The sequence below is a fragment of the Ramlibacter sp. bp-362 genome (assembly GCF_054956735.1).
On record NZ_JBUDXE010000015.1, the window covers coordinates 1 to 85,793 of the forward strand.

Here is an 85,793-nt window from a genome sequence, read left to right on the forward strand (position 1 = left end):
CTCGGGGGAAAACTTCTTTGACTTTCTCATGGCTCCGTCTCAAGTGTAGGAGCCTCCGGGAAAGCCGGCGCGGTTCAATGGCCGCCAGCCGTACAAGCTGACTCCGCTGGTCCTGAAGGTGTGGGCAGATGGCCGTGTAGAGGTTGCGAATTAGCGAGACAACTATCCCGTTTCAACATGGCCGTCGCCGTGTCCTCCTGACCACCGTGTTGGCCGGAGTGATCGGCTTCGCACACTCCGCGCCCACCATTGAAGAACGCAAGAGGCGAATCAAACGAATGGAGCAGCAACCTTCCCCCGAGGCACTCCAGCGGCGCGCTCGCTCCGAGGCCGTCCTCCAATCGGAGAGCGTGCCGATCAATGAGTATCTGCCCGTCATCGAGACCGAGAGCGAGGTCAGGCGGCGAACCAAGGAAGAGGTTGCACAGAGGGCGCTCTGCTTGCTGGTGGTCGCCGTGAAGGCCGAGGGGCTCGAGCAAGCTGTCGTGGAGCGGGTCGCATCGGCGTACGGCGTTTCCCCGTTCTTCACTCCGAAGGAGCGTGCCTTCTTCAAGTCAGACGCGCCTTCGCAGCATGACCGCGTCCAGTTCTCCTGGAGATACGAGGCTGCGTGGGCGTTGCTTTGGGCGCTCGGCTACGTCGAACGATTGTCCAAGCCCACAGCCATCTGCGAGGTAGCGCGAGCACTTCGCGTCATGCAGGAGCGATCCGCCAGATCCTTTGTTGGAGATGCAAGACTAAGGTCATTGGGAGAAATCCTGGATCAGGCGGACCGGATCTACCGATACCACTGGGCCGTCGTGGATGCTCGCATTCGTGGCCGGTCTTCGCCTGCGGGCCTCGAACCGGGAGTGGTGCTGGAGCGGCACTACGCCTTGAACTGGCTGATTGGCTACATGGGTCAGGAGTGGGATGAGGTCACCACTGACACCTGACATGGCAGTGGGACACCGCATCTCCCCCAATCGCAGGAGGCGCGCCCCACCGCCTGCGCGCTTACATTCCCGGGTCGTTTGCATGATGAGGTGGCGTCATGGCTTCATGCGCATACTGCAGCACCACGATCCTGTTCGGGGGAGCACGAAAACCATGACACCGCAACAAGTGGTCGCACTCGCGGCTCGCCTCTTTTCCATATGGCTCGGGCTCACTGCGATCCAGGCCCTGGGAATTGCCCAGGCCATGAAGGCCTCGGGCTCACCGGCGCCGACCTGGGTGCCGTACTTCATCGCCTCGATCTACCTGGTCGGAGCTTTGCTCATGTGGTTGTTCCCCATGTCCATCGCCCACCAGCTGGTTCCGCGTACGAGATTCGAAGACAAGCTGCGGCTGCCGGCGGAACAGGTCGTCGTCGTGGCGTGCGTGGTTCTCGGCCTGGCGGTCATTGTCCTGCGCGCCCTTCCGCCGCTCTCGGCGTACGTTTCCCTGGCCTCGTTCTGGATTGCGGGCGGCGCACCGCTTTCCAGCCTGGAGGCCTCGCGACATCTCGACGGGATCGCCGGGGTGGTTCAACTGTTGGCGGGAGTGATCCTGGTCGCGAAAGCCCATGCGATCTCCGCCCGGCTGCTGCTCGCGCCGGCGGAATCTGGCGAGGAGCGTGCCGGTGCGGTGTAAAGGCGCTCCCGGAGAGTGCCCACCGACCTTTCCGTAGAGAGCGAAGTGGGTTGCAGAACAACGACGCAGCCCGCGGAAGTCATCGGCGTCGCCTGGCGGCTCTGCCCCCGTCAATCTCGTTCGACTTGAGGGTGCGACCCACAGCACCTGAGTGGCTCAATACGGCCACTCATCTTCAGGGAGTCCGCATGCGCGTTTCCATCAAGCTTCTCGTCCTGGCCTTCGTCATGGCGCTCCTCGCCGGATGCGCCGCGCCGGTCCCCAAGATCGACGCCGCCCCGTCCGCCATCGCCAGCGTCAAGACCATCGCGGTGATCCGCTCGCCCGAGCCGAAGACCTACACCGTCATGAACTTCGGCCATCCGGGCATGGCCTTTGGCCTCATCGGCGGCGCCATCGCGGCCGCGGACCAGCAGAACAAGCAGGAGCGGCTGACCAAGGCCATGAAGGAGAAGAACGCCACGCCCACGTCCGGCGCGCTGGCCGACAGCATCGCCACCCAGCTCTCGCGCAGGGGATTCACCGCCAAGGTGGAAGAGGCTCCCTGGCAGGAGAAGGATGGGAACTACAGGCTCGATTTCGCGCAGATCCACTCGGACGCCGACGCAGTGCTCGTGGTGGCGCCGACGATCGTCGGCTTCATCGCCACCGGTGCGCTGAGCGACTACACGCCGACGGTCACGGCGGTCGTCACGCTCCTCGGCAAGGACAGGAAGGAGCAGGTGTACCGGGGATACCACGGGACGGGCTGGGCGCCCAAGCAGGAAGGGTGGAAGATGCGGCCGGCGAAGGCGGGGTTCGCCAACTTCGACCAGCTGATGGCGGATCCGGCCAGGACGGCCGGGGTGCTGAGCGAAGCGGCGGCGCAGATCGGGGAGTCCGTCGCGCAGGATTTGAAGCCTTGATGTGAGAAGCGCCGCGGGTGCGGCGCTTCCTGGAGACATGGATCCCGGCTTTCGCCGGGATGACAAGGGAGGGGGATGACAAGGAAGGCTGGACGACAAGGTGCTCTAGGCCTCCTCCTCCACCCCCATCCGCATCAACTCCGTCCCCGGCGTCCAGCTATACGTCTCCGCCACAGCCTCCGACGGAGACCCCTTCGCATTCACTGCCTGTCGATACGCCAGCGAGCTCTTGCCTTCCTCCGCCTCGTCCACGAAGCGCGTACCGTTCTTCCGCATCTGCGTCTCGGTCTCGACCACCTGGCGAACGAACTCGCGCTGGCTCTCGAACTGGATGAACGGCGGCAGGGCGCCGTTGCCCAGCAGCTCCGCCGGGTCGCGGCGCTCGATGTCCTTGAACAATTGCATGGCCGCCTGCAGGTGGCCCAGCTCGTAGTCCAGGAAGCGTTCCCAGATCGCCTTCACGCGCGGGTTGGTTTCCTGCGCCAGCGCGCCGGCGTAGTTCCACACCTCGCAGGCTTCCGCGATCACCAGCTTTTCCAGCACGCTCTCGTCCGGGTTCAGCATCGAGCCGTAGTGCGTGATGTGCTGCGACTCCACCGAGGCGATCTCGGCGTAGAGCTGGCGCGCCACCGGGTCCGCGAAGATCGGGCCGATGTTCATGTAGTAGTCGTGCGTCTGGTACTCGCCGCCGGTGAGCGTCAGCGCGTGCAGCTTGGTGGCGAGCGCCGCGTCGGGGCCGTAGGGCTCCACCAGGTCGTGCTCCGGCGCGCGGTGGTGGAAGAGCGTCGCGCGGGCCGGCACGATGTCGGTGTAGCCCTGGGTGATGTTGTTGGCGTCCTTGCCTTCCAGCCGGTCCAGCAGCGCGCTGTAGCGGTACAGGTGGTCGAAGTCCTCCAGCAGCGCGTAGCGGTAGGCCTGCGCCATGTAGTCGTCCGGTTCCAGCTGCGCCACCGAGGCCGTCACCTCGATCGCCGTCTGCTCGTAGCCGATGGTCGTCTCGATGGGCGAGTGGTCGGCGCCGATCAGCCAGTTGATCGTCGTGGCCTGGTGCTGCTCCACGCGCATCACCTGCGCGAGCGGCACGCGCGCCTCGCGGTTGCAGCGGATCGCCACCTGTTTCGTGCGCAGCGCGTCGAGCTCCAGCCCGTTCATCAGGATGATGCGCACGCGGGTGAAGGCGTCGTCGTCCAGCTTGCTGATCGGCTTGCCGACCATGTCCTTCCAGGAGAGTTTCTGTTTCGCCAGCGGCGTGCCCTTGTCCTTCAGCAGGTTGACCATGTTCGTTCCTCCTCAGACGGCCTCGGTGCCGGCGCCCTGCGAGACCAGCGCGGTGAGCCAGCCCTTGACGATGGCCAGGTGTTCCTGTTCCTGTGCCAGCGCGCCCAGGAAGCGGCCGGCCAGTTCCGGCTGGCCCGCGTCCTCGGCCAGCGAGATCAGCAGTTCCCAGCCGGCGTTGTCGGTCAGTTCGGCGGTGAGCATCGCGTTGAGGCACTGCGCCAGCGTCGTGCGCGGGTCGGTGAGCACCTGCACGATGCCCATGGATGCGGTGGCCGTCACGTCGGCGCAGGGCGTCATGGCCGTGGGGTCGCCCCCGAGCTGCTCCATGCACTGGCACAGCATGTGGAAGTGCGCGAGCTCCTCGCTGCGGATGCGTTGCATCGTTTCGACGGGGCTCTCGCCGCCCACGGGCGCGAGCGCGTGCATGCCTTCGAAAGAGAAGTCGAGCACGGTTTCGGCGGGCGGCAGCAGCTCGTCGCCGATCTGCTCCACGCCCTGGTACTTCAGCAGCAGCGCGTCGTACAGGCGCACGCCGGCGCGCTCGAAGGCGATGCGCTCGCCGATCTTGTCGAAGAAGATGCTGGGCTGCGCGCCTTTCAGCTTGGCGACGCCCGCTTTCAGCAGGCCCTTCATCGAGGCCGGCGGCGGGATGGAGCCGACGGCCTCCGCTTCGTTAATGTAGACCAGGCGCTCGGCCTCGGTGGCGCCGGTGTCGATGGGTCCCGGCGGCGCGAGTTCGTTGGTGGCCTGGTTCATGGCCTCGGTGCCGGCCGGCGAGAGCTTCGCGCCGGTGCGGTTCATGCCGATGGTGGTGGCTTCCATGGTTCCCCTTCGTGAATGTCAGCGCCGCCGGCGGCGGCTGTTGGCGTAGAGCAGCACGGCCACGACGGCACCGCCGATGGCCGCCTTGCGCAGGAAGCCCTGGCGGTTGTAGCGCCACTCGGCCGGCCCGCCCATCTCGCGGAACAGGTTGGGCACGTGGCCGCGCGCGAGGTCGTCGATGATCCCTTCCACCACGTTCACGCGGTCGGCGAAGAGCAGCATCAGCCAGTGGCGCAGGTCGTTCTCGCTGAAGCGGAAGGCGCCGGCGCGGATCATTCCCGACAGGCCCGAGGGCGGCACCGTGGTGCCGAAGACCGGCGTGAGGCCGGGGCGCTCGGTGGAGTGGAACACCTTGACGGTGCGGCGCTGCGCTTCCGGGGCGTCCCAGTGCACGTTGTGCAGGCGCGGCGGCGTGCGCTCCATCGGCACGGCGGGGCGGGCCTGCGGGTCGAGGTCGGCGCCCCAGCCGTTGATGCCCGAGGGCGGGCGGCGGCGCTGCTCCTGCGGGTCGGTCTTCTCGACGTAGATGGTCGCGTCTTCCGGATGGTTGCTCATGCCCGCCTCCGTTCAGTGCATCGCCGAGCGCGGCACCAGCACCGGCTTGATGCAGTTGTCCAGCTTGCTCGAGAAGATGTGGTACGCGTCGGCGATGTCTTCCAGCCCGAAGCGGTGGGTGATGATCTCGCTCGGCTTCACGCGCCCGGCCTGCACGTGCTCGATCAGGCGCGGCAGGTGGCGTTTCACGCTCGCCTGGTTCATGCGCATCGTCAGGCCCTTGTTCAGCGCGTTGCCGATCGGCACGAAGTTGAAGGTCGGCCCATACACGCCGACGATGGAGATGGTGCCGCCCTTGCGCGCCGAGTTGATCGCCCAGTGCAGCACGGTGGCGGCGCCGGCCTGCATCTTCAGCCGCACGCCGGTCAGGCGCTGCAGCGCGTTGCCCGCGGCCTCTGCGCCCACGCAGTCGATGCAGACGTCGGCGCCCAGCCAGTCCGTCATGCTCTTGATGTGGATCGCCATGTCGTCCACTTCCTTGAAGTTGACGATCTCGCAGGGCGCCCAGCTGCGCGCGAACTCGAGACGGTACTCGAGGTGGTCCACCACGATCACGCGGCCGGCGCCGAGCAGCCACGCCGACTTCGCGGCCATCAGGCCGACGGGCCCGGCGCCGAACACGACGACCGTGTCGCCTTCCTGGATGCCGCCCATCTCCGCCGCCTGGTAGCCGGTGGGGAACACGTCGGTGAGCAGCACCGCGTCGTCCAGGTCCAGGTCGGCCGGCAGCACGGTCGGGCCGACGTCGGCCATGGGCACGCGCACGTACTCGGCCTGGCCGCCGGCGTAGCCGCCCGTGGTATGCGAGTAGCCGTAGATACCGCCCACGGCCGTCGCTTCCGGGTTGACGTTGTGGCAGTTGGAGAACAGTTCCTTCTTGCAGAAGAAACAACTGCCGCAGAAGATGTTGAAGGGCACCAGCACGCGGTCGCCGACCTTGAGGTTCTGCACCGAGGGGCCGACCTCCTCGACGATGCCGGTGAACTCGTGCCCGAAGGTGCTGCCCACGCGCGTGTCGGGCACGAGGCCATGGTAGAGGTGCAGGTCCGAGCCGCAGATGCACGAGCGCGTCACGCGCACGATGGCATCGTTGGGGTGCTCGATCTCCGGCTCTGCCTTGTGGGTCGTGCGCACGCGGTAGGGCCCGCGGTAGTCCATCGCCAGCATTCGTTACTCCCTTGGTTTCATGCGTCCGGCCCATTCTCCGGAGACGAACGCGGCCTTGGTGCTCGCGGATGCATCCTGTAGCAATCGGCCCGGCTGCCGCGCGGTATGGGCCACAATGCACGCAGCGACCATGACGACAGTGAGCCTCATCGGTGCGCCGACGGACGTCGGTGCGAGCGTCCGCGGCGCCGGCATGGGCCCGGATGCGCTGCGCGTGGCCGGCATCGCCGAGGCGCTGCGCGGCCACGGCTTCGACGTGATCGACCGCGGCAACCTCGCGGGCCCGCCCAACCCCTGGAATCCGCCGGCCAACGGCATCCGCCACCTGCCTGAAGTCGTGGCGTGGAACCGCGCCGTGTTCGACGCGGTGTCGACTTCACTCGCGATGGGCCACGTGCCGCTGCTGATGGGCGGCGATCACTGCCTGGCCATCGGCTCGATCAGCGCCGTGGCGCGGCAGTGCCGCGAGGAGCGCAAGAACCTGCGCGTGATCTGGCTCGACGCGCACACCGACGTCAACACCGAGGCGATCAGCCCCAGCGGCAACATCCACGGCATGCCCGTTGCCTGCCTGCTGGGCCACGGCCCCGAGGACCTGGTGGGCTGGAGCGGCGAACGCGCGGCGCTGGACGCGGCGAGCATCGACTTCATCGGCATCCGCAGCGTCGACGCCGAGGAGAAGCAGGCGATCCGCCTGCTGGGCCTGCAGGTGTTCGACATGCGGCACCTCGACGAGCACGGCATGCGCTACACGATGACGGAGGTGCTGCAGGACGTGGACGAGGACACGCACATCCACGTGAGCTTCGACTTGGACTGCCTCGACCCGATGGAAGCGCCGGGCGTGGGCACCGGCGTGCGCGGCGGGCCGACCTACCGCGAGATGCAGCTGTGCATGGAGATGATCGCGGACACGGGGCGACTGCGATCGCTCGATGTGGTGGAGATCAACCCGGCGCTGGACGTGCGCAATCGCACCGCGGAACTGGCGGTGGAGTTCATCACGAGCTTGTTCGGGGCGTCGACGCTGGCGCGCTGACCGGAAACCAAAGCGGACACCCGGACGCAGAGGTCGCAAAGATGACGCAAAGGTCGCAAAAGAGAACCATGGAACAGGAGGAGAGGGTTCCTCCTTTTCATGGCTGTTCTTTTGCGACTTCTGCGAATCCTTTGCGACCTCTGCGTCCGGCTGTCCGATCCCGCCTTACTGCGGCTGCAGCCCGACCTTCTTCACCAGCGCCGCATACTTCGCCAGTTCGCTGCGGAACGCGTGTTCCGCCTCTTCCGGCGTGCTGATGCGGATGGTGTTGCCCATCTTCGCCTGGGCTTCCTTCACCGCCGGATCGTTGAACGCCGCCACGACGCCGTCGTGCGCCTTCTTCACCGCCGCGGGGCTCATACCCTTGGGCCCGATCAGCGCGAACCAGGCTTCCACCGAGAAGTCCTTCAGGCCCTGCTCGGCGAAGGTCATGATCTCCGGCGCGGCCGGCGTGCGCTGCGGCGCGAGCGTGCCGATCGGCTTGAGCATGCCGGCCTTGATCTGCGACTGCACGCTCGGCAGCGCCGCGGTGGCGAAATCGATCTGGCCGCCCAGCAGGTCGCCCACCATCGGGCCCACGCCCTTGTAGGGGACGTGCACGGCCTTCGTGCCGGCCGCTTCCATCACCAGTTCGGTGGCGAGGTGCAGGATGGTGCCGCTGCCGCCGGAGCCGAAGTTGTAGTTGCCCGGCTTGGCCTTCAGCAGCGCGAAGAACTCCTTCGCGTTGTTGGCCGGCATCCTCGACGGGTTCACCACCAGCACCATCGGCGTGGCGCCGACGACCGCGATCGGCGTGAAGTCGCCGGGCATGTCGAAGGGCAGGCTCTTCAGCACGCTGGGGAAGATCACGACGTTGTTCGACACGAAGGACAGCGTGTTGCCGTCCGGCGCCGAGCGCGCCAGCGTCTGCAGGCCCAGCACGCCGCCGGCGCCGGGCTGGTTCTCCACCACAACCGAGCCGTTGAGCGCCTTGCTCAGGGCCGGGGCGGCGGAGCGCGTGATCGCGTCGATGCCGGAGCCGGTGGCGTTGGGCAGCACGAACCGGATGGTCGACTGCGCCTGCGCGGCGAACGGCAGGCTGGCGGCCACGCCGGCGGCCGCTGCGCCGGCCAGGACCTGGCGGCGCGTGAGGATGCTTTGCTTCATTCTTGTCTCCAACGGGAAAGGGTGAAAAAAATTCAGGCCACCACGGCGCGCGCCCTCAGGTTCTCGATCTGGTCGGGGCTGAGGCCGAGCGACTGCAGCAATTCCTGGCTGTGCGCGCCGAGGCTCGGCGGGTCGAGGCGCACGCCGAGGCGTTCGCCAGCGAGGGTGAAGGGCAGCAGGGTGGTCTTGACCGTCTCGCCGGCCTTGGCGCCGTCGGGCAGGCGCACGTCGGCGAGTCCGCCGGTGGCGAGCAGGTGCTCGTCATCGTACAGCTCTTCCGGGCGCCGGATCGGCGCGAAAGGCAGCCCCGCCTTCTCCATCAGCGATGCCAGTTCCGCCGCGTCGCGATGCCGCAGGCGCTCGCGCAGGTCCTGCAGCAGACGCGGGCGCTGCTGCACGCGGTGGTTGTTGGTGGCGTACTCCGGGTCGGCCTTCAGCTCGGGGAAGCCCAGCACGTCGCAGAACTTCACCCACTGCGCGTCGCTCACGGCGGCCAGGAAGATCTGCTCGCCGTCCTTGACCGTGAACACGTCGTACACGGCCCAGGGGTTGTCGCGCGCGGGCATGGGCGCCGCGGGCTTGCCGGTGATCGCGTACTGCAGCATGTGCTGGCCGACCAGGAACACGTTGTTCTCGTACAGGGCCGACTGCACCTCCATGCCGCGGCCGGTGATGCCGCGCTGGATCAGCGCGCCCAGCACGCCGATGGCGGCGAACATCCCGCCCATGATGTCGTTGACGCTGGTGCCGGCGCGCAGCGGGTCGCCGGGGCGGCCCGTCATGTAGGCGAGGCCGGCCATCATCTGCACCACCTCGTCCAGCGCCGTGCGGTGGTCGTAGGGGCCGGGCAGGAAGCCCTTGCAGGTGGCGTAGATCAGCTTCGGGTTGATCTCGCTCAGCGACGCGTAATCCAGGCCGTACTTCTGCATCGTGCCCGGCTTGAAGTTCTCCGCCACGACGTCGGCGCTGGCGCACAGCTTGCGCGCGAGCTCGGCGCCCTCGGGGTGGCGCAGGTCGATGCCGATGCTCTTCTTGTTGCGGTTGAACATGGGGAAGAAGCCGATGCCGGCGCCGAGCAGGCGGCGCGAGTGGTCGCCCTCGATCGGCTCCAGCTTGATCACTTCCGCGCCCAGGTCGGCGAGCACCATGCCGCAGGTGGGCCCCATCACCATGTGGGTGAATTCGACGACGCGCAGGCCCTTGAGGGGCTGGGGTGGCGTGGCCTCAGGCATGGGCCACCTCCTTGCGCATGGTCTTCGGCAGGCCGGCCTTCCAGATGGTGCCGTGCGTGGGCTCGCCTGCCAGCCAGCGCACGATCTTGGCGCGCAGGGCCAGCAGCTTGTCGAAATCCAGGCCGGTCGCTATGCCCATGCTGTGCAGCATGTAGGTGAGGTCCTCGGTGGACACGTTGCCGCTCGCGCCCGGCGCATGCGGGCAGCCGCCGATGCCGGCGCTGCAGGCATCGAAGCGGCTGATGCCCAGCTGCATCGCCGCGTAGACGTTGGCCAGGCCGAGGCCGCGCGTGTCGTGGAAGTGGCCGCACACGAGGCGGTCGCCCGCGACGCGCAGCACGCGCTCGAACAGCGCGCTCACCATCGCCGGGTCGGCATAGCCCACCGTGTCGGCGAGGCCGACCGCGTCGACGCCCGCATCCAGCACGGCTTGCACCAGCCGCACCACTTCCTGCGGATCGACCGCGCCCTGGATCGTGCAGCCGAAGGCGGTGCTGATGCCCACCTCGATCTGCGTGCGCGATCCACGCGCGTCGCGCTCGGCGCGGATGCGGGCGATCTCGGCCACCACCTCGTCCGGCGTCTTGCGCAGGTTCGCGAGGCTGTGCGCATGGCTGGCCGACAGCGGCAGCAGCATCATTTCCGCGTTCGCATCCATCGCGCGCTCGGCGCCCTTCATGTTGGGCACCAGCACCGTGGCGCGCAGGCCGGGCAGCGTCTGCGCGAAGGCCAGCACTTCGGCCGTGTCGGCCAGCTGCGGCATCAGCCTGGGCGGGACGAAGGAGCCGACCTCGATCTCGCGCTCGCCGGCGTCGTAGGCGTCGCGGATCCATTCGATCTTGGCGGCGGTGGGGACGATGGTGGCGACGCTCTGCAGGCCGTCGCGCAGGCCCATCTCCCGCACCACCACCCGGCGCGGCAGGGTGCTCGCGGGGACGGGGGAGGAATGCATGGGGTGAGTTTAGAATTTCCGGAACGTTAGATCATCTCAAATCCGGAACGCTGACGTTCCGATCCGGAACACCTTGCGCGACCTCGACCTCACCACCCTGCGCCTGTTCGTCTCCGTCTGCGAGGCGGGCAACATCGCGCGCGCCGGCGAGAAGGCCAGCATCGTCGGCTCGGCGATCAGCAAGCGGCTGGCGCAGCTGGAGCACCAGGTGGGCACGCCGCTGCTGGTGCGCAAGCGCCATGGCGTGGTGCCCACGGCCGCGGGGCAGACGCTGCTGGAGCACGCGCGCGGCATGCTCGATGGCGCGAAGCGCATCGAGCGCGACATGGAGGCCTACGTGGCCGGCGGCCGCGGCCAGGTGCGCATCCTCGCCTCGGTGTCGGCGATGACGGAGTCGCTGGCCGACGACGTCGCCGCCTTCCTGCGCCAGCCCGCGCACGGCAAGATCCGCGTGGACATGGAGGAGCGCGTCAGCCCCGAGATCGTGCGCGGCGTGCGCGAAGGCCTGGCCTCGCTGGGCGTGTGCTGGGACGCCGCCGACGTGGGCGGGCTGCAGACCCGGCCCTACCGCAAGGACACCTTGTGCGTGGCCGTGCCGCAGGGGCATCCGCTCGAGGGCCGCAAGTCGCTGCGCTTCGAGCAGACGCTCGACTACGAGCACGTGAGCCTGCCCGTGAACAGCGCCGTGCAGGTGATGCTGCAGCGGCATGCGGCGCGGCGCGGCCGCACGCTCAACCACCGCGTGGTGGTGACCAACTTCGAGGCGGCGCTGCGCGTCGTGCGCGCCGGGCTGGCGATCAGCCTGGTGCCGCGCGAGGTGGTGCCGCCCGGCGCCGAGTCCCTGGGGCTGCGCCTCGTCCCGCTGGCCGAACCCTGGGCCGAGCGGCGTTTCATCCTCTGTCATCGCGAGGGCCAGGCGCTCGCACCGGCGGCGCAGCTGCTGGTGGACTACCTGGCCGCGCAAGCCCCATCATGAATTCCAGCCTGGACCTCGGGCCCGCCCCGCGCATCCTGTTCCTCGCGCGCAGCGGCGACGCCGTGCGCGCGCAGCTCGCCGGCCGCGATCTCACGCGCGATGCCGCCGGCGCGCTGCGCGACGACGTCTCCACCGACGAGATCTCGCCCGTGCGCATCATGTCGCACTACGACGATTCGCTCGCGCGCTTTCCCTATACCGGCTTCACCGCCGAGGACGGCACGCGGCCGATCGGCGTCGGCGCCGTGCAGGCGGCGGGCTTCCAGGTGACGGTGGCCGGACGCCGCTACGGCAAGGGCTCGTCGCGCGAGCACAGCCCGGCGGCGGAGAAGCTGGCCGGCGTGCGGCTGGTGATCGCCGAGAGCTTCGAGCGCATCTACCGGCAGAACGCGGACAACATCGGCCTCTTCACGTCGACGGACTTCGGGCTGGTGGAGCGTCTGCAGCGCGGCGAGGCGATCCCCGTCGACGAGCTGGTGGCGGGACGCGACGCGCTGGCGGCGGCGATCCTGCGGGCCGGCGGCTTGCTCGCCTTCGGGCAGGCGCACCTGCGTTCGGCGCAGCCCGCCGAGGCGGCGGCCTCCGCGCGGCCGCTCACGCTGTTCGAGAAGATCCTGCGCCGCCACCTGCTGCGCACGCCGGTGACGGCGCAAGATCCGCAGCGGGGCGAGGGCGCCTTCGTGCGGGCCGACTGGCGCTTCATCCACGAGTACTACACGGGCATGGCGGCGCACATGCTGCATGCGGCCTTCGGCCGGCCGCTCGCGCTGCGCGATCCGCAGTCCATCATCGTCTTCGAGGACCACACGTCCTACGTCGGCGAAAGCCCGGCGCACGTGGGCACGCCGCTGCTGCCCAACATGCGGGCGATGTGCGCGGCGCAGCGCGCCTTCGTGGCCGACTACGGGCTGCGGTCGCACCGCACGCTGACCGAGGACGAGGCGCGCGCGGACGACGGCAGCAACGTCGCCGGCATCTCGCACGCGATGATGGCCGAGCACTACGCGCTGCCCGGCCAGCTGGTGGTGGGCACCGATTCGCACACGCCGCACAGTGGCGCGCTCGGCTGCGTCGCGTTCGGCGTCGGCACCACCGACATGGCGAATGCCTTCGTCACCGGCGCGGTCCGCATCACGGTGCCGCAGGTGCTGCGCATCGAGCTGCAGGGCGCGCTGCCTCCCGGCGTGGCGGCGAAGGACGTGGCGCTGCACCTGCTGCAGCTTCCTTCCATCCGCGCGGGCGGCGGGGTCGGCAAGGTGTTCGAGTTCGCCGGACCGGCGCTGGCGGCGCTCTCCACCGACGAGCGCGCGACGCTGACCAACATGACGGCGGAGCTCGGCGGGCTGACGGGCATCGTGGCACCGGATGCGGAGACGGTGCGCTTCCTGCGGGAGCGGCGCGGCGTCGCGTTCGCGCTGCAGCCGTGGATGAAGAGCGACCCCGGCGCGACGTACTGCGAGGTGATCCGCGTCGACTGCAGTGCGCTGTCGCCGATGGTGGCGCGGCCGGGCGATCCCGGCAACGGCGTGCCGCTGTCCGAAGTGCGTGAGCGCGTGCAGGTCGACATCGCCTACGGCGGTTCCTGCACGGCCGGCAAGCGCGAGGACTTCGACCAGTACCACGCGGTGCTGGCCTGGGGACTGGAGCGCGGGCTGAAGGTGCCCGAGCGCGTGCAGCTGTTCCTGCAGTACGGCACGACGGCGGTGCGCGACTACTGCGTCGCGCGCGGCTACGACCGCACCTTCGCGGCGGCGGGCGCACGCATCCTGCAGCCTTCCTGCGGTGCCTGCGCCAACTGCGGGCCGGGCTCGTCCACCGATGCGGGGCAGGTGACGGTGAGCGCGATCAACCGCAACTTCCCCGGCCGCTCGGGGCCGGGGCAGGTCTGGCTGGCGAGCCCCGCGACCGTGATGGCCAGCGCGCTGGCCGGCGAGCTCAGTTCCTGGGCGGAGCTGCAGGCGCGTCCGCGCTGAGCAGGCCGCGCTCGGCGAGCGCGGCGCGCACGTCGGCGGGGCCGGTCACCCGCACCGCCTGCAGGCCGAGCGCGCGGGCCGCTTCGATGTTGGGCCGCAGGTCGTCGAACAGCAGCACCTCGGGCGCCGGCAGCCCGATCGCGTCGAGCACGTGCGTGAACGCGGCCGGGTGCGGCTTGCGGTGGCCGATCTCGTAGGACGCGAACACGCGCCTGAAGCGCGGCAGCAGGCGCGGGAACGCGCGCTGGATCTCGGCGACGTGGGCGGCGTTGGTGTTGCTGATGGCATAGCAGGGCACGGTGGCGCGCAGCGCGTCCAGCATGCGCACCGTTTCCTCGATCTCGCCGACGAAGATGGAATTGAACCCCGCCTGCACGTGCGCGAGTTCACAGTCGAGCGCGAGCAGTTGGCGCAGGTGGGCGAAGTAGCCGTCGTTGTCGAGGTGGCCGGTCTCGTGCTGCTGGAAGGGCTCGTCGGCGGAGAAGGCGGCGCGCAACTGCTCCGCAGGGAGGCGCGAGTGCGGCGCCCAGGCCGCGATCGCCCGGGAGAAGTCGATGTCCAGCACGACGCCGCCGAGGTCGAAGAGCACGGCGCGGGTGGGGGCGGAGGCAGGAGGCATCGCGCGATTGTCCCCGGCCCGCGCGGGCTTCGGCTAAGGTGGGCGGCGGGCACATGTCCTTCCTCGATCTCATCGCCGTGTTGCTCACCGCCGTCGCGGTCCTGGGCTATTTCAACCACCGCGTGCTGCGGCTGCCGGAGACGATCGGCATCACCGCCATGGGGCTGCTGGTGTCGCTCGCCATGGCGCTGGCCGGCAACGCCGTCCCCGGCGCCGCCGAGTGGGCGCGGGGCCTGGCCGGGCGCTTCGACTTTCCCGACCTGGTGCTGCACGGGCTGCTGAGCGTGCTGCTGTTCGCGGGCAGCCTGCACGTCAACATCGGCGACCTGCAGCGGCAGAAGCTTCCGGTTCTGGTGCTGTCCACGGTGGGCGTGGTGCTCTCCACGGTGATCGTCGGCTGCGGCGCGTGGTGGCTGCTGCGCGCGCTCGGCCTGGGGGTGGACCTGGTGCACTGCCTGCTTTTCGGCGCCCTGATCTCGCCGACCGACCCGATCGCGGTGCTGGGCGTGCTCAAGACGGCGGGCGTGCCCAAGGCGCTGGAGACCGACATCGCCGGCGAGAGCCTCTTCAACGACGGCACCGGCGTGGTCGCCTTCCTCGTTCTGCTGGGCATCGCCACGGGCTCGGCGGAGCCCTCGGTGGCCGGCGTCGCGACGCTGCTGGTCGAGGAGATCGCGGGCGCGCTCGTGCTGGGGCTGGTGCTCGGCTACCTGGCCTTCTTCATGCTGCGCGGCGTGAACAGCTACCCGGTGGAGATCATCATCACGCTGGCGCTGGCCACGGCCGGCTACAGCGTGGCGGAGCGCCTGCACGTCTCGGCGCCGCTCACGGTGGTCATCTCCGGCCTCGTGATCGGCAACCACGGGGTGCGCAGCGCGATGAGCGAACAGACGCGCGAGCACCTGCTGTCCTTCTGGGACCTGATGGACGAGGTGCTGAACCTGGTGCTGTTCGGGCTGGTGGGGTTGCAGCTGCTCGCCTTCAGCGGCGGCGAGGTCGCCTGGGCCGCCACCCTGCTGCTGGTCCCGGTGGTGCTGGCCGGCCGCTTCCTGAGCGTCGGCGTGCCGGCGGTGCTGCTGCGGCCGTGGCTGAAGCGCCGCTCGCCGCACGCGGTGAAGGTGCTCACGTGGGGCGGGCTGCGCGGCGGGATCTCGATCGCATTGGCGCTCACGCTGCCGGAGTTTGCGGCGCGGGATACGTTCGTGACGGGGACGTATGCGGTGGTGTTCTTCAGCCTGCTGGTGCAGGCGACGACGCTGCCGTGGGTGCTGGAGAGGCTGGGATTGTCGGCGCCGAACTGAGGTGTGGGCGCGCGCCGGCCCTCACCCCAGCCCTCTCCCGCAAGCGGGAGAGGGTGCGTCACGGTCCGCCGGCTGTTGCTCCCTCTCCCGCTTGCGGGAGAGGGTGGGGGTGAGGGCGGCTGTTCACTCCCTCTCCCGCTCGCGGGAGAGGGCCGGGGTGAGGGCGATCGCCACCTCCCCGATCCTCACCATCACCCCCTCCGTCTCCACCAACACCTCGTGATTCCAGAACCGCAATGTCCGAAACCCCAGCGCCCGCATCACCCGCGCCCGCTTCCCGTCATACGCTTCCTGCTCCCCGTGCTGCCCCCCATCCAGCTCGATCACCAACCCGATCTCCACGCACGCGAAGTCCGCGAAGTAGGGGCCGATCGGATGCTGGCGGCGGAATTTCAGGCCGAGGAGCTGGCGGTTGCGGAGCTGGAACCAGAGGCGCTTTTCGGCGTCGGTGGGGGAGTGGCGGAGGGCGCGGGCCCTCACCCCGGCCCTCTCCCGCGAGCGGGAGAGGGAGGAAGGCACGGCGTTGGCGGGAAGGGGCACTCCGCGAAGGTACGGAGCGCGCGGAATCCTGTGAAGTGAAGAACGGGCCGGCTTCGGCCGGCACTCCGTCCCTTGCGCGAACCCTAAGCCCCCGCGATGACGATCTTCCCCACGTGAGCGTTCGCCTCCATCCGCGCCCGCGCCGCGGGCAGCTGGTCGAAGGCGAACACGCTGTCGATCATGGGCTTCAGCTTGCCGGCTTCCACCAGCGGCAGCATGTCCGCGGCGAACTGGCGCATGCCCTCGGCCTTCTGCGCGGCGCTGGTCTGCTTCTGCGAGACGCCGAACAGGACGAGCCGCTTCGCATGCAGCGCCTGCAGGTCGATCTCCGCCTTCAGCACGTTGTCCACGTAGCCCACCGTCGCCAGCCGGCCTTCGAAGGCCAGGCAGCGCACGCACTCGGCGAAGACCGTGCCGCCGACGTTGTTCACGACCAGGTTCACGCCCGCGCCGCCGGTCGCGTCCATCACCTGCGCATGGAAGTCGGGGCCGCGCGTGCAGACCGCGACGTCCAGCCCCTGCGCGCGCAGCTTCTCCAGCTTGTCGCGCGAGCCCGAAGTGCCGATCACCCGCGCGCCCAGCGCCTTGGCGATCTGCAGCGACGCGACGCCGACGCCCGAACTGACGCCCGTGACCAGCAGCCAGCCGCCGGCCTGCAGGCCACCCTGCAGCACGAGCATGTCGTGCGCGACCATGTAGGTGGCCGGCAGGCTGCCCGCTTCCTCGATCGACAGGCCTTCGGGCACGGGCAGCGCCTGCGTCACGTCGACCAGCACGTACTCGGCCAGCGCGCCCGGGAAGCGCCCGAAGACCCGCTGCCCCGGCTTGAACTCCGTGACCTCGCTGCCCACCTGCACGACCTCGCCGGCGCCTTCCAGGCCCAGCGGCTTGGCGTTGCCCGCCTTGGCGAGGCCGCCGAGGATGAATTCGCCGCGGTTCAGGCCGGCCGCGCGCACGCGCACCAGCAGCTGGCGCGGGCCGGGTTGCGGCACGGGCGTGTCGCGCAGTTCCACGCGCATGTCGGATTCGCTCGGGTTCATCCACCAGCTCTGCATCTCATCTCCCCCGGAACACGGGCTTGCGTTTTTCCATGAAGGCCCGGCGGCCCTCGGCGTAGTCCTCGCTCTCGAAGCAGTCGAGGATCAGCCGCTTGCACAGGTCGCGGTCGAGGTCGGCGTCGTCCTTGAGCATCTCCTCGATGATGCGCTTGCCGGCGCGCACGGTCAGCGGCGCGTTGGCCGCCAGCGCCGCCGTGTACTCCGCCAGCATGCCCGGCAGCTCCGCCGCGCTGCACACGCGCGTGACGAGGCCCACGCGCGCCGCTTCGTGGCCGTCGATCTTGCGGGCCGTGTAGAACAGGTCCTTGGCCACGCCGACGCCCACCAGGTGCACGAGGTTCCTCAGCGCCGAGTAGCGGTAGCCCAGCCCCAGGCGCGCCGCGGGGATGGAGAACACCGCGTCCTCGCTCGCGATGCGCAGGTCGCAGCTGATCGCCACGTTCACGCCGCCGCCGATGCAGAAGCCGCGGATGCAGGCCAGCGTCGGCTTGGCGCAGTGCTGGATGGCCGCCAGCGCTTCCTCGGCCATCGCCTCGTAGTGCTTCACCGCCTCGCGCGCCGCGCGCATGTCCTCGAACTGCGAGATGTCCGCGCCGGAGACGAAGGCCTTGTCGCCGGCGCCGGAGAAGACCACCAGCCGGATCGCCTCGTCCTGCTCGGCCTGGGCCAGCAGCGGCGGCACGGCCTGCCACATGTCCACCGACAGGGCGTTGTGTTTCGCGGGATGGTTGAAGCGGATGTGCAGGGTGGACGCTTCGGTCCAGGCCTGCACCCGCTCGGAAGGCGAGCGGTAGGGTGCGGCAGCCTCGGTCATCCGGCCAGTATGGGACGCGCCGCGCCAGCGGAGGACCCGGGCTTTCCCGCTGAATGCCCCTTGACGCGCGTCAAACCGGGCCCGCCGCGCGGCGCGCAGACTGGCCTGGCGCCCTCGCGGCACGAAGGAGATCACCATGGACCCGCGCCTTCCCGATTCGCCCGCCACCGCCCTGCAGGCCCCGCTGCGGCAGTTCCGCGGCGCGCACGACGGCATCCTGCACGGCCTGCAGGACTTGCAGGAGCTGCCCGAGCTGGCGGCCGCGCTGGCGCGCGCGCGGGCCACGGCCAAGGCCACGCTCGCGCTGTTCGACCACGTGGTGCTGGTGCACCATGCCGACGAGGAGCAGGAGCTGTTCGTGTCGGTGCTGCGCAGCTGCCGCGACGAAGCCGAGGCCGCGCAGGTGCGCGGGCTGGTGGAGCAGCTGACGGCCGAGCACCGGCTGATCGAGGCCACCTGGCGCAAGCTGCGCCCCGCCGTGGCGCTGACGGCGGCGGGCCGGGCGCACGATGCCCCGCTGTTCGGCGCCGAGGTCGACCGGCTGGCCGACCTCTACGCCGAGCATGCCCGGCTGGAGGAAGAGGAATTCCTGCCGCTGGCGGATGCGATCCTCGGACGCAATGCGAACCACATGGCCGCACTCGGCGTGGCGCTGCACCTGCGGCATGCGCCGCCGCCGCGCGCGGCCTACATCTAGCCTAGTGCAGCGCCGCCTCGACCGCCGGGGCCGACAGCTCGCGGCCGACCATGGCGCGCGCGTAGAAATAGTTGTTGCGGGCGCGTTCGCTCATGCCGTCCAGGTTCACCTGGCCCTGCGGGTCGCAGGGAAACGCGTAGCCGCGGCCGCTGTGGAACAGCGAGCGGAAGCACAGTTGGTAGGCGTTGGCGCTGGATTCGGTCATGTCGCGTCTCCTGGGTCCATGCGGGCATTCGCCCTTTCCATGCATCCATGATGGTCGACGCACCTGCCGGCCGCGATAGTCCAAGCTTGCATCCGGGACTAGTCGGCTTGCCATCGCGCGGGCGCGTCCGCGCTGAGGCAGGATAGGACGCGTCCTATGTCGAGGCAGCCAAAGACGCATGCCCGCGTGCGCGGTGGCGCACGCGGGCGGCCTGGTGGAGAACCTTGGTAGTAGACGCCGGTGACGGCGCGTGGCTTCAGGCGTGCAGCGGCATCGGCAGCGACAGCGGCGCGTCCACGGTCTGCAGCACTTCGGCGCGCTCCACGCGGAAGCGCGCGACCAGGCGCAGCAGCGCATCGGCCTGCTCGGCGAGCGAGGCGGTGGCCTGCGCCGCTTCCTGCACGAGCGACACGTTCTGTTGCACGCCGTGCTCCATCTCCGCCACCGCGCTGTTCACCTGCACGAGTCCCACGCTTTGCTGCTGGCTCGCGGCCGCGATCTCGCCGATCAGGTCGCTCACCTTGTGCACCGAGGCGACGATCTCCTGCATCGTCTCCCCCGCGCCGGCGACCAGCGCGTGGCCGGCCTGCACCTGCGCGACGGAGTCGGCGATCAGCGTCTTGATCTCGCGCGCCGCGTCGGCGCTGCGCTGCGCCAGCGTGCGCACTTCCGAGGCCACCACGGCGAAGCCGCGGCCCTGCTCGCCCGCGCGCGCCGCCTCCACGGCGGCGTTCAGCGCCAGCAGGTTGGTCTGGAAGGCGATGCCGTCGATCACGCCGCTGATCTCGCTGATGCGGCCGGCCGAGGCCGAGATGCCGTCCATGGTGCGCACCACTTCGCCCACCACCTGGCCGCCCCGCGCCGCCACCTCGGCGGCGCCGCGCGCGAGCTGGCTCGCGGCGCGCGCCGTGTCGGCGTTCTGGGAGACGGTGGCGGTGAGTTCCTCCATCGCGCTGGCCGTTTCCTCCAGCGTGCTGGCCTGGTGTTCGCTGCGCGCGGCGAGGTCGCGGTGGCCGCGGGCGATGCGCGCGCTGCCGGCAGCGACGCTGTCGGCGCTGTGGTTGACCTCGCCCACCAGCACCGAGAGGTCGGCGATCATGCGTTCCAGGCCGCGCAGCATCTTCTCGGTCTCGCCGTAGGCGCGCACGTTGACCTTCACCGTCAGGTCGCCCTCGGCGACGCGGCCGATCACGTGCGAGGCCGCGCGCAGGTTGGCGATGATGCCGCTGCGGATCGACAGGCGCATCACCACGCCGACGAGCATCACGCCCGCGATGATGGCGGCGCAGCCGGTGAGGAAGGCCTCGCGCTCGTCCAGCGGCACGAAGTCCCAGGCATAGGCGGCGACGGCGAGCATGCCGGCGAGCAGCAACGCCAGCATGAGGTACAGCTTGGTGATGACGGATAAACGAAAGTTCATGTCGGGCTTTTCTTCTCGTAGCCTCGCGACTGTCGCACAGCTTGCCCTCGTGGCCGCATCACGGCGGCCCCGCCGTTGCAATCCCGCAAACGGGGGCTTGTCAATCGAGGCAGTAGCTGCTTGCGCGCTTGTGGCTCGCGCCCCAGGTGCGGTAGCCGTTGCGGTCGATATGGACCCGGCCGCTGGGGTAGCGGCTCACGCCCATGTCCCAGTCCTTGCCTTCCTCGCGCCAGAAGCGGCAGAGGCGATCGCCGTCGGCGCGCGTGAGCGGCGCGATGTCGATCGCGAACGACTTGAGGTGCGCGCTGCCCGGCGCGCCGCCGGCGCAGCGGTTCAGGCGACGGTCACGGTAGGCCGACACCACCTCCACGGCCGGCAGCACGCCGCGCTGCTGCAGCACGCGCACGAGCCGCAGCACGTCGCGCACGCGCGGCCAGAGCGCCGCCGGCGGGACCTGGAAGGGGTCGGCATGGCACTTCTTCCAGTCCGAGGCGCTGCGCAGCAGCTGGTAGGTGGGCACGATACCCGCCACGCCGGACTGCACAAGGAACTCCTCGAAGGTGTCCACCTGCCGCGCGTGAGAGCCGCGCCAGATCGCGAACAGCACCGCGTCGCGCTCGGCGTCGGCCAGCGGCGGCGTGGGCGCGGGGACCGGCACCGGCATCCGCGCGGGCGGCTGCGGTGGCGCCGGTGCCGGTGCAGGAGCCGGCGCGGGGGCGGGCGCGGGTGGCGGCGCCTGGCGCGGCGAGCATGCGGCCAGCACGGCCAGCAGCGGGGCGGCCCACAGCCACGGCTGAGGCAGGGTGCGCAGGCTTGGCATCCGCGCAAGCCTAGCGCAGGCCCCGCGGACGCGGGCAGCCGCGCGGCTCAGCCGGCGAGCGGGAAGGAGAGTTCGAACAGCACGCCGCCGGCCGTGTTGGCGGCGCGGATGCTGCCGCCCATCTTGGCCATGTAGGTGCGGGCCACGAACAGGCCCTGGCCGCGCCGCTCCGGCCCCTCGGCCGCGCCCTTCTCGCTGACGCCGTAGTCGAAGATGCGGGCGAGCAGCGGGGCGGGAATCTCCGGCCCCTCGTTGTGGATGCCGATCACGGCGAAGCCGTCGCGCCGCTGCAGCGTCAAGGTGATCGGCGTGCCCTCGCGGCGGTGGCGCTGGGCGTTGCGCAGGATGTGCGTCACCACGTCCTCCAGCGAGAAGGCGTCGGCCCGCACCATCACCGGCGCGCCCAGCGCTGTGTAGCGCACGTCGCTGACGTTGGCGAAGTGCGCATTGGCGGCGACGTCGGCCAGGAAGCCGTCGAGGTCCAGCGGCGCGAGCTCCAGCTGCGCGGCGGCCAGCGCCTCGCTCGGCGAGGCCTGCCCGTACAGCACGCGCACGGCCTGCTGCATGCGCTGCACGTAGCGGTGCGCCGGGTCCTCGGCATCCGGGTGCAGCACCATCAGCGACTGCAGCGGCGACAGGATCTCGTGGCCGACGGCCTGCAGCATGTCGCGCTCGCGCTGGGCGCGCACCTGTTCGCGCTGCAGGTCGCTCTTCACCCGTTGCAGCAGGTCGGCGAGGCCGCCGGCCAGGATGCCCAGTTCGTCCCTGCCGCGCAGGTCGGACACGTCCAGCTGCACGATGCCCGCGTCGCCGGACGCGTCGCGCTGCACGTTGTCGGACACGGCGGCGGCGCGCCGCGTGAGCACGGCGATGCGGCGGATCAGGCCGACCTCGATCACCAGCCAGGCGATCACGATCGCGCCCAGCATCGCCGCCACGTACCAGGACATGCGCGTGGCGATCACGCCCAGGCCGCGGTCGATGCCGCGCGCGTCGCCGCTCAGGCGCACCTCGTAGTTGCCCAGCGGCGTGGCGATGGTCTCGCGCGCCGTGATGGTGCCGGGACGCGAGGCCACCGGCAGCAGGTCGATCAGCCGCAGGATCAGCGGGGAGCTGCGCTCCGGGCCGTCGTCGCGCGCCTTGATGGTCGCCACCGGCGCCTGCTTCGCGTCCGCGTGGCGGATGGACAGCACCTCGCCGGGCTGCAGCAACCGCCCCAGGTCCTGCAGCGAGGGCGGCGCCACCGCGCCCTCCGTATTGCTGTCGAACAGCGGCGCCCCGCCGGGCGCGAGCATCTGCAGGTGCACGCGGATGCGGTCCAGGTCCGGCGGCGGCCAGGGCGGCCGGCCCGAGGACAGCGCCGCGCGGAAGCCCTCGAGCGGCAGGCGCATCGCGTACGAGACGCGCCGCATGCAGTCGGGCAGTTCGCCGGCGCCGGAGCAGGCGGCGCTCTGCCACACCCAGCCGCGGAAGTCGCGCACCGGGCGCGGCTGCGGCACCAGCGCCGGCTCGCGGGGCACCGGGTAGGCCGTGAGGCGGCCGCGCACCAGCGGCTCGCCGCGCATGGACAGGCGCTCGAAGGGTGCGACCCAGCTGCGCAGCTCGCCGCGCATCTCCACGCGGATGCGCGCGTGGTGCACCGCTTCCACGTCGGACAGGCCCGGCTCGCGCCCCACCAGCTCGCCGGCGAGGAAGCTGCCGACCAGGTACAGGAAGCCGCCCGAATAGGCGTTGTTGCCCACGGCCACGCACAGCGCGCTGTCGTCCGGGTAGATCACCGAGCAGCCGGCCACGTCCACGGCCTGCTGCACCTTGCCCGGGTCGTCGAAGTCGAGCGCAGGGTAGGGCAGCACGAGCGGGCGCAGCGGCAGCGCCAGGCGGCCGGCGTCGGGGTTCAGCAGGGCGAGCTGGCCGGCCGGCTGGCGCAGGCGCGCCATCAGGTCGGACTGCGTCTTGCGGAAGGCCTGCTGGTAGTTGCGGTAGCTGCGCTCCTTCTCGTCCTGCAGCAGGACGACGGCGAGCGCGAGCGTCGCGACGGCCAGCAGCAGGAACACGCCGCGGAACAGCAGCCGGCGGCGGAACGAGGCCAGGCCCAGGCGGGGCTCCCGCCGCGGCTGCGGCAGGTGCGCCAGCAGCGGCGGACGCTTCATGGCCGCGGCTTCTTGGGCGCGGCGTCGCTCCAGCGGAAGCCGCGCATCGGCACGTTCTCGATGGCCTCGAAGCCCGGGTCGACCTCGCGGAAGGCGTCGCGGATGGTCGCCACGTGCTTGCGGACGTTGTCGCGGTTGCGGCCGCTCTTGACCACCTCGAACAGCTCCTCGTACGAAACAACCTCGCCGCGCCGCTGGTACAGCGTGGCCAGGATGCGCTGCGCCGTCAGCGGCAGGTTGATGCGCTCGCCGCGCCAGGTGGGCGTGCGCTGCCACAGCGGATCGAGCGCCAGCTCACCGGCGTCGGCGGCGGCGGGCTCCTGCTGCGCGCCGCGCTCGCGCGCCACGCGCAGCAGCTCCAGGAAGGTCTCGATGAAGTCGGCTTCCTCGAAGGTGGTCTTCTGCAGGTAGTCCCAGGCATCGAGCGCCTTCATGATGCTGCGGTAGATGGCGGCCGGCATCGCCGACACCACCAGCACCGGCACGCCCGAGCCGCGCTTGTTGATCTCGTTGATCAGGGCGACGCCGGCGTGGCGCTCGCGCCCCAGCTCGATGTCCAGCAGCACGACGTCGTACTGCTCGCGCGCGAGGGCGGCCTCGGCCGAATCGCGGTCGAACCACTGGTCCACCTCGATGCCGGGACGGGCCGCGCGGATCCACCCCGCCAGCTGCTTGCTGGTGGGGAGGTCGTCCTCGATGACGGCGACGCGCGGCATGCGGCCCATTATCGAGCGGCCGGGCTGGCGGGCGTGCGGAAGATTTCTTCCGCGGCGTGAACGAAGGCGCCCCGCGGCCGCATTGTTCCTTCGCGGCCCGGTTCGAAGAATGGCTGCCATCGCCAACGACAAGGAGATGCACGATGGAAAGCCGCCAATCGATCGCCCGGGCCCTGGTCCGCTTCGCGCTGGTCAGCGCCGCCGGCGTCGCCGCCGCGTCCCTGTGGGCCAGCGCCCGGCCGGAGCAGGGCCTGCTGCTGGACGCCCTGACCTGGGAGGAGGAAGTCGTCACCGCCAGCACCGGGCCCTGGCCCGAGGACGGCTGGTACCGGCTGGTGCCGAAGGAGGAAGGCATCGAGGTGGAGTCGGTGCGGCCCACGGAGGCCGCGGCCGTGCCCTTCGGCGCGCTGTTCTTCCGCCTGCCCGGCACGGCGCTGAAGACCGGGCTGCGCGGGAGCTACCGCCACCTGGAGGTGCTGCAGCAGCCGCAGGTCCGGCGGCACCACGAGATGGCGCTGGGGCCGATCCGCTTCAGCCTGCGGGTGGAGGAGGTCCCGGCCGGCGTGCAGTACGCCGTCGGCTACTCCGGCCACACGTACACCTACCTGCTGGGGCCGCGCGGGGCGGAGACCAGCGTGCGGGCGGTGGCGGACCTCGACGGGGATGCGAAGCCGGATTTCCTGGTGGACGTGGACGAGGGGATGACCTACCTGCTGCTGTCGTCGCAGGCGCGGCCGGGGCAGAATTTGCCGACGGCGGAATTGCCGGCGCATGGGTGTTGAGCATCAGGAGGCCGGGGCGGAAATGGTCTCGACTTTCCGTTTCGGTGCACGTGCCCGCTTGACATATTCCGGCAGGAAGCTGCGCCGGCTGCGGTCGGCGAAGGCCACGGTGACCTGGGTCGCCGTCGCTTCTTCCACCACCCCGCGCCCGTAGCGGCGCACTTCCACGAGGTCCCCGCGGGCGAAGGCCGGCCCGGCGTCCTCCTCCTCCTCGGCCTGCGGCCTGTCTTCCTCGTTCTTCCGCAACAGCTCCTCCACCACGGCTTCGTGCGCGGCGATGCGCCGGCAGTTGTCGCAGTGGCCGCAGCGTTCGAACGGCGACTCGCCCTCCAGGTGCTCCAGCAGCACGTGCCAGCGGCACTGGCCGGTCTGGGCATAGAACACCATGCGCTCCAGCGCGTCGCGGTCCAGCGTGCGCTTGCGGCCGTAGCCTTCGGTCAGCTCGCGCAGGCGCGCGCCCGTGGCGGGCTTGTCCAGCAGGCGCACGCTGCCGTCCCGGCCGACGGCGACGATCCCGTCCTGCCGCAGCAGGCCCAGCGTGACCTGCAGCTTCGATTTGGCGCGGCCCAGCTTCGCCTGCAGCAGCGGCAGCGTCCACGCGGGCGCATCGGCCGGCGCCTGGCGCAGGGCCTGCACGACGGCGAGCGCGTCCTCCTCGCCTGGGTAGCGTCCGGCCAGGAAGAACTGCTGGATCGCCTTGTCGCCGCGCAGGAACAGCAGCGTGCAGCGGGCCGTCTCTCCGTCGCGGCCGGCGCGTCCCGCTTCCTGGTAGTAGGCCTCCAGCGTGGCCGGCAGCTGGTAGTGCAGCACGAAGCGGATGTCGGGCTTGTCGATACCCAGGCCGAAGGCGTTGGTGGCCACCATCACGCGCTGCCGGCCTTCCATGAAGGCTTCCTGCGCTTCGGCGCGTTCGGCCGCGCCGAGCTTGCCGTGGTACAGGCCCGCGGCCTCGTCGGCCTGCAGCAGCGCGGCGTGCACGGCCTCGGCCGCCTTCACGGTGGCGCAGTAGACGATGCCGCTGCCCGGCAGCGACCGTACCATCTTCAGCACCTGCGCCGTCTTGTCGGCCTCGCGCGCGACCGGCACGACGCGCAGGTCCAGGTTGCGGCGGTAGGCGCTGGTGTTGACCACGCCATCCTCGGGGATCCCCAGCTGTTTGCAGATGTCCTGCGCGATCTCGTCGGTCGCCGTCGCCGTGAGCGCCAGCACGACCGGCTTGCCCAGGCCCGGCAGCGCGTGCGCGATCTCCAGGAAGGCCGGGCGGAAGTCGTGCCCCCAGTGCGAGATGCAGTGCGCCTCGTCGACGGCGAGCAGCGCCACCGGGTGCGCCGCGAGCATGTCGAGGAACTCCGGATCCGCCAGGCGCTCCGGCGTGGTCATCACGATGCGGGCGCTGCCGTCCGCCACCGCCTGTTCCGCGGCGCGCGCTTCGTCGCTGTCGATCGCGCTGTTCACCTGCACCGCGGCGATGCCCAGCTCGCGCAGCGACTCGCACTGGTCCTTCATCAGCGCGATCAGGGGCGAGATGACGATGGTGCGGCCCTGCAGCAGCAGGGCGGGCAGCTGGTAGCACAGGGACTTGCCGGCGCCCGTGGGCATCACGGCCAGCGTCGATCGGCCCGCCAGCACCCGCTCGATCACGGCGGACTGGCCGGGCCGCAGCCGCGCCAGCCCGAAGGTGTCGCGCAGCACGGAGCGCGCGCGCCGCATGGCGGCGGCTGGCGACGTGCCGCGGCCCATGCGGCTCAGCGCTCGTCGTCCGGCGAGGCGCCGTCGCCCAGGCCCGGTTCCTCGGCGTCGAGGTCGGTCAGTTCGGTGCTGTCGGGATCGGCTTCGGGGAAGCCCTTGCCCTCGGCCAGGTTCACCACGTGGTCGGGCAAGATGTCGGAGCCGGGCTCCGTGTCCGCGCCGGCGACCGCGCCGCGCTCGCCCGTGCCGAAGGCGTCGGTGCTCTCCTCGTGCTGCTCGATCGTGCCGATGGTGTCGCTGCCGCTGTCGGAGTTGTTGCTGGGCCCCAGGCGCTCGGCCCCGCGGCCCTGGGGTTCCTGCGGCGCCACTTCGCCGCCGAGGATGCTGCTGTACGCCATGGTGGCTCTCCTTCCGGATGGGTGATGCGTCCAGTCTGGGCCGGCGTCCGCCAGCCCGGCGTCGGCCCCGGGAGCGGGGCGCTGTCGGACGCAGCCGTCGACCGTGCCTCGCGTACAGTGCGCGCCAGAGGAGACCCGCGACGTGAATCCAGCCCCCGGCCTGCCGCCATTCCGTGCCATTCCCGACCTCGTGCGCGAACACGCGCGCGCCCGGCCCCGCCAGCTGGCTCTGCGGCACGGCGCGGAGCGCATGACCTGGGGCGAGCTCGACGCCCTGGCGGACCGCATCGCGGCGCGGCTGCAGGCGCTGGGCGTGCAGCCCACGCAGGCGATCGCGATCAGCGGCGCGAATTCGATTCCCTACATGGCGCTGTTCCTCGGCGGACTGCGCGCGGGCGCCGCCGTCGCGCCGCTGCCCAATGGCGCGACGCCGGACCAGCTGGCCGGCATGGTGCGCGACAGCGGCGCGCGCTTCCTGTTCACGGATGCGAGCGTGCCGGCGCTCGCCGTCGAGGTCGTGCGCGTGCGCATGGACCGCGCGGAAGGCGACGGCAGCCTGGGCGAGTGGCTGGGGGACGCGAGCGCCGCGCCGCAGCCGGTCGCGATCGATCCGGCGTGGCCGTTCAACATCATCTATTCCTCCGGGACGACCGGCACGCCCAAGGGCATCGTGCAGCCGCACGCGATGCGCTGGGCGCACGTGGCGCGGGCGGAGAACTACTTCTACGGACCGGATGCGGTGGCGATGGTCGCGACCTCGCTGTGCTCGAACACCACGCTGGTGTCGGTCTTCCCCTGCATCGCCAAGGGCGGCGCCGTGGTGATGACCGAGGGCCGCTTCGATCCGGCCGGGTATCTCGCGCTGGCCGAGGAAGTGCGCGCCACGCACGCGATGCTGGTGCCCGTGCAATACCAGCGGCTGATGGCGCTGCCGGAGTTCGGGCGCCACGACCTGTCGTCCTTCCGCATGAAGTTCTGCACCAGCGCGCCTTTCTCCGCCGCGCTCAAGGCGGACGTGCTCGCGCGCTGGCCGGGCGGGCTGGTGGAGTACTACGGCATGACGGAAGGCGGCGGCACCTGCATCCTGGAAGCGCACCACTTCCCGCGCAAGCTGCACACCGTCGGCAAGCCGGCCGAAGGGCACGACATCCGCCTCATCGACGAGGAAGGCCGCGAGCTGCCGCGCGGCGAGATCGGCGAGGTGGTCGGCCGTTCCGTGTCGATGATGACGGGCTACCAGAACCAGCCCGGCAAGACGCGCGAGGCCGAGTGGTACGACGCGCAGGGCCGGCGCTTCATCCGCACCGGCGACGTCGGCCGCTTCGACGAGGACGGCTTCCTCACGCTGATGGACCGCCGCAAGGACATGGTGATCAGCGGCGGCTTCAACATCTACCCGAGCGACCTGGAGGCCGTCCTGCGCCAGCATCCCGGCGTGGCCGACGTCGCCGTCGTCGGCGTGCCGTCCGTCACCTGGGGCGAGACGCCCGTCGCCTTTGTCGTGCCGGCGCCCGGCGCGCCGCAGGCGGAAGACCTGCGCGCCTGGGCCAACGAGCGCCTGGGCAAGACGCAGCGCCTGGCCGACCTGCGCTACCTCGGGGAACTGCCCCGCAGCGACATCGGCAAGGTGCTGAAGCGCCAGCTGCGCGACGGCTACCGTCCGTCCTGATCCAGCCCGGCAAGCGCTTGCCCGGGCAATGGTCGCCTTGACAATATCTGCCTAGGCAACTATATTCACGGCCTCCATGGCCACCCGGACTCCCCGTTCCGCCCCGACCGTCTTCTACCGGCCGGACAACTACCAGCCCGACGAAAGCGCGGCCTACCTGATGCGCCGCATCCTCACGTGCATGGCCGCGGAGGTGGACCAGGCGCTGGAGCCGCGCGACCTGACGCACGCCCAGTGGGTGCCGCTGTTCAAGCTGCACCTGGGCCACGCCTCCACCGTCGCGGAACTCGCGCGCGAATGCCAGCTGGACACCGGCGCCATGACGCGCCTGCTGGACCGGCTGGAAGCCAAGGGCCTCGTCACGCGCGTGCGCTCGTCGGAAGACCGCCGCGTCGTCAACCTCGAGCTCACCAAGGAGGGCCGCGAAGCCGCCCGTCACATTCCCACCGTGCTGTGCAAGGTGCAGAACGCCTTCCTGCAAGGCCTCTCGATCGAGGAGTGGCAGCAGCTGAAGGACCTGCTGCGCCGCGTGCTCGCCAACGGCCTCGCCCTGCAGGGCGGGGAACAGGAAAAGAAATGACTCCCTCTCCTTCCGCCGGCCGGCTCGCCGCCCTCGCGGCGGCGCTGCTGCTGGCCGGCTGCGCCAGCACCTCCGGCATCGCGCCGCAGGCGAAGCTGAGCGAAGCGCCCGTGCCGGGCGCCAGCACCCAGGCCATCGCGCCGGTGCCCATCGCCTGGTGGCGCGAATTCGGCGACCCGCAGCTCGACGCGCTGGTCGAGCGCGCGCTGCGCGGCAATCCCAACCTCGCCGTCGCCCAGGCGCGGCTGCGCCGCGCGCAGAGCGTCGGCGAGCTGGCGCGGGCCGGCACGCAGCCGCAGGTGAACGGCACGCTCGACATCACGCGGCAGCGGTACAGCGAGAACGGCCTGTACCCGCCGCCGCTCGCGGGCTCGATCGAGGACTCGGGCACGCTGCGCGCCACCGCCAGCTGGGAGATCGACTTCTTCGGCAAGAACCAGGCCGCGCTGGAAGCGGCGCTCGGCGGCGCCCGCGCGGCGGAAGCCGACGTCGCGGCGGCCCGCGTCGTGCTGGCCAGCAACGTCGCGCGCACCTACTTCCAGCTGGCGCGCCTGCAGGAGCAGCTCGCCGTCGCGCGCCGCACGCTGCAGCAGCGCGAGCAGCAGCTGGGCCTGGTGCGCCAGCGCGTCGATGCCGGCCTCGACACCACGCTGGAACTGCGGCAGGCCGAGGGCGGCCTGCCGGAAGTCCGCCAGCAGGTCGAGGCGCTCAAGGAGCAGGCGCAGACCACGCACAACGCGCTCGTCGCGCTGGTGGGCGGCGGCGATGCGCCCCAGGCCGGCGAACTGCCCAACCTCGCGCGCTTCGCCTCGCCGGTGCAGGTCCCGGCGCTGCCCGCCGACCTCCTGGGCCGCCGCCCCGACATCGCGGCGGCGCGCTGGCGCGTCGAGGCGGCCGGCCAGGACGTGAAGAGCACCAAGGCGCAGTTCTATCCCAGCGTGAACCTGGTCGCCTTCGCGGGCCTCTCCAGCATCGGCCTCGACCGCCTGATCGACTTCGGCAGCCGCGAATGGGGCGTCGGCCCGGCGCTGCGCCTGCCGATCTTCGACGCCGGCCGGCTGCGCGCCAACCTGCGCGGCAAGACGGCCGACCTCGACGTGGCCATCGAGAGCTACAACGCCGCGGTGCTCGAAGCCGTGCGCGAGACGGCGGACGCCGTCGCGGCCCTGCAGTCGCTCGCCCGCCAGCGCAGCGAACAGGCGCAGGCGCTGCAGTCGGCCGAGGCGGCCTACGACATCGCCGTGCAGCGCTACCGCGCCGGGCTCGGCAACTACCTCAACGTGCTCTCGGCCGAGACGGCGGTGCTGAACCAGCGCCGGCTCGGCGTGGACCTCGCCGCGCGCGTGCTCGAAGCGCGCGTGGCCTTGTACCGGGCGCTCGGCGGCGGCTACGAAGCCGACGTCCCCGTGGCCGCCCCCAGGCAACCCAGGAAAGAAACATGAGCGACAAGCAAGAAGCCCCCGCGCCGATGCGCGGCAATCCCAAGCGCAAGAAGGCGCTCCTGATCCTCGCGGCCACCGTGGCTGTGGTCGCCGTCGTCTGGGGCGGCTACGAGTGGCTGGTGGCCAGCCACTACGAGAGCACCGACAACGCCTACGTGCAGGGCAACGTCATCCAGATCACGCCGCAGGTGGGCGGCACGGTGATGTCGATCCACGCCGAGGACACCGACTTCGTGAAGGCGGGCCAGCCGCTCGTGAAGCTCGACCCGGCCGACGCCAAGGTGGCGCTCGAGCAGGCGGAAGCAGCGCTCGGCCAGACCGTGCGCCAGGTGCGCACGCTCTACGCCAACAACGGTTCGCTCGCGGCCCAGGTGGCGCTGCGCGAAGCCGACGTGACCAAGGCGAAGGCGGAGCTGGCGCGGGCCACCGACGACTACAACCGGCGCGCGGCGCTGGTGGGCAACGGCGCCGTGTCGCGCGAGGAACTGAACCACGCGCAGGCGCAGGTGAACGCCGCCCGCAGCTCCGTCGCCGCGGCGGAAGCCGCCGTGGTGAGCGCGCGCCAGCAGCTCGCCAGCAACCAGGCGATGACCTCCGGCACCGACGTCGAGCAGCACCCGCAGGTGCGCGCCGCCGCCGCCAAGGTGCGCGAAGCGTGGCTCGCGCTGCAGCGCGCCGTGCTGGTCGCGCCGGTGGACGGCTACGTCGCCAAGCGCAGCGTGCAGCTGGGCCAGCGCGTGGCCGCGGGCGCGCCGCTGATGGCCATCGTGCCGCTCAACGAGGTCTGGGTCGACGCGAACTTCAAGGAAGTGCAGCTGCGCAAGATCCGCATCGGCCAGCCGGTCACGTTGACGGCCGACCTCTACGGCAAGCGCGTGGAATACGAAGGCAAGGTGGCCGGCCTGGGCGTCGGCACCGGCGCAGCGTTCTCGCTGCTGCCGGCGCAGAACGCCACGGGCAACTGGATCAAGGTGGTGCAGCGCGTGCCGGTGCGCGTGGAGCTCGACGCGAAGCAGCTGTCCGAGCATCCGCTGCGCGTCGGCCTGTCGATGGAAGCCACGGTGGACGTGAGCCAGCAGGACGGCCGCACGCTGGCCGAGGCGCCGCGCGGCGGTGCCGTCGCCCACACGCAGGTCTACGACAGCCAGGACGACGGCGCCGACGCGGAAGTGCGGCGCGTGATCGCCGTGAACAGCGGCGCCTCGCCGCTCCAGGCGCACGGCGGCCCGCCGGCCAAGCGCTGAACCCCACCCACCGGGACTTCCCATGAGCGCTGCGAACCAGCAGCTTCCCCCGCCCCCGCTGGAAGGCGCGGCGCGGATGTGGGGCACGATCGCGCTGTCCGCCGCCACGTTCATGAACGTGCTGGACACCTCGATCGCCAACGTGTCGCTGCCGGCCATCGCCGGCGACCTGGGCGTGAGCCCCAACCAGGGCACCTGGGTCATCACCAGCTTCGCCGTGGCCAACGCCATCGCCGTGCCGCTCACGGGCTGGCTGTCGCTGCGGCTCGGGCAGGTGCGCCTGTTCGTCTCCAGCGTCGTGCTGTTCGTGATCGCGTCGTGGCTGTGCGGGCTGGCGCCGAACATGACCATGCTGATCGCCTTCCGCGCGCTGCAGGGCTTCGTCGCCGGGCCGATGATCCCGCTGTCGCAGTCGCTGCTGCTGGCGAGCTACCCGCGCGCGCTCGCCGGCCTGGCGATGGCGATGTGGGCGATGACCACGCTGGTCGCGCCGGTCACCGGGCCGCTGCTGGGCGGCTGGATCACGGACAACATCAACTGGTCCTGGATCTTCTACATCAACATCCCCGTGGGCATCGTTGCGGCGCTCGCGTCCTGGGCGATCTACCACAAGCGCGAGAGCGTCACTCGCAAGCTGCCCATCGACAAGGTGGGGCTGGCGCTGCTGGTGCTGTGGATCGGCTGCCTGCAGATGATGCTGGACCTCGGCAAGGAATACGACTGGTTCTCCTCGCCCATCATCGTGGGCCTCGCGGTCGTCACGGTCGTCGGCTTCCTATTCTTCCTCGCCTGGGAGCTGACCGACGACCACCCGGTCGTGGAACTGCGCCTGTTCACTCGGCGCAACTTCTGGGCCGGCACGATCACGACCTCCGTCGCCTACGGGCTGTTCTTCGGCAACGTGGTGATCCTGCCGCTGTGGCTGCAGCAGTTCATGGGCTACACCGCCACCGACGCCGGCATGATCATGGCGCCCGTGGGGCTGCTGGCGATGGTGCTGTCGCCCATCGTGGGCAAGACGGTCAACCAGGTGGATCCGCGCAAGTACGCCACGCTGGCCTTCATCGTGTTCGGGCTGGTGCTGTGGATGCGCTCGCGCTTCAACACGCAGGCCGACTTCGCCACCATCATGGTGCCGACCATCATCCAGGGCGTGGCGATGGCCTTCTTCTTCATCCCGCTGATGACGATCACGCTGTCGGGGCTGGAGCCGGACCGCATCCCCGCCGCGTCGGGCCTGACCAACTTCGTGCGGATCACGGCCGGCGCCATGGGCACCTCGATCACCACGACGCTGTGGGAGAACCGGGCGGCGCTGCACCACGCGCACCTGGCCGAGTCCATGGGCGCCGGCAGCCCCGTCGTGCAGATGACGCTCAACGGCCTCTCCGCCTCGGGGCTCACGCGCGAGCAGGCGCTGGCGCAGATGAACCGGCTGGTGGACCAGCAGGCCTTCATGCTGGCGGCCAACGACATCTTCTACCTTTCGGCGGCGCTGTTCCTGGTGCTGATCCCGCTGGTGTGGCTGACCCATCCGCAGCACGGCGCGGGCGGGGCGGGCGCGGCGGCAGGCGCCCACTGACGAGGCAGCGGCGGGTGTTTGGCTGACACCCGCTTGCCGCTCGTTCGACGGCTATCGCTGTGCTTGGGGCTGACGCCGCCCGACAAAGCGGGCCGTCCCGCGGACGCCCGCGCGACCCACAGGACCGCGGCGGTGCTTCGACCATGCTTGGAGCATTCCAGGGAGATGCTCCATGAAATACATGCACAAGGCCATCTGGCAATCCGACGGCAATCTGGTGATCCGCGGCAACACCCGCGCGCTGCTGTTCCGTGCGCTGGAGGACGTCCGCGCCGATCTCGAGCAGCGCGGCGACACCGACCACCTCAAGCGTACCCTGGCGGCCCTGCAGGAAGTGCTGGGTACCTACGACGGCAAGCTGCCGACCGCGAACGAACTGCTGGGCGACCCGGTGCGCGAGCGCGTGTCGCGCAACCTGCTCAAGGGCTGATCAGGCCAGGAGGGCGACATTGCCGCCCGCCGCGGCCGTGTTGATGGTGAGGGTCTGTTCGGCGCAAAAGCGCGTCAGGTAGTACGGACCGCCGGCCTTGGGCCCGGTGCCTGAGCGACCTTCCCCGCCGAAGGGCTGCACGCCCACGACGGCGCCGATCATGTTGCGGTTGACGTAGACGTTGCCGATGCGCGCCTCGCGCGCCAGCGCTTCCGCGCGGCTGTCGATGCGCGTCTGGATCCCGAGCGTGAGTCCGTAGCCGATGCGGTTGATCGCATGGATCACCGCCTGCGGCTCGCCGCGCCAGCGCGCGATGTGCAGCACCGGGCCGAAGATCTCGTGCCGCACCTGGTCCACGCCGGCGACCTCGAAGGCCTGCGGCGGGATCAGGCGCGTCTCGGGCAGGAAGGTCGAGGGCGGCAGCAGCGGCTTCGCTTCGGCGTGCAGGCGGCGCAGGTGCGCCTGCAGGTTGTCGAAGGCTTCGCCGTCGATCACCGGTCCGACGTCGGTGCGCCATTGCGCCGGGTCGCCGGTGACCAGTTCGCGCGCGGCGCCCTGGATCATGCGGATCACGTCCTCGGCGATCGCCTCGTGCACGCACAGCAGGCGCAGCGCCGAGCAGCGCTGGCCGGCCGAGCGGAAGGCGCTCTGCACCACCGCATCCACCACCTGCTCGGGCAGCGCGGTCGAATCCACCACCATCGCGTTGATGCCGCCGGTTTCGGCGATCAGCGGGACGATGGGGCCGTCCTTGGCGGCGAGCGCGCGCTGGATGATCTTGGCGACCTGCGTCGAACCGGTGAAGACGACGCCACCGATGCGCGGCTCGGCCACCAGCGCCGCACCCACGGTTTCGCCGGGACCGTGCAGGAGTTGCAGCGCATCGCGCGGCACGCCCGCGGCATGCAGCAGGCGCACCGCTTCGGCCGCGACGGCGGGCGTCTGCTCCGCCGGTTTCGCGAGCACCGTGTTCCCCGTCACCAGCGCGGCCGCGACCTGGCCGGTGAAGATCGCCAGCGGGAAGTTCCAGGGGCTGATGCAGACCCAGGCGCCACGGCCCGTGAGGCGCAGCGCGTTGCTTTCGCCCGTGGGGCCCGGCAGCGTCATCGGTTCCAGCAGGCGCTCGGCTTCGTTGGCGTAGTAGCGCAGGAAGTCGATCGCCTCGCGCACCTCGGCGACGGCGTCGCCCCAGGTCTTGAAGCCCTCCTTCACCAGCAGCGCGCCCAGGCGCGGCAGCCGCGCTTCCATCGCGTCGGCGGCGTCGCGCAGCATGGCGGCGCGGCGCTGCACCGGCGTGCGCTCCCACTCGCGGAAGGCGGCGAGGGCGCGGTCGACCGACTGCGGCACCGCCGCCGGGTCGGACATCGGAATGTCTGCCACGTGCGTGGCCTCGAGCGCGGTGGCCAGCGCGGCGCGCATCTCCGGCACCGCCAGGTCCAGCCCCGCGCTGTTGCGCCGGGCCGGGCCGTACAGGTCGGGCGGCAGCGGCAGCGAGGGTTCCGGCGCGAGGTGGAGGGGCGACTGCAGCAGTTCGTCCATCCCGACGGATTCGTCGGCCAGCTGGTGGACGAAGGAGGAGTTGGCGCCGTTCTCCAGCAGGCGGCGGACCAGGTAGGCGAGCAGGTCGCGGTGCTGGCCGACCGGCGCGTAGACGCGGCAGGCGAGCTGCGGGTCCTGCAGCACCTCGCGGTACACGCCTTCCCCCATGCCGTGCAGGCGCTGCAGTTCGAAGGGCGCGCCGGTGCGCCGGGCCATCTGCACGATGGCGGCGATCGTTCCGGCGTTGTGCGTGGCGAACTGGGGATAGATCACGTCCTGCGCCTCCAGCAGGGCGCGGGCGCACGCGAGGTAGGAGACGTCGGTGTGGTGCTTGTGCGTGTACACGGGATACTGCGGCAGGCCCAGCTCCTGCGCCCGCTTGATCTCGGCATCCCAGTACGCGCCCTTGACCAGCCGGCACATGAGGCGGATGCGGTGGCGCCGCGCGATGGCCGCCACTTCGGCGACCAGCTCCAGCGCGCGGGTCTGGTAGGCCTGCAGCGCCAGGCCGAAGCCCTGCCAGTGCGGATGCTCCCGCGCGACCTGCGCGGCGAGCGCCTCGAACACGTCCAGCGAGAGCTCCAGCCGGTCCACCTCCTCGGCGTCGATGGTCAGGTTGATGTTCGCGCCCGCGGCGCGCTGGCAGAGGCCCCAGAGGCGCGGCACCAGTTCCTCCATCACGCGTTCGCGCTGCAAGGCCTCGTAGCGCGGATGCAGGGCGCTGAGCTTGATCGAGATGCCGTCGTTCTGCTGTACCGGGCGGCCCGCCTGCGCGCCGCCGGCAATCGCGGCTATCGCCCGTGCGTAGTGGGCGAGATAGCGGTCCGCGTCCTCCGCCGTGCGCGCGCCCTCGCCCAGCATGTCGTAGGAAAAGCGCAGGTTGGGCTGGCGGCGGCGCGCGGCGGCCGCCTCGTGCATCGCCTCGGCGATGTCCTGGCCCAGCACGAACTGGCGCCCCAGCAGCTGCACGGCGCGCAGCGTCGCGGCGACCACGGTGCGGGCGCCCAGCCGCGCGAACACGCCGCCCTCCGGCTGGGCGCCGTCGCCCGGCAGGAAGCGCTTGGACAGCGCGATGGCGCTGTGCGCCAGGCGCGCCAGCGCGCTCTCGGGCGAGCCCTCGAAGTCGGCGCGCGAGAGCTGGTCCGCGGTGAGCGCGATGACCGTCTCGGCGTCGGGAACGCGCAGCAGGGCCTCGGCCAGGCGCATCAGCGCGAGGCCTTCGGCGCTGGAGATGGGGTACTCCTTCAGCAGGCTTTCCATCGCCCAGAAGGGCGGCGGGTTGCGCCGCACGGCCGCCACCCAGGGCGCCGCGGCCTGCGCGGCGGCCGCCCAGTCCAGCGCGCCATCCAGGAAGCGCAGGCGCTCCTGGACGATGGCGGCTTCGGGACGGTAGGGGGAGGGCAGGCGTTGGGCGGGGGCGGGTGTCATGCCTGCGATGGTCGCGCGCCGGGCGGCGAATCTTTCGCTAAAGTCGAGGTCATCCACCACAGGAAATCCAGCGAATGGCCGAACCAGCCGTCGATCTCGATCGCATCGACCTGAAGATCCTGCAGGTGCTGCAGGCCGACGGCCGCATCTCCAACCTCAAGCTGGCCGAGGCCGTCGCCCTGTCGCCCACGGCGGTGCTGGCGCGCGTGCAGCGCCTCACGCGCGAGGGCTACATCGCCGGCTACGAGGCCCGCCTCGATCCCGTGAAGCTGGGCCTGGGCATGCTGGTGTTCGTGGAGGTGCTGCTGGATCGCACCACGCCCAACGTGTTCGAGGCCTTCAAGGCCGCGGTGCAGGCGTACCCGCAGATCCTGGAGTGCCACATGGTCGCGGGCGGCTTCGACTACCTGCTGAAGACGCGGATGGCCGACATGCAGGCCTATCGCGATTTCGCCGGCACCGTGCTGTGGCAGTTGCCCGGGGTGCGCGAGACGCGCACCTATGCCGTGATGGAGGAAGTGAAGAGCACGGCGCGCCTGCCCTTGGCCGCCTAGCGGCCGCGGGGCAGAATCGCCGCTTTGATCGCGGAGGAGTCTCCATGCGCATCCAACCGCTCGCCGCCGCGGCGCTGCTGTCCCTGGCTGCCGGCACGGCCGGCGCCCAGTCCATGAAGCCCGGCCTGTGGGAAATCAACAACAAGATGGGTGGCGGCCAGATGGACGCCGCGATGGCCGAGATGCGCAAGCAGATGGCGGAGATGCCGCCGGAGCAGCGCAAGCAGATGGAGGCCATGATGGCGCAGCAGGGCGTGCGCATGGCGCCCGGCGCGGCCGGCGGCATGGCCATGCAGGTGTGCATGACGAAGGAGATGGCCGAGCGCAACGACATGCCGATGCAGGAGGGCTGCTGCATGACGAAGAACCAGCGCAGCGGCAAGACCATGCGCTTCGCCTTCGCCTGCAGCAACCCGCCCTCCAGCGGCGAAGGCCAGGTGACCTTCGCCAGCCCCGAGTCCTACAGCAGCCACATGACCGTGCGTGCGACCGTGGACGGCAAGACCGAGACCACCACGATGGACGCCACAGGCAAGTGGCTGAAGGCGGACTGCGGGAACGTGAGGCCGATGGCCAGGTGACGTCAGCGGGCCGGACGCCCGCCGAAGATCGCCGTGCCCACCCGCACCATCGTGCTGCCGGCATGGATGGCCGCTTCCAGGTCGGCGCTCATGCCCATGGAGAGCGTGTCGAGCGGCAACCCGCCGGCGCGCAGCTGGTCGAACAGCGCGCGCGCCTTGCGGTGCACCGCGAGCTGGCGCTCGAACTCCTCCGCCGGCTCCGGGATGGTCATGAGGCCGCGCAACTGCAGCCGCGGCAGGGCCGCGACGGCGCGGGCCAGCTCCAGCGCCTCGGCGGGCGCGACGCCCGACTTGCTGGCGCCGCCGTCGATGTTGACCTGGATGCACACCGCCAGCGGCGGCATGTCCTCGGGCCGCTGCTCCGACAGCCGCTGCGCGATCTTCAGCCGGTCCACCGCGTGGGCCCAGGCGAAGTGCTGTGCCACCAGCCGCGTCTTGTTGCTCTGGATCGGGCCGATGCAGTGCCATTGCAGCGGCAGGTCGGCCAGCAGCGCCTGCTTCTCCACCGCTTCCTGGATGTAGTTCTCGCCGATCGCGCGCTCGCCCGCCTCGAAGGCCGCGCGCACGGCCTCGGGGCCGAAGGTCTTGGCCACGGGAAGCAGCGTGACTTCGTTCACGTCGCGTCCGGCGGACGCGCAGGCGTCGGCGATCCGCTGGCGCACGTGCTGGAGGTTCGTTGCAATCGTCGTCATAATGGGCCGGCCAGCCGGGCGCTTGCGCCGCGCCGGTGAAGGACCAGAAGGAAGAGGGATCCGTGGATATTACCCAGCTGCTCGCATTCAGCGTCAAGAACAAGGCGTCGGACCTGCACCTCTCGGCGGGTCTTCCGCCCATGATCCGCGTGCACGGCGACGTGCGCCGCATCAACGTCGACCCGATGGACCACAAGCAGGTCCACGCGATGGTCTACGACATCATGAACGACACGCAGCGCAAGAACTACGAAGAGTTCCTGGAGTGCGACTTCTCGTTCGAGATCGAGGGCCTGGCCCGCTTCCGCGTCAACGCCTTCAACCAGAACCGCGGCGCCGGCGCCGTGTTCCGGACGATTCCCTCCAAGATCCTCACGCTGGAGCAGCTGAACGCCCCCAAGATCTTCCAGGACCTGGCGCTCAAGCCCCGCGGCATGGTGCTGGTGACCGGCCCCACGGGCTCGGGCAAGTCCACCACCCTGGCGGCGATGATCAACCACCTGAACGAGACCGAGTACGGCCACATCCTGACGGTGGAGGACCCGATCGAATTCGTGCACGAGTCGAAGAAGTGCCTGGTGAACCAGCGCGAGGTCGGCCCGATGACGCTGTCGTTCTCGAACGCGCTGCGCTCGGCGCTGCGCGAGGACCCGGACTGCATCCTGGTGGGCGAGATGCGCGACCTGGAGACGATCCGCCTGGCCATGACCGCGGCCGAGACGGGCCACCTGGTGTTCGGAACGCTGCACACGTCGAGCGCCGCGAAGACCATCGACCGGATCATCGACGTGTTCCCTGCGGAGGAGAAGGAGATGGTCCGCGCGATGCTGTCGGAATCGCTGCAGGCGGTGATCTCGCAGACGCTGTGCAAGACCAAGGACGGCAGCGGCCGGGTGGCGGCGCACGAGATCATGATCGGCACCTCGGCCATCCGCAACCTGATCCGCGAGGCCAAGGTGGCCCAGATGTATTCGGCGATCCAGACCGGCAACTCGGTCGGCATGCAGACGCTGGACCAGAACCTCGCCGACCTGGTCCGCCGCAACATGATCAGTCCGGCCGAGGCCCGCAGCAAGGCCAAGATCCCCGAGAATTTCCCCGGATAAGGAGCCGGCAGCATGGAACGCGACCAGGCATCGAAATTCATCAACGACCTGCTGAAGCTGATGGTCGGCCGCAACGGCAGCGACCTGTTCATCACCGCCGACTTCCCGCCCGCGATCAAGGTGGACGGCAAGGTGACCAAGGTCTCGCCGCAGCCGCTGAACGGCGCGCACACGCTGGCGCTGGCCCGCTCGATCATGAACGACAAGCAGGCCGCCGAGTTCGAGCGCACCAAGGAGTGCAACTTCGCGATCTCGCCGCCGGGCATCGGCCGCTTCCGCGTGAACGCCTTCGTGCAGCAGGCGAAGGTGGGCATGGTGCTGCGGGTGATCCCGCAGGTGCTGCCCACGATCGACGGCCTGGGCGTGCCGCAGGTGCTCAAGGAAGTGGTGATGTCCAAGCGCGGCCTGGTCGTGCTGGTGGGCGCCACCGGCTCGGGCAAGTCGACGACGCTCGCGGCCATGGTCGACTGGCGCAACGAGCAGAGCTACGGCCACATCATCACCATCGAGGACCCGGTGGAATTCGTGCACCCGCACAAGAACTGCGTGGTGACGCAGCGCGAGGTGGGGCTGGACACCGACAGCTGGGAAGCGGCGCTGAAGAACACGCTGCGCCAGGCGCCCGACGTGATCCTGATGGGCGAGATCCGCGACCGCGAGACCATGGAGCACGCGATCGCCTTCGCCGAGACCGGCCACCTGTGCATGGCCACGCTGCACGCCAACAGCACCAACCAGGCGCTGGACCGCGTGATCAACTTCTTCCCCGAGGAGCGCCGGCCGCAGCTGCTGATGGACCTGTCGCTCAACCTCAAGTCCTTCGTCTCGCAGCGCCTCGTGCCCAAGCAGGACGGCAAGGGCCGCGCCGCCGCGGTGGAGATCCTGCTGAACACGCCGCTGGTGTCCGACCTGATCTTCAAGGGCGAGGTCTCGGAGATCAAGGAAGTCATGAAGAAGAGCCGCAACCTGGGCATGCAGACCTTCGACCAGGCGCTCTTCGACATGTACGAGAACAACATCATCACCTACGAGGACGCCCTGCGGAACGCCGACTCGGTGAACGACCTGCGCCTGCAGATCAAGCTGAACTCGCAACGCGCGAAGTCGCAGGACCTCTCGGCGGGGACCGAGCACCTGGCGATCGTCTGAGGCGGACAGCCAAGGCGGACAGCCGGACGCAAAAGTCGCAGAGGTTCCGCAAAAGTCGCTAAGAAATCCTTTGGTGGATGTCCTTTTGCGATCTTTGCGGGACCTTTGCGACTTTTGCGTCCGGTATCCGTATTTTTCCAGGCTGCTAAAGTGAGGCCCATGGCAAGCACCAACCCCCGCAACTACGAATCCGTTCCCGCGCGCAAGGTCGCCTTCCTGGGCCTCGGCGTGATGGGCTTTCCCATGGCCGGCCACCTGGCGCTCGCCGGGCACCAGGTGACGGTCTACAACCGCAGCGCCGAGAAGCGAACGGCCTGGACCCAGGAGTTCAAGGGCCAGGCCGCCGCCACGCCGCGCGAGGCCGCCGCGGGCTGCGACATCGTGTTCTGCTGCGTCGGCAACGACGACGACCTGCGCTCGGTCGTGCTGGGCGACAACGGCGCCTTCGCCGGCATGAAGAAGGGCACGATCTTCGTCGACCACACCACCGCCTCGGCCAACGTGGCGCGCGAGCTGTCGGCCAAGGGCAAGGAACGGGGCATCGCGTTCGTCGACGCGCCCGTCTCCGGCGGCCAGGCCGGCGCGCAGAACGGCCAGCTCACGGTGATGTGCGGCGGCGACCAGGCCGCGTTCGACACGGCCCGTCCTGCCATCATGGCCTTCGCGCGCGCCTGCACGCTGCTGGGCGCGAGCGGCGCCGGCCAGCTGGCCAAGATGGTCAACCAGACGGCGATCGCCGGGCTGGTGCAGGGCCTGTCGGAGGCGATCGCCTTCGGCCTGAAGGCCGGCCTCGACATGGAGCAGGTGCTCGAGGTGATCGGCAAGGGTGCCGCGCAGAGCTGGCAGATGGACAACCGCGGCAAGACCATGATCGCCGGGCAGTTCGAGTTCGGCTTCGCGGTGGACTGGATGCGCAAGGACCTCGGGCTGGTGCTGGACGAGGCCAAGCGCAACGGCGCGCGCGTGCCGGTGACGGCGCTGGTGGACCAGTTCTACGCGGACATCCAGGCAATGGGCGGGAACCGCTGGGATACGTCGAGCCTGATCAAGCGGCTGGGCTGAGCGCGCGTCGTTCGGTGGGGTTCCTGCGTCACCCCACCCTACGAAAACCGTCGAAAGACGTGATCAACGCACCGGCGTGACCACCGCGCCGCCGGACGCAGGCGGCTCGGCGGACGGCGCGGGCGCGGCGGCGGGAGCGGGCGCCACCGTCGCCGGCGTGGCCGCGGTCGCCGGCACCGGCATGCCGGCCTGGCGCATCTCCTCGGGCGTCATCACCTCGAAGATCCGCACGACCTTCTGCACGCCGCCGATCTGGCGGGCGATGGCCGTGGCGCGTTCCGCTTCGCGCGGCGTCACGCGGCCCATCAGGTAGACCGAGCCGCGCTCGGTGACCACCTTGAACGCATTGGCCTGCAGGTCGGACGCGTCGACGAAGGACGCGCGCACCTTGCCGGTGATCAGCGCGTCGGCCGAACGCTGCGGCAGCGTCGTCGGCGCCATCACGCCGAGCTCGTTGACCACCGTGCGCACGTTGTCCACCGTGCCGGCGATGCGCTCGGCCTGCTGCTTCGCGGCCTCGCTGGGCACCTCGCCGGTCAGCAGCACCTGCCGGTTGTAGCTGGTGATGCTGATGTGCGCGCGGTCGCCGAAGGCTTCCGACAGGCGCATCGCGGCCCGCAGCTCGATCGTCTCGTCGTCGATCTGCGCGCCCGAGCTGCGGCGGTCCGACATCATCAGCGCCGTGCCCACGGCGGCGCCGCCCACGAGCAGCGGGGCGCAGCCGGCCAGCGACGTCGCGAGCAGCGCGGCGGCGAGCGAAGCGAGGGGCAGGGAAGAGAGGGCTTTGCGGGTCATGTGGGGTTGTCCTGTTCGCCGAGGAGCTGCGCATCGACGCCGTCGCAGATGCAGTGCAGCGCGAGGATGTGCACTTCCTGGATGCGGGCGGTGCGCTCGTGCGGCACGCAGATGTGTACGTCGGTCTCGCGCAGCACGGCGGCCATCTTGCCGCCGCCGCGCCCGGTGAGCGCCACGACCGACATCTCGCGCTCGTGCGCCGCCTCGATCGCGGCGAGCACGTTGGCCGAGTTGCCGCTGGTGGACAGCGCCAGCAGCACGTCGCCGGCCTGGCCCAGCGCGCGCACCTGCTTGGCGAACACGCGCTCGTAGTCGTAGTCGTTGGCGATCGCCGTGAGGATGGAGCTGTCGGTGGTCAGCGCGATGGCGCCGAGCTCGGGGCGCTCGCGTTCGAAGCGGCCCACGAATTCGGCGGAGAAGTGCTGCGCGTCGGCGGCCGAGCCGCCGTTGCCGCAGGCGAGCACCTTGCCGCCGCTGGTGACGCAGGCCAGCACGGCCTGCACCGCCTGCGCGATGGGCTTGCTGAGGGTCTGCGCCGCCTGGTATTTCAGGTCGGCGCTGTCGATGAAGTTCTGCTGTATGCGTTGCTCGAGCATGGCTCTCCCATGATACCGCCGTGCCAGGGGTGTAGTCCCTATCGGACGGACGCGGGACGCAATGACCGACGTCGTGGGGGACGTGACCCGACACGAGGTGCCGCGCGGAACTGACTTCGCGCAAGTTGCGGCTCACTAATCTTGCGCTTGCTGGCTTCGATGCCCGCAGGTTCCGAGTTCCACAAATCAAGCTCAAGGAGAAGTTGCAATGGCTGTTCTGAAAAAGATTGCCGGTCTGGCTGCCGGTGTTTCCGCGATCGCCGTGATCGGTGTCGCCGTCGCCCAGGGCGTTCCGCCGAACCCCTTCGTTTCCAACCCCGCTCTCGGCGCTGGCCAGCAGAGCACCCACCTGACCTCCATGGGCGAGACGGGCGTTCCCGGCCTGATCGACCAGGTGCAGACCGCCACCATCGTGACGCCGCCCGCCGTTGCGGTGGTCGAGCAGCCGGCCGTCGTGGCCCAGGCCCCGGCGCCCGTGATCGAAGAGCGCCAGGAGATGGGCGCGGCCCCCGCGCCGGTGGAAGAGGCTCCGGCGCCCGTGATGGCTCCGAAGCACGACCGCAACTAAGCAGGCGCTTCCTGCTGGGGCTTGTCTGCGGGCGGGCCTCAGCCAGCATCGAAGGCGGCACGCATCCAGTGGATGCTGCCGCCTTCCATGCTGATGACGTCGAAGCGGCAGGGCGGGGGCTCCGCGAGCCTCAGCAGGTAGTGGCGGGCGGCGAACACGATGCGCCGCTGCTTCTGCCAGCCCACGCTGGCGGCCGCGCCGCCGAAGCCGCGCCCCGCGCGCTTGCGCACCTCCACGAACACCAGCGTGCCATCGCGCTCGCGCAGGATCAGGTCGATCTCGCCGCCGCCGCGGCCGGGCGTCCGATAATTGCGCGCGACCAGGCGCAGTCCCCGCGCCTGCAGGTGCGCGAGGGCCCGATCCTCGGCCGCACCGCCTTGCTCCCGGGTCGTCACCATCGAAGGAGTCTCCTTGAGCGCTTCCCTTGCCGCTGCCCTGGCGGCCGCGCGCGACGCGGCCGGTGCGCAGCATTATCCGCAGGGCGCCCTGTATGTCGTCGCCACGCCCATCGGCAACCTGGCGGATATCGGCCTGCGGGCGCTGCACGTCCTGCAACTGGTGGATGCGCTCGCCTGCGAGGACACGCGCCACACGCAGGCCCTGCTGCGCGCCTACGGCATCGAGCAGCAGGCCTGGCTGGCCGTGCACCGGCACAACGAGGCGGAGGCGGCGCAGGAGGTCGTGCGGCGGCTGCGGCAGGGCCAGCGCGTGGCCTACGCGAGCGACGCGGGCACGCCGGGGGTGAGCGATCCCGGCGCGCGCCTGGTGGCCGCCGTGCGCGCCGCCGGCCTGCCGGTGGTCCCCATCCCGGGCGCGAGCAGCGTCACCACGATCCTGAGCGCGCTGCCGGCGGCCGCCCAGGACAGCGCCTTCGTGTTCGCCGGCTTCCTGCCGGCCAAGGGCGGCGAGCGCCAGCAGGCGGTGGCGGCGCTGGCGGCAGAGCCGCGGCCGGTGGTGCTGCTGGAGGCGCCGCACCGCATCGCCGCGCTGGCCGACACGCTGGCGCCGCTGGGCGAGCGCGAACTGACGGTCGGGCGCGAGCTGACCAAGCAGTTCGAGGAGATCGCGACGATGCGCTGCGCCGACTTCCCCGCATGGCTGCAGGGCGCGCCCGCGCGCAGCCGTGGCGAATTCGCACTGGTCTTGCATCCTGTTGCCGTGGTGCGCGACGACGCGGAGCCCTTGCGCGTGCTGAAGCTGCTGCTGGCGGAACTGCCGGTGAAGACGGCGGTGAAGCTCGCGGCGGAGATCACGGGGGCGTCGCGCAATGAGCTCTACGACGCCGCGTTGAAGATGAAGGACGGGTGAATCGGTGGGGTTCGCTTGCGCTCACCGCCACCCTACGGGATCCCGGTGTCCGGTGCGATGGGCGCGGCCGTTCGTAGGGTGGCGGTGAGCGCAGCGAACCCCACCGCCCGCCCCTCAGATCGCCAACGGATCCACATCCACCGCCCACCGGATCAGCCCCCGCATCCGCAGGCCCTGCAGCACCGGCTGCCACGCCGCCAGGAAGGCCTGCAGCGCCGGCCGCGAGCCGCTTTCCAGCAGCAGCTGCGCCCGTTCCACGTTGGCGACGCGCTGCACCGTCATCGGCACCGGCGCGTAGACGAGGACGTGGCCGCTGCCCTCCAGGCCCGGTGCGGCATCGGCGGCGGCCTGCAGGAAGGCCTGCGCCACCTCCTGCGTGCGCGCCTCGGCCCGCAGCAGCGCCTGCCAGGCGTAGGGCGGCATCGCGGCCCGCTGCCGTTCCTGCAACTGCTGCTCGGCGAAGGCGGGGTAGTCGTGGCGCTTGAGCGCCGTGAACAGCGGATGCTCGGGGTTCCAGGTCTGCACCCACATCTCGCTCGCGGCCGCGTGCGCCGCGTCGCGGCCGGCGCGGCCGCCGGCCTGCATCAGCAGGGCGAACAGCCGCTCGGGCGCGCGGAAATCGCTGGAGAAGAGCGCCGCGTCCGGGTTGACGGCCGCCACCAGCGTGATGCGGCGGAAGTCGTGCCCCTTGGTCACCATCTGCGTGCCCACCAGCACGTCCACTTCGCCCGCATGCACCTGCGCGAGCTGCTGCTCCAGCGCGCCCTTGGCGCGCGTGCTGTCCGCGTCCATGCGGGCGATGCGCACGGGCTCGCCGTCCGCGCGCCGGGTGTCCGCCAGCAGGCCCGCGAGCTGCTCTTCCAGCTGCTCGGTGCCGCGGCCCAGCGGCGCGATGTCGACGTTGCCGCACTGCGGGCAGGCACGCGGCACCCGCTCCGTGAAGCCGCAGTGGTGGCAGCGCAGCGAGCGGTCGATCTTGTGGAAGACGCGGAAGGCGCTGCAGTGCGGGCAGTCGCTGCGCCAGCCGCAGGCGGTGCAGGCGAGCACCGGCGCATAGCCGCGGCGGTTGAGGAACACCAGCGACTGCTCGCCGCGCGCGACCCGCTCGCCAATCGCGGCCAGCAGCGGCGCCGAGAACAGGGTGCCGCGCGGCTGGTGGTTCATGTTGACGATGCGCACGGCCGGCAGCGCGCCCGCGCCCACGCGCGTGGGCATCTCCAGGCAGCGGTAGCGCCCGCGGTCGCAGGCATGCCAGCTCTCCAGGGAGGGCGTCGCCGAGCCCAGCACGACCTTGGCGCCTTCCAGCCGGCCGCGGTAGATCGCGAGGTCGCGCGCCGAGTAGCGCGCGCCCTCCTGCTGCTTGTAGCTGGGGTCGTGCTCCTCGTCCACGACGATCAGCCCGAGGCGGGGCAGGGAAGCGAACACGGCCATGCGCGTGCCCAGCACGATGCGCGCGCCACCCTGGTGGGCCGCGATCCAGCTGCGCAGCCGCTGCGGATGGGTCATGCCGCTGTGCAGCGGCACCACGGCGCCGGCGCCGAAGCGCTGTTCGAAGCGCGCTTGCAACTGCGGCGTGAGATTGATCTCGGGCACCAGCACCAGCGCCTGCGCCTGCGGGTCGGACGCCAGCAGGGACTCGACGGCCCGCAGGTAGACCTCGGTCTTGCCGCTGCCCGTGGCGCCGAACAGCAGGAAGGGGCCGGGCTCCTGCGCCATGGCGGCGAGCGCCGCCGCCTGGTCGGCCGTGAGCTCCGGGCGCGCACCGGCCGGGGCCGCCGGCGCCGCGGCGGCCGCTCGCTTGAGGCGGCGGGCGAGCTGGACCGCGTCGAGCTCGCGCAGCTGCGGCGGCAGGGCCGCCAGCGCGACCTCGCCGATGCTGCGCTGGTAGTAGCCGGCCGTGAACCCGACCAGCTCGCGCCAGGCCGCCGACAGCGGCGCCAGGCCTTCGAGGGGGCCGGCGATGCTCTTCAGTGCCGTGGCATCGGGGACCGCTGCCTGGCCGACGCCGGCGTCCCAGACCACGCCGCAGACCTCGCGCCGGCCGAGCGGCACGCGCACGAGGCTCCCCGGCGCAAGTGGCAACTCACTGCGGTAGCTGAGGGGCCCGGCCACCGTGCTGTGGGCGGGCGTGGGCACGACGACCGGGACCAGCTGGCTCATCCGAGGTGCAGCTTAGGCGAGGTGCTTAAGCGTTCTTCGCGAAAGTCCGAGTAAGTCATTGATTCCACTCGACTTTGTTTTTGCCGCACACCCTTGTGGATAACTTTGTTGATAGGGCCGCTGCCGCCGCGCCGGAGGGCCCGGAAAATCAAGGGCTTGGCTCGACCGGCCCGGGCGGGGCTCCGCGCCGGAGCCAAACAAAATCAACAACTTACGCGCGCTACGGATTTCGGAGCGCCGTTCATGCCGCGCAGCCGTCTTAGCTGCGCCGCAACACGGTTTTTGTGCATAAGTCAAGCAAGGCACCCCGGCGACGGGCGGCGTTGTGTGCTAGGGAACTCCCGGATGGGCACGGTTCAGGACTTCGGCGAAGCAGCCCGCATGTGCGCTGAATGTGCATGCACTGCTTCCACCAGCGCCTGCACGTGTTCCGGCGGCGTGTGCTGGCTGATGCCATGGCCGAGGTTGAAGATGTGCGTGGGGCCCGCGCCGCTGCCGGTGTGCGGCGCGCCGAAGTCGTCGAGCACGCGTCGTGCCTCGTCGGCCACGCGCTCCGGTGGCGCGAACAGCACGGCCGGGTCCAGGTTGCCTTGCAGGGCCTTGCTGCCGCCGACCAGGGCCCGCGCGCGGCCGAGGTTCACGGTCCAGTCGACGCCGAGCACCTCGCAATCGAGCGTGCCCATCTGCTCCAGCCACAGGCCGCCGCCCTTGGTGAAGACGATGCGCGGCACGACCGCGCCGTCGGCGCCGGTGCGCTTGAGGCCGGCCAGCACGCGCCGCGTGTAGTCCAGGCTGAACTGCTGGAAAGCGCCGTCGGCGAGCGCGCCGCCCCAGCTGTCGAACACCATCACGGCCTGCGCGCCGGCGTCGATCTGCGCGTTGAGGTACGCGGCCACGGTCTCGGCGTTGACCGCCAGGATGCGATGCACCAGGTCCGGCCGCGCGTAGAGCATGCTCTTGACGCCGCGCCAGTCGTCCGAGGAGCCGCCGCCTTCGACCATGTAGCAGGCGAGCGTCCAGGGGCTGCCGGAAAAGCCGATCAGGGGCACGCGGCCGTTCAGGGCGCGGCGGATCGACGTCACCGCGTCGAACACGTAGCGCAGCTTGTCGAGGTCGGGCACCTGCAGCGCCGCCACCGCCTGCTCGTCGCGCAGGGGGTGCGCCAGCTTCGGGCCCTCGCCCAGCGCGAAGCTGAGGCCCAGGCCCATGGCGTCGGGCACGGTCAGGATGTCGGAGAACAGGATCGCGGCGTCGAGGGCGAAGCGCTCCAGCGGCTGCAGCGTCACCTCGGTCGCGTACTGCACGTTGGTCGCCAGGCCCATGAAGCTGCCGGCGCGGGCGCGCGTGGCCCTGTACTCGGGCAGGTAGCGGCCCGCCTGCCGCATCAGCCACAGGGGCGTGTAGGCGGTCGCCTGGCGCAGGCAGGCGCGCAGGAAGGTGTCGTTGGCAAGCGGCGGGAACATGGGCCCGATTGTCGCAGGCCGCACGCGGGCCCCGCCGCTTCAGGCCACGGCGCGGCGCAGGGCCTGGTCCAGGTCCCAGAGGATGTCTTCGACGTCCTCGATGCCCACCGAGAGGCGGATCATGTCCGGCCGCACGCCCGCGCGCGCCAGTTCCTGCTCGTCCAGCTGGCGGTGCGTGGTCGAGGCCGGGTGGATCACCAGCGTCTTGGCGTCGCCGATGTTGGCGAGGTGGCTCATGAACTCGCAGGCGTCGATGAAGCGCTCGCCGGCCTTCACGGCGTCGTCGGCGCGGATGCCGAAGGTGAGGATGCCCGAGGCGCCCGGCTGGCCGTCGATGGCGCGGAACTGCTTGCGCGCCAGCGCGTAGTGCGGCGAGCTTTCCAGGCCGGGGTAGTTCACCCAGCCCACCAGCGGATGGTCGCTGAGGAACTCGGCGACGCGGCGCGTGTTGCGGCAGTGCGCCTGCATGCGCAGGTGCAGCGTCTCGATGCCCTGCAGGATCAGCCAGGCGTTCAGCGGCGAGAGCGAACCGCCGAAGGTACGGTTCACCTCCATGCGGGCCTTCATCGTGTAGCCGAAGTCGCCGAAAGTCTCGTAGAACTTCACGCCGTGGTAGGCGCGGCTCGGCTCCAGCATCTCGGGAAACTTCTCGCGCGCGAGGCCGCCGCCCCAGTCGAACTTGCCCGACTCCACCAGCACGCCGGCCATGGTGGTGCCATGCCCGCCCAGGTACTTGGTGGCGCTGTGCACCACGATGTCGGCGCCGAAGGCGAACGGGTTGCACAGGTAGGGGCTGGGCACCGTGTTGTCCACGATCAGGGGCAGGCCGTGCTCGTGCGCGATCGCGGCGACCGCCTCGATGTCGAACACGTTCACCAGCGGATTGCCCAGCGTCTCGCCGTACAGCGCGCGCGTGGTGGGCCGGATCGCGCGGCGGAAGTTGTCCGGGTCCTGCGGATCGACGAAGGTGGTTTCGATGCCCAGGCGCGCGAAGCCGATCCCCAGCTGGCCGACCGAGCCGCCGTACAGCGTGGACGCGGCCACGATGTGGTCGCCCGCCTTCACGATGGCGAGGATGGCCGTCATCTGCGCCGCCATGCCGGTGGCGCAGGCGAGCGCCGCGCGCCCGCCTTCCAGCGAGGCCACGCGCTCCTCCAGCACCGCCACCGTGGGATTGCTGATGCGGCTGTAGACGTTGCCGAAGGTCTGCAGGTTGAACAGGCTGGCCGCGTGCTCGGCGGAGTCGAACACGAAGCTGGTGGTCTGGTGGATGGGCGTCGCGCGCGCGCCGGTCACCGGGTCGGGGATGGCGCCGGCGTGGACGGCACGGGTGCCGAAGCCGTAGTCGTGGTCTTGTTCGGCCATGGTCTCAGTAGAACAGCTGTTGCGGCCGCCGGGCCGAGATCACCTTGGTGTTCACGCCGGCCCAGTTCAGCCCGCCGAACAGCCGCGCGTGCTCGATCTTCACGCAGCGGTCCATCACCACGTCCAGGCCGGCGGCGCGCGCCTTGGCGGCCGCCTCCTCGTTGATGACGCCGATCTGCATCCACAGGCATTTCGCGCCGATGGCGATGGCCTCGTCCGCGATCGGCGGGATGTCGCTGCTCCTGCGGAAGCAGTCCACCATGTCGATGCGGCGGCCCTCCTTCGCCAGCGCTTCCGCCGCGGCGGTGACGCTCGCGTAGCTGCGCTCCCCCAGGATCTCCGGCGCCGACGGGTTGACCGGCACGATGCGGTAGCCGTGCTCCTGCATGTACTTCGCGGCGAAGAAACTCGGGCGGTGCCATTGCGGCGACAGGCCCACCACCGCGATCGTCCGGCAGGTGCCGAGGATGCGGCGCAGCGCGTGGATGGTGCTCATGCGGCCAGTGTACGCAGGTACCCGGCCGGCGCGTCACATGGCGAGCGCGGAGCGGACTTCGTCGACGCTCAGGATCTCGGACAGCACCCGCGGCGGCTGGCCGGGCCGGTAGACCACGTAGACCGGCACGCCGCTGCGCCCCAGCTGCGCCAGGGCCGCCGTGATCGCCGGGTCGCGGCGGGTCCAGTCGGCGCGCAGCAGGACGTAGCGGCGCGCGTCGAAGTCGGCCAGCAGCTCCTCGCGCCCCAGGGTCGTGCGCTTGTTGACCTGGCAGGTGACGCACCACGCGGCCGTGAAGTCCACGAACACCGGGCGGCCCTCGGCCAGCAGCTGCTGCACGCGCGCGGCGTCCCAGGGCTGCCAGCGCTCCTGCGCGCCGGCCACCGGCACGGGAGCAGCCGCGACGCGCGTGATCGCGCCGCCGGTCGACCAGGCGACGATGGCCAAGCCGGCGACCGCCAGCGAGGCGAGCGCCACGCGCGTGCGGCCGCGCAGGGTCAGCGCCCACACGACCATGCTCATGGCGACCAGCAGCGCGAGCAGCGCGCCGGCGCCGTCGATGCCGCTCTGCTGGCCCAGGACCCACACCAGCCAGGCGACGGTGGCGAACAGCGGGAAGGCCATCAGGCGCCGGAAGGTCTCCATCCACGGCCCCGGACGCGGCATCCAGCGCGCGACCGCCGGCACCCAGCTGGCCAGCAGGTAGGGCAAGGCCAGGCCGAGGCCCAGCGCGATGAAGATCGCCAACGCCTGCCAGCCGGGCAGCACGATGGCGAGTCCCAGCGAAGCGCCCATGAACGGCGCCGTGCACGGCGAGGCGACCGCCACGGCCAGCACACCGGTGAGGAAGGCGTTGGCGACCGGGTGGCGCGCCTCCAGGCTGGCGATGCTGCTCGGGAGCACCGAGCCGAATTCGAAGAGGCCGGCGAGGTTCAGCGCGAGCAGCGTGAACAGCGCCGCGAGGCCCGCCACTACCAACGGCGACTGCAGCTGGAAGCCCCAGCCGAGCTGCTCGCCGGCGGCGCGCAAGGCGAGCATCAGGCCGCCGAGCGCGGCGAAGGAAGTGACGACGCCCGCCGTGTATGCGAGGCCGGCGATGCGGTGGCCGCGGCGGTCATCGGCGTGCCTGGTGAAGCCCACGAGCTTGATCGCCAGCACCGGGAACACGCAGGGCATCAGGTTCAGGACCAGGCCGCCCAGCAGCGCGCCGAGCAGCGCGGCGAGGAAGCCGGTGGACGGCGCGGTTGGCGCCGGCGCCTGCGCGGCCGCGTTGTTGCGCAGCGCCTGCTCCAGCGCGGGCGACACGGTGGCCATCGGCGCGGGCGGCGGGGGCCACGTGCCGGCGACCTTCGCCTCGCTGCGCCAGGACTGGCCATCGGCCGCCTTCATCACGACGGGCAGCAGCGGCGGGCCTTCGCTGCGGTGCGGCGACAGGGGCACGCTGGCCGTCCAGGTGCCGCCTTCCCACTTCTGCGTCCAGCGGCCGGCGGGATCGACGATCTCCGGCGTCTCCGGAAAGAACTCGAGCGTCTGGCCGCGCGCGGCGGGGGGCAGGCCGGGCACGCTGACCCGCAACTGCCCGTCCTCGACGCGCGCGCTCGCCGGCGCGTCGACCGGCTTGGGCTGCGCGTCCCACGCGGCCTGGAACGCCGCGGCGTTCAGCGCCGTGGTGCTGCGCACCGGCAGCTTCAGGCTGAAGCTGCCTTCCTCCGGGATGCACTCGCGCTTGCACACGAGCCAGGACGCCTTGAGCTCGATCTTCGCGTCGCCGAAGGGCGAGGGCTTGAAGGCGGGCGTGACGGTGAGCGGCACCGGCAGCAGCACCGTGCCCTCGTAGCCGTAGTTCGCGAGCGGCCCCACCGGGATCTTCCTCGGCACGGGCCAGGCGATCTCGCCGGCCTCGATGCCGGGCGGCAGCGTCCAGTGCAGCTCGGTGGGCAGGCCGGAGTCGCCGGGGTTCTTCCAGTAGGTGTGCCACTCGGGCTGGTGCGCGATCTGCAGGCCCACCCACAGCGGCTGGCCGGGCTCGACGCCTTGCGGCGCGTGCGCCAGCAGCTCGGCACGCACGCGGTCCGTGGTGACCACGTTGCGCGCGGACTGCGCGGCAGCCGCGGCCGGGAGGAGGGCGGCCGCCAGGCAGGCGGCGGCGAGGAGGCGGGCCAGTTGCATCGCAGGAATGGAGCTCAGCGGGCGCGGCGAGTTCCGACGCTCAGAGGAAGCCCAGCACCACTCGTCGGGTGCTGGCGCTCTTCTTCTCGATCTTGGTGACGACCACGCGGCCGATCTCCGAGGTGTTGGCGACGTGCGTGCCGCCGCAGGGCTGGAAGTCGATGCCGTCGCCGATGCGGATGGTGCGCACGCGGCCGGTGCCGCGCGGCGGCTGCACGGACATGCTCTTGACCAGCGCGGGGTTGGCGTCCAGCTCCTCGTCCGTGATCGAACCGACTTCCACCGCGTGCGCGGCGGCGACCAGCCGCGCGATGCCTTCGCTCAAGGCGTCCTTGTCCAGCGGATCGGTCATGTTGAAGTCCAGGCGAGCGTACTCGGGCGTGATGGAGCAGCCGTTGACCAGCTGCGGCACCAAGTGGCACAGCAGGTGCGTGGTCGTGTGGAAGCGCATCAGCTTGTGGCGGCGCTCCCAGTCGATGCGGGCGACGACAGCGTCGCCGGGCTGCAGCCGCGCGAGCAGCGCCTCCTGCCCGGCCGCGGGCACGTGCGCGATCTGGCCGGTCGGCTTGCCTGCCGCATCCTTGGCCTTGCGCGTGTCGGCGATGGCCAGCGGCGTTCCGTCGGCCAGCAGCAGCACGCCGGCGTCGCCGGCTTGGCCGCCGCCCAGCGGATAGAACACCGTGCGATCGAGCACGATGCCCTGCTCGCCGATGGCGGCCACGGTGGCAGGCGTTTCGCGGAGGTAGGCGTCTTGCCGGAACAGCTCTTGCGTCATGGCCGCATTGTCCCGCTTTCGCTTTCGCCCCGGCCAGGGCGGGGCGATGCACACTGCAAGCATGGCACGCCTGCTGCGTTTCCTGGCCTTGCTGTGCCTCGCCGCACTGGCCGCCTGCGGGGACACGGCGCGCCTGCCCGAGGCGGCCAGCATCGGCGCGTCCCCGCAGCTGCCGCCGCCGGCCAGGGCCTTGCTGCCGACCGTGCACATCGCGCCGGCCGAAGGCTGGCCGGAAGGCGCGCAGCCGCAGGCCGCGCCGGGATTCACCGTCACGGCGCTGCAGCGCGGGCTGCAGCATCCGCGCTGGCTGCTGGCGCTGCCCGATGGCGACGTGCTGGTCGCCGAGTCGAACCAGCCCGCGCCGCCACCTGGCCAGGGCGACAAGGGCATCAAGGCCTGGATCGCGAAGCAGGTGATGAAGCGCGCGGGTGCCGGCGTCCCCAGCCCGGACCGCATCGTGCTGCTGCGCGACGCCGACGGCGACGGCCGCGCGGAACTGCGCAGCGTCTACATCGCGGGCCTGCGCTCGCCCTTCGGGATGGCGCTGGTGGGCGACCAGCTGTACGTGGCGAACGCCGACGCGCTCGTGCGCCTGCCCTACGTGGCCGGCGCGACGCAGGCGAGCGCCGCGCCCACCAGGGTGACCGACCTGCCCGCGGGTCGCAACCACCACTGGACCAAGGGGCTGGTCGCCAGCCCCGACGGGCGCCGGCTCTACGTCTCGGTCGGCTCGAACAGCAACGTCGCCGAGAACGGCATGGCGGAGGAGGAGGGAAGGGCCGCGATCTGGGAGATCGACCTCGCGACCGGCAGCAAGCGGGTGTTCGCGAGCGGCCTGCGCAACCCGGTCGGCATGGCCTTCCAGCCCGACACCGGCGTGCTGTGGGCCGTGGTGAACGAGCGCGACGAACTGGGGAGCGACCTGGTGCCGGACTACCTCACCTCGGTGCGGGACGGCGCCTTCTACGGCTGGCCCTGGAGCTACTGGGGCGCGCACGTGGACGAGCGCGTGAAGCCGTCGCGTCCCGACATGGTGGCGCGTGCCGTCGTTCCCGACTACGCACTGGGCAACCACGTCGCGCCGCTGGGCTTGGCCTTCTCGGACGCCCGCATGCCCGTGCCTTTCGCCAGCGGCGCCTTCGTCGGCGAGCACGGCTCCTGGAACCGGCGCCCGCGCAGCGGCTACAAGGTGGTGTTCGTGCCTTTCGTGAATGGCCGGCCTTCCGGTCCGCCGCGCGACGTGCTCACCGGCTTCGTGAGCGCGGAGGGAAAGGCCTGGGGCCGTCCGGTGGGCGTGGCGCTCGATCGCAGCGGCGCGCTGCTGGTGGCGGACGACGTCGGCGGCGTGGTGTGGCGCGTGGCGCCGGCGCCTTAGCTGCAGAGGTTGGTGAGGATCATCGCGGTGATCGAAGGGCCGCGGGTGCACTGGTCCAGCGCGATCGCGATGGTGAGCACCAGGGAGGGCCAGACGGCGCGGTTCCAGCTCTCCCGCCAGGCCGTTTCAGCGATGGTGCGCAGCGTTTCCATGCAGGCATGATGCGATCGCCGGCGGCCGCCGCCATTCGGCCGGAAGCGCGATCGCGACGCCGCCCGCAGGCTGCCCGGCAGTCAGCTACTTTCCTCCGGCAGCGCGGCGCCTGCCTACGCGTGTCGGTCAGGGACGGAGCGGCAGCGGCAGTGCCGTCTTGTAACGGACCTGCTTCAGCGCGAAGCTGGAGCGGATCTTCTCGATGCCCGGGATGGGCGTCAGCTGCTCGAGGATGAAGCGTTCCAGCGCCGCGATGTCGGGGACGGCCACGCGGATCAGGTAGTCGCTGTCGCCGGTCATGAGGTAGCACTCCATCACCTCGTCGTGTTCGGCGATGCGCCGCTCGAACTCCGCGAGCGCCTCCTTGGACTGCGACTTGAGGCTGATGTTGATGAAGACGTTCAGCCCCAGCCCCAGCAGCTTGGCGCTGGCGAGCGCCACGTAGCGCTGGATCACGCCGCCCGCCTCCAGCGCCTTTACGCGGGCGAGGCAGGGCGAAGGCGAGAGGTGGACGCGCCGGGCGAGCTCGACGTTGGTGAGCGAGCCGTCCTGCTGCAGTTCGGCCAGGATGCGCAGGTCGATGGCGTCGAGTTGCATGGAATGCTGTCGAGGTAAGGGTCGGCGGCATTCTATGCCGCGGCTGGTCCATTCCGGGCGATTTTCGAAACACCCTGCGGCACCACCCGGCCTACAGTCGGCCCATGGCCGACGACAGCATCAATCGCTACCTTGCCGACGGGAACGGCGACGCCGACCCGCTGGAAACCGCCGAATGGCGCGACGCCTTCCAGGCCCTCGTGGCCACGCAGGGCGCGGCGCGCGCCCGCTTCATGCTCGACCAGCTGGCCGTCCTGGCGCGGCACCCCGCCGTCGGCTGGGCGCCGGAGCTGGTCACGCCCTACGTGAACACGGTGCCGGTGGAGCGGCAGCCGGCGTTCCCCGGCGACCTGGCGATCGAGGAGAAGCTCGCCTCGCTGATGCGATGGAACGCGCTGGCGATGGTGGTGCGCGCGAACACCGCGTACGGCGAGCTCGGTGGGCACATCGCCAGCTATGCCAGCGCCGCGGACCTGTTCGAGGTGGGCTTCAACCATTTCTTCCGCGCCCGCAATGAAAGGCAGGGCGGGGACCTGGTGTTCTTCCAGCCGCACAGCGCGCCGGGCGTCTACGCGCGCGCCTACCTCGAGGGGCGCCTGACCGAGGACGACCTCGCGCACTACCGGCAGGAGATCACCGCGCCCGCGCAGGGCGCGCAGGGGCTTTCCAGCTATCCGCACCCCTGGCTCATGCCGGATTTCTGGCAGTTCCCGACCGGATCCATGGGCATCGGGCCGATCAGCTCGATCTACCACGCGCGCTTCATGCGCTACCTCACGCACCGCCAGCAGGTGGACTGCAGCGGCCGCAAGGTGTGGGGCGTGTTCGGCGACGGCGAGATGGACGAGCCGGAGAGCACGAGCGCGCTCACGCTCGCCTCGCGCGAGAAGCTGGACAACCTGGTGTGGGTGGTCAACTGCAACCTGCAGCGCCTGGACGGGCCGGTGCGCGGCAACGGCCGCATCGTCGACGAGCTCGAAACGCTGTTCCGCGGCGCCGGCTGGAACGTGATCAAGGTGCTGTGGGGCAGCGACTGGGACGGCCTGTTCGCGCGCGACACCACCCACGCGCTGGTGCGCGCCTTCGCCCACACGGTGGACGGGCAGATGCAGACCTTCGCGGCGAAGGACGGCCGCTTCAACCGCGACCACTTCTTCGGCCAGGACGAGGAACTCGCACGGCTGGCGCAGGGCATGACTGACGAACAGATCGACCGGCTCAAGCGCGGCGGCCACGACCTCGTGAAGATCCACGCCGCCTACGAAGCGGCCGCGCGGCACCGCGGCCAGCCGACCGTGATCCTCGCGCACACCAAGAAGGGCTACGGCATGGGCACGGCGGGCCAGGGCCGCATGACCACGCACAGCCAGAAGAAGCTGGACGACGCGGCGCTGCTGGAATTCCGCGACCGCTTCCGCCTGCCGCTGTCGGACGACCAGGCGCGGCAGCTGGCCTTCTACAAGCCGGCCGAGGACAGCCCGGAGATGCGCTACCTGCACGCGAAGCGCGAGGCGCTGGGCGGCTACCTGCCGCGGCGCGAGACGGCCTGCGCCGTGGTGCCGGTGCCGGAACCGGGTTCGTACGCGCAGTTCGCGCTGCAGGCGGGCGGCAAGGAGATGTCGACCACGATGGCCTTCGTGCGGCTGCTCGGCGCGCTGCTGAAGGACGCGCAGCTCGGACCGCGCATCGTGCCCATCGTCGCCGACGAGGCGCGCACCTTCGGCATGGCCAACCTGTTCAAGCAGGTCGGCATCTATTCCAGCGTCGGCCAGCGCTACGAGCCGGAGGACATCGGCTCCGTGCTGTCGTACCGCGAGGCGCTCGACGGGCAGATCCTGGAAGAGGGCATCAGCGAGGCCGGCGCCATCGCGAGCTGGACGGCCGCGGCCACCAGCTACAGCGTGCACGGGCACGCGATGCTGCCCTTCTACATCTACTACTCGATGTTCGGCTTCCAGCGCGTGGGCGACGCGATCTGGGCGGCGGCGGACCAGCGCGCCCGCGGCTTCCTGCTGGGCGCCACCTCCGGCCGCACGACGCTGGCCGGCGAGGGCCTGCAGCACCAGGACGGCAGCAGCCACCTCGTGGCCGCCACCATCCCCAACTGCAAGGCCTACGACCCGGCCTTCGCCGGCGAGCTGGCCGTGATCGTGGACCACGGCATGCGCGAGATGCTGGTGGAGCAGCGCGACGTCTTCTACTACGTCACGCTGATGAACGAGAACTACGCGCAGCCGGACCTGCCGGCGGACGCACGCGATGGCGTCATCCGCGGAGGCTACCGCTTCGCGCGCTTCGGCGACGCCACGGCGCGGCAACGCGTCACGCTCCTCGGGTCCGGCGCGATCCTGCGCGAGGTGGTCGAGGCGGCGCGGCAGCTCGCCGCCGACGGCATCCCCTGCGACGTGGTGAGCGTGACGAGCTGGAGCGAGCTGGCCCGCGACGGCGTGGCCTGCGAGCAGCGGGCGATGGCGGGGGAAGGCGAGACCGCTCCCTACCTGACCGAACTGCTCGCCGGCAGCGGCCCGGTGATCGCGGCGAGCGACTACGTGCGGGCGGTGCCGGAGAGCATCCGGGCCTACGTGCCGCAGGGGCGGCGCTACGTGACGCTGGGCACCGACGGCTTCGGGCGCAGCGACACGCGGGCGGCGCTGCGGGGCTTCTTCGGGGTGGATGCGGCGGGGATCGCGAAGGCGGCGCACTGGGCGTTGTCGTAACCTCGGGGGATGGCACTCCCTTCGCGCTACTGGGCCGACCTCACCACCACCGACTTCGCCACGCTGGACCCGGCGTCCACGGTGGCCGTGCTGCCGCTCGGCGCGACCGAGCAGCACGGGCCGCACCTGCCGCTGGCGGTGGACCGCTGCCTCGTCGACGGGATCGTGGAGCGCGCGCTGCCGCAGCTGTCGCCCGAGCTGCGCGTGCTGGTGCTGCCGACGCAGGCGGTGGGCTACAGCCCCGAGCACGGGCAGTTCGCCGGCACGCTGACGCTGCCGGTGGAAACCGTGATCGCGACCTGGGTCGCGATCGGCGAAGGCGTGGCGCGCGCCGGCGTGCGCAAGCTGCTGCTGTTCAACGGCCACGGCGGCCAAGTGAGCCTGCTGGACATCGTCGCGCGCGAACTGCGCATGCGCTGCAACCTGATCGTCTACGGCTGCAGCTGGTGGAACCTGCCGCTCGGTGAAGCGGTCGAGGGGCTGTTCCCGCCCGACGAACACCGCTTCGGCGTGCACGCCGGCGACATGGAAACCTCGCTGATGCTGGCGCTGGCGCCGCACACCGTGCGGATGGCGCAGGCGCGCGACTTCCCTTCCAGCTCGCGCGAGCGGGCGGCGCAGTACCCGGTGCTGGGGAACGGCCGCAGCGCCAAGCTCGGCTGGGCCATCCAGGACTACAACGCGCAGGGCGCGGCGGGGAACGCGGCCGCCGCGACGGCGGAAAAGGGCGAGGCGGTGCTGGCGGCGGCGGCCACACAGTTGGCTGTGCTGCTGCGGGAGATCGCGCAGTTGCCGCTCGCTACGATCGTGGAGCGGCCGGCGCGGTAATTCGTTGGGTGTCTTCGGCGTGGGGCCGGACACGCGGAGAGGTGCCTTCGGCCTCGCACCGGGGTGAGGCGATCCGCCTTGGCGAATGTCCCCCGGCGCGTTCCTACGCCTGCGGCTCGGCCCGCTCCCTCCTCCTTGATTTCGCCCAGTCGGACCGCCTCACCCCGGCGCTTCCCGAGTGCCACTCCTCGGACTTGCTCCCTCTCCCCTTTGGGGTGAGGGGTGGGGTGAGGGGCAGCGAGGCACTCCGTCAAGGCCCGGGGCGGGGCTGCCCGTCCCAGCGAAATCAACGAGGAGGTAGCCGCCGAGCCGCAGGCGTAGGCAGCGACGGGGGACATTCGCAGGGACGGGCAGCCCCGCCCCGGGCCGGTCGGAGGGCACCTCTCCGATGACCCGGACACCGATCGAAGGCACCCGCCAAACCCAACCGCGAGGGCGCTAAGATCCGTTGAAACTGGTTTCAGCCGCCCCCGCATGCCACCCAAGCCCCACCCCGCGCTGCCACGCACCACCATCGCCGACGTGGCGGAGAAGGCGGGCGTGTCCAAGGCGACGGTCTCGCGCTTCCTCAACCGGCGCGACGAGCTGCTCACCCCCGGCATCGCGACCCGCGTGGAGGCCGCGATCGCCGAGCTGGGCTACTCGCCCAGCCCCATGGCGCAGGCCCTCAAGCGCGGGCGCTCGCGCCTGATCGGGCTGGTGGTGGCCGACGTGACGAACCCCTTTTCCGTCGCCGTGCTGCGCGGGGCCGAGAAGGCCTGCCAGGAGGCCGGCTACCTGCTGATGCTGTTCAACCTGGGCGACGACGGGCAGCGCGAACGCGATGCGATCGAGGCGCTGGCTTCCTATCAGGTGGAGGGGCTGATCCTCAACACGCTGGGCCACGACGAAGGCGCGGCCGCGGCGGCGGCGCGGCAGGGAAGGCCCGTGGTGCTCGTCGACCGCCGGCACGCCAACATGCAGGCCGACTTCGTGTCGCTGGACCACGCGGGCGCGGTGCGGCTGGTTGCCAGCCACCTGCTGCAGGCCGGGTGGAACGAGCTGCTGTTCGTGACCGAGCCGGTGGCTGGTGTCAGCTCGCGCCAGGAGCGGGTCGCGGCCTTCCAGGCCTTCCTCGCGAATCACCCCGGGGTGGGCGGCGGCGTCCACGAATCGCTCGTCGACGACCCCGCGGGACTCGATGCGCAGCTGCAGGCCCTGCGCGCGAAAGGGCGCCAGCCCGCCGTGCTCGCCAGCAATGCGGTGATCACGCTGCGCATCGCCGAAGCCGTGGCCCGCCTGGGCTGGCGCTTCGGAGCCGACCTGGGCTTCGCCGGCATCGACGAAACCGAGTGGGCGCCCCTGGTCGGCCCGGGCCTGACCACCGTCGCCCAGCCCACCGACGCCCTGGGCCGGCTCGCCACGGCCTGCCTCCTGGAACGCCTGCAAGGCCTGGACGTGCCCCCGCGGCAGATCCTGCTGCCCGGGGCGCTGGTGCCGCGCCGCTCCTCCGCCGCGCCCGGGTCTCCGTGAAAACCCGGATGGGGCGGAACTGAAACCGGTTTCTATAATGACGCCCAGAAACCGGTTTCAGCGATTTTCGCGGACCTGAAACAATGGAGGGGGCGCCGGCCCCTCCCCCCGATCCAGTGAACTACGACTTCCAGTTCGATGCCGTCTTCGCCGCGTGGCCGCTGCTGCTGCGCGGGACGTGGATCACGATCCAGCTTTCGCTCACGGCCACCGTGCTGGGGCTGGCCGTGGCCATCGTCTGCGCCTGGATCAAGACCTCGGGCCCCAAGCCGCTGCGCGCGCTGGTCAACGTCTACATCGAGTTGATCCGCAACACGCCCTTCCTGGTGCAGCTGTTCTTCTTCTTCTTCGCGCTGCCGGCGCTGGGGCTGCGCTGGTCGGCGCACTCCGCCGCGCTGGTCGCGATGGTGGTGAACCTGGGCGCCTACGCCACCGAGATCATCCGCGCCGGCATCGAGTCCATCCCGCGCGGCCAGATCGAGGCGGGGCTGGCGCTGAACCTCAAGCGCCACCAGGTGTTCCGCCACATCGTGCTGAAGCCGGCGCTGAAGGCGATCTACCCGGCGCTCACCAGCCAGTTCATCCTGCTGATGCTCAGTTCGGCGGTCGTCTCGGCCATCTCGGCCGACGACCTGACCTCGGTGGCCGCGAACCTGCAGTCGCAGACCTTCCGCAGCTTCGAGATCTACATCGTCGTCACGATCATCTACCTGCTGCTGGCGATGGCCTTCTCGGCGCTGTTCCGGGTGGTCTACCGCTTGGCCCTCCACTATCCGGACCGCCGCTGATGCGCACCTTCGGCTATTCCGAATTCCTCTACATCGTCGAGGCGGCGCGCTGGACGATCGCGTTGTCGCTGATCGCCTTCGCGGGCGGCGCGATCGGCGGCCTGCTGGTGGCGCTGGCGCGCACCAGCGAGAACGCGTTCGCGCGCGGCGCCTCGGGCGTGTTCGTGCAGATCTTCCAAGGCACGCCGCTGCTGCTGCAGCTGTTCCTGGCCTTCTTCGGCCTGCCGATCCTGGGCATCGACGTCAATCCCTGGGTCGCCGCCGGCGTCGCGCTCATCCTGAACACCAGCGCCTTCCTCGGCGAGATCTGGCGCGGCTGCATCGAGGCCATCCCGCGCGGCCAGTGGGAGGCGGCGCAGGCGCTGGGCCTGCACTACTTCCCGCGCATGCGCGACGTGATCCTGCCCCAGGCCTTCAAGATCGCGCTGCCGCCCACCGTCGGCTACCTCGTGCAGGTGATCAAGGGCACCTCGCTCGCCGCCATCATCGGCTTCACCGAGGTGACGCGCGCCGGCCAGATCATCAACAACGCCACCTTCCAGCCGCTGATCGTCTTCAGCCTGGTGGCCGCCATCTACTTCGTGCTGTGCTGGCCGCTGTCGCTGCTGGCCGCCCGCATGGAGCGCCGCCAGGCCCGCGCGCTGGTGCGCTGATGCCTTTCCCGTCCTTTCCACCCAAGGAGATTTCCGCAATGCAATCCTTCTCCCGCCGCGCCTTCGCCGCCCTCGGCCTCGCCGCCACCGTGTCGCTGATCGCCGCGCCCGCCTTCGCGCAGACCCCCGCCGAGCTGAAGAAGAAGGGCGAGATCAACGTCGGCCTGCTGGTGGACTTCCCGCCCTACGGCACGACCAACGCCCAGAACCAGCCCGATGGCTACGATGCCGACGTCGCCCGCCTGCTGGGCAAGGACTGGGGCGTGAAGGTGAACCTGGTGCCCGTCACCGGCCCGAACCGCATCCCCTTCCTGCTGACCAACAAGGTCGACCTGCTGATCGCCTCGCTGGCCATCACGCCGGAGCGCGCCAAGCAGGTCCAGTTCTCCAAGCCCTATTCCGCCGCCACCATCGTGCTGCTGGGCCAGAAGAAGGCCAACATCAAGGGCCCGGCCGACCTGAAGCCGCTGCGCGTGGGCGTCGCCCGCGCCAGCACGCAGGACGTCGCGCTGACGGCCATCGCGCCGCAGGGCACCGAGATCCGCCGCTTCGACGACGACGCGACGGCCATGCAGGCGCTGATGTCCGGCCAGGTCGACGCGATCGGCTGCTCCACCACCGTCGCCGCGACGATCAACAAGCGCCAGCCCGGCGCCTTCGAACCCAAGTTCGTGCTGCGCCAGCAGGAGATGGCCGTCGCCATGCGCCCGGGCCAGTCCGAGCTGCTGAAGGCGGTGAACGAGTTCGTCGAGAAGAACACGGCCAACGGCGAGCTGAACAAGCTGTACAACAAGTGGCTGGGCGCCGACCTGCCGAAGATGCTGTAAGTCCCGCGCGGGGAACAGGATGAACGATCGAGTGCAGTCCGCCGCCGAACCCATCATCCGCATGGAAGGGGTCCAGAAGTGGTTCGGCAAGTTCCAGGTGCTCACCGACATCGACCTCGCGGTCGCGCCCGGTGAGCGCATCGTGGTCTGCGGGCCTTCCGGCTCCGGCAAGTCCACGCTGATCCGCTGCATCAACGGCCTGGAGACCGTGCAGCAGGGCCGCATCGTGGTGGACGGCATCGAGCTCACCGGGCACAAGCGCAACATCGACAAGGTGCGCGCCGAGGTGGGCATGGTCTTCCAGCAGTTCAACCTGTTCCCGCACCTGACGATCCTGCAGAACTGCACGCTGGCGCCGATGCGCACCCGCGGCGTCAGCCGCGAGGAGGCGGAAGCGACGGCGATGAAGTTCCTGGAGCGGGTGCGCATTCCCGAGCAGGCGAACAAGTACCCGAGCCAGCTCTCGGGCGGGCAGCAGCAGCGCGTGGCGATCGCGCGGGCGCTGTGCATGACGCCGCGCATCATGCTGTTCGACGAGCCCACCTCCGCGCTCGACCCCGAGATGGTGAAGGAGGTCCTCGACACCATGATCAGCCTCGCGGAAGAGGGCATGACCATGCTGTGCGTCACCCACGAGATGGGCTTCGCGCGCAGCGTCGCCGACCGCGTGATCTTCATGGCCGACGGCCGCATCGTGGAGGAGGCGCCGCCGCAGCAGTTCTTCACGGCGCCGCAGCACGAGAAGACGAAGAATTTCCTGGGCCAGATCCTGAGCTCGCACCACCAGCCAGCGGTGGCGTGATGCAGCAGGTCCTGATTTCCCTGTCGTCCTTCGGGGCGGCGGAAGTGCGCCGCCATGGCCAGGCGTGGGCCACGCAGCTGGCCTTGCAGGCCGGCGCCGACGGCATCGAAGTGCGCAGCGAACTGCTCGTCGACGGCGCGGGCGAGCTGCCGGCGATCGCGGCCCTCGCGCGCGAGGCCCGCGCGGCGCTCGTGTATTCCAGCCACGAAGGCCTGTGGGCGAGCGACGGTGCGCTGGACGCCGCGGCGCTGGAGCGGGCGCTGGATGCCGCCGCGGCGCTCGGCGCCCCGCGGCTGAAGATGGCGATCGGCGGCTTCGCCGCCGGATCGGAGCGCGCGTTCGAACACCTCGCACGCGTGCTGCGCGAACGCGGCACGGAACTCGTGATCGAGAACGACCAGACCGTGGCGGCCGGCACGCTGCCGGCGCTGCAGGCCTTCTTCGCGGCCGCCGAGGCGAACGGCCTGCCGCTGGGCATGACCTTCGACATGGGCAACTGGCACTGGCTGGGCGAGTGCCCGCTGGAAGCGGCGCGTGGCTGCGCGCCGCGCGTGCGCTACGTGCACTGCAAGGGCGTGCAGCGCCAGCCCCACCGCTGGGTGGCGGTGCCCCTGGCCGAATCGGCCGCGCCCTGGCGTGCCGTGCTGCGGGCGCTGCCGCGTGGCCTGCCGTGGGCGATCGAGTTCCCGCTGGTGGGCGACGACCTGCTGGAAGTGACGCGCGCGCAGCTCGCCCTGCTGCGCGCCGTGCCGGCCAGCCTGGGCGCGGAGGCGCGCGCGTGAACGGCTTCCGCTACGACGTCGCCCTGTTCGGCGAGATGATGATGATGTTCGTGGCGGACCGCCCCGGCCCGCTGGAACAGGTGCCCACCTTCCACAAGCGCACCGCCGGCGCGGAGACGAACGTCGCGATCGGGCTGGCGCGGCTGGGCCTGCGCGTCGCCTGGGCGAGCCGCCTGGGCACGGACTCTATGGGCCGCTACCTGCTGGGCGAGATGCAGCGCGAAGGCGTGGACTGCAGCCGCGTGGCCTGCGATCCGGCGCAGCGCACCGGCTTCCAGTTCAAGGGCCGCGTCACCGACGCGAGCGACCCGCCCGTGGAATACCACCGCAAGGGCTCGGCGGCGAGCCAGATGGGCCCGGACGACGTGGACGCCGCCTGGCTCGCGACCGCGCGCCACCTGCACGCCACCGGCGTCTTCCCCGCGATCTCGGCGAGCGCGCGGGCCGCGGCCCACAAGACGCTGGACGTCATGCGCGCGGCCGGCCGCACGATCTCCTTCGACCCCAACCTGCGCCCGACGCTGTGGCTCACGCCGGAGGAGATGCGCCGCGAGATCAACGCGCTGGCGGTCAAGGCCGACTGGGTCCTGCCCGGACTGGAGGAGGGCCGCTTCCTCACCGGCGAGGCGACGCCGGAGGCGATCGCGGCGTTCTACCGCGAGCGCGGCGCGAAGCTGGTCGCGGTGAAGCTCGGTCCCGAAGGCGCCTACTACGACGCGGAGCAGGGCCGCGGCTTCATTCCCGGCTTTCCCGTGCCGCAGGTGGTGGACACCGTCGGCGCCGGCGACGGCTTCGCCGTGGGCGTGGTGAGCGCGCTGCTGGAAGGCCGCTCCGTCGCCGACGCCGTGCGGCGCGGCGCCTGGATCGGCGCCCGCGCGGTGCAGGTGCTGGGCGACACCGAAGGCCTGCCGACGCGGGCCGAACTGCAGGCGAGCGGATGGTGAGCGCCGCGCGCCGCTCGGTGCTGGTGTTCCGCGAGCTGCCGCCGGACCAGCTCGAACGCATCGCGGCGCTGCACGACGTGGTCGTCGCCAATCCGCGCAAGCCTGCGCAGAAGGCCGCCTTCGAGGCGGCGCTGCCGGGGGCCGACGGCCTGATCGGCTCCAGCTATGCGTTCACGCCGGCGCTGCTGGACCGGGCGCTGCGGCTGCGCGTGATCTCGAGCATCTCGGCGGGCGTCGACAACTATCCGGTCGCCGACCTGCGCGCGCGCGGCATCGTGCTGTGCCACACGCCGGGCGTGCTGACGGAGACGACGGCGGACACGGTGTTCGCGCTGGTGATGGCGACCAGCCGTCGCCTCGTCGAACTCGCCAACCACGTGCGCGAAGGCCGCTGGGACCGCAACATCGGCGAGGACCTGTTCGGCTGGGACGTGCACGGCAAGACGCTGGGCATCCTCGGTTTCGGCCGCATCGGCCAGGCCGTCGCGCGCCGTGCCGCGCTCGGTTTCGGCATGCCCGTCCTGTACCACAACCGGCGTCCGGTCGACGTGCCGGAGCTCGCCGGGCGCGCGACGCAGGCGCCGCTGGATGAAGTGCTCGCGCGCAGCGACATCGTCGTGCTGACGCTGCCGCTCACGGAGCAGACGCGCGGCCTCATGGGCCTGCGCGAGTTCGCCCTCATGAAGCAGGGTGCGATCTTCATCAACGGCGGCCGCGGCGGCACCGTGCAGGAGGCCGCGCTGCTCGAAGCCCTGGACCGCGGGCAGCTGCGCGCGGCCGGCCTCGACGTGTTCGCGGTCGAACCGCTGCCGCTCGACTCGCCGCTGCGGCTGCATCCGCGCGTGACGGCGCTTCCCCACATCGGCTCGGCCACCCACGAGACGCGCCACGCGATGGCGCAGCTCGCCACGACCAACCTGCTGCAGGTGCTGGCCGGCGAGCCCCCCGTCGCGGCCTACGGCGGCTGAGCCCGTCCGCAGCCCAGCCGCTTCTTCCTACGCCAGCTTGCGAGCGGGCCGACACGGGCGGCGCGCCCGGCCGCTAGATTGGGTGCATCGGCCGGCAGGACCCGGCGGCTTGCAAGGAGCAAACGATGACGATGGTGTCGGATGTCATGACGCGCGACGTGCGCACGCTGAAACCGGGCGACTCGGTGGTGGACGCGGCGCGCTGCATGGACGAACTGAACGTGGGCGTGATCCCGGTGTGCGATGGCGAGAAGCTGGTCGGCATGGTGACCGACCGCGACATCGTGGTGCGCGGCGTGGCGCAGAAGGGCGAGATCGGCGGCATGAAGCTGGCCGACGTGATGAGCGGGCACGTGCGCTGCGCGAAGCCCGACGACGACGTGGACGAAGTGCTCGGCGAGATGGCCGAAGCCCAGATCCGCCGCCTGCCGGTGGTCGATGGCAACCAGCGGCTGGTGGGCATCGTCTCTCTGGGCGACATCGCGGCCAAGAACCCGGACGACGAGGTCGACGTGGCCATGTCGCTGGGCGACATTTCCTCGCCGGCCGAGCCGGACCGCTCGGAGGCGGGCAGCAGCCAGGGCAGGCGCTGAGGCGCGATCCTCGCGTCCATCCCCCGGATGGCCGAGTTGGGGGGCGGCGACAGGCCTGCGGAGCTTGTCGCGGTCCTTCCCCTCGGTCACGGCACGGTCACGCAGCCTGCCTAGACTGGGCAGGTGCGCTTCTCCTCCGTCTTCCAGCAACCGGTTCCGGTGCCGTCGCCCCGGCCCGCGGAGGAGGTGCGCGAACAAAGCCCCGAACCGCCGCCTGCGCCTGCAGCTGCGCCGGAGCTGCCGGACGAACTCGACGCGCGCGTGCGGCTCATCGGGGAGTGGCAGTTCGGCGAAGGCTGAGCCGTGCCAACAAAAAGGGCGCCTCGCGGCGCCCCGGAAGACAGGCTTCCCCGTCCGCTCAGTGCGAACCGCCGCTGTCGCCGCCGCTGTGCGAACCGCCACCCTGCGAGCCGCTGCCGCCGTGCGAGCCGCCGCTGTTGCTGCCGCTGGCGTGGTTGCTGCTGCCCGAAGAGCTGTTCATCGCGCTGCGACGGTTGGCGCTGCGGGCCATGCCGCCCTTGCGGCCGGCTTCGCGCGCCTCTTCCGAGGTGAACTCGTGGGCGGTGCCCTTCTCGTGGGCGGCACGGCCGCCTTCGCTGGCAATCTCGCGCTGCCGCTGCGGGTCCATGGAGGCGAAGCCGCGGTTCGATTTGCCGCCCTGGTTGCCCTGATTGTTGGAAGCCATCTGACGATCTCCTTGCAAAACTGGATGTTGGAACTGCATGTCCGATCTGCGCCGGCCATGGTGTGATTGAGCTTGCAAGCGCGTACTGCGCTCGTCAGGCACCAAAGCAGGAGGGTGTAGGAGCGGCCCTACCTCGTCACACGAGGGAGCGGGGCAGGACTTCGGCCCGCAGCCGGCGCAGCAGGGCGTCGGCGTCGGCGGGCACGCCGGGGTCGGGCCGGGGCTGGGCCTGCAGCCGGGCGAGCAGGCGCGGGAACTGGCTGGCCAGCGGCGGGATCGGTGCGAGGAACAGCACCTGGTCCCCCCGCGCGACCAGCAGCGTGGGAAAGGTGACGATGTCGACGTCGCCCATCGTCTCGTCCTCGTCCTCCACGTCGACCCAGGCGAAGCGCATCTGCGGGTGCGCGCGGGCCTGCTCGGTGAACTGCGGCAGCCAGTCGCGGCACACGCCGCACCAGGCGGCGCACAGGCAGGCGACCCACCAGGTGGCTTGTTCCTCGCCGGCCATGCTGTCCATGGCGGCAGTGTAGCGGGCGCGTTCAGGCCGCGGCGCAGGCGGCGTAGGCATCCAGCTTGCGGCGGTAGGCCGACGTGCCCACCTGCATCAACCCGAGCACCGAGTGGAACAGGTTGTCGTGCGTGATGTGCTCGCCGGCGCGGGCGCGCAGGCAGGCCACCGTGATGCCGCTCGCCTGCTCGAAGCCGGGCGAGAGCCAGGTGACCCAGGGCACGTGCTTCTGCACGTCCGGCGCGATCGCGTAGGGCAGTCCGTGCAGGTAGAGGTTGTTCTCCCCGAGCGACTCGCCGTGGTCGGCGACATAGAGCAGCGCGGTGCGATAGTCCGCGCGCCCGCGCAGCCAGGCGATCGCGGAGCCGAGCACGTGGTCGGTGTAGGCGATGGTGTTGTCGTAGGCGTTGCGCAGGTGTTCGCCGTCGCAGTCGGGCAGCTCGCTGCTCGTGCACTCGGGCAGGAAGCGCTTGTAGGCCGCGGGCGTCCGCTGGGCGTACGCGGGCCCGTGGCTGCCCATCTGGTGCATCACGAGCACGACGCCCCGCTCGCGCTGCGCCGCCGGCAGTGCGGCCAGGCGCTCGTCCAGCCCGGCCAGCAGGATCTCGTCGTGGCATTCGCCCGAGGCGCAGTAGCGCGGGTCCTTCAGCGCGGAGGTGTTCACGTGCGGCACGCGGTCGCACGCGCCCTTGCAGCCGCCCGGCTGGTTGTCGATCCACAGCACGGCGAGGCCCGCGTGCCGCAGCACGTCGAGGAGGTTTTCCGTGTCGTGCTCCCGCGCCAGGAAGCCCTCGCGGCCGAGGGGCGAGAACATGCAGGGGACCGAGGCCGCGGTGTTGGTCCCGCAGGACCAGGCGTTGCGGAAGCTCGCGACGCCGGCGCGGGCCAGCTCCGGCGTCGTGTCGCGGGCATAGCCGTTGATGCCGAAGTTGCCGCTGCGGCCGGTCTCGCCGAGAACGAGCAGCAGCAGGCGCGGCGGGCCGTTGGCGGCGGCCACGGTCGCATCGCGGCCGACCGGCACCAGTTCGCCCTGCAGGCGCCGGCTGCCGAAGCCGGCGTGGCCCAGGGCGTAGACGGAATTCAGGGGATTGAGCAGATAGCGCAGTTCCTTGTGGTTGCGCATGGTGGAGGCGAGCGACTGGAAGCCGAGCAGGATCAGCGCCGCGACGATCGCGATCGCCAGGCCGGTCGCAGCAAGGTTGCGCACCGCCTGCCGCGGCCAGGGGTGGTGCACGACGGCGCTGCGCCAGACCAGCCAGGACGGCAGAACCGCGCCGAGCAGCACGACGACCGCCAGCCGCCAGGTGAGCAGGCCTTCCGCTTCGCGCCAATCGGTCTGCAGCACGTTGGTCGCCATCGTGCCGTCGATGACGATGCGGAAGGTCCACATGTAGTAGCCGCCGATCGCGGTGGCGAACAGCAGCACGGTGATCGCGGGCTTGAGCAGCGGCCGCCATGCGAGCAGGCTCAGCAGCGCGGCGACGCCGGCGGCCACCAGCCCCGCGAGTGTCAGCGGCAGCAACCACCCGCCGTGCGCCTGCAGCAGCCCCAGCCGGCCGAGTTCGCGCCACAGCGGCGCGTTGCCGGCGGTCGCCATCCACAGGCTGGATGCGGCGACCAGTCCGGCGGCGGGCAGGCGGCGAACCTCTTGCTTGCTCATTCAGCGATCCCTTCTGTCGCCCAGGCGCGCGGCCAGGCGGCGTGCACGGCCCATGCGACGCTCCAGCACACCACGGCCGACCAGAGCGTGTGGCTCATGAAATGGGCGCCACGCCACTGCTGCGCCACGCCCAGCAGCACCCCCACGGCCAGCGCGGCCGCGAGCCAGCGCCGGGCCACCACGGGATCGACCGCGCGGAACGCGAAATAGCCTCCCGCGAAAGTGAATCCCGACGACGCATGGCCGGCCGGGAAGCAGTGGCCGCCACCCCCGTCCAGCCGCAGCGTCCAGTGCGAGGCGTAATGGGCGATCCCGCCGAAGTCGGCGAGTTCCCAGGGGCAGCTCGTGTGGCTCTCGAGCTTGAGCAGCGACACCGCGAGAGCGCCGAGCAGCACGGACACCGCGAGCTGCAGCCGCTCGCCCTGCTTCAGGCGCGCGAGCGGCCCCAGAGGCCACCACACGGACAGGCAGAGGACCAGCGCCAGCAGCCAGGCGAGGCGGCGCCCGCCTTCGTGTGCCACGACCGTCAGGAGCCATTGATCGCGCCAGGGGAAGCCGGCGGCAGAGCCGGCCAGGTGCGCCAGCGGCAGGTCCAGCCCGCTCGCGTCCCAGCCCAGGGCCAGTGCGAACAGGGCGAGCGTCACCCACCCCGCGCCGGACAGTCCCATCCTCTTGTTGCTCATGGGCCGCGATGCTGAGCGGCGTCGCTTAAGAGGCCCTTAACGCACAATCCGCGCATGCGCGTGCTCGTGGTGGAAGACGACAGCGGGATCGCCGGGGGCTTGGCGGCCCACCTCGGCCGTGCGGGCCACGCGGTGGACTGCACGCCCGCGCTGGCGCCTGCATGGCATGCGCTCGCCTCCGAGCCCTACGACGTGGTCCTGCTCGACCTGGGACTCGCGGACGGCGACGGCAGCGAGCTGCTGCGCCGGCTGCGCCAGGCGCCGGCCGGCCGGCTGCCGGACCCCGCGACGCCGGTGCTGATCATGACCGCCCGCGACGAGGTGGCCTCGCGCATCGCCGGCCTCGACCTGGGCGCCGACGACTACCTGACCAAGCCCTTCGATCCCGACGAACTGGCGGCCCGCATGCGGGCGCTGCTGCGCCGCTCGGCCGGGCGGGCCCGTCCCACCCTGGGGTACGGCGACCTCGAGGTCGACCCGGCGGCACGCACGGTGCGCCGGGCCGGCGAGCCGGTGGAGCTGTCGGCGCGCGAGTTCTCCATCCTGCTGGCGCTGCTGGAGGCGCGGCCCCGGGTGCTCTCGCGCGCGCAGATCGAGGCCAAGCTCTACAACTGGGACCACGCGCTGGAGAGCAACGCGATCGAGGTCCACGTGCACCGCCTGCGGCGCAAGCTGGGCGAGTCGCTGGTGCGCACGGTGCGCGGCGTGGGCTACTACATCCCGGCCGAGCCGGGCGCGGCATGAAGGCCGCGCGGACGCCGACGCTCACGCGGCACCTGCTCGCCTGGGCCCTGGGCGCGCTGACGCTGGTCTGGGCGGCCTTCATCGTCTTCGGCTACAGCACCGGCGAGCACGAGGCCGACGAGCTGACCGACGGGCACCTGGCCAGCGTCAGCTCGCTGCTGCTGCCGCTCGCGCCCGGCGGGCTGCAGGCGGACGCGGCGCGGCCGGTGATCACCAACGGCAAGGACCTGCGCGCCCACGACTACCAGCGTTCGCTCACCGTCGTCGTGTGGGATGCGCAGGGCCGCATGCTCTCGCGCACGGGCGATGCCCCGGCGCCGCCCTTCAGCGCCGAAGGCGGCTTCACCACCCTGCGGCTGGGCGATCCGCCGCAGGCCTGGCGCGCCTTCTCGCGCTGGGACGACGCGCATGCGTACAAGCTGATGGTGCTGCTGTCGCTGGCGGAGCGCGACGACCTGGCGGCCGACATCGCCGGCCAGGTGATCGAGCCGGGGCTGTGGCTGCTTCCGGTGGTGGCGCTGCTGCTGGGGCTTGCGATCCACCGCGGGTTGCGTCCGCTGCGCCAGCTGGCGCAGCAGGTGCACGCGCTGGACACGCGCGAGGCGCAGAAGCTGCAGGCGCGGGTGCGCTTCGCGGAGCTCGGCGCCGCGGTGGACGCGATCAACCGGCTGGTGGAGCGCTACCACGCCGCGCTCACGCGCGAACGCGCCCTGGCCGATGAATTCGCGCACGAGCTGCGCACGCCGCTCGCCTCCATCGCCCTGCAGGCCCGGGTGCTGCAGGATGCGCCCGACGGGCCCGAGCGCGGCGCGGCGCTGGTGCGCCTGCGCGAGGACGCGTTGCGCGCGGGCGAGGTGCTGGCGCACCTGCTGGCGCTGGCGCGCGCGAGCCGCGCCGAACTCGCCGAGGCGGCGCAGCCGCTGGACCTGGACGCGCTGGCGCGGCGCGTGGTCGCCGACTTCGCGCCGCAGGCGCACGCCGGCGGGCGCGAGCTGGGGCTCGCCAGCCCGGGCCCCTTTCCCCTGGCCGGCCATGCGGTGCTGCTGGAGCTGGCCTTGCGCAACCTGGTGCAGAACGCGCTGGCGCACACGCCCGCGGGCACGCAGGTGGAAGTGGAGCTGGATCCGGAGGCACGCTCGCTGCAGGTGAGCGACGACGGCCTGCGCCACGCCGGCCCGCCGGGCGAAATGCGGGAGGGGGGCGTGCAGCCGCTGCGCCTGGGGCTGGGGCTCCGTGTCGTCGAGAAGGTCGCGGCGCTGCATGGCGCGAGCTTCGAGCCGGAGCTGCCGCTCGAGGGCGGGCGGCGCGCCTGGCGCCTGCGCTTCGGCCCGCCCGCCGCTCAGGTGTAGGTGATCCAGTCGCGCCACGCGGGCGCGTCCAGGTGCGGCACGGCGTTGAAGCCCGCCAGCATGTGGCGCTTGGGCGTGAAGGCGAATTCGGTGATCGACGTGTTTCGGATGCGCAGGTTCAGGTCGATCGTGACCTCCGGGCGCGTGCCCAGCACGTGGCCGACGGCCGTGGCGATCGGCCCGCCGCTGGTCACGACGAGCACGTTCTGGCCGTAGTGGTTGGCCCGCACGTGGTCGAGCGCGCCCGCGACGCCGGCGACGAAATCGGCGTACGCCGGCATGCCGGCCGGGCTGGTGCTGCCGGCCATCCACTGCGCGAGGCCGTCGCGCAGCAGGCGGAAGTGGTGCCGCACCATCTCGGGCGAGGTCGGCTTCTCCAGCTTGTGCGGGTGGACGCAGGCGATCACCGCGTCGCTGTCGTATTCGTTCAGGCCCTCCCAGGCGAGGTGCTCGCCGGCGCGGTTCATGCCTTGCAGGATGCCGTCCAGCGTCTGCTTGTGCCGGCGCAGCGTGCCGGCGATGAGGGCGTCGAAATGGATGCCGCGCTCGGTGAAGTATTCGCCCAGGCGGATGCTCTGGCGCTGGCCCAGCTCGCTCAGCTGGTCGTAGTCGGCGGCGCCGAAGGATGCCTGCCCGTGGCGGACGAGGTAGAGGGTGCCCATGGACGGATTCTGCCGAAGCGGCCCGCCGGCCCCCGTCCCGGCGGTGACGGCTAGAGGCCGCCGGAAGCGAGCGGGACGCGGCCGCGCGGCGTGTCGAACACCGCGCACAGTTGGGGAGCGCCCTCCTTCACGGCTACGCCCTGCAGGTCGATCGCCGCGTACGCCTTGCGCAGCGCGTCGGCCTGCGGGTGCGCCACGGACAGCGACTGCAGCGTGAGGCCCGATTCCGGCATGCCGGGCGCGGGGTGCGTCGCGCCCCACTCGATCAGCGTCGGCAGCGTGCCGTCGAACAGGCGCTGGCCGTCGTCGCGCAGCGTGATCTGCCATGCGAGCAGGCCGCGCGGCGTCATGCGGGACGCTGCGACCGGCTCGCCCCGATCGATGCCGAGCGCCTGCAGGCGGTTCACCGCCGCGCGCACGTCGGGCACGCTGGCGACGAAGTGCAGCAGGCGCGGGCCGCTGCGCGCCAGGGTGTCGCGAACGCTTTCCTCGTCGAGGTCGAACCAGCGGCGGGCCCGCTGGGGCGTGCGCTGCGGCTGCACGGCGATGATCTCGAAGTAGGCGCGCGGATAGTCCACGGTGGCGATGCGCAGCAGGCGGTTGTGCGTACCCATCAGGGGGTGCTCGCCGCCGGGGCCGGGCTGCACGCCCAGCGTGGCCTCGCACCACGCCGCGCCTTCCTCGAGGCTGGCGGCCGCCACGACCAGGTGATCGACGCGCGCCGTCATCTCAGAGCCTCGCCTGCCCGTCGATGCAGGTGACGGAACTGCCGCCGATCCAGGTCTCGCCGCCGGCGTCGCGCTCGACGTGCACGCGGCCGGCGCGGCCGAGCGCCGTGCCCTGGCTGGCGACGTAGCGCGTCGGCGCATGGCCGGCCGCCACCAGCCACTGCGCCAGAGCGGCGTTGAGGCTGCCGGTGACCGGGTCTTCGGTGAGGCCGTTGTTGCCGGGGAAGAAGGCACGCACCTCGAAGGCGCAAGGCGCGCCGGCGGCGTGCGGCCCGACCACGCCGACGTCGAGGCCGGCCAGCACCGTCGCGTCCGGGTGGAGGGTGAGCACCTGCTCGGCCGATTTCAGCAGCACGCCGCGCCAGTTCGGGCCGTTGTCGCACCAGGCGTGGTCGACGATGTCGCCGCGTGCGAGGCCCAGCCCGCGGGCGATCAGCGCCACGTCGGCTTCCGGCAGCGGGCCGCTCTTGCGCAGCGGCGGCGCGGCGAAGGCAAGACGCGTCCCTTGGCGCTTGAGCTTCACCAGGCCGACGCCGCATTCCTGCACGACGAATTCGGCGCGCGGACGGCCGCCCGCTTCCAGCCAGGCGTGGCAGCTGCCCAGCGTCGGGTGGCCGGCGAAGGGCAGCTCGCGGCCGGGCGAGAAGATGCGCACGCGGTAGTCGGCGCCGGGCTGCGTCGGCGGCAACAGGAAGGTCGCTTCCGACAGGTTGGTCCACTCGCAGAACTGCTGCATGTCCTCGGTCGACAGGCCTTCGCCGTCCAGCACGACGGCGAGCGCGTTGCCGCGGTACGGGACTTCGGTGAACACGTCGACTTGCTTGAAGGGGCGCAGGCGGCTCATGGGCTCTCCATGTGTTCACGGATGGCGGCGGCGAGCGCCGCGATGCCGGTGGCGATCTCCGCGGCGGACGCGGTGACGAAGGACAGGCGCAGCGTACGCGGATCCGCCGCGTCCGCATAGAACGCGGCGCCGGGGACGAACGCCACGCCCTTGTCGACGGCCTTGGGCAGCAGTTCGACGGCATCGACGCCCGCCGGCAGCCGGGCCCACAGGAACATGCCGCCGGCGGGTGCGTTCCAGCGCACGTCCAGGCGCTGCATCTCGCGCGCGAGCGCCGCCAGCATGGCGTCGCGCTGCGCGCGGTACAGGGCGCGGATGGTCGGCACGTGCCGCTGAAGGAAACCGTCGCGCATCACCTCGGCCACCAGCCGCTGGTTGAAGCCGGGGCTGTGCAGGTCGGCCGCCTGCTTGGCCTGCAGCAGCTTGGGCAGGACCGCATGCGGCGCGACGATGTAGCCCAGGCGCAGGCCGGGCGCGAGCACCTTGGAGAAGGAGCCGAGGTACAGCGTGCCTTCGGGGTAGCGCGCGGCCAGCGGCGCGGGCGGCGGCGCGTCGAACCACAGGTCGCCGTAGGGGTTGTCCTCCACGATGGGCAGGGCCAGTTCGCGGGCGGCCTGCACCAGCGCCGCGCGCCGGGCCTCGCCCATCGTGCGGCCGGTCGGGTTCTGGAAGTTCGGCAGCACGTACAGGAAGCGGGCGCCGCTGCGCTGGCGCGCCAGGTGGGCCAGGTCGAGGCCTTCGTCGTCGCTGGCGATCCCGACCATCTCCGGCTCCATGGTCGCGAAGGCCTGCAGCGCGCCGAGGTAGCTGGGCGTTTCCACCAGCACGCGGCTGCCGGCGTCCAGCAGCACCTTGGCGACCAGGTCCAGGCCTTGCTGCGAGCCGGTGGTGATCAGCACCTGCTCCGGATCGACCGGCCAGGGCAGCAGCGCCGCGACGGCCTCGCGCAGCGGCGCGTAGCCTTCGCTCGCCGCGTACTGCAGGGCGGCCTCGCCGTCGCTGCGCAGGACCTGGGCGCAGGCCTGCGCGAACGCGTCGACCGGGAAGGTGCGCGGGGAAGGCAGTCCGCCGGCGAAGCTGATGATGCCCGGCCGCTCCGTGACCTTGAGGATCTCGCGGATGAAGGAGGGGTTCATGCGCTCGGCGCGGCGCGCCAGGGTCCAGCCCGTCATGGGCGGCAGGTCTCGGGGGTTCATCGGGGCTCCATGGAAGGGGACAGGAGGGCCGCGGGCGGCGCGGCGCGGACGGGCATCTTCTTGCCGGCGAACACGGTGGCGATCACGGCGAGGGCGAAGCCCAGCGTGACGGCGTCCAGGCGCTCGCCGAGCAGCGGCACGGCGAACAGCATGCTCATGAAGGGCTGGACCAGTTGCACTTGGCTGACGCGCACAGTGCCGCCGAGGGCCAGTCCGCGGTACCAGGCGAAGAAGCCGATCCACATGGAGAACACGCCGACGTAGGCCAGGCCCCACCAGGCGCTGGCCGGCACCGGCTGCAGCGGCCGCGACCACCAGGTCAGCGGCACCACCAGGGGCAGGGCGAGCACCAGCGCCCAGCAGGTCACGTGCTCGGCGCGCATGCGCTGCGACAGGCGCGCGCCCCAGGCGTAGCCGACGGCGGCGCAGGCCATGCCGGCGAGCAGCAGGACGTCCGCGAGGTGCAGGCTCAGGCCCTGGCCGCCGCGCAGGATGGCGAAAGCGATCACGAGCGCGCTGCCGAGCGCCGCGCAGATCCAGAAGCCCGCCGAAGGACGCTGCCGGTGCAGCAGGGCGCCGGCCAGCGCGGTGGCGAGCGGCAGCACGCCGACGATCACGCTGGCGTGCACCGCTTCCACGTAGCGCATCGCGATCGACGTGAACACCGGGAAGCCGAACACCACGCCGGCCGAGGTGATGACGAGCGGCCACCAGTCGCCGCGCTGCGGGCGCGGCGCCCGGGTGGCGACCAGGAACGGTATGGACAGCGCAGCCGCGATGGCCGCGCGTCCCATGGCCACGAACAGGCCCGACATGTGCGGCGCCCCGGCGCTGCCGACGGCGAGCCGCGTCATGGGGAGGGTCAGGGCGAAGATCGCCACGCCGACGAAGCCGAGCCACAGGCCCTTGCGTTCGGCGGCGTTCATGACAGGAGGGCTGGCAGGGGCATGCGAAGCAATGTAGCCTTCCCTACCAATACACCGGCAGTACACTTTTCCAGGTCACCGGCCGCGCTGTATCGGTCGGCATGCCAGTACAGAGGACCTCTCCCATGCTGATGAAGGCTTCGTCGCAATCGCTCACCGAACAGCTCGCCGGCCGCTTCTCGGAGCGCATCCGCAACCGCCTGCTCGCGCCCGGCGCGCGCCTGCCTTCGGTGCGGCAGTGCGCGGAGCAGCACGGGGTGAGCCCGTCCACCGTGGTCGCGGCGTACGACCAGCTGCTGGCGCAGGGGCTGGTGGAGGCGCGCAAGAACCGCGGCTTCTTCGTGCGGGAAGCCTCGCCGCCGCGCGGCGAGCCCGGTCCGGCGGCCGCGCCGGCGCTGCCGGGGGGCTGGAACGCGGCGCACTGGATCGTCGCGCGGCGTGGCCCGCCGCCCGTCAACGCCACCTCGCTGATCCGCAGCATGTTCCACAAGGTGAGCGACAAGCCGCAGCCGGGCATGGGCGTGATGCCGAGCGAGTGGCTGGAGACCACGTTCATGCCGGCGGCGGTGCGCAAGGTCACCTGCACGCGCGCGCTGAACGAGTTCTCGCTGCAGTACGGCGAGCCGCTCGGCGACGCGAGCCTGCGCCGGGCGCTCGCCACCAAGCTGGCGGGGCTGAACGTCCCGGCCGCGCCGGAACAGATCGTCACCACGGTCGGCGCGACGCATGCGCTCGACATCGCCAGCCGCACGCTGCTGCGCCCCGGCGACCCGGTGATGGTGGAGGAGCCCGGCTGGGCGGTGGAATTCGCGCGGCTCACGGCCCTCGGCATGCACCTGCTGCCGGTGCCGCGCCGGGCCGACGGGCCGGACCTGGAGGTGATGGCGCGCTACTGCGCCGTGCACAAGCCCAAGCTGTACGTGAGCGTGAGCGTGTTCCACAACCCGACGGGCTATTGCCTGTCGCCGGGCAGCGCGCACCGGCTGCTGCAGCTGGCGAACCAGCACGATTTCCACATCGTCGAGGACGACACCTACAGCCACATCGCGCCGCCGCATGCGACGCGCCTGTCGGCCCTGGACGGCCTGCAGCGCACGATCTACGTGGGCGGCTTCGCCAAGGTGCTGGCGCCCAACTGGCGCATCGGGTTCCTGGCGGCGCCGCAGAAGCTGGTGGAGCAGATGCTGGACACCAAGCTGCTGGCGACGCTCACGACGCCCGCCCTGCTGGAGCGGGCGCTGGCGCTGTGCATCGACCAGGGGCAGCTGCGGCGCCACTGCGAACGCATCCGCACGCGCCTGGACGGCGCGCGCAGCCGCAGCGTGCGGCTCGCGCTGCAGGCGGGCTGCCGCTTCGCGGCGGAGCCGGTGGGCATGTTCGGCTGGGTGGACACCGGCGTGGACACCGACGCGCTGGCCCAGCGCATGCTGGACGAGGGCTACCTGCTCGCGCCGGGGGCGCTGTTCCACGCGGAGCGCAAGCCCAGCACGCTGATGCGCATCAACTTCGCGACCACGCAGGACGCGACCTTCTGGAAGAAGTACGCGCAGGTGGTGAAGCGCATGTGAGCGATCGGGCGCTCACAGCATCTCGTCGGGCGCGAACGGCGCGAGCACGCGCACCAGCAGCCGCAGCTTGAGGCTGGCGCCCGGCTCGTGGGGCTCGCTGCCGAAGGAGGCCCCAGGGGGCGCTTCCCAGAACAGCTTGCCGTCGCGGCGCTGCAGGTGGTAGGCCGCCGTCGCGAGCGCTTCCTCGATCTGCCTGGTGGCGAGCTGCGACAGCGCGGTGCTGCGAATGAGCAGCGCGACTTCGCTGTTCTTCAGCTGCGAGCGCAGGTCCAGGTTCATCGAGCCGATCACCGCGAGGCGCTGGTCGATGATGACGGCCTTGGAATGCAGGCTGGCGCGGCCCTTGTGGAAGTCGCCCTTGGAGCCGCCCGGTCCGCTGCCGAGCCAGCCGCCGCGGTGGCGGCGGCCGCTGCTGCTGCCGGAGCCGAGCAGCTCCGCCGCGGTGTCCGGATCGGCCCGCATCTCGTACAGCTCGACGCCCATCGCGAGCAGTTCGTCGCGGTAGCGGGCATAGCCGGCGTGGGCGGCCGGCGCGTCGTTGGAGGCCATGGAGTTGGTGAGCACGCGGATGCGCACGCCGCGCTGACGCAGCTGCCGGTACACGTCCATCATGCGGTCGCCCGGAACGAAGTAGGGCGAGATGATCAGCACGTCGCGCTGCGCGCCCTGCATCAGCTGCAGGAGGCCGTCGATGACGGTTTCACCCGAGTCCACTTCGTCGTCGCCGGGGCCGATCTTGCCGGGACGGTCGACCAGCAGCGTGGCGGGCGCCCAGACCAGCGGCACCTTGCGCAGGTCCATGGACGGCCGCTCGGCCTCGGCGACGGCCTGCGGGTTGACCGAGGGCAGCACGGTGGGCGAGACCGTGACGGGCAGGACGGGTTTCGCGGCCTCGGCGGCGGAGGCAGGTGGCTTGCGCGCGGCCTCCAGGTCCTCCGGGTCCATCAGCGTCTGGACGGGGTACGCGAGCGGGTCGTTCCAGAAGCGGTCGAAGCTCGCCGACATGTCGCGCACGATGCGGCCGGCGGCGAGCACGTCGAGGTCCACGAAGTTCTGCTTGTCGCCGCCGCCGAAGTAGCGGTCGCCCAGGTTGCGCCCGCCGGTGATGCCCCACGCGTTGTCGGCGATGAACAGCTTGTTGTGCATCCGCTTCTGCATGCGGTCGACGTCGCCGAGCGAGCTGAGGATGCGGCCGAGCATGTTGTTGCGCGGCCCGGAGAGCGGGTTGAACAGGCGCACCTCCACGTTCGGCTCGAAGGCGAGGCGCAGCACCTGCGCGTCCTCGCCGACCGAATTGAAGTCGTCCAGCAGGATGCGCACGCGCACGCCGCGGCGGGCGGCGTCGCGCAGCCTTTGCAGGATCACCTCGCTGCTGGCATCCGCGTGGATGGCGTAGTACTGCAGGTCGAGGCTGCGCTCGGCGCCGTCGACGAGGGCGAGCCGGCTGGTAAGCGCGCTTTCGGCGCTGTCCAGGAGCAGGAAGCCGGAGTCGCTGCGCGTGCGGGCCTGGGCGCGCCGGGTTTCGGCCAGCTTGCCGAGGGTCGTCTGCTGCGGCTGCGCGAAGGCACTCGAGGCGGTGCGGTGGTCGTTGGCCGGCAGGCTCGCGCAGCCGCTCGCCCAGCCGAAGAAGACGAGGAGCACCAGCCAGCGCAGCACGCGCGGCCAGGCCGTGGGCGCGAGGGAAGATGCGGGGACGGGAGGGCAGCTGCGCATGGGTCCGACGAATGTAGCCGCCGGCTTCGCGCAGCGGGTCCCGCCAAGGTCAGCAATGGCCGCCAACGGGTGACGGCCGAAGCCTACAGTTGGCCCAGGCTCTCCCAGCGCTCCAGCGCCGTCATGAGCTCCTCCTCGATCTGTTCGCTGCGCTGCGCGAGTTGCAGCGCGCGCTGCGGATCCTCGCGGTACACGGCGCCGGCGGCGAGTTCGACCTGGATCGCCGCCTGCTCCTGCTCCAGTGCGTCGATCAGGCCGGGGAGCGCCTCGAGTTCGCGCTGCTCCTTGTAGCCGAGCTTGCGCTTCGGCGCGGTCGCGGCGGGCGCGGCCGCGGGCTTGTCGCGCGTCGCAGGACTCGCGGCCGGCTTCGCGGCCTCCGCCAGCTCGCGGGCCCGGCGCGACTGCGTGAGCCAGTCCTGCACGCCGCCTTCGTACTCGCGCCAGCGGCCCTCGCCCTCGAAGGCGATCGTGCTGGTCACCACGTTGTCGAGGAAGGCGCGGTCGTGGCTGACGAGGAACACGGTGCCCTCGTAGTCCTGCAGCAGTTCCTCCAGCAGTTCCAGCGTGTCGATGTCCAGGTCGTTGGTGGGCTCGTCGAGCACCAGCACGTTGGCCGGGCGCGCGAACAGGCGCGCGAGCAGCAGCCGGTTGCGCTCGCCGCCGGACAGCGAGCGCACGGGCGAGGACGAGCGCGCCGGCGAGAACAGGAAGTCGCCCAGATAGCTCTTCACGTGCTTGCGCTGCCGGCCGATCTCGATCCATTCGCTGCCGGGGCTGATGAAGTCCTCGAGCGTCGCATCCGGGTCGAGCGCGGTGCGCATCTGGTCGAAGTACGCGACCTGGAGGTTGGTGCCGAGGCGCACGCGTCCACTGTCCGGCGCGAGTTCACCGAGGATCAGCTTCAGCAGCGTCGTCTTGCCGGCGCCATTGGGCCCGATCACGCCCACCTTGTCGCCGCGCAGGATGGTGGCGCTGAAATCGCGGACGACGGCGCGGTCGCCGAAGGACTTGGAGACCTGGGTGAGCTCGGCGACGAGCTTGCCGCTTGGCTGGCCCGAGGCGACGTCCATGCTGACGCGGCCCAGGGCCTCGCGGCGCGCGGCGCGGCGCGAGCGCAGCTGCTCGAGGCGGGCGATGCGGCTCTGCGAGCGGGTGCGGCGGGCCTCCACGCCCTTGCGCACCCAGACTTCCTCCTGCGCGAGCAGCTTGTCCGCCTTGGCGTTGACGACGGCCTCCTGCGCCAGCTGTTCCTGCTTGAGCGCCTGGTACTGGCTGAAGTTGCCCGGGTAGGACAGCAGCCGCCCGCGATCGAGTTCGACGATGCGGGTCGCGACCCGGTCGAGGAAGCTGCGGTCGTGCGTGATCAGGACGACGCTGCCGCGGAAATCGATCAGCAGGTTCTCCAGCCACTCGATGGAGTCCAGGTCCAGGTGGTTGGTCGGTTCGTCGAGCAGCAGCACGTCGGGCCGGCGCACCAGCGCCTGCGCCAACGCCACGCGCTTGCGGTTGCCGCCGGACAGCGACGCCACGCGCGCGTCCGGCTCCAGGTGCAGGCGCTGCAGGGTCTCGTCGACACGCTGGCGCCAGTTCCAGCCGTCCTGCGCCTCGATGCGCCCCTGCAGGGCGTCGAGGTCGCCGCGGCCGTGCGTGTAGTCGTCCACCAGCGCGATCACGTCGGCCAGGCCGGACCGCACGGCGTCGAACACGGTTGCCTCTTCGGCGAGCTGAGGCTCCTGCGCCACGAAGGCGGTGTGCAGCCCTTGTTGGCGCTGCACTTCGCCGTCGTCCGGCCGTTCCAGTCCGCCGAGGATGCGCAGCAGCGAGGACTTGCCGGCGCCGTTGCGCCCGATCAGGCCGACGCGCTCGCCCGCTTCCAGGGCGAAGTCGGCGTGGTCCAGGAGGGGCACGTGCCCGAAGGCGAGCTGGGCGTCGGCGAGCGTGATCAGGGCCATGGGTGATGCGGAAAAGCCATCGAGCGTAGCACCGCGCGACGCAACGCTTGGGCACGGGGAGGTGCTTGGCTATAGTGGCACTGCCGTGCAAGGAGGGTTCGTCGTGGAGCTGAATGTCAATGGCACGCGCCTGCAGGTGCAGGCCGATCCCGCGATGCCGCTGCTGTGGGTGCTGCGCGACCTGCTGCAGCTGACCGGGACCAAGTTCGGCTGCGGCATCGCCGCCTGCGGCGCCTGCACGGTGCGCATCGACGGCCAGGCGGTGCGCTCCTGCGTGCTGCCGGTCGGCAGCGTCGCCGGCAAGGCGATCCAGACCATCGAAGGGCTCGGCACGGCCACGCGGCCGCATGCCTTGCAGGCGGCCTGGATCGCCGAGCAGGTGCCCCAGTGCGGCTATTGCCAGAGCGGGATGCTGATGGCCGCTGCCGCCTTGCTGGAGAAGAAGCCGAAGCCGAGCGATGCGGACATCGATGCGGCCATGACCAACATCTGCCGCTGCGGGACCTACCAGCGGGTGCGCGCCGCGATCAAGCGGGCGGCGGGGATCAAGGCGTGAAGCGCCGCACCTGGCTGCTGGGCACCACCGCCGGCGTCGGGGCGCTGCTGGTGGGGTGGGCGGCGTTGCCGCAGCGGTCCCGCGTGGGGCTCGCGTCGATGATGGCGCCGGGCGAAGGCGACATCGCGCTCAACGGCTGGATCAAGATCCTGCCGGACAACGGCGTCGTGCTCGCGATGCCGCGCAGCGAGATGGGGCAGGGCGTGCACACGGCCTTGCCGCAACTGGCGGCGGAGGAACTCGACGTGCCGCTCGCGTCGGTGCGCATCGAGCAGGCCGGCTGGGACGCGGTCTACGGCAACGTCGCGATGCTGGTGGGCAACCTGCCCTTCCATCCGCAGGAGGCGGAGCGCGAGGACGGCTTCGGACGGGTGAAGGCCGGCCGCTGGCTGGTCGGCAAGCTCGCGCGCGAACTGGGGCTGAACGCCACGGGCGGCTCGACCAGCGTCGCCGACGCCTGGGACGTCGTGCGCCTGGCGGCAGCGACCGCGCGGGCCTCGCTGCTGGGTGCGGCCTCGCTGCAATGGAGGCTGCCGGCGGAGGAGCTCAAGGTCGCCGCCGGCGTGGTTTCGCATCCCTCCGGCCGCTGGGCTACTTATGGCGAGCTCGCGCGATACGCGTCCGCGACGCCCCCGGGCCGCGTGCAGTTGAAGGACCGCAAGTCGTGGCGCGTGATCGGCCAGCCGGCGCCGCGGCTGGACGTGCCGGGCAAGGTGAACGGCAGCGCCCGCTTCGGACTGGACGTGCGCCTTCCGGGAATGCGTTTCGCCGCCTTGCGGCTGGCACCTGCGCTGGGCGGAGCGCCGGGGCGGGTGGATGCGCGGGCTGCGCTGGCGATACCGGGCGTGCGGCGCGTCGTCTCGCTGCCTGCGTTCGCGGGGTCGACTGCCGGCATAGCGATCGTCGCGGACAGCTACTGGCAGGCGCGCCAGGCCGTCCAGGCGGTGGACGTGGAGTGGCGTGGACCTCCGGCCGGCGGGCCGGATTCGGCGCGCATCGCAAAGGAGCTGGAGGACGCCGTGAAGATGCGCGACGGCTACCGCTTCTACGAGCGCGGCGACGTGGAGCATGCCGGAGGGGCGGGTGCTCGCACGATCGAGGCCTGGTATCACGCACCCTATCTCGCGCACGCCACCCTGGAGCCGATGAACGCGACGGCGCGGGTGAGCGGCCAGCGCGTAGAGGTCTGGGCGCCGACGCAGGCGCCGCAGATGTGCCGCGCGGCCGCCGCGCGGGTCGCCGGCGTCCCCGTGGAGCAGGTGGACCTGCACGTGACGCTGCTGGGGGGCGGATTCGGCCGGCGCCTCGAGGTGGACTACGTGGCGCAGGCGGTGCGGGTCGCGATGGACGTCCCCGGCGTGCCGGTGCAGCTGGTGTGGTCGCGCGAGGACGACATGCGTCACGACTTCTACCGCCCGATGCAGGTGGCGCGGCTGCGCGCGACGGTGGCGCCTTCCGGCGAGCTGGTCGCGCTGCAGGTGAAGTCAGCCGGGGATGCCATCTCCCCGCGCTGGATGGAGCGGGGACTGCCGATCTTGTCGGGACCGATCGACCTGCCGGACAAGACGACGCAGGAGGGTCTCTTCGACCAGCCGTATGGCTTCGCGCACCAGCGCATGGAGCACGTGTCCACCCGCAGCGGGGTGCCGGTGGGTTTCTGGCGTTCGGTCGGGCACTCGCACAACGCCTTCTTCATCGAATCCTTCATCGACGAGCTCGCCACGATGCTCGGGCGCGACGCGGTGGTGCTGCGCCGGACGCTGCTGAAGGATGCGCCGCGGCACCGGGCTGTGCTGGAGACCGTGGTCGAGCGCTCCGGTTGGGGCTTGCGACCGCTGCCGGCGGGACGGGCGCGCGGCCTGGCACTGCACGAGTCGTTCGGCTCGGTGGTGGCGCAGGTCGCGGAAGTCTCGCTGGAGAACGGCACGCCGCGCGTGCATCGCGTCGTGTGCGCCATCGACTGCGGCACCGTGGTCAATCCGCAGATCGTGGCGCAGCAGATGGAGGGCGCCGTCGTGTTCGGCCTCACCGCGGCGCTGCATGGCCGGATCGACATCCGCGAGGGCGCCGTGCAGCAGGGGAACTTCCCCGATTACCCGATGCTCACACTCGCCGCGGCGCCGCACGTGGAGACCTGGGTGGTGGCGAGCGAACGGCCTCCCGCGGGCGTCGGCGAACCCGGCGTACCCCCCGTCGCGCCGGCGGTGGCGAACGCCCTGTTCAGCCTGACCGGCAAGCGCCAGCGCTCGCTGCCATTCGTCCTGTGACCGTAGGGGTTTCTACCGTGGTATAGTCGCGGGCTCTGCTGATGACGACATCGCGAAAGCGCTGACGGCAGCGGCAGAAAAAGAGGGCCCTGGCCTCGACGGACGATCAAAAGTCGGTATAGAATCTAGGGCTTCGCTGATCACGACAGCGAGACGCGACACAAGCGCGGATCGCCGAAAAGAAAAGCGAAACAGCTGGACAGGGCTTCGAAAAATCTGTCATAATCGAGGGCTTCGCTGATCGCAGCGAAGACGGCAGAGGGAAGCGGCGGTGAGCTGCTGGCCGATGCGGGATCGTTAACAACATACAGCCGATAAGCGTGGGCGTTTGATGGCGAGCTGCCAAGTTCTTCGGAACAAATCAAACGCTCATGAAGAGACAAGAAGGTTCAGAAATGAGCCGTCTTTGTCGATTCCTGAATGAGCGAAATTCAAGATCGAACTGTAGAGTTTGATCCTGGCTCAGATTGAACGCTGGCGGAATGCTTTACACATGCAAGTCGAACGGCAGCACGGGGGGCAACCCTGGTGGCGAGTGGCGAACGGGTGAGTAATACATCGGAACGTGCCCAGTCGTGGGGGATAACGTAGC

At 71.0% G+C, this 85,793-nt stretch carries 82 protein-coding genes and 1 rRNA gene; 41 read left to right on the forward strand and 42 right to left on the reverse strand.

Annotation, left to right across the window (positions count from 1 at the left end):
- The first annotated feature begins 278 nt into the window (after positions 1 to 278).
- The 3 genes from ACY0MJ_RS18250 (at position 279) to ACY0MJ_RS18260 (ending at position 2,519) form a co-directional block, all read left to right on the forward strand.
- The gene (locus tag ACY0MJ_RS18250; protein WP_462639962.1) at positions 279 to 935 is read left to right on the forward strand and encodes a DUF4272 domain-containing protein; all 657 of its coding nucleotides are present in this window, start codon (positions 279 to 281) and stop codon (positions 933 to 935) included.
- Positions 936 to 1,041: 106 nt separating this feature from the next.
- Positions 1,042 to 1,614 carry a hypothetical protein gene (locus ACY0MJ_RS18255; RefSeq protein ID WP_462639963.1) on the forward strand — a complete coding sequence of 191 codons (573 nt, stop codon included), beginning with the start codon at positions 1,042 to 1,044 and terminating at the stop codon, positions 1,612 to 1,614.
- A gap of 188 nt (positions 1,615 to 1,802) precedes the next feature.
- Positions 1,803 to 2,519, forward strand: a complete 717-nt coding sequence (locus ACY0MJ_RS18260; protein ID WP_462639964.1) for a hypothetical protein — start codon at positions 1,803 to 1,805, stop codon at positions 2,517 to 2,519.
- A 105-nt stretch (positions 2,520 to 2,624) separates the two neighbouring features.
- Here ACY0MJ_RS18260 and ACY0MJ_RS18265 read toward each other — a convergent pair whose 3' ends face one another.
- Genes ACY0MJ_RS18265 through ACY0MJ_RS18280 form a run of 4 tightly spaced genes read right to left on the reverse strand, consistent with a single transcriptional unit; the run spans position 2,625 to position 6,341 of the window.
- Positions 2,625 to 3,797, reverse strand: coding sequence for a hypothetical protein (locus tag ACY0MJ_RS18265; RefSeq protein WP_462639965.1), 1,173 nt, complete (start codon positions 3,795 to 3,797; stop codon positions 2,625 to 2,627).
- 12 nt (positions 3,798 to 3,809) lie between these two features.
- Positions 3,810 to 4,619: a ferritin-like domain-containing protein gene (locus ACY0MJ_RS18270; protein ID WP_462639966.1), complete on the reverse strand. Its 810-nt coding sequence runs from the start codon at positions 4,617 to 4,619 to the stop codon at positions 3,810 to 3,812.
- Between the two features lie 18 nt (positions 4,620 to 4,637).
- Positions 4,638 to 5,174, reverse strand: coding sequence for a hypothetical protein (locus tag ACY0MJ_RS18275; RefSeq protein ID WP_462639967.1), 537 nt, complete (start codon positions 5,172 to 5,174; stop codon positions 4,638 to 4,640).
- Positions 5,175 to 5,186: 12 nt separating this feature from the next.
- A complete protein-coding gene (locus tag ACY0MJ_RS18280) occupies positions 5,187 to 6,341 on the reverse strand; it encodes a zinc-dependent alcohol dehydrogenase (protein WP_462639968.1) in 1,155 nt (384 codons plus the stop codon).
- 130 nt (positions 6,342 to 6,471) lie between these two features.
- Between ACY0MJ_RS18280 and rocF the strand changes: the two genes are divergently transcribed.
- Positions 6,472 to 7,380: an arginase gene (gene rocF, locus ACY0MJ_RS18285; RefSeq protein WP_462639969.1), complete on the forward strand. Its 909-nt coding sequence runs from the start codon at positions 6,472 to 6,474 to the stop codon at positions 7,378 to 7,380.
- Positions 7,381 to 7,545: 165 nt separating this feature from the next.
- On the opposite strand, the gene ACY0MJ_RS18290 is transcribed toward rocF, so the two are convergent.
- From ACY0MJ_RS18290 to ACY0MJ_RS18300, 3 genes are read right to left on the reverse strand one after another with little or no spacing between them, the layout of a single operon-like run.
- Complete coding sequence (locus tag ACY0MJ_RS18290; RefSeq protein WP_462639970.1) at positions 7,546 to 8,526, reverse strand: Bug family tripartite tricarboxylate transporter substrate binding protein; 981 nt, start codon at positions 8,524 to 8,526, stop codon at positions 7,546 to 7,548.
- Positions 8,527 to 8,558: 32 nt separating this feature from the next.
- Positions 8,559 to 9,758, reverse strand: a complete 1,200-nt coding sequence (locus ACY0MJ_RS18295) for a CaiB/BaiF CoA transferase family protein (protein WP_462639971.1) — start codon at positions 9,756 to 9,758, stop codon at positions 8,559 to 8,561.
- Positions 9,751 to 10,710 carry a hydroxymethylglutaryl-CoA lyase gene (locus ACY0MJ_RS18300; protein ID WP_462639972.1) on the reverse strand — a complete coding sequence of 320 codons (960 nt, stop codon included), beginning with the start codon at positions 10,708 to 10,710 and terminating at the stop codon, positions 9,751 to 9,753. Before ACY0MJ_RS18300 ends, ACY0MJ_RS18295 begins: the two co-directional genes overlap by 8 nt.
- A 73-nt stretch (positions 10,711 to 10,783) precedes the next feature.
- Here ACY0MJ_RS18300 and ACY0MJ_RS18305 point away from each other — a divergent pair, with 73 nt between their 5' ends.
- Both ACY0MJ_RS18305 and ACY0MJ_RS18310 read left to right on the forward strand, forming a co-directional pair.
- On the forward strand, positions 10,784 to 11,686 hold the full coding sequence (locus ACY0MJ_RS18305) for a LysR family transcriptional regulator (protein WP_462639973.1): 903 nt from the start codon (positions 10,784 to 10,786) through the stop codon (positions 11,684 to 11,686).
- Entirely contained in the window at positions 11,683 to 13,659 is a 1,977-nt protein-coding gene (locus tag ACY0MJ_RS18310) for an aconitase family protein (protein ID WP_462639974.1), read from the forward strand. Before ACY0MJ_RS18305 ends, ACY0MJ_RS18310 begins: the two co-directional genes overlap by 4 nt.
- Here the strand turns inward: ACY0MJ_RS18310 and ACY0MJ_RS18315 are convergent.
- Positions 13,622 to 14,278, reverse strand: a complete 657-nt coding sequence (locus ACY0MJ_RS18315) for an HAD family hydrolase (protein ID WP_462639975.1) — start codon at positions 14,276 to 14,278, stop codon at positions 13,622 to 13,624. The genes ACY0MJ_RS18310 and ACY0MJ_RS18315 overlap by 38 nt on opposite strands.
- A gap of 53 nt (positions 14,279 to 14,331) precedes the next feature.
- On the opposite strand from ACY0MJ_RS18315, the gene ACY0MJ_RS18320 reads away from it, so the two are divergent.
- Positions 14,332 to 15,579 (forward strand): cation:proton antiporter, encoded by a 1,248-nt coding sequence (locus ACY0MJ_RS18320; protein WP_462639976.1) that lies wholly within the window; start codon positions 14,332 to 14,334, stop codon positions 15,577 to 15,579.
- A 123-nt stretch (positions 15,580 to 15,702) separates the two neighbouring features.
- Here the strand turns inward: ACY0MJ_RS18320 and ACY0MJ_RS18325 are convergent, their stop codons facing one another.
- From ACY0MJ_RS18325 to ACY0MJ_RS18335, 3 genes are all read right to left on the reverse strand, one after another.
- Positions 15,703 to 16,059, reverse strand: a complete 357-nt coding sequence (locus tag ACY0MJ_RS18325; RefSeq protein WP_462639977.1) for an endonuclease domain-containing protein — start codon at positions 16,057 to 16,059, stop codon at positions 15,703 to 15,705.
- Positions 16,060 to 16,202: 143 nt separating this feature from the next.
- The gene (locus tag ACY0MJ_RS18330; protein ID WP_462639978.1) at positions 16,203 to 17,174 is read right to left on the reverse strand and encodes a zinc-binding dehydrogenase; all 972 of its coding nucleotides are present in this window, start codon (positions 17,172 to 17,174) and stop codon (positions 16,203 to 16,205) included.
- Position 17,175: 1 nt separating this feature from the next.
- Positions 17,176 to 17,991 carry an enoyl-CoA hydratase gene (locus ACY0MJ_RS18335; RefSeq protein ID WP_462639979.1) on the reverse strand — a complete coding sequence of 272 codons (816 nt, stop codon included), beginning with the start codon at positions 17,989 to 17,991 and terminating at the stop codon, positions 17,176 to 17,178.
- A 136-nt stretch (positions 17,992 to 18,127) separates the two neighbouring features.
- Here ACY0MJ_RS18335 and ACY0MJ_RS18340 point away from each other — a divergent pair, with 136 nt between their 5' ends.
- Positions 18,128 to 18,688 (forward strand): hemerythrin domain-containing protein, encoded by a 561-nt coding sequence (locus tag ACY0MJ_RS18340; protein WP_462639980.1) that lies wholly within the window; start codon positions 18,128 to 18,130, stop codon positions 18,686 to 18,688.
- A gap of 1 nt (position 18,689) precedes the next feature.
- On the opposite strand, the gene ACY0MJ_RS18345 is transcribed toward ACY0MJ_RS18340, so the two are convergent.
- The 5 genes from ACY0MJ_RS18345 to ACY0MJ_RS18365 form a co-directional block, all read right to left on the reverse strand.
- Complete coding sequence (locus ACY0MJ_RS18345; protein WP_462639981.1) at positions 18,690 to 18,893, reverse strand: hypothetical protein; 204 nt, start codon at positions 18,891 to 18,893, stop codon at positions 18,690 to 18,692.
- Positions 18,894 to 19,149: 256 nt separating this feature from the next.
- A complete protein-coding gene (locus ACY0MJ_RS18350; RefSeq protein ID WP_462639982.1) occupies positions 19,150 to 20,313 on the reverse strand; it encodes a methyl-accepting chemotaxis protein in 1,164 nt (387 codons plus the stop codon).
- Between the two features lie 100 nt (positions 20,314 to 20,413).
- Entirely contained in the window at positions 20,414 to 21,133 is a 720-nt protein-coding gene (locus ACY0MJ_RS18355) for a D-Ala-D-Ala carboxypeptidase family metallohydrolase (protein ID WP_462639983.1), read from the reverse strand.
- 47 nt (positions 21,134 to 21,180) lie between these two features.
- A complete protein-coding gene (locus ACY0MJ_RS18360; protein WP_462639984.1) occupies positions 21,181 to 23,283 on the reverse strand; it encodes an ATP-binding protein in 2,103 nt (700 codons plus the stop codon).
- Complete coding sequence (locus ACY0MJ_RS18365; protein WP_462639985.1) at positions 23,280 to 23,999, reverse strand: response regulator transcription factor; 720 nt, start codon at positions 23,997 to 23,999, stop codon at positions 23,280 to 23,282. The genes ACY0MJ_RS18360 and ACY0MJ_RS18365 overlap by 4 nt, the downstream gene beginning before the upstream one ends.
- Positions 24,000 to 24,142: 143 nt before the next feature.
- On the opposite strand from ACY0MJ_RS18365, the gene ACY0MJ_RS18370 reads away from it, so the two are divergent.
- Positions 24,143 to 24,781 (forward strand): hypothetical protein, encoded by a 639-nt coding sequence (locus ACY0MJ_RS18370; protein WP_462639986.1) that lies wholly within the window; start codon positions 24,143 to 24,145, stop codon positions 24,779 to 24,781.
- A 3-nt stretch (positions 24,782 to 24,784) separates the two neighbouring features.
- Here the strand turns inward: ACY0MJ_RS18370 and ACY0MJ_RS18375 are convergent, their stop codons facing one another.
- Entirely contained in the window at positions 24,785 to 26,521 is a 1,737-nt protein-coding gene (locus ACY0MJ_RS18375) for a RecQ family ATP-dependent DNA helicase (protein WP_462639987.1), read from the reverse strand.
- Positions 26,522 to 26,526: 5 nt separating this feature from the next.
- Positions 26,527 to 26,868, reverse strand: a complete 342-nt coding sequence (locus ACY0MJ_RS18380) for a hypothetical protein (RefSeq protein WP_462639988.1) — start codon at positions 26,866 to 26,868, stop codon at positions 26,527 to 26,529.
- Positions 26,869 to 27,010: 142 nt separating this feature from the next.
- Here ACY0MJ_RS18380 and ACY0MJ_RS18385 point away from each other — a divergent pair, with 142 nt between their 5' ends.
- The 6 genes from ACY0MJ_RS18385 (at position 27,011) to ACY0MJ_RS18410 (ending at position 33,815) form a co-directional block, all read left to right on the forward strand.
- Positions 27,011 to 28,537 carry a class I adenylate-forming enzyme family protein gene (locus ACY0MJ_RS18385; RefSeq protein WP_462639989.1) on the forward strand — a complete coding sequence of 509 codons (1,527 nt, stop codon included), beginning with the start codon at positions 27,011 to 27,013 and terminating at the stop codon, positions 28,535 to 28,537.
- Positions 28,538 to 28,613: 76 nt separating this feature from the next.
- A complete protein-coding gene (locus ACY0MJ_RS18390) occupies positions 28,614 to 29,117 on the forward strand; it encodes a MarR family winged helix-turn-helix transcriptional regulator (RefSeq protein ID WP_462639990.1) in 504 nt (167 codons plus the stop codon).
- Complete coding sequence (locus tag ACY0MJ_RS18395; protein ID WP_462639991.1) at positions 29,114 to 30,559, forward strand: efflux transporter outer membrane subunit; 1,446 nt, start codon at positions 29,114 to 29,116, stop codon at positions 30,557 to 30,559. The genes ACY0MJ_RS18390 and ACY0MJ_RS18395 overlap by 4 nt, the downstream gene beginning before the upstream one ends.
- Positions 30,556 to 31,803 (forward strand): HlyD family secretion protein, encoded by a 1,248-nt coding sequence (locus ACY0MJ_RS18400; protein ID WP_462639992.1) that lies wholly within the window; start codon positions 30,556 to 30,558, stop codon positions 31,801 to 31,803. The genes ACY0MJ_RS18395 and ACY0MJ_RS18400 overlap by 4 nt, the downstream gene beginning before the upstream one ends.
- 22 nt (positions 31,804 to 31,825) lie before the next feature.
- Positions 31,826 to 33,385 (forward strand): DHA2 family efflux MFS transporter permease subunit, encoded by a 1,560-nt coding sequence (locus tag ACY0MJ_RS18405; protein ID WP_462639993.1) that lies wholly within the window; start codon positions 31,826 to 31,828, stop codon positions 33,383 to 33,385.
- 172 nt (positions 33,386 to 33,557) lie between these two features.
- The gene (locus tag ACY0MJ_RS18410) at positions 33,558 to 33,815 is read left to right on the forward strand and encodes a hypothetical protein (RefSeq protein ID WP_462639994.1); all 258 of its coding nucleotides are present in this window, start codon (positions 33,558 to 33,560) and stop codon (positions 33,813 to 33,815) included.
- On the opposite strand, the gene ACY0MJ_RS18415 is transcribed toward ACY0MJ_RS18410, so the two are convergent.
- Complete coding sequence (locus ACY0MJ_RS18415; RefSeq protein WP_462639995.1) at positions 33,816 to 36,782, reverse strand: L-glutamate gamma-semialdehyde dehydrogenase; 2,967 nt, start codon at positions 36,780 to 36,782, stop codon at positions 33,816 to 33,818.
- Between the two features lie 74 nt (positions 36,783 to 36,856).
- Here ACY0MJ_RS18415 and ACY0MJ_RS18420 point away from each other — a divergent pair, with 74 nt between their 5' ends.
- Together ACY0MJ_RS18420 and ACY0MJ_RS18425 are read left to right on the forward strand one after the other, a co-directional pair.
- Positions 36,857 to 37,336, forward strand: coding sequence for an Lrp/AsnC ligand binding domain-containing protein (locus ACY0MJ_RS18420; RefSeq protein WP_462639996.1), 480 nt, complete (start codon positions 36,857 to 36,859; stop codon positions 37,334 to 37,336).
- A gap of 44 nt (positions 37,337 to 37,380) precedes the next feature.
- Entirely contained in the window at positions 37,381 to 37,917 is a 537-nt protein-coding gene (locus ACY0MJ_RS18425; RefSeq protein ID WP_462639997.1) for a DUF3617 domain-containing protein, read from the forward strand.
- Between the two features lie 2 nt (positions 37,918 to 37,919).
- Here ACY0MJ_RS18425 and ACY0MJ_RS18430 read toward each other — a convergent pair whose 3' ends face one another.
- Positions 37,920 to 38,609, reverse strand: coding sequence for a YggS family pyridoxal phosphate-dependent enzyme (locus ACY0MJ_RS18430; RefSeq protein ID WP_462639998.1), 690 nt, complete (start codon positions 38,607 to 38,609; stop codon positions 37,920 to 37,922).
- A gap of 62 nt (positions 38,610 to 38,671) precedes the next feature.
- Between ACY0MJ_RS18430 and ACY0MJ_RS18435 the strand changes: the two genes are divergently transcribed.
- From ACY0MJ_RS18435 to ACY0MJ_RS18445, 3 genes are all read left to right on the forward strand, one after another.
- Entirely contained in the window at positions 38,672 to 39,715 is a 1,044-nt protein-coding gene (locus ACY0MJ_RS18435; protein WP_462639999.1) for a type IV pilus twitching motility protein PilT, read from the forward strand.
- 12 nt (positions 39,716 to 39,727) lie between these two features.
- On the forward strand, positions 39,728 to 40,864 hold the full coding sequence (locus ACY0MJ_RS18440; RefSeq protein ID WP_462640000.1) for a PilT/PilU family type 4a pilus ATPase: 1,137 nt from the start codon (positions 39,728 to 39,730) through the stop codon (positions 40,862 to 40,864).
- Positions 40,865 to 41,023: 159 nt separating this feature from the next.
- The gene (locus ACY0MJ_RS18445) at positions 41,024 to 41,926 is read left to right on the forward strand and encodes an NAD(P)-dependent oxidoreductase (protein ID WP_462640001.1); all 903 of its coding nucleotides are present in this window, start codon (positions 41,024 to 41,026) and stop codon (positions 41,924 to 41,926) included.
- A gap of 63 nt (positions 41,927 to 41,989) precedes the next feature.
- On the opposite strand, the gene ACY0MJ_RS18450 is transcribed toward ACY0MJ_RS18445, so the two are convergent.
- The gene (locus tag ACY0MJ_RS18450; protein ID WP_462640002.1) at positions 41,990 to 42,721 is read right to left on the reverse strand and encodes a BON domain-containing protein; all 732 of its coding nucleotides are present in this window, start codon (positions 42,719 to 42,721) and stop codon (positions 41,990 to 41,992) included.
- Positions 42,718 to 43,317: a phosphoheptose isomerase gene (locus ACY0MJ_RS18455; RefSeq protein WP_462640003.1), complete on the reverse strand. Its 600-nt coding sequence runs from the start codon at positions 43,315 to 43,317 to the stop codon at positions 42,718 to 42,720. The genes ACY0MJ_RS18450 and ACY0MJ_RS18455 overlap by 4 nt, the downstream gene beginning before the upstream one ends.
- 208 nt (positions 43,318 to 43,525) lie before the next feature.
- Between ACY0MJ_RS18455 and ACY0MJ_RS18460 the strand changes: the two genes are divergently transcribed.
- A complete protein-coding gene (locus tag ACY0MJ_RS18460; RefSeq protein WP_462640004.1) occupies positions 43,526 to 43,885 on the forward strand; it encodes a hypothetical protein in 360 nt (119 codons plus the stop codon).
- Between the two features lie 38 nt (positions 43,886 to 43,923).
- On the opposite strand, the gene ACY0MJ_RS18465 is transcribed toward ACY0MJ_RS18460, so the two are convergent.
- On the reverse strand, positions 43,924 to 44,283 hold the full coding sequence (locus ACY0MJ_RS18465; RefSeq protein ID WP_462640005.1) for a YraN family protein: 360 nt from the start codon (positions 44,281 to 44,283) through the stop codon (positions 43,924 to 43,926).
- 13 nt (positions 44,284 to 44,296) lie between these two features.
- Here ACY0MJ_RS18465 and rsmI point away from each other — a divergent pair, with 13 nt between their 5' ends.
- A complete protein-coding gene (gene rsmI / locus ACY0MJ_RS18470) occupies positions 44,297 to 45,193 on the forward strand; it encodes a 16S rRNA (cytidine(1402)-2'-O)-methyltransferase (protein WP_462640006.1) in 897 nt (298 codons plus the stop codon).
- 114 nt (positions 45,194 to 45,307) lie between these two features.
- Here rsmI and ACY0MJ_RS18475 read toward each other — a convergent pair whose 3' ends face one another.
- The 6 genes from ACY0MJ_RS18475 to ACY0MJ_RS18500 form a co-directional block, all read right to left on the reverse strand.
- Positions 45,308 to 47,353 carry a primosomal protein N' gene (locus tag ACY0MJ_RS18475; RefSeq protein ID WP_462640007.1) on the reverse strand — a complete coding sequence of 682 codons (2,046 nt, stop codon included), beginning with the start codon at positions 47,351 to 47,353 and terminating at the stop codon, positions 45,308 to 45,310.
- Positions 47,354 to 47,709: 356 nt separating this feature from the next.
- The gene (hemE, locus tag ACY0MJ_RS18480; RefSeq protein ID WP_462640008.1) at positions 47,710 to 48,816 is read right to left on the reverse strand and encodes a uroporphyrinogen decarboxylase; all 1,107 of its coding nucleotides are present in this window, start codon (positions 48,814 to 48,816) and stop codon (positions 47,710 to 47,712) included.
- Between the two features lie 39 nt (positions 48,817 to 48,855).
- Positions 48,856 to 50,181: an O-acetylhomoserine aminocarboxypropyltransferase/cysteine synthase family protein gene (locus ACY0MJ_RS18485; RefSeq protein ID WP_462640009.1), complete on the reverse strand. Its 1,326-nt coding sequence runs from the start codon at positions 50,179 to 50,181 to the stop codon at positions 48,856 to 48,858.
- A 4-nt stretch (positions 50,182 to 50,185) separates the two neighbouring features.
- Positions 50,186 to 50,677, reverse strand: a complete 492-nt coding sequence (locus ACY0MJ_RS18490; RefSeq protein ID WP_462640010.1) for a CoA-binding protein — start codon at positions 50,675 to 50,677, stop codon at positions 50,186 to 50,188.
- 33 nt (positions 50,678 to 50,710) lie between these two features.
- The gene (locus ACY0MJ_RS18495) at positions 50,711 to 52,846 is read right to left on the reverse strand and encodes a protein-disulfide reductase DsbD family protein (protein ID WP_462640011.1); all 2,136 of its coding nucleotides are present in this window, start codon (positions 52,844 to 52,846) and stop codon (positions 50,711 to 50,713) included.
- Between the two features lie 40 nt (positions 52,847 to 52,886).
- The gene (locus ACY0MJ_RS18500) at positions 52,887 to 53,621 is read right to left on the reverse strand and encodes an alanyl-tRNA editing protein (protein WP_462640012.1); all 735 of its coding nucleotides are present in this window, start codon (positions 53,619 to 53,621) and stop codon (positions 52,887 to 52,889) included.
- Positions 53,622 to 53,682: 61 nt separating this feature from the next.
- Between ACY0MJ_RS18500 and ACY0MJ_RS18505 the strand changes: the two genes are divergently transcribed.
- Positions 53,683 to 54,996 (forward strand): PQQ-dependent sugar dehydrogenase, encoded by a 1,314-nt coding sequence (locus ACY0MJ_RS18505; protein ID WP_462640013.1) that lies wholly within the window; start codon positions 53,683 to 53,685, stop codon positions 54,994 to 54,996.
- On the opposite strand, the gene ACY0MJ_RS18510 is transcribed toward ACY0MJ_RS18505, so the two are convergent.
- Positions 54,993 to 55,148 (reverse strand): hypothetical protein, encoded by a 156-nt coding sequence (locus ACY0MJ_RS18510; protein ID WP_462640014.1) that lies wholly within the window; start codon positions 55,146 to 55,148, stop codon positions 54,993 to 54,995. The two genes, ACY0MJ_RS18505 and ACY0MJ_RS18510, sit on opposite strands and share 4 nt — an antisense overlap.
- Before the next feature lie 127 nt (positions 55,149 to 55,275).
- Entirely contained in the window at positions 55,276 to 55,746 is a 471-nt protein-coding gene (locus ACY0MJ_RS18515; RefSeq protein WP_462640015.1) for an Lrp/AsnC family transcriptional regulator, read from the reverse strand.
- A 104-nt stretch (positions 55,747 to 55,850) separates the two neighbouring features.
- Here ACY0MJ_RS18515 and mdeB point away from each other — a divergent pair, with 104 nt between their 5' ends.
- The 12 genes from mdeB to ACY0MJ_RS18575 all read left to right on the forward strand — a co-directional run bounded on the left by mdeB (position 55,851) and on the right by ACY0MJ_RS18575 (position 67,460).
- Positions 55,851 to 58,463: an alpha-ketoglutarate dehydrogenase gene (gene mdeB, locus ACY0MJ_RS18520; protein WP_462640016.1), complete on the forward strand. Its 2,613-nt coding sequence runs from the start codon at positions 55,851 to 55,853 to the stop codon at positions 58,461 to 58,463.
- 9 nt (positions 58,464 to 58,472) lie between these two features.
- Complete coding sequence (locus tag ACY0MJ_RS18525) at positions 58,473 to 59,291, forward strand: creatininase family protein (RefSeq protein WP_462640017.1); 819 nt, start codon at positions 58,473 to 58,475, stop codon at positions 59,289 to 59,291.
- A 474-nt stretch (positions 59,292 to 59,765) separates the two neighbouring features.
- Positions 59,766 to 60,803, forward strand: coding sequence for a LacI family DNA-binding transcriptional regulator (locus tag ACY0MJ_RS18530; protein WP_462640018.1), 1,038 nt, complete (start codon positions 59,766 to 59,768; stop codon positions 60,801 to 60,803).
- A gap of 116 nt (positions 60,804 to 60,919) precedes the next feature.
- Positions 60,920 to 61,591 (forward strand): amino acid ABC transporter permease, encoded by a 672-nt coding sequence (locus ACY0MJ_RS18535; protein ID WP_462640019.1) that lies wholly within the window; start codon positions 60,920 to 60,922, stop codon positions 61,589 to 61,591.
- Positions 61,591 to 62,244: an amino acid ABC transporter permease gene (locus ACY0MJ_RS18540; protein WP_462640020.1), complete on the forward strand. Its 654-nt coding sequence runs from the start codon at positions 61,591 to 61,593 to the stop codon at positions 62,242 to 62,244. The genes ACY0MJ_RS18535 and ACY0MJ_RS18540 overlap by 1 nt, the downstream gene beginning before the upstream one ends.
- Before the next feature lie 38 nt (positions 62,245 to 62,282).
- The gene (locus tag ACY0MJ_RS18545; RefSeq protein ID WP_462640021.1) at positions 62,283 to 63,071 is read left to right on the forward strand and encodes a transporter substrate-binding domain-containing protein; all 789 of its coding nucleotides are present in this window, start codon (positions 62,283 to 62,285) and stop codon (positions 63,069 to 63,071) included.
- 19 nt (positions 63,072 to 63,090) lie between these two features.
- Positions 63,091 to 63,873, forward strand: a complete 783-nt coding sequence (locus tag ACY0MJ_RS18550) for an amino acid ABC transporter ATP-binding protein (protein WP_462640022.1) — start codon at positions 63,091 to 63,093, stop codon at positions 63,871 to 63,873.
- Entirely contained in the window at positions 63,873 to 64,655 is a 783-nt protein-coding gene (locus ACY0MJ_RS18555) for a sugar phosphate isomerase/epimerase family protein (protein WP_462640023.1), read from the forward strand. Before ACY0MJ_RS18550 ends, ACY0MJ_RS18555 begins: the two co-directional genes overlap by 1 nt.
- Positions 64,652 to 65,599, forward strand: a complete 948-nt coding sequence (locus ACY0MJ_RS18560) for a sugar kinase (protein WP_462640024.1) — start codon at positions 64,652 to 64,654, stop codon at positions 65,597 to 65,599. Before ACY0MJ_RS18555 ends, ACY0MJ_RS18560 begins: the two co-directional genes overlap by 4 nt.
- Positions 65,596 to 66,567 carry a 2-hydroxyacid dehydrogenase gene (locus tag ACY0MJ_RS18565; protein ID WP_462640025.1) on the forward strand — a complete coding sequence of 324 codons (972 nt, stop codon included), beginning with the start codon at positions 65,596 to 65,598 and terminating at the stop codon, positions 66,565 to 66,567. Before ACY0MJ_RS18560 ends, ACY0MJ_RS18565 begins: the two co-directional genes overlap by 4 nt.
- 125 nt (positions 66,568 to 66,692) lie before the next feature.
- Positions 66,693 to 67,160 carry a CBS domain-containing protein gene (locus ACY0MJ_RS18570; protein WP_462640026.1) on the forward strand — a complete coding sequence of 156 codons (468 nt, stop codon included), beginning with the start codon at positions 66,693 to 66,695 and terminating at the stop codon, positions 67,158 to 67,160.
- 123 nt (positions 67,161 to 67,283) lie between these two features.
- A complete protein-coding gene (locus tag ACY0MJ_RS18575) occupies positions 67,284 to 67,460 on the forward strand; it encodes a hypothetical protein (protein WP_462640027.1) in 177 nt (58 codons plus the stop codon).
- 58 nt (positions 67,461 to 67,518) lie between these two features.
- Here ACY0MJ_RS18575 and ACY0MJ_RS18580 read toward each other — a convergent pair whose 3' ends face one another.
- The 4 genes from ACY0MJ_RS18580 to ACY0MJ_RS18595 form a co-directional block, all read right to left on the reverse strand.
- On the reverse strand, positions 67,519 to 67,845 hold the full coding sequence (locus tag ACY0MJ_RS18580) for a KGG domain-containing protein (protein ID WP_462640028.1): 327 nt from the start codon (positions 67,843 to 67,845) through the stop codon (positions 67,519 to 67,521).
- A gap of 136 nt (positions 67,846 to 67,981) precedes the next feature.
- On the reverse strand, positions 67,982 to 68,362 hold the full coding sequence (locus ACY0MJ_RS18585; protein WP_462640029.1) for a thioredoxin family protein: 381 nt from the start codon (positions 68,360 to 68,362) through the stop codon (positions 67,982 to 67,984).
- A gap of 22 nt (positions 68,363 to 68,384) precedes the next feature.
- On the reverse strand, positions 68,385 to 70,013 hold the full coding sequence (locus tag ACY0MJ_RS18590; protein ID WP_462640030.1) for a phosphoethanolamine transferase: 1,629 nt from the start codon (positions 70,011 to 70,013) through the stop codon (positions 68,385 to 68,387).
- A complete protein-coding gene (locus ACY0MJ_RS18595) occupies positions 70,010 to 70,696 on the reverse strand; it encodes a phosphatase PAP2 family protein (RefSeq protein ID WP_462640031.1) in 687 nt (228 codons plus the stop codon). Before ACY0MJ_RS18595 ends, ACY0MJ_RS18590 begins: the two co-directional genes overlap by 4 nt.
- Positions 70,697 to 70,750: 54 nt before the next feature.
- Between ACY0MJ_RS18595 and ACY0MJ_RS18600 the strand changes: the two genes are divergently transcribed.
- On the forward strand, positions 70,751 to 71,440 hold the full coding sequence (locus tag ACY0MJ_RS18600; RefSeq protein ID WP_462640032.1) for a response regulator transcription factor: 690 nt from the start codon (positions 70,751 to 70,753) through the stop codon (positions 71,438 to 71,440).
- Positions 71,437 to 72,789 carry a histidine kinase dimerization/phospho-acceptor domain-containing protein gene (locus tag ACY0MJ_RS18605; RefSeq protein ID WP_462640033.1) on the forward strand — a complete coding sequence of 451 codons (1,353 nt, stop codon included), beginning with the start codon at positions 71,437 to 71,439 and terminating at the stop codon, positions 72,787 to 72,789. Before ACY0MJ_RS18600 ends, ACY0MJ_RS18605 begins: the two co-directional genes overlap by 4 nt.
- Here the strand turns inward: ACY0MJ_RS18605 and ACY0MJ_RS18610 are convergent.
- From ACY0MJ_RS18610 to ACY0MJ_RS18630, 5 genes are read right to left on the reverse strand one after another with little or no spacing between them, the layout of a single operon-like run.
- Complete coding sequence (locus ACY0MJ_RS18610) at positions 72,780 to 73,451, reverse strand: histidine phosphatase family protein (RefSeq protein WP_462640034.1); 672 nt, start codon at positions 73,449 to 73,451, stop codon at positions 72,780 to 72,782. The two genes, ACY0MJ_RS18605 and ACY0MJ_RS18610, sit on opposite strands and share 10 nt — an antisense overlap.
- 50 nt (positions 73,452 to 73,501) lie before the next feature.
- The gene (locus ACY0MJ_RS18615) at positions 73,502 to 74,179 is read right to left on the reverse strand and encodes a VOC family protein (protein ID WP_462640035.1); all 678 of its coding nucleotides are present in this window, start codon (positions 74,177 to 74,179) and stop codon (positions 73,502 to 73,504) included.
- A gap of 1 nt (position 74,180) precedes the next feature.
- Positions 74,181 to 75,023 (reverse strand): PhzF family phenazine biosynthesis protein, encoded by an 843-nt coding sequence (locus tag ACY0MJ_RS18620; RefSeq protein WP_462640036.1) that lies wholly within the window; start codon positions 75,021 to 75,023, stop codon positions 74,181 to 74,183.
- The gene (locus tag ACY0MJ_RS18625) at positions 75,020 to 76,219 is read right to left on the reverse strand and encodes an aminotransferase-like domain-containing protein (RefSeq protein ID WP_462640037.1); all 1,200 of its coding nucleotides are present in this window, start codon (positions 76,217 to 76,219) and stop codon (positions 75,020 to 75,022) included. The genes ACY0MJ_RS18620 and ACY0MJ_RS18625 overlap by 4 nt, the downstream gene beginning before the upstream one ends.
- Positions 76,216 to 77,145, reverse strand: a complete 930-nt coding sequence (locus tag ACY0MJ_RS18630) for a DMT family transporter (protein ID WP_462640038.1) — start codon at positions 77,143 to 77,145, stop codon at positions 76,216 to 76,218. Before ACY0MJ_RS18630 ends, ACY0MJ_RS18625 begins: the two co-directional genes overlap by 4 nt.
- Positions 77,146 to 77,270: 125 nt before the next feature.
- On the opposite strand from ACY0MJ_RS18630, the gene ACY0MJ_RS18635 reads away from it, so the two are divergent.
- Positions 77,271 to 78,713: an aminotransferase-like domain-containing protein gene (locus tag ACY0MJ_RS18635; RefSeq protein ID WP_462640039.1), complete on the forward strand. Its 1,443-nt coding sequence runs from the start codon at positions 77,271 to 77,273 to the stop codon at positions 78,711 to 78,713.
- Between the two features lie 12 nt (positions 78,714 to 78,725).
- Here ACY0MJ_RS18635 and ACY0MJ_RS18640 read toward each other — a convergent pair whose 3' ends face one another.
- A complete protein-coding gene (locus tag ACY0MJ_RS18640) occupies positions 78,726 to 80,426 on the reverse strand; it encodes a phospholipase D-like domain-containing protein (RefSeq protein WP_462640040.1) in 1,701 nt (566 codons plus the stop codon).
- 83 nt (positions 80,427 to 80,509) lie between these two features.
- Positions 80,510 to 82,378 (reverse strand): ATP-binding cassette domain-containing protein, encoded by a 1,869-nt coding sequence (locus ACY0MJ_RS18645; protein ID WP_462640041.1) that lies wholly within the window; start codon positions 82,376 to 82,378, stop codon positions 80,510 to 80,512.
- A gap of 103 nt (positions 82,379 to 82,481) precedes the next feature.
- Here ACY0MJ_RS18645 and ACY0MJ_RS18650 point away from each other — a divergent pair, with 103 nt between their 5' ends.
- The 3 genes from ACY0MJ_RS18650 to ACY0MJ_RS18660 all read left to right on the forward strand — a co-directional run.
- Complete coding sequence (locus ACY0MJ_RS18650) at positions 82,482 to 82,934, forward strand: (2Fe-2S)-binding protein (protein ID WP_462640042.1); 453 nt, start codon at positions 82,482 to 82,484, stop codon at positions 82,932 to 82,934.
- Complete coding sequence (locus ACY0MJ_RS18655) at positions 82,931 to 85,201, forward strand: xanthine dehydrogenase family protein molybdopterin-binding subunit (RefSeq protein ID WP_462640043.1); 2,271 nt, start codon at positions 82,931 to 82,933, stop codon at positions 85,199 to 85,201. Before ACY0MJ_RS18650 ends, ACY0MJ_RS18655 begins: the two co-directional genes overlap by 4 nt.
- 439 nt (positions 85,202 to 85,640) lie before the next feature.
- A 16S ribosomal RNA gene (locus tag ACY0MJ_RS18660) occupies positions 85,641 to 85,793 on the forward strand; the annotation flags it as partial.

Excerpts from the sequence above, each read along its gene's own strand:
- ACY0MJ_RS18255 (WP_462639963.1), top strand. The coding sequence starts at position 1,042 with ATGCGCATACTGCAGCACCACGATCCTGTTCGGGGGAGCACGAAAACC.
- ACY0MJ_RS18265 (WP_462639965.1), bottom strand. The coding sequence starts at position 3,797 with ATGGTCAACCTGCTGAAGGACAAGGGCACGCCGCTGGCGAAACAGAAA.
- ACY0MJ_RS18375 (WP_462639987.1), bottom strand. The coding sequence starts at position 26,521 with ATGGGCCGCGGCACGTCGCCAGCCGCCGCCATGCGGCGCGCGCGCTCC.
- ACY0MJ_RS18350 (WP_462639982.1), bottom strand. The coding sequence starts at position 20,313 with ATGAACTTTCGTTTATCCGTCATCACCAAGCTGTACCTCATGCTGGCG.
- ACY0MJ_RS18450 (WP_462640002.1), bottom strand. The coding sequence starts at position 42,721 with ATGACCCGCAAAGCCCTCTCTTCCCTGCCCCTCGCTTCGCTCGCCGCC.
- ACY0MJ_RS18400 (WP_462639992.1), top strand. The coding sequence starts at position 30,556 with ATGAGCGACAAGCAAGAAGCCCCCGCGCCGATGCGCGGCAATCCCAAG.
- ACY0MJ_RS18490 (WP_462640010.1), bottom strand. The coding sequence starts at position 50,677 with ATGAGCACCATCCACGCGCTGCGCCGCATCCTCGGCACCTGCCGGACG.
- ACY0MJ_RS18445 (WP_462640001.1), top strand. The coding sequence starts at position 41,024 with ATGGCAAGCACCAACCCCCGCAACTACGAATCCGTTCCCGCGCGCAAG.
- ACY0MJ_RS18250 (WP_462639962.1), top strand. The coding sequence starts at position 279 with ATGGAGCAGCAACCTTCCCCCGAGGCACTCCAGCGGCGCGCTCGCTCC.
- ACY0MJ_RS18380 (WP_462639988.1), bottom strand. The coding sequence starts at position 26,868 with ATGGCGTACAGCAGCATCCTCGGCGGCGAAGTGGCGCCGCAGGAACCC.
- ACY0MJ_RS18315 (WP_462639975.1), bottom strand. The coding sequence starts at position 14,278 with ATGCCTCCTGCCTCCGCCCCCACCCGCGCCGTGCTCTTCGACCTCGGC.
- ACY0MJ_RS18320 (WP_462639976.1), top strand. The coding sequence starts at position 14,332 with ATGTCCTTCCTCGATCTCATCGCCGTGTTGCTCACCGCCGTCGCGGTC.
- ACY0MJ_RS18275 (WP_462639967.1), bottom strand. The coding sequence starts at position 5,174 with ATGAGCAACCATCCGGAAGACGCGACCATCTACGTCGAGAAGACCGAC.
- ACY0MJ_RS18430 (WP_462639998.1), bottom strand. The coding sequence starts at position 38,609 with ATGACGACGATTGCAACGAACCTCCAGCACGTGCGCCAGCGGATCGCC.
- ACY0MJ_RS18345 (WP_462639981.1), bottom strand. The coding sequence starts at position 18,893 with ATGACCGAATCCAGCGCCAACGCCTACCAACTGTGCTTCCGCTCGCTG.
- ACY0MJ_RS18580 (WP_462640028.1), bottom strand. The coding sequence starts at position 67,845 with ATGGCTTCCAACAATCAGGGCAACCAGGGCGGCAAATCGAACCGCGGC.
- ACY0MJ_RS18465 (WP_462640005.1), bottom strand. The coding sequence starts at position 44,283 with ATGGTGACGACCCGGGAGCAAGGCGGTGCGGCCGAGGATCGGGCCCTC.
- ACY0MJ_RS18610 (WP_462640034.1), bottom strand. The coding sequence starts at position 73,451 with ATGGGCACCCTCTACCTCGTCCGCCACGGGCAGGCATCCTTCGGCGCC.
- ACY0MJ_RS18410 (WP_462639994.1), top strand. The coding sequence starts at position 33,558 with ATGAAATACATGCACAAGGCCATCTGGCAATCCGACGGCAATCTGGTG.
- ACY0MJ_RS18510 (WP_462640014.1), bottom strand. The coding sequence starts at position 55,148 with ATGGAAACGCTGCGCACCATCGCTGAAACGGCCTGGCGGGAGAGCTGG.
- ACY0MJ_RS18405 (WP_462639993.1), top strand. The coding sequence starts at position 31,826 with ATGAGCGCTGCGAACCAGCAGCTTCCCCCGCCCCCGCTGGAAGGCGCG.
- ACY0MJ_RS18460 (WP_462640004.1), top strand. The coding sequence starts at position 43,526 with ATGGCTGTTCTGAAAAAGATTGCCGGTCTGGCTGCCGGTGTTTCCGCG.
- ACY0MJ_RS18355 (WP_462639983.1), bottom strand. The coding sequence starts at position 21,133 with ATGCCAAGCCTGCGCACCCTGCCTCAGCCGTGGCTGTGGGCCGCCCCG.
- ACY0MJ_RS18545 (WP_462640021.1), top strand. The coding sequence starts at position 62,283 with ATGCAATCCTTCTCCCGCCGCGCCTTCGCCGCCCTCGGCCTCGCCGCC.
- rocF (WP_462639969.1), top strand. The coding sequence starts at position 6,472 with ATGACGACAGTGAGCCTCATCGGTGCGCCGACGGACGTCGGTGCGAGC.
- ACY0MJ_RS18590 (WP_462640030.1), bottom strand. The coding sequence starts at position 70,013 with ATGAGCAAGCAAGAGGTTCGCCGCCTGCCCGCCGCCGGACTGGTCGCC.
- ACY0MJ_RS18595 (WP_462640031.1), bottom strand. The coding sequence starts at position 70,696 with ATGAGCAACAAGAGGATGGGACTGTCCGGCGCGGGGTGGGTGACGCTC.
- ACY0MJ_RS18570 (WP_462640026.1), top strand. The coding sequence starts at position 66,693 with ATGACGATGGTGTCGGATGTCATGACGCGCGACGTGCGCACGCTGAAA.
- ACY0MJ_RS18515 (WP_462640015.1), bottom strand. The coding sequence starts at position 55,746 with ATGCAACTCGACGCCATCGACCTGCGCATCCTGGCCGAACTGCAGCAG.
- ACY0MJ_RS18600 (WP_462640032.1), top strand. The coding sequence starts at position 70,751 with ATGCGCGTGCTCGTGGTGGAAGACGACAGCGGGATCGCCGGGGGCTTG.
- ACY0MJ_RS18525 (WP_462640017.1), top strand. The coding sequence starts at position 58,473 with ATGGCACTCCCTTCGCGCTACTGGGCCGACCTCACCACCACCGACTTC.
- ACY0MJ_RS18390 (WP_462639990.1), top strand. The coding sequence starts at position 28,614 with ATGGCCACCCGGACTCCCCGTTCCGCCCCGACCGTCTTCTACCGGCCG.
- ACY0MJ_RS18260 (WP_462639964.1), top strand. The coding sequence starts at position 1,803 with ATGCGCGTTTCCATCAAGCTTCTCGTCCTGGCCTTCGTCATGGCGCTC.
- ACY0MJ_RS18540 (WP_462640020.1), top strand. The coding sequence starts at position 61,591 with ATGCGCACCTTCGGCTATTCCGAATTCCTCTACATCGTCGAGGCGGCG.
- ACY0MJ_RS18340 (WP_462639980.1), top strand. The coding sequence starts at position 18,128 with ATGGACCCGCGCCTTCCCGATTCGCCCGCCACCGCCCTGCAGGCCCCG.
- ACY0MJ_RS18335 (WP_462639979.1), bottom strand. The coding sequence starts at position 17,991 with ATGACCGAGGCTGCCGCACCCTACCGCTCGCCTTCCGAGCGGGTGCAG.
- ACY0MJ_RS18550 (WP_462640022.1), top strand. The coding sequence starts at position 63,091 with ATGAACGATCGAGTGCAGTCCGCCGCCGAACCCATCATCCGCATGGAA.
- ACY0MJ_RS18370 (WP_462639986.1), top strand. The coding sequence starts at position 24,143 with ATGGAAAGCCGCCAATCGATCGCCCGGGCCCTGGTCCGCTTCGCGCTG.
- ACY0MJ_RS18280 (WP_462639968.1), bottom strand. The coding sequence starts at position 6,341 with ATGCTGGCGATGGACTACCGCGGGCCCTACCGCGTGCGCACGACCCAC.
- ACY0MJ_RS18620 (WP_462640036.1), bottom strand. The coding sequence starts at position 75,023 with ATGAGCCGCCTGCGCCCCTTCAAGCAAGTCGACGTGTTCACCGAAGTC.
- ACY0MJ_RS18475 (WP_462640007.1), bottom strand. The coding sequence starts at position 47,353 with ATGAGCCAGCTGGTCCCGGTCGTCGTGCCCACGCCCGCCCACAGCACG.
- ACY0MJ_RS18300 (WP_462639972.1), bottom strand. The coding sequence starts at position 10,710 with ATGCATTCCTCCCCCGTCCCCGCGAGCACCCTGCCGCGCCGGGTGGTG.
- ACY0MJ_RS18500 (WP_462640012.1), bottom strand. The coding sequence starts at position 53,621 with ATGACGCAAGAGCTGTTCCGGCAAGACGCCTACCTCCGCGAAACGCCT.
- ACY0MJ_RS18295 (WP_462639971.1), bottom strand. The coding sequence starts at position 9,758 with ATGCCTGAGGCCACGCCACCCCAGCCCCTCAAGGGCCTGCGCGTCGTC.
- ACY0MJ_RS18485 (WP_462640009.1), bottom strand. The coding sequence starts at position 50,181 with ATGGCCGAACAAGACCACGACTACGGCTTCGGCACCCGTGCCGTCCAC.
- ACY0MJ_RS18625 (WP_462640037.1), bottom strand. The coding sequence starts at position 76,219 with ATGAACCCCCGAGACCTGCCGCCCATGACGGGCTGGACCCTGGCGCGC.
- ACY0MJ_RS18640 (WP_462640040.1), bottom strand. The coding sequence starts at position 80,426 with ATGCGCAGCTGCCCTCCCGTCCCCGCATCTTCCCTCGCGCCCACGGCC.
- ACY0MJ_RS18495 (WP_462640011.1), bottom strand. The coding sequence starts at position 52,846 with ATGCAACTGGCCCGCCTCCTCGCCGCCGCCTGCCTGGCGGCCGCCCTC.
- ACY0MJ_RS18635 (WP_462640039.1), top strand. The coding sequence starts at position 77,271 with ATGCTGATGAAGGCTTCGTCGCAATCGCTCACCGAACAGCTCGCCGGC.
- ACY0MJ_RS18365 (WP_462639985.1), bottom strand. The coding sequence starts at position 23,999 with ATGCCGCGCGTCGCCGTCATCGAGGACGACCTCCCCACCAGCAAGCAG.
- ACY0MJ_RS18425 (WP_462639997.1), top strand. The coding sequence starts at position 37,381 with ATGCGCATCCAACCGCTCGCCGCCGCGGCGCTGCTGTCCCTGGCTGCC.
- ACY0MJ_RS18585 (WP_462640029.1), bottom strand. The coding sequence starts at position 68,362 with ATGGACAGCATGGCCGGCGAGGAACAAGCCACCTGGTGGGTCGCCTGC.
- ACY0MJ_RS18615 (WP_462640035.1), bottom strand. The coding sequence starts at position 74,179 with ATGACGGCGCGCGTCGATCACCTGGTCGTGGCGGCCGCCAGCCTCGAG.
- ACY0MJ_RS18555 (WP_462640023.1), top strand. The coding sequence starts at position 63,873 with ATGCAGCAGGTCCTGATTTCCCTGTCGTCCTTCGGGGCGGCGGAAGTG.
- ACY0MJ_RS18415 (WP_462639995.1), bottom strand. The coding sequence starts at position 36,782 with ATGACACCCGCCCCCGCCCAACGCCTGCCCTCCCCCTACCGTCCCGAA.
- ACY0MJ_RS18420 (WP_462639996.1), top strand. The coding sequence starts at position 36,857 with ATGGCCGAACCAGCCGTCGATCTCGATCGCATCGACCTGAAGATCCTG.
- hemE (WP_462640008.1), bottom strand. The coding sequence starts at position 48,816 with ATGTTCCCGCCGCTTGCCAACGACACCTTCCTGCGCGCCTGCCTGCGC.
- ACY0MJ_RS18530 (WP_462640018.1), top strand. The coding sequence starts at position 59,766 with ATGCCACCCAAGCCCCACCCCGCGCTGCCACGCACCACCATCGCCGAC.
- mdeB (WP_462640016.1), top strand. The coding sequence starts at position 55,851 with ATGGCCGACGACAGCATCAATCGCTACCTTGCCGACGGGAACGGCGAC.
- ACY0MJ_RS18440 (WP_462640000.1), top strand. The coding sequence starts at position 39,728 with ATGGAACGCGACCAGGCATCGAAATTCATCAACGACCTGCTGAAGCTG.
- ACY0MJ_RS18360 (WP_462639984.1), bottom strand. The coding sequence starts at position 23,283 with ATGAAGCGTCCGCCGCTGCTGGCGCACCTGCCGCAGCCGCGGCGGGAG.
- ACY0MJ_RS18505 (WP_462640013.1), top strand. The coding sequence starts at position 53,683 with ATGGCACGCCTGCTGCGTTTCCTGGCCTTGCTGTGCCTCGCCGCACTG.
- ACY0MJ_RS18270 (WP_462639966.1), bottom strand. The coding sequence starts at position 4,619 with ATGGAAGCCACCACCATCGGCATGAACCGCACCGGCGCGAAGCTCTCG.
- ACY0MJ_RS18330 (WP_462639978.1), bottom strand. The coding sequence starts at position 17,174 with ATGCAGAGCTGGTGGATGAACCCGAGCGAATCCGACATGCGCGTGGAA.
- ACY0MJ_RS18630 (WP_462640038.1), bottom strand. The coding sequence starts at position 77,145 with ATGAACGCCGCCGAACGCAAGGGCCTGTGGCTCGGCTTCGTCGGCGTG.
- ACY0MJ_RS18395 (WP_462639991.1), top strand. The coding sequence starts at position 29,114 with ATGACTCCCTCTCCTTCCGCCGGCCGGCTCGCCGCCCTCGCGGCGGCG.
- ACY0MJ_RS18310 (WP_462639974.1), top strand. The coding sequence starts at position 11,683 with ATGAATTCCAGCCTGGACCTCGGGCCCGCCCCGCGCATCCTGTTCCTC.
- ACY0MJ_RS18645 (WP_462640041.1), bottom strand. The coding sequence starts at position 82,378 with ATGGCCCTGATCACGCTCGCCGACGCCCAGCTCGCCTTCGGGCACGTG.
- ACY0MJ_RS18605 (WP_462640033.1), top strand. The coding sequence starts at position 71,437 with ATGAAGGCCGCGCGGACGCCGACGCTCACGCGGCACCTGCTCGCCTGG.
- ACY0MJ_RS18455 (WP_462640003.1), bottom strand. The coding sequence starts at position 43,317 with ATGCTCGAGCAACGCATACAGCAGAACTTCATCGACAGCGCCGACCTG.
- ACY0MJ_RS18290 (WP_462639970.1), bottom strand. The coding sequence starts at position 8,526 with ATGAAGCAAAGCATCCTCACGCGCCGCCAGGTCCTGGCCGGCGCAGCG.